At 71.1% G+C, this 113,192-nt stretch carries 99 protein-coding genes and 10 pseudogenes (1 of these 109 running past the window's edge); 56 read left to right on the forward strand and 53 right to left on the reverse strand.

What is annotated here, in order from left to right:
• Positions 1-82: 82 nt before the first annotated feature.
• Positions 83-625: pseudogene (locus tag AB0N14_RS18080) on the forward strand (oxygenase MpaB family protein); the annotation flags it as partial.
• Between the two features lie 76 nt (positions 626-701).
• Here the strand turns inward: AB0N14_RS18080 and AB0N14_RS18085 are convergent.
• The gene (locus tag AB0N14_RS18085) at positions 702-1,301 is read right to left on the reverse strand and encodes a methyltransferase domain-containing protein (RefSeq protein ID WP_366026655.1); all 600 of its coding nucleotides are present in this window, start codon (positions 1,299-1,301) and stop codon (positions 702-704) included.
• 152 nt (positions 1,302-1,453) lie between these two features.
• Between AB0N14_RS18085 and AB0N14_RS18090 the strand changes: the two genes are divergently transcribed.
• The 5 genes from AB0N14_RS18090 (at position 1,454) to AB0N14_RS18110 (ending at position 6,471) form a co-directional block, all read left to right on the forward strand.
• Entirely contained in the window at positions 1,454-2,227 is a 774-nt protein-coding gene (locus AB0N14_RS18090; RefSeq protein ID WP_366026656.1) for an MHYT domain-containing protein, read from the forward strand.
• Positions 2,228-2,274: 47 nt separating this feature from the next.
• Positions 2,275-4,803, forward strand: a complete 2,529-nt coding sequence (locus AB0N14_RS18095) for an ATP-binding protein (protein ID WP_366026657.1) — start codon at positions 2,275-2,277, stop codon at positions 4,801-4,803.
• Entirely contained in the window at positions 4,800-5,237 is a 438-nt protein-coding gene (locus AB0N14_RS18100; RefSeq protein ID WP_366026658.1) for a roadblock/LC7 domain-containing protein, read from the forward strand. The genes AB0N14_RS18095 and AB0N14_RS18100 overlap by 4 nt, the downstream gene beginning before the upstream one ends.
• Before the next feature lie 19 nt (positions 5,238-5,256).
• Entirely contained in the window at positions 5,257-5,670 is a 414-nt protein-coding gene (locus AB0N14_RS18105) for a DUF742 domain-containing protein (RefSeq protein ID WP_366026659.1), read from the forward strand.
• 195 nt (positions 5,671-5,865) lie between these two features.
• A complete protein-coding gene (locus AB0N14_RS18110; protein WP_366026660.1) occupies positions 5,866-6,471 on the forward strand; it encodes an ATP/GTP-binding protein in 606 nt (201 codons plus the stop codon).
• Between the two features lie 28 nt (positions 6,472-6,499).
• On the opposite strand, the gene AB0N14_RS18115 is transcribed toward AB0N14_RS18110, so the two are convergent.
• Complete coding sequence (locus tag AB0N14_RS18115) at positions 6,500-6,928, reverse strand: PPOX class F420-dependent oxidoreductase (RefSeq protein WP_366026661.1); 429 nt, start codon at positions 6,926-6,928, stop codon at positions 6,500-6,502.
• A gap of 94 nt (positions 6,929-7,022) precedes the next feature.
• Here AB0N14_RS18115 and AB0N14_RS18120 point away from each other — a divergent pair, with 94 nt between their 5' ends.
• Together AB0N14_RS18120 and AB0N14_RS18125 are read left to right on the forward strand one after the other, a co-directional pair.
• Positions 7,023-7,436, forward strand: coding sequence for a roadblock/LC7 domain-containing protein (locus AB0N14_RS18120; RefSeq protein WP_366026662.1), 414 nt, complete (start codon positions 7,023-7,025; stop codon positions 7,434-7,436).
• Between the two features lie 128 nt (positions 7,437-7,564).
• Positions 7,565-8,650, forward strand: a complete 1,086-nt coding sequence (locus AB0N14_RS18125) for a DUF6397 family protein (protein WP_366026663.1) — start codon at positions 7,565-7,567, stop codon at positions 8,648-8,650.
• Positions 8,651-8,697: 47 nt separating this feature from the next.
• On the opposite strand, the gene AB0N14_RS18130 is transcribed toward AB0N14_RS18125, so the two are convergent.
• Together AB0N14_RS18130 and AB0N14_RS18135 are read right to left on the reverse strand one after the other, a co-directional pair.
• Positions 8,698-9,570 carry an acyl-CoA thioesterase II gene (locus tag AB0N14_RS18130; protein ID WP_366026664.1) on the reverse strand — a complete coding sequence of 291 codons (873 nt, stop codon included), beginning with the start codon at positions 9,568-9,570 and terminating at the stop codon, positions 8,698-8,700.
• A gap of 19 nt (positions 9,571-9,589) precedes the next feature.
• Positions 9,590-12,103, reverse strand: a complete 2,514-nt coding sequence (locus AB0N14_RS18135) for a DUF3516 domain-containing protein (protein ID WP_366026665.1) — start codon at positions 12,101-12,103, stop codon at positions 9,590-9,592.
• Positions 12,104-12,248: 145 nt separating this feature from the next.
• Here AB0N14_RS18135 and AB0N14_RS18140 point away from each other — a divergent pair, with 145 nt between their 5' ends.
• Entirely contained in the window at positions 12,249-13,043 is a 795-nt protein-coding gene (locus AB0N14_RS18140; RefSeq protein WP_366026666.1) for a metal-dependent hydrolase, read from the forward strand.
• 41 nt (positions 13,044-13,084) lie between these two features.
• Here AB0N14_RS18140 and AB0N14_RS18145 read toward each other — a convergent pair whose 3' ends face one another.
• The 4 genes from AB0N14_RS18145 to AB0N14_RS18160 all read right to left on the reverse strand — a co-directional run bounded on the left by AB0N14_RS18145 (position 13,085) and on the right by AB0N14_RS18160 (position 17,781).
• Positions 13,085-13,357, reverse strand: coding sequence for a type B 50S ribosomal protein L31 (locus AB0N14_RS18145; RefSeq protein WP_200420199.1), 273 nt, complete (start codon positions 13,355-13,357; stop codon positions 13,085-13,087).
• Positions 13,358-13,394: 37 nt separating this feature from the next.
• Positions 13,395-13,865 (reverse strand): DUF5709 domain-containing protein, encoded by a 471-nt coding sequence (locus AB0N14_RS18150; RefSeq protein WP_366026667.1) that lies wholly within the window; start codon positions 13,863-13,865, stop codon positions 13,395-13,397.
• A gap of 329 nt (positions 13,866-14,194) precedes the next feature.
• Complete coding sequence (locus tag AB0N14_RS18155) at positions 14,195-15,976, reverse strand: ABC transporter ATP-binding protein (RefSeq protein ID WP_366026668.1); 1,782 nt, start codon at positions 15,974-15,976, stop codon at positions 14,195-14,197.
• Positions 15,973-17,781: an ABC transporter ATP-binding protein gene (locus AB0N14_RS18160; protein WP_366026669.1), complete on the reverse strand. Its 1,809-nt coding sequence runs from the start codon at positions 17,779-17,781 to the stop codon at positions 15,973-15,975. Before AB0N14_RS18160 ends, AB0N14_RS18155 begins: the two co-directional genes overlap by 4 nt.
• A gap of 267 nt (positions 17,782-18,048) precedes the next feature.
• On the opposite strand from AB0N14_RS18160, the gene AB0N14_RS18165 reads away from it, so the two are divergent.
• Positions 18,049-18,828: a hypothetical protein gene (locus AB0N14_RS18165; protein WP_366026811.1), complete on the forward strand. Its 780-nt coding sequence runs from the start codon at positions 18,049-18,051 to the stop codon at positions 18,826-18,828.
• Positions 18,829-19,011: 183 nt separating this feature from the next.
• Here AB0N14_RS18165 and AB0N14_RS18170 read toward each other — a convergent pair whose 3' ends face one another.
• Positions 19,012-19,518 (reverse strand): MarR family transcriptional regulator, encoded by a 507-nt coding sequence (locus tag AB0N14_RS18170; protein WP_366026670.1) that lies wholly within the window; start codon positions 19,516-19,518, stop codon positions 19,012-19,014.
• 117 nt (positions 19,519-19,635) lie between these two features.
• Here AB0N14_RS18170 and AB0N14_RS18175 point away from each other — a divergent pair, with 117 nt between their 5' ends.
• The gene (locus tag AB0N14_RS18175) at positions 19,636-21,438 is read left to right on the forward strand and encodes an ABC transporter ATP-binding protein (RefSeq protein ID WP_366026671.1); all 1,803 of its coding nucleotides are present in this window, start codon (positions 19,636-19,638) and stop codon (positions 21,436-21,438) included.
• 18 nt (positions 21,439-21,456) lie between these two features.
• Here AB0N14_RS18175 and AB0N14_RS18180 read toward each other — a convergent pair whose 3' ends face one another.
• The 6 genes from AB0N14_RS18180 to AB0N14_RS18205 form a co-directional block, all read right to left on the reverse strand.
• Entirely contained in the window at positions 21,457-22,536 is a 1,080-nt protein-coding gene (locus AB0N14_RS18180; protein WP_366026672.1) for an NAD(P)-binding domain-containing protein, read from the reverse strand.
• A 42-nt stretch (positions 22,537-22,578) separates the two neighbouring features.
• Entirely contained in the window at positions 22,579-23,733 is a 1,155-nt protein-coding gene (locus AB0N14_RS18185; RefSeq protein ID WP_366026673.1) for an LLM class flavin-dependent oxidoreductase, read from the reverse strand.
• A 1-nt stretch (position 23,734) separates the two neighbouring features.
• Positions 23,735-24,766, reverse strand: a complete 1,032-nt coding sequence (locus AB0N14_RS18190) for an ABC transporter substrate-binding protein (RefSeq protein WP_366026675.1) — start codon at positions 24,764-24,766, stop codon at positions 23,735-23,737.
• A 46-nt stretch (positions 24,767-24,812) separates the two neighbouring features.
• Positions 24,813-25,577 carry an ABC transporter ATP-binding protein gene (locus AB0N14_RS18195; protein WP_366026676.1) on the reverse strand — a complete coding sequence of 255 codons (765 nt, stop codon included), beginning with the start codon at positions 25,575-25,577 and terminating at the stop codon, positions 24,813-24,815.
• A complete protein-coding gene (locus AB0N14_RS18200; RefSeq protein ID WP_366026677.1) occupies positions 25,550-26,428 on the reverse strand; it encodes an ABC transporter permease in 879 nt (292 codons plus the stop codon). The genes AB0N14_RS18195 and AB0N14_RS18200 overlap by 28 nt, the downstream gene beginning before the upstream one ends.
• A gap of 132 nt (positions 26,429-26,560) precedes the next feature.
• The gene (locus tag AB0N14_RS18205; RefSeq protein ID WP_349817350.1) at positions 26,561-26,644 is read right to left on the reverse strand and encodes a putative leader peptide; all 84 of its coding nucleotides are present in this window, start codon (positions 26,642-26,644) and stop codon (positions 26,561-26,563) included.
• Positions 26,645-26,766: 122 nt separating this feature from the next.
• Between AB0N14_RS18205 and AB0N14_RS18210 the strand changes: the two genes are divergently transcribed.
• Positions 26,767-27,189 (forward strand): secondary thiamine-phosphate synthase enzyme YjbQ, encoded by a 423-nt coding sequence (locus AB0N14_RS18210; protein ID WP_366026678.1) that lies wholly within the window; start codon positions 26,767-26,769, stop codon positions 27,187-27,189.
• Positions 27,190-27,482: 293 nt separating this feature from the next.
• On the opposite strand, the gene AB0N14_RS18215 is transcribed toward AB0N14_RS18210, so the two are convergent.
• Genes AB0N14_RS18215 through AB0N14_RS18235 form a run of 5 tightly spaced genes read right to left on the reverse strand, consistent with a single transcriptional unit; the run spans position 27,483 to position 36,448 of the window.
• A complete protein-coding gene (locus tag AB0N14_RS18215; RefSeq protein ID WP_366026679.1) occupies positions 27,483-30,458 on the reverse strand; it encodes a glycoside hydrolase family 2 TIM barrel-domain containing protein in 2,976 nt (991 codons plus the stop codon).
• Between the two features lie 55 nt (positions 30,459-30,513).
• On the reverse strand, positions 30,514-33,243 hold the full coding sequence (locus AB0N14_RS18220; RefSeq protein ID WP_366026680.1) for an alpha-mannosidase: 2,730 nt from the start codon (positions 33,241-33,243) through the stop codon (positions 30,514-30,516).
• Positions 33,244-33,301: 58 nt separating this feature from the next.
• Positions 33,302-34,108 (reverse strand): carbohydrate ABC transporter permease, encoded by an 807-nt coding sequence (locus AB0N14_RS18225; protein ID WP_366026812.1) that lies wholly within the window; start codon positions 34,106-34,108, stop codon positions 33,302-33,304.
• 47 nt (positions 34,109-34,155) lie between these two features.
• On the reverse strand, positions 34,156-35,106 hold the full coding sequence (locus tag AB0N14_RS18230; RefSeq protein ID WP_366026681.1) for a sugar ABC transporter permease: 951 nt from the start codon (positions 35,104-35,106) through the stop codon (positions 34,156-34,158).
• A 7-nt stretch (positions 35,107-35,113) separates the two neighbouring features.
• Positions 35,114-36,448, reverse strand: a complete 1,335-nt coding sequence (locus AB0N14_RS18235) for an ABC transporter substrate-binding protein (RefSeq protein WP_366026682.1) — start codon at positions 36,446-36,448, stop codon at positions 35,114-35,116.
• A 427-nt stretch (positions 36,449-36,875) separates the two neighbouring features.
• Here AB0N14_RS18235 and AB0N14_RS18240 point away from each other — a divergent pair, with 427 nt between their 5' ends.
• Positions 36,876-37,874, forward strand: coding sequence for a LacI family DNA-binding transcriptional regulator (locus AB0N14_RS18240; RefSeq protein WP_366026683.1), 999 nt, complete (start codon positions 36,876-36,878; stop codon positions 37,872-37,874).
• Between the two features lie 199 nt (positions 37,875-38,073).
• Here AB0N14_RS18240 and AB0N14_RS18245 read toward each other — a convergent pair whose 3' ends face one another.
• Complete coding sequence (locus AB0N14_RS18245; protein WP_366026684.1) at positions 38,074-39,315, reverse strand: ThuA domain-containing protein; 1,242 nt, start codon at positions 39,313-39,315, stop codon at positions 38,074-38,076.
• Positions 39,316-39,449: 134 nt separating this feature from the next.
• On the opposite strand from AB0N14_RS18245, the pseudogene AB0N14_RS18250 reads away from it, so the two are divergent.
• The 6 genes and pseudogenes from AB0N14_RS18250 to AB0N14_RS18275 form a co-directional block, all read left to right on the forward strand.
• A pseudogene (locus AB0N14_RS18250) lies at positions 39,450-39,938 on the forward strand (transcriptional regulator); the annotation flags it as partial.
• Between the two features lie 475 nt (positions 39,939-40,413).
• On the forward strand, positions 40,414-41,091 hold the full coding sequence (locus tag AB0N14_RS18255) for a HemK2/MTQ2 family protein methyltransferase (protein WP_366026686.1): 678 nt from the start codon (positions 40,414-40,416) through the stop codon (positions 41,089-41,091).
• A 13-nt stretch (positions 41,092-41,104) separates the two neighbouring features.
• Positions 41,105-41,413 carry a CDGSH iron-sulfur domain-containing protein gene (locus AB0N14_RS18260; protein ID WP_366026813.1) on the forward strand — a complete coding sequence of 103 codons (309 nt, stop codon included), beginning with the start codon at positions 41,105-41,107 and terminating at the stop codon, positions 41,411-41,413.
• The gene (locus AB0N14_RS18265) at positions 41,410-42,429 is read left to right on the forward strand and encodes an iron-containing redox enzyme family protein (protein WP_366026687.1); all 1,020 of its coding nucleotides are present in this window, start codon (positions 41,410-41,412) and stop codon (positions 42,427-42,429) included. Before AB0N14_RS18260 ends, AB0N14_RS18265 begins: the two co-directional genes overlap by 4 nt.
• A 92-nt stretch (positions 42,430-42,521) precedes the next feature.
• The gene (locus AB0N14_RS18270; protein WP_366026688.1) at positions 42,522-42,716 is read left to right on the forward strand and encodes a hypothetical protein; all 195 of its coding nucleotides are present in this window, start codon (positions 42,522-42,524) and stop codon (positions 42,714-42,716) included.
• 241 nt (positions 42,717-42,957) lie between these two features.
• Positions 42,958-44,400, forward strand: a complete 1,443-nt coding sequence (locus AB0N14_RS18275; protein WP_366026814.1) for a ubiquinol-cytochrome c reductase cytochrome b subunit — start codon at positions 42,958-42,960, stop codon at positions 44,398-44,400.
• Here AB0N14_RS18275 and AB0N14_RS18280 read toward each other — a convergent pair.
• Both AB0N14_RS18280 and ctaD read right to left on the reverse strand, forming a co-directional pair.
• Positions 44,330-44,719, reverse strand: coding sequence for a cytochrome c oxidase subunit 4 (locus AB0N14_RS18280; protein WP_200420184.1), 390 nt, complete (start codon positions 44,717-44,719; stop codon positions 44,330-44,332). The two genes, AB0N14_RS18275 and AB0N14_RS18280, sit on opposite strands and share 71 nt — an antisense overlap.
• Positions 44,716-46,389 carry a cytochrome c oxidase subunit I gene (gene ctaD, locus AB0N14_RS18285; protein WP_366026689.1) on the reverse strand — a complete coding sequence of 558 codons (1,674 nt, stop codon included), beginning with the start codon at positions 46,387-46,389 and terminating at the stop codon, positions 44,716-44,718. The genes AB0N14_RS18280 and ctaD overlap by 4 nt, the downstream gene beginning before the upstream one ends.
• Positions 46,390-46,617: 228 nt before the next feature.
• Here ctaD and AB0N14_RS18290 point away from each other — a divergent pair, with 228 nt between their 5' ends.
• Entirely contained in the window at positions 46,618-46,986 is a 369-nt protein-coding gene (locus tag AB0N14_RS18290; protein ID WP_366026690.1) for a DUF6479 family protein, read from the forward strand.
• 165 nt (positions 46,987-47,151) lie between these two features.
• Positions 47,152-47,571, forward strand: coding sequence for a CBS domain-containing protein (locus tag AB0N14_RS18295; RefSeq protein ID WP_263233576.1), 420 nt, complete (start codon positions 47,152-47,154; stop codon positions 47,569-47,571).
• A gap of 84 nt (positions 47,572-47,655) precedes the next feature.
• On the opposite strand, the gene AB0N14_RS18300 is transcribed toward AB0N14_RS18295, so the two are convergent.
• Entirely contained in the window at positions 47,656-48,060 is a 405-nt protein-coding gene (locus AB0N14_RS18300; RefSeq protein WP_366026691.1) for a DUF5997 family protein, read from the reverse strand.
• A gap of 58 nt (positions 48,061-48,118) precedes the next feature.
• Here AB0N14_RS18300 and AB0N14_RS18305 point away from each other — a divergent pair, with 58 nt between their 5' ends.
• The gene (locus AB0N14_RS18305; protein WP_366026693.1) at positions 48,119-48,886 is read left to right on the forward strand and encodes a LysR substrate-binding domain-containing protein; all 768 of its coding nucleotides are present in this window, start codon (positions 48,119-48,121) and stop codon (positions 48,884-48,886) included.
• A 120-nt stretch (positions 48,887-49,006) separates the two neighbouring features.
• Here the strand turns inward: AB0N14_RS18305 and AB0N14_RS18310 are convergent, their stop codons facing one another.
• Positions 49,007-51,667 carry a carboxyl transferase domain-containing protein gene (locus AB0N14_RS18310; protein WP_366026694.1) on the reverse strand — a complete coding sequence of 887 codons (2,661 nt, stop codon included), beginning with the start codon at positions 51,665-51,667 and terminating at the stop codon, positions 49,007-49,009.
• Between AB0N14_RS18310 and AB0N14_RS18315 the strand changes: the two genes are divergently transcribed.
• Entirely contained in the window at positions 51,632-53,179 is a 1,548-nt protein-coding gene (locus tag AB0N14_RS18315; RefSeq protein ID WP_366026695.1) for an FUSC family protein, read from the forward strand. The genes AB0N14_RS18310 and AB0N14_RS18315 overlap by 36 nt on opposite strands.
• A 107-nt stretch (positions 53,180-53,286) precedes the next feature.
• On the opposite strand, the gene AB0N14_RS18320 is transcribed toward AB0N14_RS18315, so the two are convergent.
• The 4 genes from AB0N14_RS18320 to AB0N14_RS18335 form a co-directional block, all read right to left on the reverse strand.
• The gene (locus AB0N14_RS18320) at positions 53,287-54,210 is read right to left on the reverse strand and encodes a hypothetical protein (protein ID WP_366026696.1); all 924 of its coding nucleotides are present in this window, start codon (positions 54,208-54,210) and stop codon (positions 53,287-53,289) included.
• Positions 54,211-54,379: 169 nt separating this feature from the next.
• Positions 54,380-55,411, reverse strand: a complete 1,032-nt coding sequence (locus AB0N14_RS18325; RefSeq protein ID WP_366026697.1) for a BadF/BadG/BcrA/BcrD ATPase family protein — start codon at positions 55,409-55,411, stop codon at positions 54,380-54,382.
• Complete coding sequence (locus AB0N14_RS18330; protein ID WP_366026698.1) at positions 55,408-56,085, reverse strand: uracil-DNA glycosylase; 678 nt, start codon at positions 56,083-56,085, stop codon at positions 55,408-55,410. The genes AB0N14_RS18325 and AB0N14_RS18330 overlap by 4 nt, the downstream gene beginning before the upstream one ends.
• Positions 56,086-56,198: 113 nt before the next feature.
• Entirely contained in the window at positions 56,199-57,284 is a 1,086-nt protein-coding gene (locus AB0N14_RS18335) for an exo-alpha-sialidase (protein ID WP_366026699.1), read from the reverse strand.
• Between the two features lie 291 nt (positions 57,285-57,575).
• On the opposite strand from AB0N14_RS18335, the gene AB0N14_RS18340 reads away from it, so the two are divergent.
• Complete coding sequence (locus AB0N14_RS18340; RefSeq protein ID WP_366026815.1) at positions 57,576-58,145, forward strand: hypothetical protein; 570 nt, start codon at positions 57,576-57,578, stop codon at positions 58,143-58,145.
• A gap of 114 nt (positions 58,146-58,259) precedes the next feature.
• Here the strand turns inward: AB0N14_RS18340 and AB0N14_RS18345 are convergent, their stop codons facing one another.
• Positions 58,260-59,339, reverse strand: coding sequence for an NADH:flavin oxidoreductase/NADH oxidase (locus AB0N14_RS18345; protein WP_366026701.1), 1,080 nt, complete (start codon positions 59,337-59,339; stop codon positions 58,260-58,262).
• A 158-nt stretch (positions 59,340-59,497) separates the two neighbouring features.
• On the opposite strand from AB0N14_RS18345, the gene AB0N14_RS18350 reads away from it, so the two are divergent.
• The gene (locus tag AB0N14_RS18350) at positions 59,498-59,857 is read left to right on the forward strand and encodes a helix-turn-helix domain-containing protein (RefSeq protein ID WP_366026702.1); all 360 of its coding nucleotides are present in this window, start codon (positions 59,498-59,500) and stop codon (positions 59,855-59,857) included.
• Here the strand turns inward: AB0N14_RS18350 and AB0N14_RS18355 are convergent.
• Positions 59,777-61,156, reverse strand: coding sequence for a nucleobase:cation symporter-2 family protein (locus AB0N14_RS18355; RefSeq protein WP_366026703.1), 1,380 nt, complete (start codon positions 61,154-61,156; stop codon positions 59,777-59,779). The two genes, AB0N14_RS18350 and AB0N14_RS18355, sit on opposite strands and share 81 nt — an antisense overlap.
• A gap of 36 nt (positions 61,157-61,192) precedes the next feature.
• Positions 61,193-62,545 carry an FAD-dependent oxidoreductase gene (locus tag AB0N14_RS18360; RefSeq protein ID WP_366026704.1) on the reverse strand — a complete coding sequence of 451 codons (1,353 nt, stop codon included), beginning with the start codon at positions 62,543-62,545 and terminating at the stop codon, positions 61,193-61,195.
• A gap of 215 nt (positions 62,546-62,760) precedes the next feature.
• Between AB0N14_RS18360 and AB0N14_RS18365 the strand changes: the two genes are divergently transcribed.
• The gene (locus AB0N14_RS18365; protein WP_366026705.1) at positions 62,761-63,225 is read left to right on the forward strand and encodes a DUF6214 family protein; all 465 of its coding nucleotides are present in this window, start codon (positions 62,761-62,763) and stop codon (positions 63,223-63,225) included.
• Positions 63,226-63,255: 30 nt separating this feature from the next.
• Here AB0N14_RS18365 and AB0N14_RS18370 read toward each other — a convergent pair whose 3' ends face one another.
• The gene (locus AB0N14_RS18370) at positions 63,256-63,876 is read right to left on the reverse strand and encodes a DUF305 domain-containing protein (RefSeq protein ID WP_366026706.1); all 621 of its coding nucleotides are present in this window, start codon (positions 63,874-63,876) and stop codon (positions 63,256-63,258) included.
• Between the two features lie 230 nt (positions 63,877-64,106).
• On the opposite strand from AB0N14_RS18370, the gene AB0N14_RS18375 reads away from it, so the two are divergent.
• Positions 64,107-65,522 (forward strand): hypothetical protein, encoded by a 1,416-nt coding sequence (locus tag AB0N14_RS18375; RefSeq protein WP_366026707.1) that lies wholly within the window; start codon positions 64,107-64,109, stop codon positions 65,520-65,522.
• Here AB0N14_RS18375 and AB0N14_RS18380 read toward each other — a convergent pair.
• Complete coding sequence (locus AB0N14_RS18380; protein ID WP_366026708.1) at positions 65,510-66,193, reverse strand: helix-turn-helix domain-containing protein; 684 nt, start codon at positions 66,191-66,193, stop codon at positions 65,510-65,512. The two genes, AB0N14_RS18375 and AB0N14_RS18380, sit on opposite strands and share 13 nt — an antisense overlap.
• Before the next feature lie 210 nt (positions 66,194-66,403).
• Here AB0N14_RS18380 and AB0N14_RS18385 point away from each other — a divergent pair, with 210 nt between their 5' ends.
• The gene (locus AB0N14_RS18385) at positions 66,404-66,649 is read left to right on the forward strand and encodes a DUF2630 family protein (protein ID WP_366026709.1); all 246 of its coding nucleotides are present in this window, start codon (positions 66,404-66,406) and stop codon (positions 66,647-66,649) included.
• Between the two features lie 213 nt (positions 66,650-66,862).
• Here AB0N14_RS18385 and AB0N14_RS18390 read toward each other — a convergent pair.
• The 4 genes and pseudogenes from AB0N14_RS18390 to AB0N14_RS18405 form a co-directional block, all read right to left on the reverse strand.
• Positions 66,863-67,561, reverse strand: a pseudogene (locus AB0N14_RS18390) (HAD-IA family hydrolase).
• 32 nt (positions 67,562-67,593) lie between these two features.
• Positions 67,594-68,301, reverse strand: a complete 708-nt coding sequence (locus tag AB0N14_RS18395; RefSeq protein ID WP_366026710.1) for a phosphatase PAP2 family protein — start codon at positions 68,299-68,301, stop codon at positions 67,594-67,596.
• Between the two features lie 64 nt (positions 68,302-68,365).
• Positions 68,366-69,301, reverse strand: a complete 936-nt coding sequence (locus tag AB0N14_RS18400; protein ID WP_366026712.1) for a M56 family metallopeptidase — start codon at positions 69,299-69,301, stop codon at positions 68,366-68,368.
• Positions 69,302-69,427: 126 nt separating this feature from the next.
• Positions 69,428-69,973 carry a DUF5134 domain-containing protein gene (locus AB0N14_RS18405; protein ID WP_366026713.1) on the reverse strand — a complete coding sequence of 182 codons (546 nt, stop codon included), beginning with the start codon at positions 69,971-69,973 and terminating at the stop codon, positions 69,428-69,430.
• Between the two features lie 166 nt (positions 69,974-70,139).
• Here AB0N14_RS18405 and AB0N14_RS18410 point away from each other — a divergent pair.
• Both AB0N14_RS18410 and AB0N14_RS18415 read left to right on the forward strand, forming a co-directional pair.
• Positions 70,140-71,760: pseudogene (locus AB0N14_RS18410) on the forward strand (FUSC family protein).
• Positions 71,757-72,323, forward strand: a complete 567-nt coding sequence (locus AB0N14_RS18415) for a MarR family transcriptional regulator (RefSeq protein WP_366026714.1) — start codon at positions 71,757-71,759, stop codon at positions 72,321-72,323. The pseudogene AB0N14_RS18410 and the gene AB0N14_RS18415 overlap by 4 nt, the downstream one beginning before the upstream one ends.
• 139 nt (positions 72,324-72,462) lie before the next feature.
• On the opposite strand, the gene AB0N14_RS18420 is transcribed toward AB0N14_RS18415, so the two are convergent.
• Positions 72,463-73,227, reverse strand: coding sequence for a VOC family protein (locus AB0N14_RS18420; protein ID WP_366026715.1), 765 nt, complete (start codon positions 73,225-73,227; stop codon positions 72,463-72,465).
• Between the two features lie 61 nt (positions 73,228-73,288).
• Positions 73,289-73,681, reverse strand: a complete 393-nt coding sequence (locus AB0N14_RS18425; RefSeq protein ID WP_366026716.1) for a VOC family protein — start codon at positions 73,679-73,681, stop codon at positions 73,289-73,291.
• 74 nt (positions 73,682-73,755) lie between these two features.
• On the opposite strand from AB0N14_RS18425, the gene AB0N14_RS18430 reads away from it, so the two are divergent.
• Entirely contained in the window at positions 73,756-74,313 is a 558-nt protein-coding gene (locus tag AB0N14_RS18430; protein ID WP_366026717.1) for a GNAT family N-acetyltransferase, read from the forward strand.
• 15 nt (positions 74,314-74,328) lie between these two features.
• On the opposite strand, the gene AB0N14_RS18435 is transcribed toward AB0N14_RS18430, so the two are convergent.
• Positions 74,329-75,012, reverse strand: a complete 684-nt coding sequence (locus AB0N14_RS18435) for a glycerophosphodiester phosphodiesterase family protein (RefSeq protein WP_366026718.1) — start codon at positions 75,010-75,012, stop codon at positions 74,329-74,331.
• 421 nt (positions 75,013-75,433) lie between these two features.
• Here AB0N14_RS18435 and AB0N14_RS18440 point away from each other — a divergent pair, with 421 nt between their 5' ends.
• The 5 genes from AB0N14_RS18440 (at position 75,434) to AB0N14_RS18460 (ending at position 80,084) form a co-directional block, all read left to right on the forward strand.
• Positions 75,434-76,831, forward strand: coding sequence for a DUF6421 family protein (locus tag AB0N14_RS18440; protein ID WP_366026719.1), 1,398 nt, complete (start codon positions 75,434-75,436; stop codon positions 76,829-76,831).
• 41 nt (positions 76,832-76,872) lie between these two features.
• Positions 76,873-77,625 (forward strand): SDR family NAD(P)-dependent oxidoreductase, encoded by a 753-nt coding sequence (locus tag AB0N14_RS18445; RefSeq protein ID WP_366026720.1) that lies wholly within the window; start codon positions 76,873-76,875, stop codon positions 77,623-77,625.
• Positions 77,622-78,692 (forward strand): low specificity L-threonine aldolase, encoded by a 1,071-nt coding sequence (locus AB0N14_RS18450; protein ID WP_366026721.1) that lies wholly within the window; start codon positions 77,622-77,624, stop codon positions 78,690-78,692. The genes AB0N14_RS18445 and AB0N14_RS18450 overlap by 4 nt, the downstream gene beginning before the upstream one ends.
• Positions 78,693-78,789: 97 nt before the next feature.
• A complete protein-coding gene (locus AB0N14_RS18455) occupies positions 78,790-79,383 on the forward strand; it encodes a transglutaminase domain-containing protein (RefSeq protein ID WP_366026722.1) in 594 nt (197 codons plus the stop codon).
• Positions 79,384-79,391: 8 nt separating this feature from the next.
• A complete protein-coding gene (locus AB0N14_RS18460) occupies positions 79,392-80,084 on the forward strand; it encodes a phenylalanine--tRNA ligase beta subunit-related protein (protein ID WP_366026723.1) in 693 nt (230 codons plus the stop codon).
• Between the two features lie 6 nt (positions 80,085-80,090).
• Here the strand turns inward: AB0N14_RS18460 and AB0N14_RS18465 are convergent, their stop codons facing one another.
• Positions 80,091-80,819 carry a lysophospholipid acyltransferase family protein gene (locus AB0N14_RS18465; protein WP_366026724.1) on the reverse strand — a complete coding sequence of 243 codons (729 nt, stop codon included), beginning with the start codon at positions 80,817-80,819 and terminating at the stop codon, positions 80,091-80,093.
• A 182-nt stretch (positions 80,820-81,001) separates the two neighbouring features.
• Positions 81,002-81,418 (reverse strand): DUF4395 domain-containing protein, encoded by a 417-nt coding sequence (locus AB0N14_RS18470; RefSeq protein ID WP_366026725.1) that lies wholly within the window; start codon positions 81,416-81,418, stop codon positions 81,002-81,004.
• 75 nt (positions 81,419-81,493) lie between these two features.
• Between AB0N14_RS18470 and AB0N14_RS18475 the strand changes: the two genes are divergently transcribed.
• The 5 genes from AB0N14_RS18475 (at position 81,494) to AB0N14_RS18495 (ending at position 86,145) form a co-directional block, all read left to right on the forward strand.
• Positions 81,494-81,907, forward strand: a complete 414-nt coding sequence (locus AB0N14_RS18475; protein ID WP_366026726.1) for a thioredoxin family protein — start codon at positions 81,494-81,496, stop codon at positions 81,905-81,907.
• A 207-nt stretch (positions 81,908-82,114) separates the two neighbouring features.
• Positions 82,115-82,624 carry a flavin reductase family protein gene (locus AB0N14_RS18480; RefSeq protein WP_366026727.1) on the forward strand — a complete coding sequence of 170 codons (510 nt, stop codon included), beginning with the start codon at positions 82,115-82,117 and terminating at the stop codon, positions 82,622-82,624.
• Positions 82,625-82,848: 224 nt separating this feature from the next.
• Positions 82,849-83,634, forward strand: coding sequence for an electron transfer flavoprotein subunit beta/FixA family protein (locus AB0N14_RS18485; RefSeq protein ID WP_366026728.1), 786 nt, complete (start codon positions 82,849-82,851; stop codon positions 83,632-83,634).
• A 60-nt stretch (positions 83,635-83,694) separates the two neighbouring features.
• Positions 83,695-84,657, forward strand: coding sequence for an electron transfer flavoprotein subunit alpha/FixB family protein (locus AB0N14_RS18490; RefSeq protein WP_366026729.1), 963 nt, complete (start codon positions 83,695-83,697; stop codon positions 84,655-84,657).
• Positions 84,658-84,840: 183 nt separating this feature from the next.
• Positions 84,841-86,145: an aldolase/citrate lyase family protein gene (locus AB0N14_RS18495; RefSeq protein ID WP_366026730.1), complete on the forward strand. Its 1,305-nt coding sequence runs from the start codon at positions 84,841-84,843 to the stop codon at positions 86,143-86,145.
• A 51-nt stretch (positions 86,146-86,196) separates the two neighbouring features.
• On the opposite strand, the gene AB0N14_RS18500 is transcribed toward AB0N14_RS18495, so the two are convergent.
• Entirely contained in the window at positions 86,197-87,258 is a 1,062-nt protein-coding gene (locus tag AB0N14_RS18500) for a LacI family DNA-binding transcriptional regulator (protein WP_366026731.1), read from the reverse strand.
• A gap of 268 nt (positions 87,259-87,526) precedes the next feature.
• Between AB0N14_RS18500 and AB0N14_RS18505 the strand changes: the two genes are divergently transcribed.
• From AB0N14_RS18505 to AB0N14_RS18530, 6 genes and pseudogenes are all read left to right on the forward strand, one after another.
• Entirely contained in the window at positions 87,527-88,480 is a 954-nt protein-coding gene (locus tag AB0N14_RS18505; RefSeq protein WP_366026816.1) for an ROK family protein, read from the forward strand.
• 206 nt (positions 88,481-88,686) lie between these two features.
• Positions 88,687-90,313: pseudogene (locus AB0N14_RS18510) on the forward strand (IS200/IS605 family accessory protein TnpB-related protein).
• A 48-nt stretch (positions 90,314-90,361) separates the two neighbouring features.
• Positions 90,362-90,556, forward strand: coding sequence for a hypothetical protein (locus AB0N14_RS18515; protein ID WP_366026732.1), 195 nt, complete (start codon positions 90,362-90,364; stop codon positions 90,554-90,556).
• A 181-nt stretch (positions 90,557-90,737) separates the two neighbouring features.
• Complete coding sequence (locus tag AB0N14_RS18520; RefSeq protein ID WP_366026734.1) at positions 90,738-91,781, forward strand: NUDIX domain-containing protein; 1,044 nt, start codon at positions 90,738-90,740, stop codon at positions 91,779-91,781.
• Positions 91,782-92,082: 301 nt separating this feature from the next.
• Positions 92,083-92,681 (forward strand): annotated as a pseudogene (locus AB0N14_RS18525) (ABC transporter ATP-binding protein); the annotation flags it as partial.
• A 5-nt stretch (positions 92,682-92,686) separates the two neighbouring features.
• A pseudogene (locus tag AB0N14_RS18530) lies at positions 92,687-93,031 on the forward strand (transposase); the annotation flags it as partial.
• Here the strand turns inward: AB0N14_RS18530 and AB0N14_RS18535 are convergent.
• On the reverse strand, positions 93,014-94,384 hold the full coding sequence (locus tag AB0N14_RS18535) for a dipeptidase (protein ID WP_366026735.1): 1,371 nt from the start codon (positions 94,382-94,384) through the stop codon (positions 93,014-93,016). The pseudogene AB0N14_RS18530 and the gene AB0N14_RS18535 sit on opposite strands and share 18 nt — an antisense overlap.
• Positions 94,385-94,595: 211 nt before the next feature.
• Between AB0N14_RS18535 and AB0N14_RS18540 the strand changes: the two genes are divergently transcribed.
• Positions 94,596-95,828, forward strand: coding sequence for a geranylgeranyl reductase family protein (locus AB0N14_RS18540; RefSeq protein ID WP_366026736.1), 1,233 nt, complete (start codon positions 94,596-94,598; stop codon positions 95,826-95,828).
• Here AB0N14_RS18540 and AB0N14_RS18545 read toward each other — a convergent pair.
• Positions 95,818-96,279 carry a nitroreductase family deazaflavin-dependent oxidoreductase gene (locus AB0N14_RS18545; protein WP_366026737.1) on the reverse strand — a complete coding sequence of 154 codons (462 nt, stop codon included), beginning with the start codon at positions 96,277-96,279 and terminating at the stop codon, positions 95,818-95,820. The genes AB0N14_RS18540 and AB0N14_RS18545 overlap by 11 nt on opposite strands.
• A gap of 245 nt (positions 96,280-96,524) precedes the next feature.
• Between AB0N14_RS18545 and AB0N14_RS18550 the strand changes: the two genes are divergently transcribed.
• A complete protein-coding gene (locus AB0N14_RS18550; RefSeq protein ID WP_366026738.1) occupies positions 96,525-97,217 on the forward strand; it encodes a TetR/AcrR family transcriptional regulator in 693 nt (230 codons plus the stop codon).
• 346 nt (positions 97,218-97,563) lie between these two features.
• On the opposite strand, the pseudogene AB0N14_RS18555 reads toward AB0N14_RS18550, so the two are convergent.
• A pseudogene (locus tag AB0N14_RS18555) lies at positions 97,564-97,865 on the reverse strand (DUF6332 family protein).
• 71 nt (positions 97,866-97,936) lie between these two features.
• Positions 97,937-99,418, reverse strand: a complete 1,482-nt coding sequence (locus AB0N14_RS18560; RefSeq protein WP_366026740.1) for an MFS transporter — start codon at positions 99,416-99,418, stop codon at positions 97,937-97,939.
• A gap of 86 nt (positions 99,419-99,504) precedes the next feature.
• On the opposite strand from AB0N14_RS18560, the gene AB0N14_RS18565 reads away from it, so the two are divergent.
• Positions 99,505-99,912 (forward strand): MarR family transcriptional regulator, encoded by a 408-nt coding sequence (locus tag AB0N14_RS18565; RefSeq protein WP_366026741.1) that lies wholly within the window; start codon positions 99,505-99,507, stop codon positions 99,910-99,912.
• On the opposite strand, the gene AB0N14_RS18570 is transcribed toward AB0N14_RS18565, so the two are convergent.
• Entirely contained in the window at positions 99,905-100,639 is a 735-nt protein-coding gene (locus AB0N14_RS18570) for a maleylpyruvate isomerase family mycothiol-dependent enzyme (protein ID WP_366026742.1), read from the reverse strand. The two genes, AB0N14_RS18565 and AB0N14_RS18570, sit on opposite strands and share 8 nt — an antisense overlap.
• Before the next feature lie 107 nt (positions 100,640-100,746).
• Positions 100,747-101,916, reverse strand: a complete 1,170-nt coding sequence (locus AB0N14_RS18575) for an MFS transporter (protein ID WP_366026817.1) — start codon at positions 101,914-101,916, stop codon at positions 100,747-100,749.
• A 460-nt stretch (positions 101,917-102,376) separates the two neighbouring features.
• Here AB0N14_RS18575 and AB0N14_RS18580 point away from each other — a divergent pair, with 460 nt between their 5' ends.
• The gene (locus tag AB0N14_RS18580) at positions 102,377-103,492 is read left to right on the forward strand and encodes a GNAT family N-acetyltransferase (protein ID WP_366026744.1); all 1,116 of its coding nucleotides are present in this window, start codon (positions 102,377-102,379) and stop codon (positions 103,490-103,492) included.
• 232 nt (positions 103,493-103,724) lie between these two features.
• Positions 103,725-105,632: a molecular chaperone HtpG gene (gene htpG, locus AB0N14_RS18585; protein ID WP_366026745.1), complete on the forward strand. Its 1,908-nt coding sequence runs from the start codon at positions 103,725-103,727 to the stop codon at positions 105,630-105,632.
• Between the two features lie 134 nt (positions 105,633-105,766).
• Here the strand turns inward: htpG and AB0N14_RS18590 are convergent.
• Together AB0N14_RS18590 and AB0N14_RS18595 are read right to left on the reverse strand one after the other, a co-directional pair.
• Positions 105,767-105,922 (reverse strand): annotated as a pseudogene (locus tag AB0N14_RS18590) (D-galactonate dehydratase); the annotation flags it as partial.
• A gap of 107 nt (positions 105,923-106,029) precedes the next feature.
• Positions 106,030-107,064 (reverse strand): LacI family DNA-binding transcriptional regulator, encoded by a 1,035-nt coding sequence (locus AB0N14_RS18595; RefSeq protein WP_366026746.1) that lies wholly within the window; start codon positions 107,062-107,064, stop codon positions 106,030-106,032.
• Positions 107,065-107,312: 248 nt separating this feature from the next.
• On the opposite strand from AB0N14_RS18595, the gene AB0N14_RS18600 reads away from it, so the two are divergent.
• The 4 genes and pseudogenes from AB0N14_RS18600 (at position 107,313) to AB0N14_RS18615 (ending at position 111,628) form a co-directional block, all read left to right on the forward strand.
• Positions 107,313-107,981, forward strand: a complete 669-nt coding sequence (locus tag AB0N14_RS18600; RefSeq protein WP_366026747.1) for a bifunctional 4-hydroxy-2-oxoglutarate aldolase/2-dehydro-3-deoxy-phosphogluconate aldolase — start codon at positions 107,313-107,315, stop codon at positions 107,979-107,981.
• Positions 107,978-108,937, forward strand: coding sequence for a sugar kinase (locus tag AB0N14_RS18605; RefSeq protein WP_366026748.1), 960 nt, complete (start codon positions 107,978-107,980; stop codon positions 108,935-108,937). The genes AB0N14_RS18600 and AB0N14_RS18605 overlap by 4 nt, the downstream gene beginning before the upstream one ends.
• Before the next feature lie 46 nt (positions 108,938-108,983).
• Positions 108,984-110,057, forward strand: coding sequence for a lactonase family protein (locus AB0N14_RS18610; protein WP_366026749.1), 1,074 nt, complete (start codon positions 108,984-108,986; stop codon positions 110,055-110,057).
• A 45-nt stretch (positions 110,058-110,102) separates the two neighbouring features.
• Positions 110,103-111,628: pseudogene (locus tag AB0N14_RS18615) on the forward strand (alpha-N-arabinofuranosidase).
• A gap of 22 nt (positions 111,629-111,650) precedes the next feature.
• Here AB0N14_RS18615 and AB0N14_RS18620 read toward each other — a convergent pair.
• A protein-coding gene (locus tag AB0N14_RS18620) for a glycoside hydrolase family 15 protein (RefSeq protein ID WP_366026750.1) crosses the window boundary here: on the reverse strand, positions 111,651-113,192 show its 3' portion. Its footprint extends 294 nt past the window's final position; 1,542 of the gene's 1,836 nt are visible here — the last part of the coding sequence; its start codon lies beyond the right edge, outside the window; its stop codon occupies positions 111,651-111,653.

Consider the following 113,192-nt stretch of genomic DNA (forward strand, 5'->3'; position numbering starts at 1 on the left):
AACGTCCTGTGGGCTCTCATCCGTGACGGACAGTGCTACCAAAGCAACCTCCCCGTCACTGCTGCGGCTTGACAACCTCATTAGGAGGTGGATCGACGCCTACGGATGGCGCCGGCTGTCCCGGCACGAGACCGTCGCCTCCGCCGTCCACTACCGCACCCTGGGGCGGCACATGGGCATCAAGGACATCCCCGGGACCTATGAGGAGTTCGAGACCTGCCTCGACGCCTATGAGGCCGCCCACTTCGCCTGGGACCCGCAAGCCCGGCGCGTGTCCGACGCGACCCTGGACCTGATGGCTTCCTGGTATCCGCGCCCCCTCGCACCGGTCCTGCGCCGGGCGACTCTCTCCCTGCTCGACGACTCGCTCCTGCGGGCCTTCCGGTACGAGCCGCCGAGCGCCGCCACGCGCGCGTGGGTACGCCGTGCGGTCCGGGCCCGCAGCCGCCTCGTCCGCCTCATGCCCCCGCGCCGGACTCCCCACTACGCGCGGCAGAACTGGGAGATCAAGGGCTACCCGAACGGCTACCGCATCGCCGACCTGGGCACCCGTCCGGTCCCCGGGGTCAAGGGCTGCCCGGTCCGGCAGGCAGGGCCCTCCTCAACGATCTCCCCGACGGAGTGAGTCGAGGGGGGCGAGCGCACCGTCGCATACAGCGCGCTCTCCGCGACGGACCGCCGTTGCGCGGCGAGGCTGAGACTCAGCCCTCGCGGACGGCCAGGGCGAGGAAGCGGGTGTCCTCGTCGACGTACGACGTCATGCGCCAGCCGGAACCGACCAACAGCGGACGGAGGTTGGGCTCGGCCCGCAGATCGCCGGGGGTGATCTGCCGGCCCTGGCGGGCCGCGAGGGCCGCCCGTCCGACCGGATGGAAGAGCGCGAGCAGTCCGCCGGGCCGCACCACGCGCGCCAGCTCACGCAGATTCTCGGCCGGGTGGGGGAGGTGCGCGATCAGCCCTGCCGCGAAGACCGCGTCCAGGGACTCCGCGCGCAGCGGAAGCGCGGCCACGTCGGCAAGCAGCAACAGGCCGTCGCGGTCCCGTCCGGCCCGTACCGCTGCCTGAAGCATGGCCGGGGTGAGATCGGCCCCCAGGACCTGGCCCGAGGGCCCCACCGCCGCACGCAGCGGCGTCACAGCCCGCCCCGTACCGCAGCCCGCGTCGAGCACCCGGTCGCCCTCGCGCAGGCCGAGAGCGGCGACCGCGGCGGTGTACGCCGGGCCGTCGTCGGGGAACTTCGCGTCCCAGTCGGCCGCTCGAGCGGTGAAGAACTCCTGGACGTGTGTATGGACGTCGCTCATGCTCCGCATGATCCCTCACCGTCACGAGGGATGTCTCTGTGCACATGTTCGAGCATGACGCGATCGTTCCGTGTCTCGTCTGCGTCAGATTTCAACAGCTTTCGAAATGCGCCCCCTTTGCGCCCCTCCGCCCGGGCTAGCGTCCCGTGGCCATGGGACACCTGGACCACGCCGCATTCGGCTGGCTGACCCCCGTGCTGTCGTACGTGATGGCGTGCATAGGCGCCGCCCTCGGGCTGCGCTGCACGGTCCGTGCGCTCGGCGCCACCGGCAGGTCGCGTCGCAACTGGCTCGTCACCGCGGCCTCGGCCATCGGCACCGGCATCTGGACCATGCACTTCGTGGCCATGCTCGGTTTCGCCGTCACCGGGACCGAGATCCGCTACGACGTGCCGCTGACCATCCTCAGCCTGCTCGTCGCCATGATCGTCGTGGGCGTCGGCGTGTTCGCCGTCGGCTACGGCGGTGGCCGCCCCCGGGCGCTCTTCCTCGGCGGGCTCACCACCGGTCTCGGGGTCGCGAGCATGCACTACCTCGGTATGGCGGCGCTGCGGCTGCACGGGGCGGTGCACTACGACCCGGTGCTCGTCACGCTCTCCGTGCTGATCGCCGTGGTCGCGGCGACGGCGGCCCTGTGGGCGGGCCTCAACATCAAGTCGCCCATCGCGGTCACCGTCGCCTCGCTCGTCATGGGCGCGGCGGTCAGCAGCATGCACTTCACCGGGATGTTCGCGGTGAGCGTCGATGTGACCCCGTCCGGCGAGGTCCTGCCCGGGGCCACGGCGATGCAGTTCATCTTCCCCCTCGCCGTCGGCCTCGGGTCCTACCTCTTCCTGACCTCGGCGTTCGTCGCACTGTCGCCGACCGCCGGTGAGCGCGAGGCCTCCGCGTCGGCCCAGCGGCCGCTCGAGAGCGCCGTCCGCTGACCCGGGCCACGGACCACATGTCGCAACACACTCCGAGTGAGAAGGCCATGCGAACACCCCGTAGGACACCCACGGCCGGCGCCGAGCCGCCGCCCAGGCCACCGGCGCGCGGCCGCCGTGCACACGCCGGCCCGCCGGCCGACGAGCGTGCCGGGACCGACGAGGCGGGCGGCACGGAACCGCCCGGCACCGCCGTGCGGGCGGGTCGGTGGCGCATACGGCCGCGCACCGTCCGGGCGAAGATCGTCTGCCTGCTCATGGTGCCCGTGATCTCCCTGATCGCCCTGTGGGCATATGCCACCGTCAGCACCGCTCAGGACGTCGCCCGGCTGCGCCAGCTGCAACGAGTGGACTCCACCGTGCGCGTGCCGGTCGCCGACGCCGTGGCCGCGCTCCAGGACGAGCGCGTCGCCGCCGTGCGCTATGCCACCGATCCCGCCGTCCAGCAGCAGAGCGATCTGCAAGCTCTCACCGGACGCACCGACCGGGCCGTGGCCGCACTGAGGCTCGGCGGCCACCACACCGTCGCCGACGGCACCGACCTGCCCTCCGGCGTCTCGGGCCGTCTCCAATCCTTCGTGACCGGGGCCGAACACCTGCGGTCCCTGCGCGGCGACGTGCTCGCCCACCGGGTCGGCTGGGAGGAGGCGTACGAGCAGTACACGAGGACCATCGCCGCCGCCTTCCAGGTGGGCGGTGCGCTCACCGGTGTGCAGGACGCCGATCTCGGCTCCGACGCGCGCGTGCTGCTCGAGTTCTGCCGCGCGGGCGAGTCGCTCGCCCAGGAGGACGCCGTTCTGGCCGGCGCACGCCTGGCGCGGAGCCTTGACGGTGACCGGCTGAGGCTGTTCACCGGCGCCGTCGACACGCGCCGCACCCTGACCGCGTCCGCCGTCGCCGACCTGCGCGGCGCCGAGCGCACCTCCTGGAACCGGCTGGCGAAGAGCAGCGCCTACGCCGACATCGGCGCCATGGAGGACAGGGTGCTCGCCAGAAGGTCCGGCGCCTCGGCCGTCGCGGCCGCCCCCGAAGCCGCCTGGAACCCGGCACACGCGCGCGTGCAGGACGGCATGCGGACCATCGAGGCGGAGGCGGGCCGGAGCGTCGCACGCCAGGCCGACCCGTTCACCCGCGGCGTGCTCACACCGGCCGGCGCAGCCGTCCTGCTCGGCCTCGTCGCCGTCGCAGCGTCGCTCGTCATCTCCGTACGCATCGGACGAGGACTCGTCGTCGAACTGGTGAGCCTGCGCAACAGCGCTCTGGAGATCGCACGCCACAAACTCCCTCAGGCCATGCGCAAGCTGCGCGCAGGGGAGGAGATCGACGTCGACGCCGAGGCGCCCGGCGGCCCGCCCGCCGAGGACGAGACCGGGCAGGTCGCCGAGGCCCTGGGCATCGTGCACCGCGCCGCCCTGCGCGCCGCCGTCGAACGCGCGGAACTCGCCAGCGGAATCTCCGGGGTGTTCGTCAACCTCGCACGGCGCAGCCAGGTCCTGGTGCACCGCCAGCTCAACCTGCTCGACAGCATGGAGCGCCGCTCGGAGGACCCGAGCGAACTGAGCGACCTCTTCCGGCTCGACCACCTGACCACGCGGATGCGCCGCCACGCCGAGAGCCTCATCATCCTCTCCGGCGCGGCACCCGGCCGCGCCTGGCGCATGCCCGTCTCGCTGACCAACGTGGTACGGGCCGCGGTCTCCGAGATCGAGGACTACGCGCGCGTGGAGGTACGGCAACTCCCCGAGGCCTTCGTGATCGGCACCGCGGTCGCCGACCTCACGCACCTCCTCGCCGAACTCATCGAGAACGCCGCACAGTTCTCGCCGCCCCACACGCGCGTGCGCGTCAACGGCGAGCCCGTCGGCAACGGCTACGCCGTCGAGATCGAGGATCGGGGACTCGGCATGGGCAAGGAGACCCTCAACGAGGCCAACCGGCGCATCGAGCAGTCCGAGGCGCTCGACCTGTTCGACAGCGACCGGCTCGGCCTCTTCGTGGTCAGCAGGCTCTCCTCCCGGCACGGCATCAAGGTGCACCTGCGCACCTCGCCCTACGGCGGCACCACCGCCGTCGTCCTCCTGCCGACCGCCCTGCTGCACAACGGCGCAACGGAACCCCCTCCTCGTACGGCGGACGCCGAGCGGGACGAGGACCGTGAGTACGCGCGTGTGGCCGCGGTCCCGCCGCAAAGGGAGCCCGTGGCGCAGGTAGTGGAACGGCCCGCGCTGGCACGTTCCGCCTGGGTCGGAGCGGAACGCTCCGCCGACCTGCCGCCCGAGAACCGTCCCCCAGGAGTCGCGCCTCTGAGGCTGCACCGCACCGCGGAGGACCCCGAGGCCTCCGACGACCTGCCGCGACGGGTACGGCAGGCGAGCCTCGCCCCCCAACTGCGCGACCGACGCCGGGAGGAAGGCGCGACAAGCGCTCCCGGCTCCCGGCGCGACGACGAGCGCACCCCCGAAGTGGTACGGGACCGCATGGCGGCGTACCGAGACGGCTGGGCACGCGGCGGTGGCCGCGCACCCGGACAGGCGGCCCGACCCGCCGGCGACAGCAGCGAAGGAGACCCCGCATGATCCAGGACCCGAGCACGAGGGCCGCCCAGCGGTCGGGTGAACTCGACTGGCTGCTGGACGACCTGGTGGTACGCGTGAACGAAGTCCGGCACGCCGTGGTGCTGTCGAACGACGGCCTGGCGGTCGGCGCCTCCACCGGCCTCAGCCGGGAGGACGCGGAACACCTGGCGGCCGTCGCCTCCGGCTTCCACAGCCTCGCCAAGGGCGCGGGCCGCCACTTCGGTGCGGGTGGTGTACGGCAGACCATGGTGGAGATGGACGACGGCTTCCTCTTCGTGGCGGCCGCGGGCGACGGCTCCTGCCTCGCCGTCCTCACCGCCGTCACCGCCGACATCGGCATGGTGGCGTACGAGATGGCACGGCTGGTCAAACGCGTCGGCGAGCACCTCTGCACCGCGCCCAGGGTGGGCGCGCGACCGCCCGCCGCCGGATGAGGACCAAGGGCGGTCGCCGATGACCGAGGACAGGACAGGCGTCCCGTACCAGCCGGGCAGCCAGTGGTACGACCATGAGGCGGGCCCCCTGGTGCGGCCCTACGCGATGACGGGCGGCCGCACCAAACCGGGCCCCACCGGGGTGTGCTTCGACCTCATCGCCCTCGTCTCGCTCGATCCCGGGGCACCGCACCTCGACGACGACGCCGCGCTGGGCCCGGAACACCGGGCCCTCATCGACCTCTGCCGCGTCGAGATGCAGTCCGTCGCCGAACTCGCCGCGGGGGCCGACCTGCCCGTGGGTGTCGTTCGAGTGCTCCTCGGGGACCTCCTGGAGTTGGGGTGCGTGACGGTCAGCCGCCCCGTACCACCGGCCCAACTTCCTGACGAACGGATTCTGCGCGAGGTCATCGAGGGACTGAGGGCGCTGTAGGCGATGGGCCGTAACCACAGCGGGCCGGACCCGTACCGAGTTGTACGTCCATTCGGGCGCCGAATGGACGACAGGTGGTCGCATCGGTCAAAAAGCGGTCGAACTCCCCGGGGATGCGCCGCCGTTGCCATGATGCTGACTCCGCACGGATGTACTGACGTCGACCGTGGTCGGCACTCCCGAGAGAAGTGATCGATGGTCTCCGAGCACTCCGACGCCACCGAGGACGAGATGGCCGCCCTGGCGTTGAAGATACTGGTCGCCGGCGGATTCGGCGTGGGCAAGACCACCCTGGTGGGCGCGGTCAGCGAGATCAGGCCGCTGCGCCCCGAGGAACTGCTGAGCGAGGCGGGCCAGTCCGTGGACGACACCGACGGTGTGGACCAGAAGGTCACGACGACCGTCGCCATGGACTTCGGACGCATCACCATCCGGTCCGGACTCTCGCTCTACCTCTTCGGTACACCGGGTCAGGACCGGTTCTGGTTCCTGTGGGACGAGCTCTCCCAGGGCGCCCTCGGTGCCGTGGTGCTCGCGGACACCCGACGGCTCGAGGACTGCTTCCCGGCGGTGGACTACTTCGAGCACCGGAGCATCCCGTTCGTGGTCGCCGTCAACTGCTTCGCCGGAGCCCGCGCCCACGCGGCCCAGGACGTGTCGCGCGCCCTCGACCTCGATCAGGGCACGCCGGTGGTGCTGTGCGACGCACGGGACCGCGACTCGGGGAAGGAGGTGCTGATACGCCTCGTCGAGTACGCCGGGCGGATGCACACCGCCCGGCTGCTCGACTCCGTGGGCTGACGCGTCAGCCGGCCAGGGCCGGCCGGTTCTATTCGGCGACGGACGAATAGGCCAGGACCTTCTCTACCCGTACCCGGACGAGGAGTTCTCCCGGAACGCCGTTGCGGGCTCCGAACTCCTCGGCCCGGTCCTCACCCATGTACCGGGCACCGAGCCGTGTCGCCCAGTGCCGCACCTCGTCCAGGTCCTCCGACAACTCGGCCCGCCCGTGCAGCACGACGAAGTCGTACGGAGGGTGGTCGTCGTCCACACACAGGGCGACCCGGCCGTCCCTGGCCAGATTCCGCCCCTTCACGGTCTCCTTCCCCGTGTTGAAGACCACGTCGTCGCCGTCCAGCAGGAACCAGATCGGCGCCACATGCGGGCTGCCGTCGGCGCGGACCGTGGAGAGCTTTCCGGTGCGGGTCCCGTGCGAGACGAAGGCCCGCCATTCCCCGTCGGTCATCTTCTGTGCCATACCTCCATCCTGCTTGCCGGGACGGCGGCTGTGGTGAAGGCTGGCTGACCGGATCCTCCGGCCAGGGAGAGCTACAACACGGGGAGAGCGGACCATGGCGCAGAACACGGAGCTCGGCTGGCTCCTGGACGACCTGACCGAGCGCGTGGAGCCCATACGGCACGCGCTGGTCCTGTCCAACGACGGACTGGTGACCGGCACCAGCACCGGGCTGCGGCGCGAGGACGCCGAGCACCTCGCCGCCGTCTCGTCCGGTCTGCACAGCCTGGCCAAGGGCTCAGGCCGCCACTTCGGCGCCGGCCAGGTACGGCAGACCATGATCGAATTCGAGGACGCGGTCCTGTTCGTCACGGCGGCCGGGCCCGGAAGCTGCCTGTGCGTGCTCAGCGCCGCCGAGGCAGACATCGGCCAGATCGCCTACGAGATGACACTGATGGTGAACCGGGTCGGGGAGCACCTCGCCGTGACCGAGCGAGAGCGGGAGCACAAGCCCGCAGCGGACCTCTGACCTGCGTCGACGGTGGAGCGAGCGGAGTTTTCCACAGGCCCGTTCCGGGATCCGGCGATGAGGCTACGGTCTTTTCCGACGCGGACGCACACGGCGCCCGCAGCGGACTGCACGGGGGGAGAACGGCCATGTCCGGACACACGATCACGCCCGTCATCGCGGAAACCACCGGCGCCGCGGACGTCACGTCGCGGCTGCCGTCACTGGCGTTGAGCCGCGCCGCACGTGAACTGGACCTGAGGCGCGGTGAGTTGGACCTCGCCGTCCAGCTCGGCTGTGTGCGGACGGTACCCGACGACAGGGGAGGGGGCCGCCGCATCACACGCGCCGAAGTCGACCGGGTCCGATGCGAGGACGGGTTCCCCGAGACGCTCCGGGAACGGGTCGCGACGGTGGGCACCAGGGACGGCGCGGCCCTGATGGACGTGACGCCTGCCCGGTTCACACGGTTCGCACGCCTGGGTCTGGTCGTGCCGGTGAAGTGGTATCTGAACCGCTACCGTGCCGTGGTATGGCTGTATCTGGCCGAGGAGGTCAAGCAGTTCGCCTCCGGGGAGGCGAACGCGCCGCTGCTCACCGGCCGGACGCCCGAGGGGCTGCGTGACCAGTTGGACGCGGGGCTGGACCTGCGGCCCCGCAACTGGCGTGGGCGGCACCTCGGATTCCGGCTGCGGCTGACGGATGACCCGTGGGCGAAGGCCGCCGTGGTGGCGTCCCTGCTGGACCCGGCGCACGTGGCGGATGTCGTCCGCGATCGGTGCGAGCGCGCCGAGCTGTACCGCCTGCGGCCCGCCCAGTCCGTGCAGTGGCCGCCCGACTCACCCGCGGCCCGGATCGCCGCACGGATCATGATCGCGGACGACCCCGACGAGGTCGGCTGGCTCCGGGCCGATCTGGGCCGGGCGCTGATCGAGGCGCGGCGAGAGCGGCCCGCCTCGTGGCTGTCACCGGGAGTCCCCGACGACGAACGCCGGCCCGGGACCGTCCACCGCCCTGCGCCGGTCCATGGGGCCGGGGCCGCGTCGGTCTGCGGGAACACGACCGTGCACAGGGCCACGGACGTGGGCCGGACCGTGGCCTTCACCGAAACGGCCATCCCGGGTGAGCCTGTGACCCGCGCCGGGACCGTGCCCGACCGGCAGGCGATGGCCGAGCGCCATGAACAGACGCCGTCGCGAGGCGTGCTCGGGTGGCTGCGCCGCAGAAACCCCTGACCGGTGTCGCGGCGACCGGCCGGCGCGGGCGGGAGACAGGCGTGCCGTCACCGCTCGAACCGACGGAAGAGTCCCTCCTGGACGACCGAGACGAGCAGGCGACCCTCGACGTCGTAGATGCGGCCCCGGGCAAGACCACGGCCACCCACCGCGATCGGGGACTCCTGGTCGTACAGGAACCACTCGTCCGCGCGGAACGGCCGGTGGAACCACATGGCATGGTCCAGCGACGCCATGTCGAAGCCCCGCGGCCCCCAGAGCGGTTCGACGGGGATGCGGACGGCGTCCAGGAGCGTCATGTCGCTCGCGTACGTCAGCGCGCAGGTGTGCACGAGCGGATCGTCCCCGAGCGGGCCCACGGCACGCATCCACACCGCGCTGCGTGGCTCGGCGTCCTTGATCTCGTCGGTGCTCCAGCGCAACCGGTCCACATAGCGGATGTCGAACGGCTGACGCCGGGCCATCCGCTCCAGCGTCTCGGGCAGCGCGCCCAGATGCTCCTCGACCTCATGCGCCACCGTCGGCAGCGACTCCGGGTCCGGTACCTCGCGGGCCGGCGGCAACTGGTGCTCGAAGCTCCCTTCTTCAGGCTTGTGAAAGGAGGCGGTCAGATTGAAGATCGTGCGGCCCTGCTGCACGGCCGTGACCCGCCGGGTCGTGAAGGACCTTCCGTCACGGACCCGTTCGACCTGGTACACGATGGGCATGCCCGGTATGCCGGAGCGCAGGAAGTACGCGTGCAGCGAGTGCACCGGCCGTTCGCCGTCCGTGGTGCGGCCGGCGGCGACCAGGGCCTGGCCGGCCACCTGGCCGCCGAAGACCCGCTGCAAGGACTCCTGGGGGCTGCGGCCACGGAAGATGTTGACCTCGATCCGCTCCAGGTCGAGCAGGTCGACGAGCCTCTCGGCCGGGTTCGTCATGGGTGGTGTGCTCCTGTGCTCACAGCTGGCCGACGTCGGTGACCCGGACGACGGCGCGGCCCTCCGCGTCGGAGGCCGCGAGGTCGATCTCGGCGCTGATGCCCCAGTCGTGGTCGCCGTTCGGATCGGCGAAGATCTGACGCACCCGCCACAGCCCGTTCTCCGGCTCCTCCTCGATGATCAGCAGCCTGGGGCCGCGGGCGTCGGGGCCGGTGCCGAGTTCGTCGTACTCGTCCCAGTACTTGTCCATGGCCGCGCCCCACGCCTCGGCGTCCCAGCCGGACTCGGCGTCCATCTCGCCGAGTTCCTCGATCTGGTCGAGGGCGGCGAGCTCCACGCGGCGGAACATGGCGTTGCGGACCAGCACCCGGAAGGCGCGCGCGTTCGCGGTGACCGGCTTGACCTCGTCTGCCTTCTCCTGGGCCTCCTCCGCCGTCATCTCCTCCGGGTTGGCCAGCTGCTCCCACTCGTCCAGCAGGCTGGAGTCGACCTGGCGCACCATCTCGCCCAGCCAGGCGATCAGGTCCTCCAGATCGTCCGACTTCAGGTCGTCCGGGATGGTGTGATCGAGGGCCTTGTAGGCACTGGCCAGGTAGCGCAGCACGATGCCCTCGGTGCGTGCCAGCTCGTAGAACGAGACGAACTCAGTGAAGGAGAGCGCCCGTTCGTACATGTCGCGGATGACCGACTTCGGCGAGAGCGGGTGGTCGCCGACCCAGGGATGGCTCTTGCGGTAGGTGTTGTACGCGTGGAAGAGCAGCTCCTCCAGCGGCTTGGGGTAGGTGACGTCCTGGAGCCGCTCCATGCGCTCCTCGTACTCGACGCCGTCCGTCTTCATCGCGGCCACGGCTTCGCCGCGCGCCTTGTTCTGCTGGGCGATGAGGATCTGACGCGGGTCGTCCAGCGTGGACTCGACGACGGAGACCATGTCGAGGGCGTAGGACGGGGACTCCGGATCGAGGAGTTCGAACGCGGCCAGCGCGAAGGTGGACAACGGCTGGTTGAGTGCGAAGTCCTGCTGGAGATCGACCGTGAGGCGCACGATACGGCCGGTGGCGTCCGGCTCGTCGAGCTTCTCGACGATGCCGCCGTCCAGGAGCGAGCGGTAGATCGCGATCGCCCGCCGGATGTGCCGCAGTTGCTGCTTGCGGGGCTCGTGGTTGTCCTCCAGCAGATGGCGCATCGCCTCGAAGGCGTTGCCCGGGCGGGCGATCACCGACAGCAGCATCGTGTGGGTGACCCGGAAGCGGGAGGTGAGCGGCTCCGGCTCGGAGGCGATCAGCTTCTCGAAGGTGTTCTCCGTCCAGCCGACGAAGCCTTCCGGCGCCTTCTTGCGCACCACCTTGCGACGCTTCTTGGGATCGTCGCCGGCTTTGGCGAGCGCCTTCTCATTCTCGATGACGTGCTCCGGCGCCTGCGCCACGACGAGGCCGGCCGTGTCGAAGCCGGCGCGCCCGGCGCGGCCCGCGATCTGGTGGAACTCCCGGGCGCGGAGGGTGCGCACCCGGTTGCCGTCGTACTTGGTCAGGGCTGTGAAGAGCACGGTGCGGATGGGGACGTTGACGCCGACGCCCAGGGTGTCGGTGCCGCAGATCACCTTCAGCAGGCCGGCCTGGGCCAGCTTCTCCACCAGGCGGCGGTACTTCGGCAGCATGCCGGCGTGATGGACGCCGATGCCGTGCCGCACGTAACGGGAGAGGTTGCGGCCGAACTTGGTGGTGAAGCGGAAGTTGCCGATCAGTTCGGCGATCTGGTCCTTCTCCTCCCGCGAGCACATGTTGATGCTCATCAGCGCCTGGGCCCGTTCCACGGCCTGCGCCTGGGTGAAGTGCACGATGTAGACAGGGGCCTGCCGGGTCTCCAGCAGTTCGGTCAGCGTCTCGGTGAGCGGGGTGCGCCGGTACTCGTAGGAGAGCGGCACCGGACGGGTCGCCGAGCGCACCACCGCCGTGGGGCGACCGGTGCGGCGGGTCAGGTCCTTCTCGAACATCGAGACGTCGCCGAGCGTCGCCGACATCAGGATGAACTGTGCCTGCGGCAGCTCCAGGATCGGGATCTGCCACGCCCAGCCGCGGTCACCCTCGGCGTAGAAGTGGAACTCGTCCATCACGACTTGGCCGACGTCGGCCTGCCTGCCGTCGCGCAGCGCGATCGACGCCAGGACCTCGGCTGTGCAGCAGATCACAGGCGCGTCGGCGTTGACGGAGGCGTCACCGGTCAGCATGCCGACGTTCTCGGTGCCGAAGAGCTTGCACAGCTCGAAGAACTTCTCCGAGACGAGCGCCTTGATCGGCGCGGTGTAGAAGGTGACCTCGTCCCGGGCGAGCGCCGCGAAGTGCGCGCCCGCCGCGATCATGCTCTTGCCGGATCCGGTGGGAGTCGACACGATCACGTTCGCCCCCGAGACCACCTCGATCAGCGCCTCCTCCTGGTGCGGATAGAGGGTGAGCCCGCGCTCCCCGGCCCACGACTCGAAGGCTTCGTAGAGGGCGTCGGGGTCTGCGGTCTGCGGGAGCTGATCGATGAGGGTCACGCCCCCATCTTGCCTGCCCTCGCACTCGATGAGGGAATCGGCTGCCGACCCGAAGATCATGAACGCTACGCTGTGGCGCCGACAGTAGGTCGACGCACACGGACAACTGGACAGCGCTACAAGAGGAATGGGGCGGGATGCGGCCATGATGGGACCAGCACACTCACTGTCGGGGGCCGCAGCCTGGCTCGGGGTGGGAGCGGCCGCCGCAGCTTCGGGTCATCCGATGCCCTGGCCGGTCCTTCTCGTCGGTGCGCTGATCTGCGCCGGTGCCGCGCTTGCCCCGGATCTGGACCACAAGGCGGCCACCATCTCGCGGGCCTTCGGACCCCTCTCCCGTTGGATCTGCGAGATCGTCGACAAGTTGTCGTACGCCGTCTACAAGGCGACCAGGAAGCCGGGCGATGCTCGCCGGTCGGGCGGTCACCGTACGCTCACGCACACCTGGCTGTGGGCGGTGCTGATCGGGGCGGGAACGGCCGTGGCGGCCGTCACGGGCGGCCGCTGGACGGTGCTGGCCATCCTCTTCGCGCACATGGTCCTGGCCATCGAGGGACTGCTGTGGCGGGCGGCGCGCGGTTCGAGCAGCGATGTGCTGGTGTGGCTGCTGGCCGCGACGAGCGCGTGGATTCTGGCCGGCATACTCGACGAACCGGGCAACGGTGCCGACTGGCTGTTCACGGCGCCGGGCCAGCACTACCTGTGGCTCGGCCTGCCGATCGTCCTCGGCGCCCTGGTGCACGACATCGGGGACGCGCTGACGGTCTCCGGCTGCCCGATCCTGTGGCCGATACCTCTGGGCCGCAAGCGCTGGTATCCGGTGGGCCCGCCGAAGGCGCTGCGGTTCCGGGCGGGCAGCTGGGTCGAGCTGAGGGTGCTGATGCCGGCGTTCATGCTGCTGGGCGGGGTGGGCTGCGCGGCGGCGCTCAACGTCATCTGAGGGCGGTTGGGGGACGGCGGCCGTTCGACGGATGCGGCGGCCTACTGGCCGGAGTCGCCGTCCGCTCCCTGTCCCCTGGCGTAGCGCCGCTCGAAGCGGGCGATGCGCCCCTCCGTGTCCACCGTGCGGGCCTTGCCCGTGTAGAAGGGGTGGCTTTCGGAGGAGATCTCGACGTCCACCACCGGATACGTCGCCCCGTCGTCCCACTCGATGGTCTGGTCACTGGTCGCGGTGGACCGAGTGAGGAAGGCGTAGCCCGCGGCGCGGTCGCGGAAGACGACGGGGTGGTAGTCGGGGTGCTTGTCCTGCTGCATGGGGCCTCCTTGCGTGGGCGCGTGCGGCGGCTGGCGTTCAGCCGGGCAGCGTGTCCTCGTCGACGATGTGCACGGCCGCCTCCTCGGCCGAGGCCGCCGCGCCGTCGATGCCGACGTCGGTGGCGACCAGTGCGTTCTCCTCGTCCTCGTGCGCCCCTTCGTCCGGGGCGACGAGACGGCCGGAGCGGGCGTTGCCGACCTCGTCGTCCAGGGGTTCCCCGTCACCGTCGGACCAGTCCCCGATGCCGTCGTCGTCCGGGACGGTGACGTCCGGGATTTCCTCGGCGAGTCGCTGGTCCAGGGTTTCGCCCTGGTGCCCCTCGGCTGCGGTCACGCCCACGTGCTCCACCGCCCAGGGCCGCTCGGGCGGCGACCAGCCCCGGTCGAGCGGGTTGGTGACGCCGTCGCTCTCCAGGGTGTCCTCGGCGTCGAGCAGCCCCGCGTCGTCCTGCACCTCGGATCCGTCGGGCTGGTAGACGTCGTCGCCCCATCCCTCGGTGCTGTCCACAGATACCTCCAGGTGGTGGGACGGAACCGATTGCCGCCATGCACGCGTCGCGGACGCGGGTGACCACTCGGACGGGCTGCGCCCCCCGAGCCGGACGGTTCCGGCACGTCCCCCGGGCCGGTGCCACCTCCAGCCTTCCACCCCCCGTCGGCACCGCGCAACGGCAGCCGCACAGCGTCCGGGAAAGGCCGGGGCAGGCGTCTGTGAGCGGGCGGACGGGCGCACCCGCGACGGCGGCGGTCCCGGCGACCGACTGCGCCGGGCCGCCGATCCCCGGCCGCCGATCCCTGGCCGCCGGCCCCGGACCGCCGCCGGGCGGGTGCCCGAGGTCACCCGTGCCAGGAGCGCCACAGCGCCGCGTACGCCCCGTCGGCGGCGACCAGCTCCTCGTGGCTGCCCAGCTCGCTGATCCGCCCGTTCTCGACGACGGCGATGACGTCGGCGTCGTGGGCGGTGTGCAGCCGATGCGCGATGGCGACGACCGTGCGGCCGTCCAGCACACGGGCCAGGGAGCGCTCCAGATGGCGGGCCGCGCGCGGATCGAGCAGGGATGTCGCCTCGTCCAGGACCAGCGTGTGCGGGTCGGCGAGCACCAGCCGGGCCAGCGCGATCTGCTGCGCCTGCGCCGGGGTGAGCGCCAGACCACCGGAGCCCACCTCGGTGTCCAGGCCGTCGTCCAGGGCACGCGCCCAGCCGTCAGCGTCCACAGCCCCGAGGGCGGCCCACAGCTCGGCGTCGACGGCGTCCGTCCGGGCCAGCAGCAGGTTGTCGCGCAGGGAGCCCACGAAGACGTGGTGCTCCTGGTTGACCAGAGCCACGTGCGAGCGCACCCGCTCGGCCGACATCCGCGACAGTTCCGCGCCGCCGAGGGTGACGCGGCCGTCCCGGGGCGCGTAGATGCCGGCGAGCAGCCGGCCCAGCGTCGACTTGCCCGCGCCGGACGGGCCGACCAGGGCGAGGCGGGTGCCGGGCGCCACCTGTAGGGAGACGTTGTGCAGCACGTCGACGCCCGCGCGGTAGCCGAAACGCACTTCCTCGGCGGCCACGTCACGGCCGTCGGGTGCCAGGGAGGTGTCGCCCGCGTCCGGCTCGATCTCCCGGACCCCGACGAGCCGGGCCAGCGACACCTGGGCCACCTGCAGCTCGTCGTACCAGCGCAGGATCAGCCCCACCGGGTCGACGAGCATCTGAGCGATGAGCGCGCCGGTCGTCAGCTGCCCGATGCCGATCCAGCCCTGCAGGACGAACACCCCGCCGATCAACAGGACCGAGGACAGGACGGTGACATGTGTGACGGCGATGACCGGAAAGAGGACCGACCGCAGCCACAGGGTGTAGCGCTCCCAGGCGGTCCACTCCTTGACCCGCCGGTCCGACAGCTCGATGCGCCGGTCGCCGAGGCGGTGGGCCTCGACGGTGCGCCCCGCATCCACGGTCTCGGCGAGGACCGCGGCCACGGCGGCGTACCCGGCGGCTTCGGATCGGTAGGCGGACGGGGCGCGTTTGAAGTACCAGCGGCAGCCGATCACCAGCAGCGGTACCGCGACGAGCACGGCCGGTGCCAGCGGTGGGGCCGTGACGGTGAGACCGCCGAGCAGCAGTACGGCCCACACCACGCCGATCGCGAGCTGGGGCACGGCCTCGCGCATGGCGTTGGCGAGCCGGTCGATGTCGGTGGTGATCCGGGACAGCAGGTCGCCGGTCCCGGCCCGCTCCAGGACGCCCGGCGGCAGTTTCACCGACCGTACGAGGAAGTCCTCGCGCAGGTCGGCCAGCATCCGCTCGCCGAGGACGGCGCCGTGCAGCCGCACGAGGCGTACGAAAACCGCCTGGACGACGAGCGCGACGACGAACAGCGCGACGGTGCGTTCCAGATGGAGTTCCCGGGCGCCGTCCGAGACGCGTTCGACGAGCCCGCCCAGCAGGTACGGGCCGGCCATCGAGGCGACCACGGAGACCGTGTTCACGGCGATGAGCAGCAGGAAGGGGCGGCGGTGCCGGCGGAACAGTTCGGCCACATAGGCGCGTACGGTCTCCGGGGCGCCGACGGGCAGCGTGGTCGCCGTCGTCGGGGCCGCCGGGTCGTACGCCGGTGGCGCCACGCCGATCATGCGGTCTCCTCGATCTCTTCCAGGTCTTCCAGCTCGTGCAGTTCGGCCAGGACGTCGGCGCGCGCGGCGGCCTCGTCGTCGGTCTCGCGGGTGACGACCGAGCGGTACCGGGGTTCGGCGTGCACCAGGTCGCGGTGCAGGCCGACCGCCGTGACCTCTCCCTCGTGCACCAGCACCACCCGGTCCGCTCGGTCCAGGAGCAGGGGCGAGGAGGTGAACACGACCGTCGTGCGACCCGCCCGCAGGCGGCGGATCCCGTCGGCGATCCGTGCCTCGGTGTGCGAGTCGACGGCGGACGTCGGCTCGTCCAGGACCAGCACCTGCGGGTCCGTGATGAGCGACCGGGCCAGGGCGAGCCGCTGGCGCTGGCCGCCGGACAGGGACCGGCCGCGCTCGGTGATCCGCGCGTCCATCGGGTCGTCGATGTCCGTCGACCCCTCCACGAGGGCGTCCAGGACATCACCGCACTGCGCTGCGGCGAGCGCCTCCTCGGCGCCGACCTCACTGGAGGCGGGTACGTCGAGCAGTTCGCGCAGGGAGCCGGACAACAGCACCGGATCCTTGTCCTGGACGAGAACGGCGGTGCGGGCCGTCTGGAGCGGTAGCTCGTCCAGCGGGACACCGCCCAGCAGCACCGAGGTGCCCTCCTCCGCGGGGTGTCCGCCCAGCCGTTCGGCCAGCACCCCCGCCGCGTCCGGGTCGCCGCACACGACGGCGGTGAACTGTCCCGCGGGCGCGAGCAGGCCGGTCCGCGGGTCGTACAGGTCCCCGGCCGGCAGGCTCGCCTCGCGGGAGCCCGCGGCGTCCATGGCGCGCTCCAGGGACAGCACCCGGGCCGCGCGCCGGGCGGACGGCCGAGAGAAGGAGTACGCCATGGCGATCTCCTGGAAGTGCTGCAGCGGGTAGGTGAGCAGCATGACGGCGCTGTACACGGTCACCAGCTCACCGACCGCGATACGCCCCTCATGGGCCAGCTGGACACCGCGCCAGACGAGCGCGATCATCAGCAGACCCGGCATCAGCACCTGGATCGCCGCGATCAGCGACCACATGCGGGCGCTGCCCACGGCCGCGGTGCGGACCTCCTGGGAGGCCCGGCGGTAGCGCTCCAGGAACAGTTCCTCGCCGCCGATGCCGCGCAGCACCCTCAGGCCCGCGACGGTGTCCGAGGCCAGCTCGGTGGCGCGGCCCGCCTTCTCCCGCTGGACGTCGGCGCGCCGGGTCGCCCGAGGCAGCAGCGGCAGCACGGTGAGCGCCAGCGCCGGCACGCCCACCGCCACGATGACGCCGAGCGCGGGCTGGTAGACGACGAGCGCGACGCAGACCGCGACGACGGTGAGCGCGGCCGCGCTGAACCGCGAGACGGCCTCCACGAACCAGCCGATCTTCTCGACGTCACCGGTGGACACCGCGACGATCTCACCGGCCGCCACCCGCCGGGTCAGGGCGGAGCCGAGCAGGGCCGTCCTGCGCGCCAGGAGCTGCTGGACCCGCGCGGCGGCGGTGATCCAGTTGGTGACCGCGGTGCGGTGCAGCATGGTGTCGCCGAGCGCGATGCCAGCCCCGCACAGCAGGAGCAGTCCGCCCGTCAGCGCGAGCCGGGCGCCCGACCGGTCGACGACGGCCTGCACGGCGAGACCGACGCAGAACGGCAGCCCGCAGACGGACAGGAAGTGGAGCAGCCCCCAGGCCAGGGACTTCAGTTGCCCGCCCAGTTGGTTCCGGCCGAGCCACCACAGGAATCGGGGACCTGAGCGTGCGTCCGGCACACCCGGGTCGGGATACGGAAGGTCGTGAATCTGCATGACGTCCCAGTGGCTCGTGTCAGCGGAAACGGGTGGTGGGGCAGGCCGGAGCGGCGTCTGCGGGTCCGCGCCTGCCCGTGACAAGCCGTGACAGCCTCGCGTCGGAACGCGCTCGAAAGCAAACGGTTTTCCGGCCCCGCAGGCGAGAACCGGCCCCGCCGTTGTGCGGCCGGATGGCGGACATCCGGACGGAAGGGTCCGGAAAGCGATGTGACGATACGACATATGCGAACAGGTGGTGTGTGCGGTGCGGCGGTGGACAGGTGGATGGTGGCGGCAGCCTGCGGTGTACTGCTGATGTCCGTGCCCGGGTGCGGCGGTTCGACGGGCGAGAGCCACCGGGCGAAAGGCCCCGATCCGACACGAGACGGCCGGACCCTTCGCGGTGCTCCGGGGAACGGGGCCGGGAGAACACCCGCACCCACGCCCGGGCCGAGCCGCATTCCGGGTGTCGGTGACGGGATGCACCGGCGGATCCCCGACGGGTCGCGTCAGGTCGTGGTGGTCTATGGCGACGACGAGGACTCTGCGGAGTCCACGGTCGTGCTCTACCTGAAGGAGGGCTCGGCCTGGAAGGAGTCGGGGCGCTGGCGCGGGCACAACGGGAAGGCGGGTTGGACGACGGACCACTACCTGGGCGATCTGCGCAGTCCGGTCGGCGTGTTCACGCTCAGCGACGCCGGCGGTCTCCTCGACGATCCGGGGACGAAGCTCCCGTACAGCCAGGGGGAGTCGTACAAGGCGCCGGAGGACTGGGACGAGTTGCGCCGGAACGTCTTCGACTACGTCATCGCCATCGACTACAACCGACTCAGAGGCACCCCACCCCACGATCCGGCCCGCCCCGAGGGCGAGGAGAAGGGCGGCGGCATCTGGCTGCACGTGGATCACGAAGACGGCACGCTGGCCTGTGTCACGCTGCCCGAATCCGGTATGAGGCACCTGCTGCGCGTGCTCGATCCCGACCAGGAGCCCGTGGTGGTGATGGGCGACAGGGCGCACCTGAAGGCCTGGGAGCCACCGGAGGAACTCCTTGACGCCCAATGAGGCTTCGTCGTGGGCCGGGCGGAGTCCCCGTGGAGACCGCGACGGGGGAAGCGGGTGTCGCTCCGCAGGCCGGCCCCGACGCGGTCAGGGAGCCCGCAGCGCGAGGTCTGACGCAACGACAGGGCGCGGCTGCCAGGGGAAAGCGGGGGCGGCGCCCGCCACCTGCGGCTCAGGCGCGCGATGTCAGCACCGGCGCTCCTGTTCGGCTGCGAGCCCCCCTTCGCCTGCGAGGTCGCGCTCGGCTGCCAGGGCGACGTCCCCGCCGTCGATCAGTGTGGTGAGCAGATCGCCCAGCACCTCACGCTGCTCGTCCGTCAAGGGAGCGAGAATCTCCTCGGCCGCGGACCGACGCGCACCGCGCAACGCGCGCAACGCCCTGCGCCCCTCGTCCGTGACCTCTATCCGGATCACCCGCCGGTTGGTCGGATCCGGTACGCGGCGCACCCTGCCGCTCGCCTCCAGACCGTCGACCAGCGTCGTGACCGCTCGCGGCACCACCTCGAGGCGCTCCGCGAGATCCGCCATGCGGGGCGGTGAGCCGAAGTGGGCGAGGGTGCGCAGCAGTCGGGACTGGGCCGGGGTGATGCCCAGGTCGCACCGCTCCAGATGGCGCTTCTGGATGCGGTGGACCCGACGGGTGAGCCGCAGCAGCTGCTCGGCGAGCAGGCTGTCCGGATCGGGGGTCGTCATGCGGGAACAATATCAGGACCTTGTGCATTGTGAGTATAGGTAACAATGAGCTAGGATCTCGATGCTCGGCCCGACGCGTCCACCACGCGTTCCGACGCCTCACCTCCGTAGGAGCCCATGCACCCCGACCAACCCACCTGGACACCGTCGCCCGACGGCTCACCGGAGCAGCCGCGGCAGGTCCGCCGCATCCTGAAGCTCTTCAGGCCGTACGGCGGCCGGCTCGCGGTCGTCGGCCTGCTGGTCGGCGCCTCGTCGCTGGTCTCCGTCGCCACGCCCTTCCTGCTGAAGGAGACCCTGGACGTCGCGATCCCGCAGGGCCGCACCGGTCTGCTGACCCTGCTCGCCCTCGGCATGATCCTCAGCGCCGTCGTCACCAGCGTCTTCGGCGTGCTGCAGACCCTGATCTCCACCACCGTCGGCCAGCGCGTCATGCACGATCTGCGCACCGCGGTCTACGGCCGGCTGCAGCGCATGTCGCTCGCCTTCTTCACCCGCACCCGCACGGGCGAGGTGCAGTCCAGGATCGCCAACGACATCGGCGGCATGCAGGCGACGGTCACCTCCACCGCGACCTCCCTGGTGTCCAACCTCACCAGCGTGGTCGCCACCATCGTCGCCATGGTCGCCCTCGACTGGCGCCTCACCGTCGTCTCGCTGCTCCTGCTGCCGCTGTTCGTGTGGATCAGCCGGCGCGTCGGCAACGAACGCAAGAAGATAGCCACCCAGCGCCAGAAGCAGATGGCCGCGATGGCCGCCACCGTCACCGAATCGCTCTCCGTCAGCGGCATCCTGCTCGGCCGCACGATGGGCCGCGCCGACTCGCTCACCCAGTCCTTCGGGCGTGAGTCCGAGAGCCTGGTCGACCTCGAGGTGAAGTCCAACATGGCGGGCCGCTGGCGCATGGCCGTCATCACCATCGTCATGGCCGCCATGCCCGCCGTCATCTACTGGACCGCCGGGCTGGCGCTCCAACTCGGCGGCCCGTCCATCTCGACAGGCACCCTGGTCGCGTTCGTCTCGCTCCAGCAGGGCCTGTTCCGGCCGACGGTCAGCCTGCTCTCCACCGGCGTCCAGATCCAGACCTCCCTGGCGCTCTTCCAGCGCATCTTCGAGTACCTCGACCTGCCCATCGACATCACCGAACGCGATGAGCCGGTCCACCTCGACCAGGTCAAGGGTGAGATCCGTTTCGAGGACGTCGAGTTCCACTACGACGACAAGAGCGGCCCGGTCCTCAAGGACATCGACATCGCCGTCCCGGCAGGCGGCAGCCTCGCCGTGGTGGGACCCACCGGCTCCGGGAAGTCCACGCTCGGCTACCTGGTGCCCCGGCTCTACGACGTGACCGCAGGTCGGGTCACGCTCGACGGCGTGGACGTGCGCGATCTGGACTTCGACACGCTCGCCCGCGCGGTCGGCGTCGTCTCCCAGGAGACCTACCTCTTCCACGCCTCGGTCGCCGACAACCTGCGCTTCGCCAAGCCGGACGCCACCGAGGAGGAGTTGTACGCGGCGGCCAGGGCGGCCCAGATCCACGACCACATCATGTCCCTGCCCGACGGGTACGACACGGTCGTCGGCGAGCGCGGCCACCGCTTCTCGGGCGGTGAGAAACAGCGGCTCGCCATCGCCCGCACCGTCCTGCGCGACCCGCCGGTCCTCATCCTCGACGAGGCGACCAGCGCGCTCGACACGCGGACCGAGCACGCCGTCCAGGAGGCCATCGACGCCCTGTCGGCCAACCGTACGACGCTCACCATCGCGCACCGGCTGTCCACCATCCGCAGCGCCGACCAGATCGTCGTCCTCGACTCCGGACGCGCGGTCGAACGCGGCACGCACGAGGAGCTTCTGGAGCTGGACGGCCGGTACGCGGCCCTGGTCCGGCGGGACGCGCAACTGGAGACCACGAGTTGAGGGCCGGCGCATCGAGCCTCACGCGGCGGCGACCGGTTCCCTCGCCAGCAGACGCCTGATGTCCCGCACAGCCGCGCGTCCCGCCCGGTTCGCGCCGATCGTGCTCGCCGACGGGCCGTAGCCGACCAGGTGGATCCGCGGGTCGGAGACCACCCGCGTGCCCTCCACCCGGATTCCGCCGCCCGGCTCGCGCAACCGCAGCGGAGCCAGGTGGTCGATCGCAGCCCGGAAGCCGGTCGCCCACAGGATGACGTCGGCCTCCACACGCCGTCCGTCGTCCCACTCCACGCCATCCGGCACGATCCGGTCGAACATCGGCTGCCGGTCCAGCACACCGTCGGCGATCGCCTGCCGGACAGCGTCATTGAGCGGCAGCCCGGTCACGGACACGACGCTCCTCGGCGGCAGCCCCTGCCGCACCCGCTCTTCCACGAGTGCCACGGCAGCCCGTCCGACGTCCTCGGTGAACGGGCCCTCGCGGAACACCGGGGGACGCCGGGTCACCCATGTGGTCGCGGCGGCGTAGGGGGCGATCTCCATCAGATGCTGGGTGCCGGACGCGCCGCCACCGACGACGACCACCCGCTGTCCGGCGAACTCCTCGGGCCCGGGGTACTGCGCGGTGTGCACCTGCCGCCCCCGGAAGGTCCCCTGGCCGGGATAGCGCGGCCAGAAGGGCCGGTCCCAGGTGCCCGTGGCGTTGATCAGCGCCCGTGTCGACCATGTCCCGGTCGTCGTCTCGACGAGCAGCCGCCCCTCCGTCCCCTCCCGCACGGCCCGTACATGCACCGGCCGCCGGACGCGCAGGTCGAAGGTGCGCTCGTAGGTGTCGAAGTACGCGCCGATGACCTCCGACGACGGCCGCGCCGGATCCGCGTCCGTCAGCTCCATGCCCGGCAGCGCGTGCATCCCGTGCGCCTTGCCGTAGGTCAGCGAGGGCCAGCGGAACTGCCAGGCGCCGCCCGGAGAGGGGGAGTGGTCGAGGACCACGAAGTCGCGCTCCGGCTCGAACCCGGTACGCCGCAGGTGATAGGCGCTGGACAGGCCGGCCTGCCCAGCTCCTGTGACGACCACCTCGACCTCGCGTGTGTTGTTCACGCTTCCACCAACCCTGTCGCGGGCGTGGATCTTCCCAGCGGTTCAGCGTCCGCTTGCGACGAGGAGCGGCGCGCCCGCCGCTGTGGGCCCGCGGTCCAGCAGCCCGCGGGCCGCCAGCTCCGGGATCACGCCCTCCCCGAACCAGTACGCCTCCTCCAGATGCGGATAGCCGGACAGCACGAAGTGCTCGATGCCGAGCGCGTGGTACTCCTCGATCCGGTCGGCGACCTCGGCGTGGCTGCCGACGAGCGCGGTGCCCGCCCCGCCACGGACCAGGCCGACGCCCGCCCACAGGTTGGGATGGATCTCCAGCGCCTCCCGGGAGCCGCCGTGCAGGGCCAGCATCCGCTGCTGTCCCACCGACTCGCTGCGGCCGAGCGCCGCCTGCGCTGCTGCGACCGTGTCCGCGTCGAGATCGTCGAGCAGCCGGTTCGCGGTCGTCCAGGCCTCGGCGGCGGAGTCACGGGAGATGGTGTGCAACCGGATCCCGAAGCGGACCGTGCGCCCCTCGCGCTCGGCGAGCGAGCGAATCCAGTCGATCTTCTCCTTGACCTGGGCGGGAGGCTCACCCCAGGTCAGATACACGTCCGCATGCCGCGCGGCGACCGGTCCGGCCGCCGGCGACGAGCCGCCGAAGAACAGCTGCGGCAGCGGGTCCGGCGGCACCGCGGTGAGCCCGCCCTCGACCTGGTAGTGGGTGCCGTCGAAGTCGTACGGCTGCCCACGCCACACCCCGCGGACGACCGTCAGGAACTCGTCGGTCCGGTCATATCGCCGGTCGTGGTCGAGACGGTCGCCGAAGCGCCGCTGTTCGGCCGAGTCGCCACCCGTGACGACGTTGAGCAGCAGCCGACCACGCGTGACACGTTGGTACGTCGCCGCCATCTGCGCCGCGAGCGTCGGCGAGATCAGCCCCGGCCGGAAGGCGACCAGGAACTTCAGCCGCTCGGTGTGCTGGGCGAGCGCGACCGTGGTCAGCCAGGCGTCCTCGCACCAGGTGCCGGTCGGGGTCAGGACCGCCTCGAAGCCCAACTGCTTGGCGGCTTTGGCGATCTGCGCCAGGTACTCGATGTCCGGTGGGCGCACCCCGCGCACCTGCCGGGTGGCACCCGCCTCGTTGGGCGCGTAGGCGTGCCGGTCGACGAGGGTGCGGCCGTCCCCACCCGTCGGCAGGAACCAGTGAAGTCGGACGGTCATGTCACGACTCCTTCGGAACACGGGGCGTCGCGCTGGACGGGGGCAGGTTGCCGTTGAACTCGGTGTCCACGAAGTCGCCGAAGTCCACCTTGCGCGGGATGAGCTTCAGGTCGGTGAAGGTGTCCGCGATCTGCTGCTCGGAGGTGATCAGCGACTTGTCCACGGCGACCGGGACCCGGGAGGCGTTGGTGCGCTTCACCGCGGCGAGCGCCACCTCGTACGACAGACCGGTGTCCTTCGCCCACACCTTGGCCCAGGCCTCGGGGTGCGCGTAGACCCAGTCCTGGGCGCGCCGCAGCCGCTCCAGGTAGTCCTTGACGGCCGCGGCCTTCCTCTTGTCCTTCAGGGCGCGCGGAGCCGCCACCTGGAAGGTGAAGCCGTTGGTCACGCCGTCACCGGTGGTGAGGACGCGTCCCTGACCCCCTTGCAGCACCTGCGAGGTGTACGGGTCCCACACCGCCCAGGCGTCGACCTTGCCGCTGGTGAACGCGGCCAGGGCGTCGGCCGGCTGCAGGTACTTGACCTTCACGTCGCTCAGCTTCAGCCCGGCCTTGTTGAGGGAGGCGACCAGTTGGTAGTGCGCGGACGAACCCTGCGCCACCGCAATCGACTTGCCCTTGAGCTGCTGCACCGCGCTCAGCCGGGAGTTCTTCGGTACGAGGACGGCATCGCCCTTGGACGTGCCGTGCCAGGCGGCCACCACCGTGATCTTGGAGTCGGCGCCCGCGGCAAAGACCGGAGGGGTGTTGCCGACGCCCCCGATGTCGACGGCGCCCGCGTTGATCGCCTCCAGCAGCGGCGGCCCGGAGGTGAAAGTGGACCACTTGATCTTGTAGTCGAGGTTCTTGAGCTCACCGGCGGCCTCCAGGACCGCCTCGGAACCCCCCTTCTGATCACCGACGTCGAGGGTGAGGGAGCCCTTGCCGTCGGTTCGGCCGCCGGCGGAGGTCTCGGCAGCGGAGTTCCCACCGCAGGCGGTGAGCAGCAGGGCGAAGGGCAGGAGCAGCGCGGCGGGCAGGAGGCGTCGTCGCATGACGGATCCGTTCGTGTGCAGTCAGTTACAGGAATGAGCGGGGGAGTCAGCCGGCTTCGGCGGCTGTGGCGACGCCGAGGCGTTCCAGCAGCCCGGCGCGTACCTCCGCGAAGCGGGGGTCGGTGATGTCGCGCGGGCGGTCCAGGTCGACCGTCGTCTCGTGGGCGATGACGCCGCCGTCCATCACCAGGACGCGGTCGGCGAGCAGCACCGCCTCCTCGACGTCATGCGTGACCAGCAGAACGGCGCAACCACGCCGCTGCCACAGCTCGCCCACCAGGCGCTGGGCCTTGATACGGGTCAGCGCGTCGAGCGCGCCGAACGGCTCGTCGAGCAGCAGCAGATCCGGTTCGCGCACCAGGGCCCGAGCCAGGGATGCACGCTGGGCCTCGCCGCCGGAGAGGGTCTTCGGCCAGGCGTCCGAGCGGTGCGCCAGGCCGACCTCCTCCAACGCCTTTTCGGCGACGGTGCGTTCGGGCTTGCCGGGCAGCCCGAGCAGCACATTGCGCCACACCTTCTTCCACGGCATCAGCCGGGGCGCCTGGAAGGCGACCGCCTTGCGGCGCGGGACGAGGACGGTGCCCTCGATGTCGCGGTCGAGGCCGGCGAGGATGCGCAGCAGGGTCGACTTGCCGCAGCCGCTGCGGCCCAGCAGAGCCACGAACTCGCCCGGTCGTACATCGAGTTGCAGGCGCTCGATGACGGCGCGCTCATCGAAGGAGCGGGTGAGCCCCTCGACGCGGACGGCCGAGGCGGGGGCCGGGGCCCTTTCGGCGCCGGTCGTCACCGGCCCGTGAACGTCGGTCGCCATTGCAGCAGCAGCCTTTCGAGGGAGCGGACGATGAAGTCGGCGAGCAGACCGAAGAAGGCGTAGACGATCAGGCAGACCACGATCACGTCGGTCCGCAGGAAGTCCCGCGCCTGCACCATGAGGAAGCCGATCCCGGCGTCCGCGTTGACCTGCTCGGCGAACACGAGGGCGAGCCAGGCGATGCCGAGGGAGTAGCGCAGACCGGTCATCGCGCCGGGCAACGCGCCCGGCAGGACGACATGCCGGACGAGCCCCCACCGGGAGAGCCCCAGGGACTCCCCGGCCTCGATCAGCTGGGCGTCCACGCCACGGATACCGGCGTAGACGTTGAGGTAGAGCGGAAAGGTCACGCCGAGGGTGATGATGGCGACCTTCGGGGCCTCGCCGATGCCGAACCAGATGATGAACAGCGGAATCAGGCCGACGAACGGGACCGTTCTCAGCATTTGGACGGGCGCGTCCACGAGGTCTTCGCCGATGCGGAACAGCCCGGAGACGAGGGCCAGTCCGGTGCCGATGACGGTGCCGAGCAGCAGACCGGCCGCGACGCGGCGCAGCGAGGTGCCCATCGCGGAGGGCAGGGATCCGTCGGCGACGAGATCGCCCGCGACCTGCGCGATCCTGCCGGGAGAGGCGAGGACGTCGGAGGGCAACGCGCCTGTGCTGCTGAGGAGTTGCCACAGGGCGAGCAGCAGGAGCGGGCTGGAGGTGCGCCGCAGCCAGCGGGGGACGCGGGTGCGGCGAGCGGAGGAGGGGGCGAGGAGTTCCAGCTCGGGCAGGGCCGGCCTATCTGTTGATATAACCGGAATGTCGGACTCGGAGGCGCCGGGTCGGGCATGGCTGATGCTCATGAGTGCTCCACGAGGAGGAGAGCGGCCGGACGGGGACGCACCTCGGCGGCACCGCGTCAGAGAGGGCTCAGACGTGTGGGCAGGGCGGTGCCAAGGCGAGGAAACGAGGGTGAAAGAGAGAGAAGGAGGGCGTCAGCAGCCGCGGCGACACGCGGCAGAGGCCACCCGCAGCAGGTCGATATGACCGCGTGTGGTGAGCAGAGCTGAACGCAACATGCGGTTGAAAGTAGCCAGATGACGCCTTCCAGGTCAACGGCGTCTCGGCAAGTGGACCTCTCGTTTCGCGGGACGAGCCATCAGCTGTGTGTGAGGTCGGTCGTGTGGGTGACGATGGAGGCATGTCCGATGCCTTCAGCACCCGCGTCCTGAATATCGCCACCGGATCCTCGGAGACGGTCTTCGACCTCACCCAAGAATGTCTGACCTTCCTGCGTGAGGTGAGCAGGGGCCAGGACGGCCTCCTGAACGTTTTCGTGCCGCACGCCACGGCCGGCGTGGCGATCATCGAGACGGGCGCCGGCAGTGACGACGACCTCCTGGCCGTCCTGCACACCCTCCTCCCGGCCGACGATCGATGGCAGCACCGCCACGGCAGCCCCGGCCACGGCCGCGACCACGTCCTCCCGGCCCTCGTCCCGCCCCACGCGACCCTGCCGGTCATCGGCGGAGAGCTGAAACTGGGGACCTGGCAGTCGGTGTGCCTGGTGGACACAAATAGGGATAATCCCAACCGTCAGGTGCGGCTGAGCTTCCTGGGCTGATGCACGTGAGGGTGCGGTCGTGACGATTGCGCCGGGTCGCGCTCGCGCCGGGCCGGCGGAGCTGCCGCGCACTGCACTGGTCCTCCCCGCCGAAGCGGGGAGGACCCCAAGCAGGATGGTCGGGCGAGCACCGTGGCTGTCGGAGGAGTCCGTCAGCGGTACCGGATCGCCGGCCGCTTCCACACCACGCGAGGCCCATCGGGACCACACTCCGCAGGCAAGATCACCACCCGAACCTCTTTCGGTACGCAATCCACGCGTCCCCATCGGCTGGAGATCGTACGGGTCAGTCCTCAGTCTGATGCCATGCGAAGCCTGATCGTGCGACATTCAGGGCGAAGCGCAAAGTCAGGCCACACATCCGGTCCACAGGCCCGTGAACCAAGCCCGTGCTGGGCGGCATCGATGATCAGGTAACTCGTCGTCGAATCCGGCAGCTCGAATGGGTGTCCGGCTTGTGCGATCTGCTGTGGGGTGTGGCGGCTGAGCGTGAAGCCAGGGCGACGTCCGTGCGTGTCCGGCAATGCCACGATGCGCAGCGCCCCGGTGCCGGCACTCGTCAGCGTCAGTTGTCGCATCTGGGAGCGGTGCCCCGTCTCCTGGGGGCGCGCGTAGTCAACGGAAAGGTCGCGGATGGTGGAGGAGAAACGGCCGGTGCGTGCCGCGCGGAGACTGTCCGGGTAGGACTCGAGCGGGCCGAGGCCGAACCACTCGGCGCCGTCGACGGGAGCTGCGCCATCGGGCAGATCGAAGCGAATCCCGATCCGCGGCCACACCGTAGGCCAACCGCCAGAAGGCTCGATCTCCACACGCAGCTCGAGTTCGTCGCCCTCGAGCGACCAGACGGACTCCACCATCACCGACAACGCGGAGTTCGCCGCGGAGATCCTGTCGATCGTTCGCAAGGCGTCCCCCGTGCGCTCCATGGACACTCGCCTGCTGGTCAGCCGGTCGAGACCGTCGCGACGCCACAATTCGGCGTGGGAGACCCCGGGGATGCTGGCGTCGCTCTCCTCGACGTTGTCGGACGCGCTTTCGTCGTTGTCGGTGGGGGCACGGAACAGTTCCAGCCGCGGGCCCGCCGCAGCGCGGCCGGCGAGGCGCACGAGGCATCCCTCGGCGAACTCGGCGATTCCGAGCGTCAGCGTTCCGTCGCTCTGCCGCCAGTAGGTTCGCGGTCGGATGCCAGGGGCCGGACGACGCGTCGACCGGTCCAGCTGGGCGGTGGCGACCACATGTCCTGCGCTCGCCCACGGAGTTGCGGCCGCCAGTACCGCGTCAAGGGTGAGCCACGTCTCCGCGTCCGGCGCCACCGGGAGCGGTGGCAGTGGCGCACGCCCCGACTCGCCCGCCGCGACCACGGGCACCTCCAGGTCCCCGGAGGCCACGAGCGTCCCGTCGTGCTCGACGCGCCAGCAAAAGCGCAGGTCGGACGTGTCGGCCGAGTGCCTCAGGTTCGTGATGGCGACCTTGTCACCATCGAAGGTGAAGCGGATCGGCTGCACGACTGCCTTGTACTCGTGGAGGCCGGGAGTCGGGACATCGTTGCTCAGCACCATGCCGTCCATCACGAAGTTGCCGTCGTGGACGATCTCTCCGAAGTCGCCGCCGTACCCGTAGTAGGGCGTACCGTCCGGGGTCGTCGTCAGGATGCCGTGATCGCGCCATTCCCAGACGAATCCGCCGTGCAGCCGCGGATGCCGGTGCACCAGCGCCTCGTACTGGTCGAGCGCTCCGGGCCCGTTGCCCATCGCGTGGGCGTACTCGCACAGCAGGAACGGTTTGGTGCGTTGTCGGGCGCTCTGCGCGGGAGTGCAGTTCAGCAGCGTCGAGCGGGAGCCGTCGGTTCCGATCTGCTCGGTCTCGGACACCGACGCGTACATACGCGAGTAGACGTCCGTGTACTCGCCGGTGTGGTCACCTTCGTAGTGCACAGGTCGTCCGGTGTCGCGGGCGTGGACCCATGCGGACATCGCGGCGAGGTTGCTGCCGGTCCCGGCCTCGTTGCCGAGCGACCAGATCACGACGCTGGGATGGTTCTTGTCCCGTTCGACGGTGCGCTGGATGCGGTCGAGGTACGCTCCACGCCACGCCGGGTCGTCGCTCGGGTTGCCGGCCCAGCCGACTTTGTCGAAGCCGTGCGTCTCCAGATCGCATTCGAGGACGACCCAGAATCCGAGTTCGTCGGCAAGGTCGAGCAGCCGTGGATGCGGTGGGTAGTGGCTGGTGCGGATCGCGTTCACGTTGAACCGCTTCATACGGGTCAGGTCTTCGCGGGCGTGCTCCTCGTCGAAGACGCGGCCGCGCTCGGGGTGGGCCTCGTGGCGGTTCATCCCGTGGAAGACGACGCGGCGGCCGTTGACCAGGAACTGGTCGCCGCGGATCTCGACCGTACGGAAGCCCGTACGCAGGGCGATGCGCTCTGCCGCTGTCGACACGGTGACGTCGTACAGTCGAGGCCGCTCGGCGGACCAGGGCTCCACGTCGGCGACGTCGAGCGGGGCGATGTCGGCCGCGGTGGCCCAGACCTTCTCGATGCCGAGTTCGGGGATGCGCAGGGTGACCGGGAACGCCGCCGCGTCGGCGGTGATCTCCGGGGCGACGTGTCCGTGCCCGTCCTCGAAACCGGTCCGCAGCCAGACGTCCTCGATGCCTCCGGCCGGTCGGGCGATCAGGGTGACATCGCGGAAGATGCCCGGCAGCCACCACTGGTCCTGGTCCTCCAGGTAGCTGGCCGCCGACCACTGGTGCACCCGTACGGCGACGATGTTGTCGCCCGGTCGTACCGGCGACGTCACGTCGAATTCGTGGGCGAGCCGGCTACCGCTGGCGCTGCCGATCTCGACGCCGTTCACCCACACCTTGAAGAGCGACTCGACGCCGTCGAACCGGAGCACGACGCGCTCGGCGTCCGACCAGTCGGCGGGTATGTCGAAATGGCGGCGGTAGTCGCCGGTGGGGTTCTCGTCGGGGGCGTGGGGTGGGTCGATCGGGAACGGAAACTGCACGTTCGTGTAGATCGGCCGGCCGTAGGCTCCGTCGCCCTGGAGCACCCAGTGGGAGGGCACCGGGATGCTGTCCCAGCCGCTGTCGTCGAAGCCTTCGGTCGCGAAATCCTCCGCCACCGGTGCCGTCGGCGACAGGCGAAAGCGCCATGACCCGTTCAGCGAACGACGGGGGGCGTCGGAGTGCAGCCACGAGCGCGCCGGGCGAAGCGCGCCACGCCCTGGTGCGGTGTCCGAAACATATGTGGAAAATTCGGAGGGCAAGAGGTCACACACTTTCTGGGTGGCAAAGGGGGATTGGGGCGCCGGTCGTAGGTGTCTACCGGACCACGACCGTGCGGATCTCCCAGGGGCCGAGGGCCAGTTCGAGCCCGTCCGCGGCCGGCGTCTCGCCCAGCGGTCGGCCGAGCAGGTCGACCGTGGTGGCTTCGGTGAACGCGCCGGTCACGCGGACTGTTGATCCGGTGTCGCTCATCGCGGCCAGCCGCACCTCGGTGCCGGCACCGCGTTCGTGGTCGGTGGTGCGGCGGATGCTCGAGACGAGGACGTCCTTGCCGTCGACCCGTATGCCGGTCACGTCGGGGGGCAGCCGGACGCCCACGGGCGCGGTCCCGCGGGCGACGAGTACGTCGTTGCGGAACTCTTCGGCGAGAGCGACCGCGTTCGCGCCCTGCCAGCCGGTGGCCGAGGGCACGACGGCGAAACGGTTCTCGATCCGCATACCGAGGTCCTGTGCACCGGGTGCGGGGATCTCGCTCGCCGCGGGCTCGTCACGCAGGGGATGGATGTTGACGCTGATCGAGCCGATCGCGCGCAGCAAGGTGATGGCGAGCTCGGAGCCGTCGTCGACGAGTTCATACTCGCCGGAGTGGTCGAGCAGGACGTTGGCGGCGCCGGCCGACACGAAGGAACTCGCAGGGAAGGTCGGGATCGGGTATTCGCCCCAGCCGCCCTCGGCGGTGAGCCCACGCTCGGTGACGGCGAACTGCCCGGCGGACGCGGACACGGTCGTCGGTTCGGGCAGCGGCACGTGGAAGCGCAGCCGGTGGTCGGCGGACTGGTTCAGGAACGACGTGGAGAGGCGTACGAACGGCTCACCCGCGCGCACTTCCACGAGCATCTCCACCGGGGTCGGCACGGTCCGGTCGCTGCGCAGGTCACGGTCGGAGGACAGCGCGATGGGCCACTCGTAGAGGCGGGTGACACGCACCCTCGAACGCAGCGGGCCGCTCTCGAGGAGCTCGACGGCGATCTGTGTCGGCTCCGACACGAGCACGTCCTGGGCTGGGGGAGCGTAGTTGTAGCTGTCGCCGCGGTCACCGCCGTCGACGAGGCGGCCGACTCCGTGCAGCACCGTACCGTCGGCCCCGGTCACGTCCAGAGTGCCGTCGGCGGCGATCGCGACCTCGACCATTCCGTTGGACAGCGCGCGGGCCGTCCCCGTCGCGGGCGGGAGCGTCGTCGAGCGCGCGGCAGGCCGGTCGCTCGGGTCGACCCGGAAACTCGCGAGCCCTGAGGCGGGGACTTCCACCGGCACCAGCGCGGTGGCCCGGGCCTCCTCCAGCGTCAGCACCCGCCACTCACCCGGATGCGCCACAGCCGCGGCGGCCACCTCGCGGCGCAGGATCAGCAGGTCGAACGATCCGCGGATCGGCACCTCGGCGAGGTGGAAGACGAGCGAGCCCGGAGTGAGTTCGTAGTGGTCGATCAGCCGGCCGAACAGCTCGCGGCGGTGGATGCGGCGCAGCACCCGCTCAAGCTGTGAGGCGTCCATGCGCTCATCGCTGAGCACGGTTGGGGCCTCGGAGATGAGCTGTACGGGATGCGCCGAGCCGTTGGCGGCGATCGCGACCAGCGCGGATCCCTCGGGCGGGGCGACGACATCCACCTCGACCAGCGCCGTACGCGGGAAGGGCAGGGGGTTGACGGCCAGATAGCCGTCGCTGGGCACCAGCGCGGCGGGCTCGGCCAGGGCCGCGTCCCGGACCGCGCGCGCGGTCTGCGCGGCCTCGGCCAGACGCGCTTCGACCTGATCGCAGGTCTCGTCGGTGCCGGAACCCACGACCGAATCGTGCGCGGACGACTCGATGACCTTGTGCCACGCGAGCGAGAGAAACGGTGAGTCGTCGCGCCGGGACCACAGAGCGTTCACCCGCTCGGCGTGGTCGATGGTGCGCTCGGCGGCGGCCATCCGCTGCTTCAGCCCGAGCCGCACGGAGAGCACACCCGGGAGGATGTTGCCGCGCACATGGCTGCGCAGCTCACCGGTGACGACGGCGGAGACCTCGTCGCGCACGTGCTCCCGGATGTACTCGGCGAGCGTGGCGATGGTGATGGCGCGGTCCTCGCTGGAGGCGCGCCGCAGCCAGGAGGCGAGGTGCGGGTCGGGCGCGTGGTGGTCGGTGCCGGCCATCGCCAGCACCGGGTCGTCACCCCACCGTTCGGCGGTCATCTCCGCGTACTCGCCGAGCGCGCGGCCGATCTGGTCGGGCACCAGCAGGACGTCGAGGCCGTTGTCGTAGCCGTCGAACAGGAACTCGGTGCGCACTTCGGAGCCGTCCGGAGCGCGCCAGCGGAAGGCGTGACCGTCGACGGAGCCGGGCACACCGCGCCACAACGCCGCATGCTCGATGCCGGCACGCACCAGGATCTGCGGCATCTGCGCGACATGGCCGAACATGTCCGGCAGGTAGCCGATGGGCATCGAGCCGCCGAGTTCCGCCGCGGCCGCCCATCCCATCTGCAGGTTGCGCACGATGGTTTCGCCAGAGCAGAGGAACTCGTCGAGCAGAATGAGCCACGGCCCGATCGCGAGCCGGCCGCTGGTGACCAGGGCCACGATGCGATCGCGGTTCTCCGGCCGCATCTGAAGATAGTCCTCGATCGCGGCCATCTGCCCGTCGACGGTGAACCGGAAGTCCGGGTCGGCCTCGGCCGTCTCCAGCACGGTGTCGAGAGCGGTGACAAGCCGGTGCCGGAACACCTGGAAAGGCTCATACCATTCCCGGTCCCAGTGGAAATGGGGCACGAAGACGGCGGAGTTCTGCATGGCGAAAGGGACCTTCTGTGCTGGCGGGGGGTGGCCGAACGAAGTACGAGGCGCGCGGTCACTTGAGGGAACCGGCGGCGAGCCCGGTGCGCCAGAACCGCTGGAGGAGGACGAACACGATGATCACGGGCACGATCGAGACCAGCGAGCCGGTGATCACCGATTCCTGCAGGAGTGGGGCACGGGCGGTCTGACCGTTCCACTCGTAAAGGCCGAGCGTGATCGGGAAGAGCGACTCCTTCTGGAGCATCACCATCGGCAGGAAGAAATTGTTCCAGATCGCGACGAACTGGAACAGAAAGATGGTCACCAGCGCCGGTGTCATCAGCTTGAACGCCACCGAGAAGAACGTGCGGAACTCACCGGCGCCGTCCAGGCGCGCGGACTCGATGAGCTCCTGGGGGACGGCGGCGTTGGTGAAGATGCGCGCGAGGTAGACGCCGAACGGGCTGACGATGCTGGGCAGGAACACCGCGAGGTAGGTGTTGACGATCCCGGTCGCCGAGAACAGCAGGAACAGCGGGAGCGCGAGCGCTGTGGTGGGCACGAGGACGCCGCCGAGGATGACGGAGAACAGGAACTCGCGCCCCCGGAACGGGAACTTGGCGAGCGCGTAGCCGCACAGCGCGGAGATGAGGGTTCCTACGGCCGCGCCCAGCACCGCGTAGACGACGGTGTTCAGGGCCCATCGCCCGAAGATGCCGTCGCTGCGGGTGAACAGGGTGTGGAGGTTGTCGAACAGGTTGAAGTGAGAGAACGCGAGACCGTTGGTGGAGGCGAGTTCGCCCTGCGGTTTGGTCGCCGCCACGATCAGGAAGTAGATCGGCAGCAGGAAGTAGATCGCCAGGAGGAACATCACGGCCATGGCGGCCGTGCGGCTGGCGCGGCTTTCGCGGATGGCGGGTCGGTTGCTCACAGGCCGGCCTTCTTCGCGGTCAGTCGCATGAACCCGAAGCTCAGGACGAAGGTGATGACGGCGATGACCACGGAGATCGCCGCGGCCTGCTGGTAGTTGTTCCCGGAGGCGACCGCGTACGCCAGCATGTTCGGCGTGAACGTGCTCGAGATGTTCGAGGAAATCTGGCGCAGCACGGCCGGCTCGGCGTAGAGCTGCAAGGTGCCGATGATCGAGAACACCGTGGTGAGAATGATCGACGGCGCGATGATCGGGACCTTGATCTGCCATGCGATCGTCCAGTTGCTCGCACCGTCGATCTTGGCGGCTTCGTAGAGCTCCTGCGGGATCGACTGCAGGGCCGAGAACATGATCAGCATGTTGTAGCCGGTCCAGAGCCAGGTGGAGACGTTCGCCGCCGACCACAACACGGCGCCCGGGCCCAGGAAGTCGGGCTGCAGACCCATGCCCTTCAGCAGGTCGACGACGGGGCTGAGCTGTGGCGAGTAGAGGTACGACCACATGATCGCGGCGATGACACCGGGCACGGCGTACGGCATGAACGCCGTGATGCGGAAGAGCGACTTGAGCTTGAGCAGGGGAGTGTCGAGCAGCAGGGCCATGATCAGCGCGACGAACAGCATGACCGGCACCTGCACGATGCCGAACAGTCCGATGCGCCCGATGCTGGCCCAGAACTCGGCGTTCTGGAACACCTGGACGTACTGTTCCAGACCTCCGAAGGTCGTGTACGACGTGCCGTACTGACCGCCGGTCCGGCGCACGACGAGGAAGCTTTGCCAGAGCGCGTAGCCGACCGGCACCAGGTAGAACAGTACGAACGGGAGGAAGAACGGGATCAGGAACGCGACGACGGTGCCCGCCCGGGGACCGCCGCCGCCCGGACGACGGCCGCGGTCCCTGCTCGGCGCCACCACGCGGGTCGCGCGGGTTGCGATGTCGGTCATGCTGCGGTCACTTGCCCGCCGTGGCCGGGATCGCCTGGTCCTTCATCGACTTCAGCGCGGCGGCCTGGGCGGCTGAAATTGCGCCGGTGAGGGGGCCGTTGCCGGCCGCCGCCTTGGCCATCGCGTCCTGAAGCGCCAGGTTCACCGTCTTCTGCGTGGGCCCCCAGGCGAAGTTGGTGTCGATGTGCTGGGAGGAGTCGGCGAAGACGTCGAAGATCTTCTCGTTGTTGTAGTACGGAACACCCTTCGACAGCGCGGGAAGGGTCAACCCGGCGTTGGCCGCCGGGTAGAGGCCGCCCAGCTTGTTCTCCAGCGCGAGGGCTTCCGGGTCGGTGTTCAGCCAGGTGTTGAACTTGACCGACTCGTACAGGTGCTTGTCGCCCTTCATGAACGCGACGGTCGATCCGCCCCAGTCGCCGGACGCGTCGTTCGAGCCCCACGTCGGCATCGGGACGATGGTCCACTTGCCGGCCTGCTTGGGCAGGTTGTCGCGGAACATGCTGTAGCCCCAGGCGGCGCCGACGTAGGTGGCGATCTGGTCTTTCAGGTAGGCGGCGTACATCTGGGTCGAACCGTGGGCGAGGTCGGTGCGCACGAGCTTGGCGTTGATCAGCTTCTGCCAGTACTCCGCGACCTGCTTGCTCTGCTCCGATTCGACGGTGACGTGCCACTTGCCGCCGGAGTAGCTGTACATCTCGGCTTTGTTCTGCCAGAGGAGCCCATTGAACCACTCGGCGTTGTTCGGGTCGAAGAACGTGATGCTGAGGTCGGGGTCCGCCTTGTGCAGCTTCTGGGCGTCCGCCGCGTACTCGTCCCAGGTCTTCGGGATCGCCAGGCCGTACTTCTTGAAGATGTCGCTGCGCACGTAGAGGGCCATCGGGCCGGTGTCCTGCGGGAGAGCGAACACTCCGGTGCCGCCGAAGCTGGTCTGGGACCACGTCCACGGCACGAACTTCGATTTGGCCGCGGTGGCCTCCGAGCAGGCCGAGGCGTCCACGAAGGCGTCCTGTGTGCGCAGGCTGGGGAGCTCGTCGTAGCCGACCTGGGCGAGTTCCGGTGCCTTGCCCGCCTTGAGGGCGTTGCCCAGGGTGCCGTACTGGTCGTTGGAGATGTTCTTCGTCTCGACCTGGATGTTCGGGTTCTTCTTGTTCCACAGGGCGACGACCTGGTCCATGCCCGGAACGGTGTTCCAGTACTGGAGGGTGACCTTGCCCTTCGCGGGCGTGCAGGAGGCTGCCGTTGCCTTACCCGACGGGGCGGGAGACGAGCATCCGGCGAGTACGGCGACACTGGCTGTTGCGGCGACGGTGGCGAGGCGGATGCGCGTGACTGTGCGGCTCATATTTTCCGTTCCAGAGAACGACTAGCGACGGCGCTATGCGATGGCTTCGGGTTGGAAGGGGTGGGACGCCTCGGTGTCGGTTCGAGCGCCGAGCGCCGTGGCGAAAGTGGGCAGAACCATGTAATTTGTCTCCGTGAGCGTTCCCGTGAACGTTCACGGCGGATTGAATGTTCGGAAGTGTGCGCTCTGGTCGGGCGGAGTGTCAAGGCATTCGAAGTCACACGGGAATCTGGCAGGTCAAGCGGACGTGCACAGCCGCGGCCCGGCTCGGACGACGGGACGTCGGCCGCGAGCGCGCTGACCAGCCGCCGTGCGACCTGCCCGCTGAGGTGTCCCCTCGAGGGCGACACCTCACCGCGCGGGCCCGGGCATACTCGGACCCTTGCGAAAGGCATCTGTGTCGTCTGATGTGTGGAGGTGAGTGATAGTGCCGTCGGGGACCGAGTCCCGCAGGGTGACGATCCACGATGTCGCCCGCGCTGCCGGGGTGTCCCGGCAGACAGTGTCACGCGCGCTGAACGACAAAGGGGAGATCGACGACTCCACCAAGCAGCGTGTGCTCGACGCGGCCCTGGCGCTGGGATACCGTCCGAGCCGGTTCGCCAGAGGGCTGGTGCGCCAGGACACGATCAGCGTCGGTCTCGTGATCCCTGATCTGCTCAACCCGTTCTTCACCGAGGTTGCCGTTGCGGCACTGGAAGCGGCGCGGGCCCGTGGCTGGCACGTTGTCGTCTACGACACCGCGGACAGTGCGGAAGAGGAGCTCGGCACGCTCCAGATGGTCACCTCCCAGGTGGACGCCGTGGTCGGCTACTTCAGCCGGCCCGAGGGCGAGATCGAGCAGGTGACCCGCGGCCTCCCGGTGGTGCTCATCGACCGTGAAGACGGTACCGAACGGTTCAGCTCCATCCGGATCGATGGGAGGGACGGCGTCGAGGCGGCCATTTCACACTTCGTTGAGTCGGGTCACCGGCGTATCGGCATGCTCGATCACGATGCTCGGACCGAGCCGAGCCTCCGCCACGCGTGGTTCGCCGACGCGATGGCCGCCTGCGGTCTCGAGGAAGGACCAGTGTGCCGTGCGGATCAGAGTGTGGAGGGCGGCGAAGGCGCACTGGAGAACCTGCTCACCGAACACCCCGATGTGACCGCTGTCTTCACCTTCAACGACACCATCGCCATCGGCGCGCTGCGTGGGGCGCGCCGGCTCGGACGCCAGGTTCCCCGGGACCTCTCCGTGATCGGCTTCGACGGAGTGCGGCTCGGCACGCTTGTCGAGCCTCGGCTGTCCAGCGTGGCTCTCGACACCCGCAAGCTCGGGGCACTCGCCGTCGAACAGGCCGCCCGTCTGCTGACCGGCAGTAGTCCGCTCGGTCCGGATGACCTGGTGGTACGGGCGGAACTGCGGCTCCGTGAGTCCGCGTAAGGCCACGTTTGCGTACGCGGGGAACGGAGCCCCCGCGTCGGCGGGGAGGAGGCGCTCGTCGCCTCCGACAACCCTCACTACGACGGAACACTCTCGCGCCGGCGACGAGGAAAGGACCCCCGGCCGCCCCACCGCCGCACAGCTGACGGCCGCCGCCTCGGGGCCCGGCAAGCTCGTTTTCTGGCCGGGCCCGCTGTGTTCAGGAGGGCAGGGTCCAGCTCTGGTTGGCCGCTCCGGTGCACGACCAGATCTGCAGCCGGGTGCCGTTGGCCGAACTGGGCCCGGTCGCATCCAGGCACTTGCCCGACTGCGGATTGACCAGGGAGCCGCCCCCTCCGGGTTGCCAGAGCTGTGAGCCGGTGCCGTTGCAGTCGTACAGCTGCACCTTGGTGCCGTCGGCGGTGCCGGCCGAGGTCACGTCCATGCACTTGCCGAGTGCGGTGAGCGTGCCGGCGCTGCCCACGGTCCAGTTCTGCGCGGCGGTGCCGTTGCAGTCGTAGAGCTGGACGGCCGTGCCGTTGGCGGTGTTCGCGCCCGCGACGTCGACGCACTTGCCGCCGTACCCGTGGATGGGACCGGTGGCGCCGGTGGGCGGTGTGACCGGGCCGGACTGCCCGGCCGCCCACTTGATCTCCTGCAGGAGCAGCTGGTTCTGCTGGGCGCTCGCGAACGTCGAGGACAGCGTGGTGTTGGTCGAGTAGTCCATCGCGTTGTGGCCGAAGTTGTTGTAGACCATCCGGTAGTGGCGGTTGGACCACACGATCGGGTAATAGCCGCTGTACCACGTCTGGTTGGGGTCGGTGCCGACCGGGAAGGTGGACGGGTCCAGCGAGGCCAGGATGTCGATGTCCGGGTTCTGCCGCAGGTCGTTCTGCCAGCTGTACCACTCGCTGACCGAAGACGTGATCGTGGCGGGCAGACCTGCGGTCGCCGGGTGGCCGGCATCCTCGATCCGGAGCGTCTCGGAGGTCGGCCCCCAGGAGTTGCTCCGGAACGTCCCTGTGCCGAGGAACGTGTTGTGGTACCAGGGCCAGTCACTCGTGTCGTCGTTGTACGCCGAGACGTGGAAGCCGATGAAGCCGCCGCCGTTGGTGACGTACGTCTGGAAGGCGGACTTCTGTGCGGCGGTGCGCGGGTAGTCGTCGAGGAACATGACGACCTGGTAGTTGGCCAGGTTCGCGGTGTTCAGCTGGCTCCAGTCGGTCGTCGCGGTGTAGGTGAACCCGTTCTGCGCGCCGGCTTGCGGGAACCACGCGTTGGCCTCGTGGTCGAAGCTGATGTGCGCCGCGTCGTAGGTGCCGTCGTAGAAGGCGATCACCTTGAAGGGCGTGGCGGCGTGGGCGCTGTACGCGGGTGCGGCCTGGACGCCGAGGAGTACCGCGAACAGGGCGAGCAGTCTCAAGAGGACGCAATGCAAGGGAGCTTGGGTGCGGGAGGGCATTATGCGGGGACCTTCCTCGGGCGCGACCGTGGGGAGCCGTGCTGTGGTGTGCCGCAGTGCGAAATGTTGAGAGCGTACATGCCAACTCTGGTCTAGGCCAAGCGTCTCCGGACGTGTCAGTACCTCAGCCGCCGTACGTCGTCACCATGGCCGACTTCGGCGTGCCGGAGGCGTCGGCCCGGAAAGTTCCTGACGGCGATGGACGGCTACAAGCAGCCTGATCCGGAGATGGCAGTCGTCCTGTCGGCGATCAAGGCGACCGTCAAGGGCGGCAGCATCGGCAAACTGAGGGAGCGCCCGCGCGGCGGCGGATGACGCCCGGCTGGCGGCGGCCGACCCTCGCCCGGTCTGCATGGCGACCCGACATCCGCGCCGCTGTCATCTCCCGGGCCCGCGTCAACATGCACCGCAAGATGCTCGCCCTCGCCGCGGCCAACGGGCGGTATCCTGTGGCGGTTCTGTCCGGCTGCGCAGTCTACGCCGCCGACGGCCCAGCCCGCTCGACGTCCTGCCCCACCAGGACGGCAAGACCGTGCCCGGCAGCTTCCGGCTCGGCGTCTTGCCGAGGATGGTCAAGCGCGAAGGCACCCCTGAGCACCCTGTGGGCCGAGGAGGTGCACGAGGGGCGTTGCCAGGACCTCAATCATGAGTCCGGTGCCGGTGTGAGCTTGCCGGTGGTGGACCGTGGGTCACGTCCGCGTGCGTGGCGTCTCGGGCCGTCTGCGGCCCTCGCCCGCGTGTACTGCTGGACCGAACACGCACAAGCGCGTGGCCGCAGGCTCGCCTGAACGACCAGGCCGAGTCCATGGCTGGGGCCCGGAAGCCGGTCGTGATGCCGGGACTGGTTCTGTACAGACAGATAGGGTGGTGTCGTCTTAACGGAGTTTGGCGGACACGAACAAGGACAACGCCCAGCGCCAGGTGCGGTTGAGCTTCCTCGGGTGAGCTTCGCGCGGGCTTTGGGGTGCCCGGGGTGAGAAGGGCACGTGTCGACCACGTGCAGTGGGGGACTCGGGGTGCGCAGGCAAAGATCCGCACCAGCCGTGGTGCGCCGCGGCTGGGCCGATAGCGCCTGCGTGTAGTCGACCGGAGGAGCCGATGACCGTCGAAACCCCCTGCCCGTCCCTTCCCGCCCCCGCGTGGACCCCACCGGGTGTCTACGAGCCGCAGGAGGACACCTGGCTGCTGACCCGTGCGCTGCGCCGGGAAGAGCTCACCCCCGGGGCGGACGTCCTCGACCTGGGCACCGGCAGCGGCGCCCTGGCCCTGGAGGCCGCACGGCTCGGCGCGCGTGTCACCGCCATCGACATCTCCTGGCGGGCGGTGCTGGCGGCCCGGGTGAACGCGCTGCTCAGCGGGCAGCGCATCAGCGTGCGCCGCGGCGACCTCACGGCGGGCGTGCCCGGACGCCGCTTCGACCTGGTGGTCAGCAATCCGCCGTACGTGCCCTCCCCGGTTGCCGGAAGTCCCCGGGGCGCCGCCCGCGCCTGGGACGCCGGCTGGGACGGGCGGCTGCTTCTGGACCGCATCTGTGACGCCGCGCCCGGGCACCTGCGCCCCAACGGAGTGCTCCTCATGGTGCATTCCGCGCTGTCCGGGGTGGACGAGACCCTGGACCGGCTCGCCTCGGCGGAGCTCAGCGCCCGGGTCACGGATCGCGTGCCCATTCCGTTCGGCCGGGTGCTGCGGTCCCGGCTGGCCTGGCTGCGGCAGCGCGGTCTGCCCGCCGACGACATGGTGGAAGAGCTGGTGGTCGTCCGTGCCGTACGAGAGTGAACGCGTGGTCCGCATCCGGGCCGATCGTGACGGCCCACTACTGGTCGAAGGCCCCGTGGAGGTCACCGGCCCCGACGGCGACACCGTCGTCAGCCGCCGGTTCGTGGTGGCGATCTGCACCTGCCGGCGCAGCCGCACCTACCCATGGTGCGACACCAGCCATCGCCGCCGCGGGAAACCGGCGGACGACCGGGAAACCGGGCCGCAGGAGATGCCGGGTGACCGGGAAACCGGGCGGAGGGAGATGCCGGAGGAGCCGCAAGCGCGGTGCGGAAGGACTCCCGGCGATCAGGACCGGGAACGAAAGGAGACGCGCGCGTGACGACCGGTCGACGTGAACCACGCCAGTTCAGCCCGCCGCTGCCCCTGCCCAGGGGACCGCTCTCGCACGGTGCGGTCAGCGCGCTGCGTGAGCGGGGCAGCCCGCTGTCGCTGGCGTCCCTCGCGGACAGCGACCCGTACGGCGAAGACCTGCAGCTGGCCTTGTACGTCCTGTACGAACTGCACTACCAAGGGTTCGACGGGGTCGACGACGACCATGAGTGGGACCCCGCCCTGCTCACCTTTCGCCGCGCCCTCGAGGACCGTTTCCTGGACGCTCTGCGTGCCGACGTCCCCATCGAGGCCGGCGCGCAGGAGGCCCTGGACGAACTCCAGGTCGAACCCGTCGGCGACGACGGCGGCAGCGTCACCCACTTCCTGCGGAGCGAGGGCGAACTGCGCCACCTCAGGGAGTACGCGGCGCTGCGGTCGCTGTACCACCTCAAGGAGGCCGACCCGCATGCCTGGGTGATCCCCCGGCTGCACGGCAGGGCGAAGGCGGCCATGGTGGCCGTCGAGTTCGACGAGTTCGGGGCGGGACGGGCCGACGAGATCCACGCGGGCCTCTTCGCCGACCTGATGGAGGACCTGGGGCTCAACACGGCCTACGGCTACTACGTGGAGGCCGCGCCCGCGGAGATGCTCGCCACGGTCAACCTCATGTCCCTCCTCGGCCTGCACCGCAGCCTGCGCGGCGCCCTGACCGGCCACTTCGCGGCGGTCGAGGTCACCTCTTCCCCTGGCTCCCGCCGCCTGGCGGAGGCCATGCGCCGGGCGGGCGCGGGCGAGGCCGCCGCCCGCTTCTACGACGAGCACGTGGTGGCGGACGCCGTGCACGAACAGATCGTACGCCATGACGTGATCGGCGGGCTGCTGGAGAGCGAACCCGATCTGGAGGCGGACGTCGTGTTCGGGATCCGGGCCACCGGCTTCCTCGAGGACCTGCTCGGCGCCCTCCTCCTCAAGACATGGCGCGGTGGGGACAGTGCCCTGCGCACGGGGGCACTGGCCGCCTGACGCGTGTGGAATCCCGCCGCGCGGACGGGGAACCCGGTCCGCGACAAGGACAGGGTCACACAAGGACAGGGGCACATCGGGAAGGAGTCGTCATGACCGATCACCGACATGACGAAGAGTTCTACAAGCGTGACCGCCCGGCCCACCCGACGCTGGAGGAGGACCGGCCCCGCGGAGGGAAGCCGAAGGAGAAGGCACCTGCGAAGTACCGCGGGTCCTGGAGCATGGTGGCGATCATCGTCGTGATCGTCCTTCTGGTCGTTCTCGGCATCGCGCTCTTCCCCTGAGGGCGGGCCGCGTGAAAGCAGGGGCGGTCGTCGGCGGTCCGAGGGCCGCGCAGGGCATGGAACGGTCGGTGAGAGGCGGGAGAAGGAGGCATTCCGTGGACCGGGACCGGTATGAGGGGTCCGCCGACCACCTGGGGGAGGTGCGGTGAAGGCGGAGCACCGGCCACCGACCCCGTCCGCGGAGTCCGAAGTCCGCCGTCCCGGGGAGAGGTTCGCCGACGCGGCGGACGGGCGGCTGCCCGTGCTGGACGGTGGGGGACGACTGCTGCGCAAGGCATTCCCCGAGCACTGGTCGTTCCTCCTCGGCGAGATCGCGCTCTACAGCCTGATCGTGCTGATCGTGACCGGCGTGTGGCTGACGCTCTTCTTCAAGCCGGCGATGCACGAGGTCGTCTACCACGGGCCGTACGTGCCGCTGCGCGGGACGCTGGTGTCGGAGGCGTTCGACTCGACCCTGCACATCAGCTTCGAGGTGCGCGGTGGTCTGCTCATGCGACAGATGCACCACTGGGCCGCGTTGGTGTTCGTCTCCGCGATCGGGCTGCATCTGCTGAGGATCTTCTTCACCGGTGCCTTCCGCAGGCCGCGGGAGATCAACTGGATCATCGGTGTCACGCTGTTCCTGATCGCCCTGGCCGAGGGCTTCGCGGGCTACTCGCTCCCCGACGACCTGCTCTCCGGCACGGGACTGCGCATCGCCCAGGGCATCATGCTGTCCCTGCCGGTCGTGGGGACCTACGTCAGCATGTTCGTCTTCGGGTCCCAGTACCCCGGCGAGGACATCGTGTCCCGGCTGTACCCCGTGCACGTCCTGCTGCTGCCCGGAGCGCTGCTCGCCCTGGTCGCCGTGCACCTGATCCTGGTCTTCCACCTGAAGCACACCCAGTGGCGCGGCCCGCGCGCGACCAACCGGAACGTCATCGGCAAGCCGCTCTTCCCGCAGTTCGCCGCGTCCTCCATCGGCCTGTCCCTCATGGTCTTCGGCGTCACCGCGATGCTCGGCTCAGTCGCCCAGATCAACCCGGTGTGGACGTACGGCCCCTATCGGCCGGACCAGGCGTCGACCGGCTCGCAGCCCGACTGGTACGTCGGCTTCCTGGAGGGATCGCTGCGGCTCATGCCGCGCTGGGAGACGACCGTCGCCGGCCACACGATCATGTGGAACGTGCTGCTGCCGGGGGTCGTCCTGCCGCTGCTGCTGTTCGCCGTCCTGTACGCCTACCCGTTCGTCGAACAGCGGCTGACGGGGGAGCGGCACCGGGAACAGCACCTGTGCGACCGGCCGCGGGAACGCCCGGTGCGCACCGGGCTCGGCATCGCCGGGATCACCTTCTACGGCGTCCTGCTGCTGGCCGGCGGCAACGACATCGTGGCCGCCACCTTCCAGATCTCGCTGAACTCGCTGACCTGGACCCTGCGCATCGCCCTCGTGGCGGCGCCCGTGGTCGCCTTCCTGCTCACCCGCCGACTGTGCCACGCCCTGCTAGAGGCGGAGCAGGAGCGCCTGGCCGAGGGCGAGGAGACCGGGGAGGTGCGGCAGACCGTGGAGGGCGGGTACGACAGCGGCCACGAGCCGGTGACCGACTTCCGGCCGGGAGCGCCGAGGAAGCCGCTCAGCTCCCTCGAGCCGCGTACTGGAACACCATCCCGAGAACACCCCGAGCCAGCACCCCGAGGCCGATGAGGAACAGCCACAGCCCGAAGACCACACCGGTCGCGGCGAGGGCGAAGCCGAGCGCCGTGACCACGGGCCACGGGCTGTGGGCCGGGAAGAACTCCAGCGGGCCGGCCGCGTCCATCACCTCGGCGTCCTTGCGGTCCTGCGGACGACGCCCCTTGCGCCGGTACTGCACGGCGCAGAAGAAGGCGACCAGGGCCGCCATCCCGAAGGCGATGACCAGGCAGGCCGTACCCGCCGGATCCCTCGACCAGGCGCCGTAGAGGACGGCGGAGCCCGCGAAGAACACGGCGACGCCGCCGAAGAGCATGGCCTCGGTTTTCATCGCGCTCCCTCCTCGAGGGACTGCCGCAGGGCCTGGGGATGGTGCAGCTCGAAGGCGGGCGAGTCGGACCGCACCCGGGGCAGGGCCACGAAGTTGTGGCGCGGCGGCGGGCAGGATGTCGCCCACTCCAGCGAGCGGCCGTAACCCCAGGGGTCGTCTTCGGTGACCCGTTCGCCGTACCGCGCGGTGTGCCAGACGTTGTACAGGAATGGCAGGGTGGAAACGCCCAGCAGGAACGCGCCCGCGGACGAGAGTGTGTTCAGCAGGGTGAAGCCGTCGGCCGGCAGGTAGTCGGCGTAGCGGCGGGGCATGCCCTCCGTGCCCAGCCAGTGCTGGACCAGGAAGGTGAGCTGGAAGGCGGGGAACAGCAGCCAGAAGTGCAGTTTGCCGAGCCGCTCGTCCAGCATCTTCCCGGTGAACTTCGGCCACCAGAAGTAGAAGCCCGCGAACATCGCGAACACCACGGTGCCGAAGAGGACGTAGTGCAGATGCGCCACGACGAAGTACGAGTCGGTGACGTGGAAGTCGATCGGCGGGGAAGCGAGGAGCACGCCGCTCAGGCCGCCCAGCAGGAACGTCACCAGGAAGCCGAGCGACCACAGCATCGGCGTCTCGAACGACAGCGACCCGCGGTGCATCGTGCCGATCCACGCGAAGAACTTGATCCCCGTCGGGACCGCGATCAGGAACGACATCAGGGAGAAGAACGGCAGCAGCACGGCACCCGTGGTGAACATGTGGTGCGCCCACACCACCGCGGAGAGCATCGTGATCGCGGTCGTCGCGCCGATCATCGGCAGATAGCCGAACAGCGGCTTGCGCGAGAACACCGGGAGGATCTCCGAGATCACCCCGAAGAACGGCAACGCGACGATATACACCTCCGGGTGCCCGAAGAACCAGAACAGGTGCTGCCACAGGATGGCGCCGCCGTTCGTCGCGTCGAAGACGTGTGCACCGAACTTCCGGTCGGCCTCCAGTGCCAGCAGCGCGGCCGTGAGCACGGGGAACGCGGGCAGCACCAGGATCGAGGTGAACAGGACGTTCCAGGTGAAGATCGGCATCCGGAACATCGTCATGCCCGGGGCCCGCAGACACATGATCGTGGCGATGAAGTTGACCGCGCCCAGTGTCGTCGACACACCGGTCACCACCAGGCCCATCGTCCACAGATCGCCGCCGGCGCCGGGCGTGCGGTAAGCGCTGTTCAGCGGGGCGTACGCGAACCAGCCGAACGAGGCGGCCCCGGAGGGCGTCAGGAACCCGGACACCACCATGAGGCCGCCGAACAGGTACATCCAGTACGACAGGGCGTTCAGGCGCGGGAACGCCACGTCCGGGGCACCGATCTGCAGCGGCATCACCGCGTTGGCGAATCCGGCGAACATCGGGGTCGCGAAGAGCAGCATCATCACTGTGCCGTGCATCGTGAAGAGCTGGTTGTAGAAGTCCTCGGACATGAACTGCAGGCCCGGACGGGCCAGCTCGGCCCGCATCGCCATCGCCAGCAGACCGGCGAAGAGGAAGAAACAGAACGCCGTGACCATGTACAGACGACCGATCACCTTGTGGTCGGTCGTCGTCATCCAGTTCAGCACCGCGCGACCGAGAGGGGAGGGGACGGTGGCCTTTCGCCGGAGGTCCGCGGTGTATTCCGACAGTTCTGTCATCGTCCTCCTCCATGCGCCGTCGCCCGCGGTGTCACACCCGGCGCAAGGGCCGGACGGCACGCGGGCGCATCGCGGGTGCCCCGGCTCGGCCGGTGGAAACCGGTCGGGAGGAGGAAGAGGCCACCGTGCGCCCCCGCGCTTGAAGCCCGTTCGGCGACCCGGTTCCGCCGCCGTCGCAGGCGCCCGCGAGCGGAGGGTTCATTTCCGGCAGCGGGGTACCCGGAAAAAATGCTGACGATCTCTCTTCAACTAGCCGCTTCCGATGCCGCCTGGGGCATGCTCGGCGCCTTCGTCGGCGGTCTCCTCATCGCGGGAGCCCTGGTATGGGCCGTCCGGCTCGGCATCAGGGTGCGACGCCGGGAGTCGGCGCCGCCGCGTCCCTCCGAGCAGCCGATCCGGCCGACCTCCGGACCCGTCATGGAGTCCCGGGAGGTCAGGGAGCCGAACGAGGTTCCGCGTGCGCAGGACGAAAGCGAGCGTCTCACGCCGCACGAGGTCCACGCCTCCGGCACCCGGCGCAGCGGGCAGCAGAAGCGCCCGCGCTGGAACTCCGGCTCCAGCGGCTCCTTCGGCAGCGGGGGCTCCGGCGCCACCTGACCGGAGGTGGCCCGTTCCGGCGGACCGTCGCGGCGCGGGAGACCGCGCCGCAGCCGTGCAGGACCGCGCCCATCGGGTACTCGGCGCCTGAGCGGCGGTGACCGGAACCGCCGCCCCGGGGAAGCCCTGGGGAGACCTGGGAGACCTGTGGAGAAGGGACAAGTCATGGCCCAGCACGTACGCGACATCATGACCGCCGAGCCCGTCAAGGTCGAACCGCAGACCTCGCTGGCGACGGTGGCGCAGATCATGCGCGATCGGGACATCGGAGCCGTCCTCGTCACCGAGGAGGACCATCTGCGTGGACTGGTCACCGACCGCGACCTCGTGGTGCGCGCGCTCGCGGAGGGAGCCGACCCGCAGGAGACGACGGTGGCTCGCGCGTGCAGTGAAGAGCTGGTCACCCTGACCCCCGACGAGGACCTGGACCGCGCGGTTCAGGTGATGCGCGAGCACCACATCCGTCGTGTCCCCGTCGTCGAGGGCGGAGAGCCGGTGGGGATCATCTCCCTCGGCGATCTGGCCGTGGAGCGCCAGCCGGAGTCGGCGCTCGGCGACATCAGCGCGGCGGAGCCCAACGTCTAGGACACCACGTGCGGGAGGATCCGGGGCCGGGCATCAGCCCGGCCCCGCTGTCGCGCGTACGGCCCGGCGCGGTGCTCGGCGGCGTCAGGGGCGCGGACGACCGGCCTCTTCGGCGCGCTCGGCGTCCCGCTTCTTGATGCGCGCGGCCTCCTTGCGGACCTCGGCCTGGGTTGCGCGCTCCTTCTCCAGCCACTCGGGCCGGTCCTTCTTCAGCGCCTCGATCTGCTCCGTGGTGAGCGCCTCGGTGACTCCGCCGCGTGCGAGGCCGGCGATGGAGACGCCCAGCTTCGCCGCGACCACCGGGCGCGGGTGCGGGCCGTTGCGTCGCAGCTCCCGCAGCCACTCGGGCGGGTTGGCCTGGAGCTCGCTCAGCTCGGCCCGGGAGACGGCACCCTCCTGGAACTCGGCGGGGGTGGCGGGGAGGTACACACCCAGCTTCTTCGCCGCGGTGGCGGGCTTCATCGTCTGGGTGGTCTGCTGCGACTTCATGCTGTCCAGACTATCGGCCGGATTCGGGCGCTTCGACCACGCCCGGTAGCCTGGCGGGGTGACAGGCACGGATGCATCCCCCTCGTTCCGGCTCGTGTACGTCCCCGGGGCGACGCCCGCCAAATGGGTGCGGATCTGGAACGAGCGCCTGCCCGATGTACCCCTCACCCTGCTTCAGGTGCCGGCGGCGGAAGCGCCCGAGGTGCTGCGCGGCGGCGAGGCGGACGCGGGGCTCGTACGGCTGCCGGTGGACCGCACTGTCTTCAGCGCGATCCCCCTTTACACCGAGACCACGGTGGTCGTCGTTCCCAAGGACCACGTGGTGGCGGCCGTCGACGAGGTGTCCTGCGCCGACCTCGCCGACGAGGTCGTCCTCCACCCCCTCGACGATGTCCTGGGCTGGGAGCGACCGCCGGGCGAGCCTGCTTTCGAGCGCCCTGCCACCACGGAGGACGCCATCGAACTCGTGGCGGCGGGCGTGGGTCTGCTCGTCGTCCCCCAGTCGCTGGCGCGGCTGTACCACCGCCGCGACCTCACCTACCGCCCGGTCGTGGACGCGCCCCAGTCGAGCGTCGCCCTGTCCTGGCCCGAGAACGCGACCAGCGACCTGGTGGAGGACTTCATCGGGATCGTGCGCGGACGGACGGTCAACAGCACCCGGGGCCGCACCCCCGCCCAGCCCTCCGCCGAACCGAAGCGTCAGCGCACCGACGCGGCAGGGACCCGGCGCAAGCCCGCCCCGGGGAAGTCGACCGGCCGCAGTCCCCGCAGCGGTTCCGGCGGCCCCAAGGCCGCGCGGCATGGCAAGCCCCGTCGGCGGTCGTGACCGCGGCCGGCACTGTGCGAGAAACGACAGGACCCGGCGCGGAAGGATCGTGACCAGGGTCTCCGGCCGACGGCTCGGAGCCTCGCCGCAGGAGCCCTCCGAACCCGCCGCCACCCCCGCTCACCACGTGTCGACGAACCCCCGCCCGGGTGCGTCGCGGGGCCCCTCCCAACCGTCCAGGGCCGCCAGCACCCAGCGCCGCGAGTCCGCCGGATCGATCACCGCGTCGATGTCCAGGGCCGCCGCCGCATTGACCGCCTTCCCCTGCTCGTACAGCTCGGCGACCCGTTCCTCGAACGCGCGGGCCCGCTCCTCGGGGTCCCGGATCGCCGCCAGCTCCCTGCGGTAGCCGAGACGGACCGCGCCCTCCAGTCCCATGCCGCCGAACTCGCCCGTGGGCCAGGCGGCGCAGGCGAGCGGCGCGCGGGTGGAGCCGCCCATCATCGCCATCGCGCCCAGCCCGTACGCCTTCCTGAGCACCAGGCTCACCAGCGGCACCCGCAGGTTCGCGCCCGTCACGAACATGCGGGCGAAGTGCCGTACCGTCGCGGTCCGTTCTGCGTCCGGTCCCACCATGAAACCGGGCGTGTCGCACAGCGAGACGACCGGCAGGCCGAAGGCGTCGCACAGCTGGAGAAAGCGCGCCGTCTTGTCCGCGGCGTCCCGGTCGAGGGCTCCGCCCAGGTGCCCCGGATTGTTCGCGATCAGGCCCATCGGGCGGCCCTCGATCCGCGCCAGAGAGGTCACCACGCCCACGCCGAAGGCCCGCCGCAGCTCCAGCACCGACCCCGTGTCGGCCAGCGCCTCGATCACCGTGCGCACCTCGTACGCCCGCCTGCGGTTCTCCGGAACGGCGTGCCGCAGCAGTCGCTGGTCCGGTGTCTCCCAGGCCGTCCGCGTTCCTTGGAAGTACGACAGGTAGCGGCGCGCCACCTCCACCGCCTCCGCCTCGTCGGCTGCCGCCACGTCCACCACCCCGTTCGGTACCTGGACCGACAGCGGCCCCACCTCCTCGGGCCGGAACACGCCGAGCCCGCCGCCCTCGATCATCGCCGGACCGCCCATGCCGATCGTGGCCTCCGGCGTGGCGATCACCACGTCGCAGCAGCCGAGGAGGGCCGCGTTGCCCGCGAAACAGCGCCCCGAGGCGATGCCGATCAGTGGGACGAGACCGCTGAGACGGCCCATCTGGTGGAACGTGGTCAGCTCCAGGCCCGAGACGGAGATGCCGTCCGTGTCACCCGGGCGGCCCCCGCCGCCTTCCGCGAACAGCACCACCGGCAGCCGCCGCTCCTCGGCGATCTGCAGCATCCGGTCGGTCTTGCGATGGTTCTGCAGGCCCTGCGTGCCCGCGAGGACCGTGTAGTCGTACGACATGACGACGCACGGCTCGCCGTTCACGCGCCCGGTGCCGGTGACCATGCCGTCCGCCGGAGTCGCCCGGATCAGGTCCTCCAGCGAGCGCCGGCGCCGCTGCGCCGCGATCGCCAGCGCACCGAACTCGGTGAACGACCCCTCGTCGCACAGGTCCTCGATGTTCTCGCGCGCCGTCCGTCGGCCGGAGGCGTGCCGCTTGGCGACGGCCCCCCGGCGATGCTCGTCGAGGCCGAAGGTGTGCCGCCGCATCACCTCCGCGAGATCGGGCCGCACGGCGTCCAGGTCCACCGCCGGGATGCCGCCGTCCTGGCGCGGATCGTCGTCGGTGACGTCGAGCTCCACCAGGGCCCGTCCCTCGGACACCGTGTCCCCCACGCGCGCGTGCACCGCGCGGACGACCCCGGAGCCCGGTGCGCGGACGACGTGCTCCATCTTCATCGCCTCCAGCACCAGCAGCTGCTGCCCGGAGCGCACGACGTCACCCGGCGCGACCGCGAACGAGAGCACCGTGCCACTCAGCGGTGCCCCTACCGTGCCGTCCGCCCACCCGGCCGCCACGCTCGATTCCTCGGGCAGCAGTTCCGGCAGGTGCCGCTCGACGAATCCCGTGTGCGACCAGAACCCGGGCTGAGCGAGGACCGCCCGCAGCAGCGGGACAGACGTCCGAACCCCCTCGATCGCGAACTCACCGAGCGCGCGGCGGGCCCGGGCGCAGGCGGCCTGCCAGCCGCCGTGCGGGATGTGTGCCACCACCTTGGCGAGCAGTGCGTCGTGGCGCACGCCGACCTCGGCGCCCGCGCGGACCGCCGTGTCGACCCTGATCCCCGGGCCCGTCGGCACGTCGAAGCGCGTCAGCCGCCCGGACGACGGCCGCACCGTGCCGTCCGCCTCCGTCACCTCGGCGTTGACCCGCGCCTGCACGGCGAAACCGCGCGGCGGATCGGGCGGTCCCGCCAGTCCCAGCGACGCCAGCGACTCGCCCGCCGCCAGGCGCAGTTGTACGGCCACCAGATCGACGCCGGTCACCTCCTCGGTGACCGTGTGCTCCACCTGGAGCCGTGGATTGGCCTCGATGAAGTGGAACTCCTCGCCCCGCACCAGGAATTCGAACGTGCCGAGCCCGGTGTAGTGCGCGGCCCGCGCCAGCCGCACGGCGGCCGACACGAGTGCGGTCCGTACGTGGGCCGGGAGTTCGGGCGCGGGCGCGATTTCGACGAGCTTCTGGTGCCGGCGCTGAGCGCTGCAGTCCCGCTCCCACAGATGCGTGAGGGCGCCGTGCGCGTCGCCGAGGATCTGCACCTCGATGTGCCGTGCGCCCTCCAGCAGCCGCTCGGCGTAGCCATTCCCATGTCCTGGCGTTGCGATGACATGAGAAGTGGGGGCGGACGGACGACGGTGACTCACCCGGCGCTGAAGAAGTTGAAGAAGATCTTCACGGCTCCGGATCCGGGGCTGTTCCGGCTGCGCGTGTCGCTGCGTGCGGTGCTGGGCATCGGCCTCGCCGTGACCGCTTGCGAAGCGGCCGGGCTGCCGCTGTCGGCCTCGGTCACCGGCGGGCTCGCCGCGCTGCTGGCGCTGTTCACGGTCGCCGACCCGACCGTGCGCGGCCAGGCGGTCACCACCGCGCTGCTGGCCGCCGTCGGCCTTCCGGTGCTCACGGTCGCGACCGCCCTGCACGATGTGCCGGCGGTGCAGGACGCGGTCTGGCTCGTGGTCGTCTTCGGCGGTGTGTACGCCCGTCGCTGGGGGCCGCGCGGGCATGCGCTCGGCATCTTCGCCTTCATGACCTTCTTCGTCGCGCAGTTCCTGCACGCCGTTCCGGGGCAGCTGCCGGAGCTGTACGCGGCCGTGGCGCTCTCGCTCGCCACCGCCTCGGCGGTGCGCTTCGGGGTGTGGTGTGTCGAACGCCGTACGCCGCTGCCCGCCGCGTCCGCACCGCTCGGCGGCCGCGGCCTCGCCCGGCCCGCCACCCGCCAGGCCTTCCAGGCGACCGCCGCTTGCGCCTTCGCCGTCGCAGCGGGCCAGGTGCTGTCCCACGAGCGCTGGTACTGGGCCGTCGGCACCGCCTGGTGGATCTTCGTGAACACCGCCTCGCGCGGCGAGACGCTGGTGCGCGGCTTCCGGCGGGTCGTCGGCACGGTCACCGGCATCGTCGCCGGGCTGCTGGTTGCGGTGCCGCTGCACGGCGCCCCGACGCCCACCGCCGTGCTCGTCGCCGTCTGCGTCTTCGGCATCTTCTACACGGCGGCCCCGTCCTACAGCTGGATGATGTTCTTCGTCACCGTGATGGCGGGCCTGCTCTACGGCCTCCTCGGCGTGCTGCACCCGGGGCTGCTCGCTCTGCGCCTCGCGGAGACGGGCGTGGGGGCCCTGAGGGCGGCCCTCGCTGTCGCGCTCGTCCTGCCGATCACCACGCACACGGTCACCGACCAGTGGGTGCGCCGGGCCGTGCACGCGGTGCACGCCTGCACCGCCGCGGCGGCACGGCGGCTCGCGGGCGACCCGGAGGCGGACCCCGCGTCGCGCGCGGCGGAGCTCGAGGCACTGCTGGGGCGCGTCCGGCAGGCGCTCGCGCCGTTGGTGCATCCGCTGAACCCGCTGCGGGCGCGCAAGGCCCGGGCCCGCCAGGTTCTGGCGCTGCTCGACGAGTGCGCCCGTCGAACGCGCGGCCTCGTCGCCGTCGCCGCGGACCCGGACGCCTCGCACGACGCCCGTCTCACGGAGGCATGCCGCCGCGTCGAGACCGCGGTGGAGGCGCTGCTCGGAGCGGTCCCCGAACGCGCCCTGACGTCTCCCGCGGGCGTCCCGGGCCACCACCCCGGCGCCGAGCAGGCCCTCGGCCACCTCCACGGACTGGAACGGGCCCTGACCGCCCTGGCCGTTCCGCTGCAGGGTTCGTCCCCGATCCGGGTCTGACGCCGGCCACCCCCGCAGCGGGGTCGGCGGCAGGCTTTGCCCGTGACACGACCAAGGGCCCGCTCCTCCGGGGAGCGGGCCCTTGGTCGTACGGGTGTCCGGTGGGGTCAGCGGACCGGCGTCCCCTGCGGCTGCTGCGGGGCGATGCCCAGCGCCGTCGTGTACTTGCCGAGCGCCAGCTTGCCGATGGCCGGGTACGGGCCGAGCGCCTCGGCGGCGGGGCAGCCCGCTTCCTCGGCGGCCGCCTCCAGCAGCCCCGGCTCGAGCTCCGGACCGATCAGGTACGGCGCGAGCGCCAGCTGCTGCGAGCCCGAGGAGCGCAGCTGCTCGGCCACGGACGTGATGGAGCCCTCCTGGTCCAGCGCCGCCGCCATCACCGGGACGGCGAGCCGCGCGGCCAGCAGCATGCCCGTGATCCCGGCCGCCTGCACGGCCTCGTCGCCGCCGACGGAGGCGAGGATGATGCCGTCCGCGGCCGTCGCGACCGTGAACAGGCGGGCGCGGTCGGCGCGGGCCAGACCGGCCTCGGACAGGCGCACGTGCAGCGCCTCGGCGAGCAGCGGGTGCGGGCCGAGGGCATCGGTCAGGTCGGCCGCGACCCGGCTGTCCATGACGGCCTGGCGGACCCGGCGCAGCAGCGCGCTGTCCGGCCCGGCCAGCAGCGGCACCACCACGGCGACGGGGCCGTCGGGCTCCTTGACCTCTAGGCCCGCGGCGACCGCCTGCTCGTAGCGCGCGGTGCGCTCCTCGGCTGTGTGCGTGAGCACGGACTTCAGCGCCGGGAACTCCGAGTCGTCCCCGTCCAGGTAGCCGATGCGCGCGTCCAGACCGGGCAACTCGGAACGCGCGATGCTCACGACCTCCTCGGCGAGGCTGCGCGTGGCGGCGCTGGGCGTGCCCGGCACCGCGAGGACGAGCGCAGGCGCGCCCTCGGGAGCCACCAGGGGTTCCGGGCGGCGGTGCCGCCCGGGCTGGCGGGGTCGCGGCATTCGTACAGGCAGGCCGGATGCGGGCCCAGTGGGGGAACTCATGGCGCCGCATGCTACTGGCTTTGTGGGCTCCCCTGTTCGGGGAGGGTGCAGGTGAGCGGTATCCGTCCGGTTTTGTCTGATGAGTTACGTGCGGATGAGAAGTGATCGATACGGTGTGACTTTTCCCCCGCGTACGAGGACGTAACTTCCCTCTCCCGGCAAGGGGGAATCACTCGCTCATTTCGGTCACGACATGCAACAGGTGTTCGTCGTCGGGAAGTGTGAGTGAATCGTTCGCGAGTGCGAGCGTGATGCGTACGGCGCCGTACAGGGGGTCGCCCTCGGCGGGGACCAGGCGTGCCTGTGGCACCTGGCGCGCCAACTCGCGCCGCAGCGGTGCCAGAAGGGGCTCGCCCACCCGGAACAGGCCCCCGGTGAGGGCGACGCGCGGCTCGCCCGAGGCGGGGCACACGACGGCTGCGGACTCGGCCATGTGCCGGGCGGCCGCGCGCAGGATTCCGTCGGCGACCGGGTCGTCCGCGGCGCATGCGGCCACTTCGGGAGCGAACGAGGCCAGTACGGCCGCCCGGTCGGGGCGCGGATACACCTTGCCGGGCAGGCCGGTGACCGGGCCGAACATCGCCTCGGCCCGCGCCAGCAGACGCTCCGAACCGCCGGGCCGCCCGTCATGCGCGCGCAGCGCCGCCTCCAGCCCGGCCCGCCCGATCCACGCGCCGCCACCGCAGTCGCCCAGCAGATGACCCCAGCCGTCCGCCCGGTGCCAGCTCGTCAGATCCGTGCCGAGCGCGATCAGGCCGGTGCCGGCCGCCACCACTGCGCCGGGGCGTGCGCCGAGTGCGCCCGCGTAGGCGGTGACGGCGTCCGCGACCAGCGCCACCCTGCGTACACCGAGCTCACGGGCCAGCGCGCCGGGAAGCCGGTCGCGCAGGTCGTCGCCCAGCGTGGCCAGTCCTGCCGTCCCGACCGCGACCGCCCGCACTTCCGCACCACCGGCGTCCGCCAGCAACCGCCGTGCGATCGGCAGGAGTTGTTCCAGCAGGTGCCCGGCATCGATCCCCCGGGCCCCGGTACGCACCGGCTCCCGGGACGTGCGCGGGACCGTCGCCGCCGAGGCCGGGCCGCCTCGCGGGGCGAGGGCGACCCGCAGGCCGGAGCCCCCGGAGTCCACGGCGAGCACGGCTTCCGGCACCGCGCCGGGTACGTCCGCCGACGGAAGGGGCCCCGGCCCGGAATATGTCATGGCAGACGCCAGTCCACCGGCTGCCCACCCTGCCTGATCAGCAGGTCGTTGGCCCGGCTGAACGGCCGTGAGCCGAAGAAGCCCCGGTCCGCCGACATCGGGGACGGGTGCGCGGACTCGATCGCCGGGAGATCGCCCAGCAGCGGGCGCAGATTGCGCGCGTCGCGGCCCCACAGGATGGACACCAGCGGCTTGCCGCGCCCGGCCAGCGCCCGGATCGCCTGCTCGGTGACCTCCTCCCAGCCCTTGCCACGGTGGGCCGCAGGACGGCGCGGAGCCGTGGTGAGCGCCCTGTTGAGCAACAGCACGCCCTGCCCGGTCCACGGGGTGAGGTCGCCGTTGGACGGCTGGGGCAGGCCCAGGTCGGCGTTCAGCTCCCGGAAGATGTTGATCAGGCTGCCCGGCAGCGGCCGTACGTCCGGAGCGACTGAGAACGACAACCCGACCGCGTGGCCCGGTGTGGGATAGGGGTCCTGGCCGACGATCAGGACGCGGACCTCGTCGAAGGGCTGCTGGAAGGCCCGCAGGACGTTCGGTCCCGCCGGGAGGTAGGTGCGCCCCGCGGCGATCTCCGCGCGCAGTAAGTCCCCCATCGCGGCGATCCGTTCGGCCACCGGCTCCAGGGCCTTCGCCCAGCCTGCTTCGACGATTTCATGCAACGGTCGTGGTGCCACGGGCGTCACCCTACTGCCGCGCGCGCACCGGCGATCAACCGGTGACCCATGGGTGACCGGGAATGATCGCCTGGCGGGTGAACAGGGGCCTCAACCGGCGGATTGATGTCGGATCAGGCGATCACCGCCGCCCGTACGCACAGCACGTCCGGCAGATGGGAGGCGAGCTGCTGCCAGCTGTCACCGTCGTCCGCCGACGCGTAGACCTCGCCGTTGCGGTTGCCGAAGTAGACGCCCGCCGGATCCGCGTCGTCCGTGCACAGGGCGTCGCGCAGGACAGTGCCGTAGTGGTCCTCGGCCGGCAGCCCGGCCGTGAGCGGCTCCCAGCTCTTGCCCGCGTCCGCCGTCCGGAACACGCGGCATCGGTGGCCGGCCGGGACGCGGTCCGCGTCCGCGTTGATCGGGAAGACGTACGCCGTGTCCCCGCGGTGCGGATGGGCGGCCACGGCGAACCCGAACGTCGACGGCAGGCCCTCGCCGATGTCCGTCCAGTGGGCGCCCGCGTCGTCGCTTCTGTACACCCCCCAGTGGTTCTGCAGATAGAGCCGGTCGAAGGCCGCCGCGTCCTGCGCGATCTTGTGCACGCACTGGCCGAACTCCGGGTTCGGATCGGGCAGGAACACCGCGGAGACACCGGAGTTGGAGGGCTCCCAGCTCACGCCGCCGTCCCGGGTGCGGAAGACGCCGGCCGTCGACACGGCGACCGTCACGGCCCTCGGGTCCCGTCTGTCGGTGACCACGGTGTGCAGGCCCTCGCCACCTCCGCCCGGCACCCACTTGTCGCGCGTCGGGTGCTCCCACAGGGGGCGCACCAGCTCGAAGCTCTCGCCGCGGTCCTCGGAGCGGTACAGCGCGGCCGGTTCCGTGCCCGCGTACACCACGTCCGGCTCCGCCGCGGCCGGGTGCAGCTGCCAGACGCGCTCCAGTGAAGCGCCGGTGTCCTTGGGGAACTTGACGGCGGCCCGCGCGGGCTCCGTCCAGGTGCGGCCCAGGTCGTCGGAGTGGAAGACCGAGGGCCCCCAGTGCGAGCTGTCGCCTCCCGCCAGCAGGCGCGGGGTGGCGCCGCGGGTGTCGATGGCCACCGAGTAGACGGCCTGTGCGTTGAAGTACGGGCTTTCGTCGAACTGCCAGGCGCCGCCTCGTCGCCGCGCGATGAACAGTCCTTTGCGTGTGCCCACGGTGAGCAGTACCTCGGCCATGCCGGCCACCTCCGAAACGCCGTTGTCCCAGACATGGGCCAGTCTGCACCCCGGCACTGACAGTCACCCCTGTGGACGGAGTCACCGCTGGTCAGAGCCGTGTTTCCGGAGAGCGGAGAGGAAGCGCGCCGGGCGACAGGCGAGTCTTGGGGGCTTTCGCGCGGGGGCCGTGGACCCGCGGGCCGGCGGACGTCGGGTGAGCAGCGGGAGGCCCGCTCGCGTATGGGAGGGCGGTCGGGGGGTGTCCGTGCATGCGTGAGGAGGATGCCATCGATGAGGTGGCTGTCGTCGATGACGTTCCGCGGTCGCGGGGTGTGGCTGTGGCGGTGGCGGCGCAATCCGCTGCGGCGCCGCAGCGATGCGCTGGAGGCCTGGGTGGTGCTGGCGGTCTGGGCCGTGACCGTGGTCGGGGGAGTGCTGACGGGATGGGCGGCGACGCACTCGGTGGAGCGAGGGCTGGCCGAGGAGCGGGCGCGGTGGCACCCGGTCGTGGCCCTGCTCACCCAGGACGCCCCGAAGGGCGGCGCCGCCGGGGGGCAGCGGGTGTGGGCGAAGGTGCGGTGGACGGGGCAGGACGGTTCGTCGCACGCCGGGCAGGCCCGGGTGGCCGCCGGCAGCCCCACGGGCACGGCCGTCACCGTGTGGACGGACCCCGAGGGCTCCCTGGTGACACAGCCCGCCACCGAGTCCCAGGCGCAGGTCCGCGCGGCCACGGTCGGGCTGCTGGTGGGGGCCGGCGCGGCGGCGGTCCCGTTCGTGGGCGGACGCATCCTGCGCGAACGCATGGAACGCCGGCGCATGGCGCAGTGGGACGAGGCCTGGGCGCGGTTCGGGCCGCTGTGGGGCCGGATGACGGGCTGACCGGCGACCGGCCCCAGGCGACCTGACCGTCGTCGATGTGCCGACGCCCTGGGGACACACCGCCGGGCGAGTCCCCAGTGCGCTCGACGTCCGCGCGGGTGGGCGAGGGCTGGATCAGACGGAACGGTGGTACTGGTCCGGGATCCGCACCTCGCCGCCCAGTTCGCGGGCCGCGAGGCGGGCGAAGGAGGGGTTGCGGAGCAGTTCGCGGCCCAGCAGTACCGCGTCCGCCTCCCCGTTGACCAGGATCTTCTCGGCCTGCTCGGGCTCGGTGATGAGTCCGACCGCGGCCACCGGCAGGGACGTGTCCGTCTTCACCCGGGCGGCGAAGGGCACCTGGTAGCCGGGGCCCGTCGGGATGCGGACGCCCGCCGCGTTGCCGCCGGTCGAGACGTCGAGGAGGTCCACGCCGTGCGTCTTGAGGTCGGCCGCGAGGCGGACCGTGTCGTCGGCCGTCCAGCCGCCCTCGTCCAGCCAGTCGGTGGCCGAGACGCGGAAGAACAGCGGCTTGTCCTGCGGCCACACCTGCCGCACCGCGTCGACGACCTCGAGCGCGAAGCGGGTGCGGTTCTCGTACGAGCCGCCGTAGGCGTCCGAGCGGTGGTTGGAGTGCGGGGAGAGGAACTCGTTGATGAGGTAGCCGTGCGCGCCGTGGATCTCCACGACCTCGAAGCCGGCGGCCAGGGCGCGGCGGGCCGCGTCCGCGAACCGCCCCACGATCTCCTGGATGCCGGTCACGGTCAGCTCGGTCGGCACGGGGTGGCGTGCGTCGAACGGCACTGCGCTCGGCGCGAGCGGCTGCCAGCCGTACGCCTCGGCGCCGACCGGCGCGCCGCCCTTCCAGGGCCGGTCCGTCGACGCCTTGCGGCCGGCGTGCGCGAGCTGGATCGCCGGAGTCGTGCCCTGCTCCTTGAGGAAGCCCGTGATCCGCTGGAACGCCTCGACCTGCGTGTCGTTCCACAGGCCGAGGTCGTACGGGGAGATGCGCCCTTCGGGCGAGACGGCGGTCGCCTCGACGACGATCAGTCCCGTGCCGCCGGTCGCGCGCGCCGCGTAGTGCGCGAAGTGCCAGTCGGTCGGCGCGCCCGTGGCGGGTCCCTCGGGCGCCGCCGAGTACTGGCACATCGGAGGCATCCAGAGGCGGTTCGGGACCGTCACATCGCGCAGGGTGAAGGGTTCGAAGAGCGCGCTCACAGCGGACTCCATTCGGTGCGGTGCCGACAACGACCCTCGTACGATAGTGTTCGTAGTACGGTGGATGTCAAACTACGATGGTCCTCGTACCATAAAGGCATGAGGGGGAGTCTCCCGGACGCCCCGCCGGACGGACCCCCGGACGAACTGGAGCTGTTGTGACCCCCGCCGCCCCCGCTCTCGGCAGTCGCGACCTTCCGCACCCGGTGCGTGAGGACATCCGTCTGGAGGCCGTGCTGCACGCGCTGTCCGACCCCATGCGGCTGCGGATCGTGCGGGAGCTCGCCGCCGTCGGCGACGAGCTCTCCTGCTCGCACTTCGATCTGCCCGTCACCAAGTCCACCAGCACGCACCACTTCCGGGTGCTCCGCGAGAGCGGGGTGATCCGGCAGGTCTACCGGGGCACGGCCAAGATGAACGGTCTGCGCAGGGACGACCTAGACGACCTCTTCCCTGGGCTCCTCGACACCCTCCTCGCCGCCGCCGCGCGCCAGGCCGTCCGCCTCCAGGACGGCTGAACCGGCCTTCGAGGGCAGGTGGTTGAAGAGCAGATTCAATACGATCGCGGTCAGACAGCCGGCGCTGATGCCGCTGTTCATCACCGTCTGGAACCAGTCCGGGAACTTCACGTAGACCGTCGGCACCCCGACCGGCAGCATGCCGACCGCCACCGAGACGGCCACCACCGTCAGGTTGTGGTTGCCCCGGAAGTCGACGCCGGCCAGCGTCCGCAGTCCGCTCGCGGCGACCGTCCCGAACATCACCAGACCCGCCCCGCCGAGCACCGGCGCCGGAACGGCCGCGACCACCGCCCCCAGCTTGGGCAGCAGACCCAGCAGTACGAGCATGCCGCCGGAGGCCGCCACGACCCAGCGGCTGCGCACCCGGGTCATGCCGACCAGGCCGACGTTCTGGGCGTACGCCGTGTACGGGAAGGTGTTGAACACGCCGCCGAGGATGGTCGAGAGCCCGTCGGCCCTCAGGCCGTCCGCGAGGGAACGCGGCTCGGCCCTGCGGCCGGTCATCTCGCCGACCGCGATCAGGTCGCCGGTGGTCTCGGTCATCGTCACCACCGCGACCACCAGCATGGACGCGATCGCCGAGGCGTGGAAGACGGGCGTACCGAAGTGGAACGGCGTGCTGATCCCGACCCAGTCGGCGCGTCCTACCCCGCCGAAGTCCGTGAAGCCGAACGGCACCGCGACCGCCAGCCCCACCACGATGCCGATCAGCACCGCGATCCGGCTCAGGAACGCCGGCGCGAAGCGCTGCACCGCGAGGACGACCAGCAGCACGAAGGCCGCGAGGGCCAGATTCCTCGGCTCCCCGAAGTCCTTCGAACCCTGGCCGCCGGCGGCCCAGTTGCCGGCCACCGGCAGCAGCGACAGGCCGATGATCAGGATGACCGTACCGGTGACGAGGGGTGGGAAGAAGCGCAGGAGTCTGCCGAAGACGGGCGCCAGCAGCACGATCGCGAGGCCCGCGACGATCACCGAGCCGTAGATGGCGGGGAGTCCGCCGCCCGTCGTCCCGATGAGCACCATGGGGGACACGGCGGCGAAGGTGCAGCCCTGCATGATCGGCAGCCGTACGCCGAAGCGCCAGAAGCCGACGCACTGGATGAGGGTCGCGATGCCGCACACCAGCAGGTCGGCGGTGATGAGATAGGCGAGGTCGGCGGCCGGCAGTTTCATGGCGCCGCCGACGATGAGCGGTACCGCCACGGCGCCGGCGTACATGGCGAGGACGTGTTGCAGGGCGTAGGCGGCGAGTTGGCGTATCGGGGGGACTTCGTCAACGGGGTGCACGGTGGGCATGGGGAGAACGTAAGCTCCTTGAACAGTTTGTTGATTTCAGGGGTGTTGCGGGACTGTGTCGTGCGCAGCGGCCATCAGCGACTGCCAGTCCGGGAGTTTCACCACTCCCCGGCCCAGCGACGCCCCGAGCGCCGCCTCCGCCCGTTCGATCGCCAGCCATCCCGGCCACTCGACCGGCCGCACACCCTCCGCCCGCAGGGCCGCGAGCGCGTCGTCCGGGACCTCGCGGGCGGCAAGGCCGGACGCGTCCTGGAGCAAGGAGGTCACCGTCTCCTTCGCGCAAGGGCGGTTCGTGCCGATGACGCCCGTCGGGCCCCTCTTGATCCACCCCGCCACGTACTCGCCGGGGGAGACCTCGCCGGCACGCAGCACCCGGCCCGCCCGATGCGGCACGGTGCCGGTCTTCGCGTCGAACGGGAGGCCCTCCAGCGGCACTCCGCGGTAGCCCACCGAACGCAGCACGAGCTGTGCCTCGAAGTCCTCGTAGCGCCCGCTGCCGGTGACCCCGCCCTGTCCGTCGGGCAGCGTCCGCTCGAAGCGCACGGCGCCCACCCGGCCCCCGTCGGCCATTAGTTCGACCGGACGCAGGAAGAACCGCAGCCGGATCCGCCGCGCCGCACCGCTCGGTGGTGTCGCGGCCCAGCCGCGCAGCACCTCCACGTTGCGGCGCTGGGTGGCCGGCAGCCCGGACGGATCGACGTACGCCGGGTCGAGCGCCAGTTCGGCCTCGTCCACAACCACGTCGGTGTCCGGCAGGGCGCCCAGCTCGCGCAGTTCCTTGGTGGTGAAGCGGGCCTGGGAGGGGCCGCGCCGCCCCACCATGTGGATCTCCGTGACCTTGTTGGCGGCCAGTGCGGTGAGCGCCGCCTGCGGCATGTCGGTGGGGCTCAGGTCCGCCACCTCGCGGGCCAGCATCCGGGTCACGTCGACCGCGACGTTCCCGACGCCGATCACCACGGCCGCCCGCGCGTCGTGCAGGAAGCCCTCCTCCACGGAGTCCGGGTGTGCGCTGTACCAGGACACGAACTCGGTGGCCGACCAGCTGCCGGGCAGGTCCTCGCCGGGGATGCCGAGATGCCGGTCGGTGGCGGCGCCCACGCAGTAGACCACCGCGTGGTACAGCTCGCGCAGGCGGGCGGGCGGCACCCCGCCCTCGCCCACCTGGACGCCGCCGAGGAAGCGGATCCGCTCGTGCTCCAGGACCGTGCGCAGATTGTTCTGCAGGGACTTGATCTTCTCGTGGTCGGGGGCCACGCCGTACCGCACCAGTCCGTACGGGCACGGCAGGCGGTCGAGAACGTCGACGCGCACCTGTGGATCCTGCTGTACCAGGCCCTGGGCGGTGTAGACCCCGCTCGGACCCGAGCCGACGACGGCGACATGCAGCACGGCGGAACTCCCTCGTGGAGGAGATCGCTGGTGGCTCCAGCATTGCACCGCGCACGGCGGGAGGGGAGGGGGGCGTGCCGCTGGGCCGACGGGGTGCGGTGCGCGTTCCTTCTGTGCGTGGCTCTCCGCATGGTATGTGATCATTCGCTTACGTTCCGTGTGTGCTGGAAGTGTCCTTTCAGGATTTTTCCGATCGATCCCGGTCGGATGTACCGGTGGCCGTGTGGCCTGCCTGGGAACTGCGGGAGCACGGGAGTGTCACGTCGTGGTACGCGGTCCGGCTCGATCTGCCCGACGGGGGCCGGATCGACGTCCTCGCCGTGGTCGCGGGCGGCGGCGTGTCGATCGAGGAGGTGCGGGCCCAGCCGCCCCTGTCGCTCGGCGATCTGACGGCCCTCGCGGACTGGATCGAGGAACCGTTGCTCGAGGCGACCGGTGTGGACTCCCGGTCGCCGTACGAGCACCTGGGGGCGCCGGCGGACCGGCACCCTCCCGCCTGGCCGCGCGGTGTCGAGGGGTGGCGTCTGGTCGCCGAGGAGTACCGCGCGGCACAGACCGAGGGCGTCGACCCGGTGTACGCGGTCATGTGTGCGACAGGGCGAAGCCGGCGCCGCTCGCTGAAACTGATCGCCGGAGCGCGCGATGCCGGATTCCTGACGCCACGTCATGCCCGGGGCTGACCGGGCGGGGTCCGCGCGCGAGCGAACCCCTCACAACATCTCGCGCATCCGGCTGATCTCGCTCGTCTGCTGTGCGATCACGTCGTCGGCCATCTCCTCGATCTGGATGTTGTTGCCCTCGGCCTTCACCTCCGTCGCCATCCTGACGGCGCCGCCGTGATGAGTGATCATCAGCTTGAGGAACAGCTCGTCGAACGCCTCGCCCTTCGCCGCGCGCAACTGCTTCAGCTGGGCCTCGGTCGCCATCCCCGGCATCGCGTCGTGCTGGTGGGGGCTGCCGTGGTCGTCCTTCGCGTGCGCCGCCAACCAGGCTTCCATCGCGGCGATTTCAGGCTTCTGTGCGGCCGTGATCCGTTCCGCGAGTCGTTTCACCCGGTCCGACTCCGCCCGCTGCGGTGCCAGTTGTGTCATCTCGAGCGCCTGCCGGTGATGTTCGATCATCATGCGCGCGTAGGAGAAGTCCGCCGCGTTCGGAGTGTCGTCCTCCGCGCGCCGCTTGCCGGCCTCCTCCGCGGAAAGCGTCTGTGCCGCCTCGCCGGGCTTCCCCGGGGCGATCACGGAAGGGCCGCCCCCGACGGCCGAGTTGCCGCCCGACCCGGAGTCGCACCCGGTGAGCAGGGCGATCGCCAGCGGCAACGCCGCCAGCGACATGACGGACGCACGGCGGCGGAGAGCGCGCGCGTGACCAAAGACGTTCGTTACGGGTGTATTGCCATCTATTGATCTTCCCATGAGAAAGACGATACTTCGGGGGTCCGTGAACCGTTCAAGCCCGAACGGCTACCAGGGAGGACACAGCGACCCTGTCCCACGACCACCGAACGCGGCGCAGACGCCTGGGAATCGGCGCCGTCACGGCCGGACTCCTGGCCGCACTGCTCATGGCCCAACCCGCGGCCGCCACCCCCGATCCCGGAGACGTCCCCGCCTCCCGAGAGGTGTCCAAGAGCACCGAGACCCAGGCGAGGAAGGCGATCGCGGACGGCGAGATACCCGGCCAGGACGAGATCGTCCACTCCGCCAACGTCCAGCACCTCGCCAACATCCCCAAGGACGCGCTCCCCGGCTTCAACTCGGACCTGGCGTTCCAGGGCAGATACGCCTTCGCCGGCAACTACGACGGCTTCCGCATCTTCGACATCGCCGACCCCAAGGCGCCGAAGACGGTCGCCCAGGTCCTGTGCCCCGGCTCGCAGAACGACGTCTCCGTCTCCGGCAATCTGCTCTTCCTGTCCACCGACTCCTCGCGCAGCGACAGCAGTTGCAACAGCACCACGCAGCCCGCGACCGAGAAGTCGTCCTGGGAGGGCATGAAGGTCTTCGACATCACCGACAAGAAGAACCCCAGGTATGTCGCCGCCGTCGAGACCGCCTGCGGCTCGCACACGCACTCGCTGGTGCCGAAGCGCGACAACGTCTACATCTACGTCTCGTCGTACTCGCCGAGCAGCACGTTCCCCGACTGCCAGCCGCCGCACGACGGCATCTCGGTCATCAAGGTGCCGCGCAAGGCGCCCGAGAAGGCCGCGGTGGTGAGCTTCCCGGTGCTCTTCCCCGGTGAAGGACCGGACGGCGGCGGCAACCCCGGCGCACCCACCAACCCGGGCGTCTCCAAGACCACCGGCTGCCACGACATCACCGTGCTGCCCTCCAAGGACCTCGCGGCGGGCGCCTGTATGGGCGACGGCATCCTGATGTCCATCAAGGACCCGGAGCATCCGAAGGTCATCGACCGGGTCCAGGACAACGTGAACTTCGCGTTCTGGCACTCGGCCACCTTCAACCAGAAGGCGGACAAGGTCGTCTTCACCGACGAGCTGGGCGGAGGCGGCGGGGCCACCTGCAACGCGCAGACCGGCCCGAACCGCGGCGCCGACGGCATCTATGACATCGTCGGCAAGGGCGAGAGCCGCAAGCTCGTCTTCCGCGGCTACTACAAGATCCCGCGCCACCAGGCGGACACCGAGAACTGCGTCGCCCACAACGGGTCGCTGATCCCGGTCAAGGGTCGCGACCTCATGGTCCAGGCCTGGTACCAGGGCGGCGTCTCCGTCTGGGACTTCACCGACTCCGCGCACCCCGAGGAGATCGCCTACTTCGAGCGCGGACCGCTCACCACGGACACCCTCACCGTGGGCGGCTCCTGGTCGGCGTACTACTACAACGGGTACATCTACTCGAACGACATCGCCAAGGGGTTCGACGTCCTGAAGCTGACCGACCGCCGCACGGACCCCGCGCAGCGGGTCCGGCTCGATGAGCTGAACGTCCAGACCCAGCCGGACTACTTCGGCTGACCGCTGCTCTCCGGCGGGCGGTCCTCCGTCGCGAAGAACCGCGACAGATCCGCGTCGTAGGCCTCGTCGGTCCCCTCGGGGGCCGGCGGGGCACCCATCTCCCAGGCGAGGCCGTACCGCTTGAACAACTCGGCCCGCAGGACGGCAAGCGGCATGGGAACGCCCGGCACCAGCGCCGCGTAGACCGCGCCCATCAGCAGGGCCCGCAGCATCGGGTAGTCGGTCTCGGGGGCCGCCGAGCCGTGCCGTGCGACCGTGTCCCGCAGCAGCTCCCCCAGCCGCTGCTGCTCGGGGCACTGCACGAACCCCTCGGCCTGCAGGATCCCCGCCATGTGCTGCCGCATCAGCACGCGGTGGTGCACGGTCAGGCCCAGGATCGCGTCGATGGCCCGCGCCATCCGCTCCCGGCCGTCCTCCGTGCGCGGCTCGCGCTCCAGCGCCTCCTGCAGGGTGCGGTGCATCAGCCGGTGCACGGCCGACTGGAGGAGCTGCCGCTTGCCGGGGAAGTAGTACGACACCAGGCCCCGCGCGGAGCCGGCGCGGTCCGCGATGTCGCCGAGGGTGGTCGCGTCGTAGCCGCGCTCGCTGACCAGTTCGACGGCCGCGTGCAGAAGCCGCTCGCGGGAACGCCGCCGCAATTCTTCATTGACCGAGGCGCTGCGCGGCGACATCCTGGACTCCTGCGTTGACTGGCTGCCAGCCAACTATACTCAGTGCGTCCCGGGACCGCGCCTCGCAGGCCGGCCCCGGACGGCGCCTGCCCCGGGCCACACGGGGGATGGTCCAGGGCAGGCGCGCACCCCTCCTCTCCCGCCACCGGTGTCGCACAGCCGGTGAACCCTCCCTAGAGTGGTCAGCAGTCACCGAGGAGGCGTACAGACATGGATCAGGACCAGATCCTGGGCAGGATTTCGGCCATGGTGGAGGAGGAGCGCGCTCTGCGGGAGGCGGTGTCGTCCGGCCGCATCGACAGTGCGACGGAACAGGAGCGCCTCGGCGACCTGGAACGCGCCCTGGACCAGTGCTGGGACCTGCTGCGCCAGCGCCGCGCGAAGGCCGAGTTCGGCGAGAACCCGGACGAGGCACAGGTCCGCCCGGCGTCGCAGGTCGAGGGCTACGAGAGCTGAGAGCCTGTGTCACATCCCAGCCGGGCGCCGCGCGCCGCCTGGCACGTACTCCCCCAAGCTCTTCGAGCAGGGGTGATCCCCAGCCGCATTGCCGAAACGTCCTGGTAGCTCCGCCACGAGGACGCTCCGGCGCCTTGCGATCGCACCAGACGACGTGCGCTGATCCGGCTGGGGATGTGACACAGGCTCTGACAGCCGAGGCGCGCGCCCGGCTCAGTCGATCAGGTCCAGCATCGGACGGAGCCCGTCCGGGCGCTCGGTCACGGTGCGGTGCTCCACGAAGTGCACCGCGCAACCCAGGTCCGCCGCGCCGCCGTCGGCGCGGCGGTCGTCGCCGACCATCAGCGTGTCCTGCGGGGCGACGCCGAGCGCGTCTCAGGCGAGCGCGAACAGCCGGGTGTCCGGCTTCTGGATGCCGTGTTCGTACGACAGCACGTACGCGTCCACATACCGGTCGACGCCGTGCTCGCGGAAGACCGGCCGCAGGTCCCAGCCGATGTTGCTGACCACGCCGACGGCCACCCCGCGCTCGCGCAGCGCGGCCAGCACCTCCACCGTGTCGGGGTAGGGCCGCCAGGCGGCGGACGTCATATGACGGTCGTACAGCGCGTCGTGCAGCCGCGCATCCGGCAGTCCCACCCGGCGGGAGAGCCCGGTGAACGCGGCCCGGTGCGCCTCGGCGCTGCGGTCACGCACCGCCCAGAGCGCGGCCAGGTCATCCGGCAGTGGCCCCGTGGGGGAGGCACCGCCCGCCAGCGCGCCCGCGGCCTCCAGCTGCCCCGCCAGCCGCAGCAACTCGCTTTCGGGCAGCGTCACGTCGGCCTCCGCGAGCACCGCGCGCAGCCACGACTCGGTCGACTCGATGCGGAAGAGGGTCCCGGAGAAGTCGAAGAGCACGCCTTTGATCGCCATGGGGCCGATCCTTCGTGACACACCCCCCACGGTCAAGGACGCCGTTCGCGCCGGACCGGCTCTTCCTCCCCTTGGCACCACCGTTCGTACGACGCCACCGTGAGCGCGACCAGCAGGGCCCCCAGCAGCCAGCCGCCCAGCACGTCCGACGGCCAGTGCACGCCCAGCCAGACGCGCGTCAGCCCGACGCCCACGACCGAGACCACGGCCACCGTGAGCGCCGTACGCCACAACAGGCGCCCGGCGCCGAGGCGGTGCAGGAGCCACAGCAGCAGTCCGCACACCGCGGTCGCCGTCATGGCGTGACCGGAGGGGAAGGCCGCGTAGTGGGCGGAGTCGACGGGATTCGGCCACACCGGGCGGGGGCGGCCGACAGCCGCCTTGAGCGCGTTCTGCGCCAGCGCCGCGAGCGCGCACGTGGCCGCCACCCACAGCGCCAGCCGCCACGCTCTGCGCCGCCACAGCAGCCAGACCACGGCGGCAGCGCACAGGGCGCGCATGGTCTGGGGGTCCCACACCCAGTCCGTGAGGACGCGGGCCACGTGCGTGATTCCGCGGTGTTCGACCGCCCAGCGGTGCATGGTGGTCGCGATGTCGCCGTCGAGCGTCATGAGCGGCCGCCAGGAGACGGCGACCAGTACCAGGAGCAGCACTGACGGGGCGGCGAGAGCGGCGGCGGTGAGCGCCGCGGTCCGCGGGGCCGGAGGGCGGGACGGTGAGTCGACAGGCGCGGGGTGCATACCGTGATCCTCGCCGACACGTGCGGCCATGGGTCAAGCCCGGGCCGCCGGGCGCCTGCCGTGACTACCCGAGTGCGCGCAGCCCCGGTACGAACGCCACCAGCACCGGAATCACCGGGACCAGCGCCGCGGTCGCCGTCAGCCGCAGCCGCCGCGCCGCCGGAAGCCGGTCCGGGGGAGTGAGGAGGCGGTGCACACGCTGCGGAACATGGGCCTGCGGGGTGGGGCAGGGCCCGAACACGCCACGGTCCTCATTGAGTTCCACCAGCGCGAGCGCGGTGGTGAGGCGGCCGTGGCGGCGCGAGGCCATGTCGTCGGCGGCGAGTTCGACCAGCCGGTGCATCTCGTCGCGGAACGCGGCGAAGACGGGCACCTGGGGAAACCCGTTGGCCAGTGCGGCCGAGGAGTGCAGCAGCCAGTGGTGCCGGGCCCGCGCGTGGCCCTGCTCATGGGCGAGCACCGCGTCCAGTTGCCTGCCCTTGAGCCGGCGCAACGCTGCCGTGGTGACGACCAGTCGGGGTGCCGGTCCGGGCAGCCACCAGGCGTCCGGGCGCTCCCCCTCCAGCACCACCAGTCGGTCGCCGCGCGGCTCCTCGCCGGGCAACAGCGGGGCCCGCACCAGCAGTTCGGTGCGGCTGTGCCGACGGCGCGCCCGTGCCCGGGAGACCTCCCGGACCAGCATCGCCGCGCTCCACACGCCGCCGCACGCCAGCGCCACCGCGGTCGTCGCGGCCCAGGGGCTCCCCGTGCTCAGCGCGTACGCGGCCACCACCGAGTGCGGGGCGGGGGCGAACACATGGCCCCGCACGGCCGCCCACGCGGCGGCCGCGCTCAGCGTCATCGACAGCACGCAGCACACCAGGACCGCCGCCACCACGCACTGCCACACCCACAGGGCGACCACCGGTTCGCGGTCCGGCCAGTCCGCCCGGGCGAGCAGCCGTGGAGCGAGGACGGCGGTCAGCGCGCCGAGCAGCAGCAGTGCCGCGGGGACCATCATGGGCCGAAGCCTATGAGCCGGGCGGGGGCACGGCCTACGTACTGTCGCGGCAAAGTGACGCACGCCACGGTTGCGCGGCGTGCTGTCCCACCGCCGACCTGCTGCCGGCTCCGCCCGGCGCCCGGGTCACAGCGTGAGGAGCATCGCCAGCATCGCGATCGCCATGGACAGGCGGCAGGCACGCGCGAGTTCGCGCCGGTCGCCCCAGCCCGTGCCCGGCGCACCCCCGGCCGCGGCCACCGCCACCGCGGGCACCAGCCGTACTCCGGACCACAGCACATAGACCGTGAAGTAGAGCAGCAGTGTCCCGGTCAGCGGCGATACGCCGCCGTGCGTGTGGTGTCCGTGCGAGGCGGCCATCGCCGCCGCCATGTAGACCATGGCGCACGCGCCGATCAGATGGTGCACATGGTGGGTGCCGCGCCGGGCTTCCCACAGGGCCCGTACGGCCGCCCCGCCGAAGACCACGGCGTAGGTGATCCACACGGCGCGCGGCGGCACGGCGACCGCCGCGGGCACGGCCATCACCGCCATGCCGAACCCCATCAGCGCCTCGCCGCCCGCGGCCCGGCGCTGTTCCTCGACGGTGCTGCGCATCCGCAGCAGACAGTAGGCCCCGGTCGCCGCACACAGCGCGACGAGCAGCCAGCCGGGCGAAGCCGGTCCGTGCACCGCGCACCTCCCCGCTGGACGGTCTCGGACGGTCACCGGGGGCATGCCCGTGACGCAGGGTGCGCACGCAAGCGCACAGGGGTACAGGGGGAGCGCAGGCACGGCGCGGCAGGCCGGGCGCGGTCGCCGTCATTCGTTTACAAGTAAAACATCTGTGCTTATGTCCATGAGCAGCGTCACCCCCCGAACCTCCCGAGTGCGCCCTTTGCCCCTCTCCGGCCATCTGCGCCTCGGCAGGCCCTCGGAGATCCGCACTGAGCGTGGTCGCCGCGGTCGCCCCGCCGAACCTGACACTGCTCGCCCTCGGCCGCCTCGACCCGGCCGTCTACACGATGGCGGGCTCGCTGTGCGCCCCGTACGCGCACAACCGCCCCTACGCGGCCCGCGCCCTGACTCTCGTCCGGGTCGTCCTCGGCATGCTCGGCGGCCTCGCCGTCGCCCTGGCCGCCGCGTCCCTCACCACGAACGCCGTGGTCCTGGTGACCGTGGGCGCCCTGCTCGCGGCGGTACAGAAGGCGCTCTGCGACGCGACCCGCATCGGGCCGCCCGGCAACGTGATCTTCACCTTCGTCAGCTCGGCGTCCCTCTTCGCCCCGAAGACCCTGGGTCAGGTCCCCGCCCACCTCGGTCTCGCCGCCGCGTCGGGCGCCTGGTCCTGGATCGTCGGCATGGCCCCCGGCCTGCTGCGGCCACACGGCCCCGAGCGCCGCGCCACCGCCCACGCCCTGAGCGCCGCCGCCGTGTTCGCCGAGACCGGGGCGGCCGTCGCCCGGGCCGGTGCCGCGGCCGCCGTGCACACCGCCTGGCAGTCGCTGCTGTCCACCGGCTCTGCATCCCGGCACGCCCTGGCACGGCTCGTCGTCCGTGCCGAGGTCGCGCTCGCGGCGCCCGACGACACCGACCCCGAGCGGCTGCGCGCCCGGGCGCGCGACCTGCGCGGCACCGGGCCCGTCCCGCTCCCGGACGACCTCGGCGGGACCGCCGACGAACTCCTCGGCGTGGAGGCCGAACTCGCGAGTCCGCAGCGCCCCCTGCGCCGCAGGCTCGGCCCGCTCGCCCCCATCGCCCTGCGCACCGCCCTCGGCTGCGCCCTCGCCGGATACGTCTCCCTCGCGCTCGGCGTCGGCCGCCCGTACTGGGCGCTGGTCACCGCAGCCTCGCTGTACCAGGCCAATGTCACCCTCACCTGGCGCCGAGGCATCCAGCGCGTCATCGGCAACCTCCTCGGCGTCCTGCTCTTCGCGGCCATCGCCCCGCTCGCGCACCTGAACCAGCTCGCCCTGGTGCTGTGCGGCCTGGTCTTCGACTTCGGCGCCGAGGCGCTCATCAGCCGCAACTACTGGCTCGGCAGCGTCTGTGTGACGCCGATGGCCCTGCTCATCACCGAGTTCGCCCGCCATCAGGAGCCCGCCGCGCTGATGGCCGACCGGATCCTGGACACCCTCATCGGAGCGCTGGTCGGCTTCGTCGCCGCGATCGTCGTCACCAACCGGCGCGCCGGCGACCGCCTCGACCACGCCCTCGCCGCCGTCGACCGCGCCCGCGAGCGCGCGGCCCGGCTCCTGGCCGCCGAGCACGTCGAGCCGGGAGCTCTGGAAAGCGCACGCCGCGTCCTCGCCGCAGCCCTCGTGGAGCCGCGCGCCACGGCCGACGCCGCGGCCGGCGAGTGGTGGCAGCGCGCCCTGCCCGAGGAGCGGGTGCTGCGCGCCGAACAGGCCGGACACCGTACGCTCGCCGCGACGGTACGACGGCAGGGACTGCACACCTCGGAAGGCGCACGGACATGACGGCAGTGAACGGACCGACGACGCGGGCGCAGGGCGGTGCTGCCGGACCGGCGCCCGTCGCGGGCGACATCGTCGCCGCCGTCGTGCGCCAGTGGCGGACCGTCCGCCCCGACATCGACACCGGGCCCATGGAGATCATCGGGCGGGTCAACCGTTGCGCCGCCCTGCTCCAGCAGGCCGAGGACGCCCCGCTGCGCCGCGCCGGGCTCACCCGGCCGGAGTTCGACGCCCTCGGCACGCTGCGCCGCACGGGGCACGAGCTGACGCCCGGAGAGCTGGCCCGGGAGACCTTCTCCTCCGGCGCCGCGGTCACCAAACGGATCAAGCAGCTCGCCGAGCGCGGCCTGGTCGAGCGGCGCGGGGACTACCGTGACCGCCGCGTGGCGCATGTGCATCTGACGGAGGCGGGCCGCGAGCTGATCGACGCCGTCCTGCCCGAGCAACTGTCGTACGAGACCGCCGTCCTGTCCGGGCTCGGCACCGACGACCGGCGTCAACTCGCGGAACAGCTGGGCGAGTTGCTCGTCCAGCTGGAAGGCCGACTCGGCGCACCGCGCGGCTGACGGCGCACTCGACGGCGACACCCGCAACCCCTACGACCAGCGCTCGGCGTACGACCCGGTCATCGACCGGGTGACGCTCACCCCGCTGACCGCGGCCCCTTGACCCGAGGTTGTCCGCCGAGAACCAGAGGCACCCGGACTAGCCCTCCTGACCTGCGACGTAGATGCCGAAGACCGCGCCCTGCGGGTCCTTCAGGACGGCGATGCGCGGGCCGTCCGGGACCGAGGTGGGTTCCATGAGGACGCCCGCACCCGCCTGTGTCGCGACCTGCACCGTGGCGTCCACGTCCTCGACGGCGAAGTACGGCAGCCAGTGCGACGGCACCTCGGGCGGGAACCGGTCGCCCATCGTCACCATGCCGCCGAAGTCGGCGCCGTCGATGCCCCACTGCGTGTACTGCTCGGAAGGGTGCACGCTCCAGCCGAAGACGGTCGTGTAGAAGTCGGTGACCCGCTCCGGGACCCGGGTCAGGAGCTCCACCCAGCCGAGCGAGCCCGGCGCGTTGAGCAGCCCCGCCCCGGGGAAGGCCCGCGGCTGCCACATCTGGAAGACGGCGCCGCCCGGATCGCCGGCGACCGTGAAACGGCCCGCGTCGAAGACGTCCATCGGCCCCAGGAGCACCGTGCCGCCGGCCGCGCGCACCGCCTCGGCCGCCGCGTCCGCGTCGGCCACCGAGAACGTCACGTTCCAGGCGACCGGCTGCGATTCCTGGAAGAGCGGGGCGAGGGCCGCGACCGCCGCGTCCCCCAGATGCGCGATCGTGTAGCCGCCCGCCTCAGGCCGCGGGTCGGTCTCCGGCCGCCAGCCGAGCAGCTCGGTGTAGAACCGCTTGGCGGCCTCCAGATCGCTGGTGCCCAGCTCCGTCCAGCAGGGGCCGCCGGTCACCGGCGCGTCGAGCTTCATGAGACACCTCCGGTCACCGGGCTCCCCCTGACCACGCTAAGGCCACCTCCGGCGGGCGGCATCAGGTCCCCGGCCGGTACCGCAGGGGATGGTCGGCCGGGACCTCGACGAGCACGATCTCGGTGCCGTCCGGGTCCTCGATCCACATCTCGATCAGACCCCACGGCTCCTTCACCGGCGGCCGCGCGATCGCGACCCCGGCGTCGGCCAGCTCCCTGTGCGCCAAGGCCACGTCCGGTACCTGCAGCCACAGCTTCAGGCCCGGTGAGGGCGGGGTCTCGCTGCGGCCCGCCACCTCGAGGAAGCCGCCGCCGAGGAAGTACACGACCCCGCGATCCGGCCCTGTACCGAACTCCCTGTAGACCGGAAGCCCGAGTTTCCCGCCGTAGAAGGCCCGGGACCGCTCCGGATCGGCCGGGCGCAGAAGGGTGCGGCTGCTCAGTACGTGGACCATGCATGTGGAGCCTAGTGGGCGGGTTACCCTCATCGATGCCCGCGCCGCGCCACGGAACATGGAGAAGCATCCCAATGGACAGCCCCGCCACCGCTGACACCGCCACGACCGGTCTGGCCTTCCGCGACGCCACGGAGGCCGACGTCGACGCGCTGGTCGCGCTGGTGGAGTCGGCGTACCGCGGCGACTCCAGCCGGGTGGGCTGGACCACCGAGGCGGACATCCTCGAGGGCCGGCGGACCGACCCGGAGGGCGTGCTCGAGGTGATCAAGTCGCCCGACAGCCGGCTGCTGACCGTGGAACGCGACGGGTCGATCATCGCCTGCTGCCAGCTCGAGCACCGCGGCGACCACGCCTACTTCGGCATGTTCGCGGTCAGCCCCACGCTGCAGGGCGGCGGCCTCGGCAAGGTGGTCATCGCCGAGGCGGAGCGCACGGCCCGCGAGACCTGGGGCGTCAAGGAGATGCAGATGACCGTCATCTCCGTCCGGGACGACCTCATCGCCTGGTACGAGCGGCGCGGCTACCGCCGTACGGGACAGATGAGCCCCTTCCCGTACGGCGACGAGCGCTTCGGCATCCCCCAGCGCGACGACCTCCAGTTCGAGCTGCTGGTCAAGCCGCTGGTGTGACCGTGTGCGTGAAGGTCACGCCGTGAAGCGGCCGGTGCGCCTGATCTCCGGGTAGTCGGTGGTCGCGCCGTCCAGCTCGAGCGCGCGGACGAGCCGCAGATGCTCCGGGGTGTTGACGACCCAGCCGATGATCCTCAGGCCCGCCTCGTGGGCGTGCTCGACGACCTCCAGGGTCAGCCGGCGAATGTTGAGGCACACGGTCGCCGCGCCGGCCTGCACGGCCCGCTCCACGACGTCGGTGCCGTGGCGGTCGGCGATCAGCGCTGTGCGGACGCCCGGCACGAGCCGGGCGATCTCCCTGACCGCCTCGTCGTGGAACGAGGACACCTCCACCCGGCCGACCAGGTCCCGGCGGTGCATCACCTCGGCCAGTGCCTGTGCCGCCGCCACGTCCTTGATCTCCGCCTGGATCGGTGTCCTCACCGCGTCCAGGACGTCCTCGAAGACGGGGACCCGCTCACCACGGCCCGCGTCGAGCGCGCGCAACTCGGCGAGGGTCTTCTCCACGATCGGCCCCGTACCGTCGGTCGTACGGTCCACCTGGTCATCGTGCATGACCACCAGAGCACCGTCCTTGCTCAGATGCAGATCCAGCTCGATCTGATCGAGGCCCGCGCGTTCGGCGGCGACAAAGGACCGGAGGGTGTTCTCGGGTTCGACACCCATCACTCCACGGTGACCGATGGTGAGGAAGTTCAAGGTTCGGCTCGCTTCCGTCGACGGCGGCTCGGGCAGCCGCGCGACGCTCCCGGACCGGCGCGGCTCGGCCCGCAGCCTAGTGGCCCGGCCGCGCCCCGAACCCGACCGTGCCGGGGTCGGGGGCGCACGGAGCGGCGCGAAACCGGACTGAGCGGCCGGTCGGGTGTCACCCCGGGGTGGGCGCGTCTCGCCCGTGTTGACCGTCCCGTACCCCACGCCCGATGGCCGGAAGTCGCCTCTCTGTCCCGCGGGCGGGGCCGAACAAGCGTTCAGCGGAAGTCGTCGCCTGTCTCGTGCAGTACAGGAAAATGAACGGTGAAGGCGTGGTTCGACAGGATAATTTGTCGACTGCCCTCTTGCTGGGAGAAACCCCGTATGCATACGGTGTGCTCACGCGAGGTTCTCCGGTGAAGGATGGGTCATGAGGGAAATTCTTGTGCAGGCGGGTTCGGAGGAGCGGGTTCCTCCGCAGGACAGGGTGGTGGACCACCCCGCTTGGCCCGTGCTCAAGGATGCCGTGGAGCAGATCCGGCCATGGCAGGCCAAGGACGGTTCGATCGACTTCGACGCCGAGGGCGCACCGGAGCGTGCCGAGGCGGAGGCCGCCGTGGGCCGTGCGACGCAGGCCGTGGAGGAGCTCTCCCCGCTGCTGCCGCACGACGCCGCCTACCACGAGGCGCTCGTGAAGGACCTGCGCCGGTGGGCCGAGGAGGGCTTCCAGGTGCCCGACTTCCTGGACTCGCTGCTGGCCTTCCAGCCTGCCGCCAGGCGCGAGGACGGCCTCCAGCACCTGGTCGTCTTCCCGATGTACACGCAGAACGGCAACCCGAACCGCAACCTCGAAGCGGTCGTGCTGCGCATGGTCTGGCCCGACTGGCTGGCCGAGCTGGAGCGCACCCGCTATGACAACCCGCTGTTCTGCGGCATCAAGTTCGAGGACTTCACGGCGGGCTACGACACCAACTCCGCCGTCCTGTTCCCGGAGACCATCGCCGTGCGCGAGGCGCCGGAGCGGTTCTCCTGGGGCGGTATCTTCTGCGACCGCGAGGCCGCCCGCTTCCGCCGCGTGACCGCGGCCGCCGTCGACATCCTGGGCCTTGAGCTGCCCGAGGAAATCGCCGCGATGGTCCACGACCAGAAGCGCTGCGAAGAGGCCTTCGTGCTCTGGGACATGGTCCACGACCGCACCCACAGCCACGGCGACCTGCCGTTCGACCCGTTCATGATCAAGCAGCGCCAGCCGTTCTGGATGTACGGCCTCGAGGAGCTGCGCTGTGACCTCACCGCCTTCAAGGAGGCCGTGAAGCTCCAGGCCGACGGCGTGCCGCAGGCCCGGGACGTGCAGTACGCGGTGCTGTTCGACCGGATGTTCCGCTTCCCGGTCACCGGCGAGCGCGTGCGCAACTACGACGGCCTCGGCGGGCAGCTGCTCTTCGCCTACCTGCACAAGCACGACGTCGTCCGCTGGACCGACAACAAGCTGTCGATCGACTGGGAGCGCGCCCCGCAGGTCACCAACCAGCTGTGCGCAGAGATCGAGAAGCTGTACAAGGACGGCATCGACCGCCCCAAGCTCGTGCACTGGTTCGCCGGATACGAGCTGGTCTCCACCTACCTCGCCCCGCACCCGGGCTCCAAGTGGGCCAAGGGCCCCGATGCCCTCGATCTGACGCAGCCGCCGCGTAAGCTCGTGGACGACGTGCTTCCGGACGAGTTTCCGCTGAGCATGTTCTATGAGGCGTTGCGGAAGAAGCTCAACAACGTGATCGCCTCGACCAAGGGCATCACGGCTCAGGCGGCCGAGCGGGTCGCCGCGTGAGCGCCCTTGGAACCGGTAAGGCCGCTCGGCAGGAGGCGAAGATGCGGAACGGGAACGGGCCACTGGCCGGTGCGGTGATCGCGGTGGCCGGCGCGGGCGGACCGGCCGGCCGGGCGGCGCTGCTCCGGCTCGCCGAGGCGGGGGCCACCGTCGTCGGCTCGGACAACGACCCGGAGCGGCTCGCGGAAGCCGTGGACACGGCCCGCTACGCGTACGGCGGCGCCACCGTCACCGGGGACACGGTGGACCTGCTCGACCTGCAGTCCACCCGCGACTGGGCCGCCCACGTCGAGAAGGACTTCGGCCGGGTCGACGGTGTGGTGCACCTCGTCGGCGGCTGGCGCGGCAGCGAGACCTTCACCAGGACCAAGCTCGACGACTGGGACCTGCTCGAACTGCTGCTCATCCGCACGGTGCAGCACACCTCGCTCGCCTTCTTCGACGCCCTGCAGCGCAGCGACCGCGGCCGGTACGTCCTGATCAGCGCCGCGGGCGCGAGCAAGCCCACCGCGGGCAACGCCTCCTACGCCGCCGCGAAGGCCGCCGCAGAGGCCTGGACGCTCGCCATGGCCGACGCCTTCAACAAGGCGAAGGGTGAGGGCGAGCTGACGTCGGCGGCTGCCATCCTGGTGGTGAAGGCACTGGTGCACGACGCGATGCGCGCCGCACGCCCCAACGCGAAGTTCGCGGGCTTCACCGACGTCAAGGACCTGGCCGAGGCCATCGCCGGCGTCTGGGAGAAGCCCGCCACCGAAGTGAACGGAACCCGTCTGTGGCTGACCGAGAAGCCGTGAACCCTCCCAGGACCGACGCGCGCCGTCATCACGACCCGGAGGTCCGCGGTTTCGCCAGCGACAACTACGCCGGGGCCCACCCGGAGGTGATCGCCGCCCTGGCCGTGGCCAACGGCGGGCACCAGGTCGCGTACGGCGAGGACGCGTACACCGAGAACCTCCAGCGGATCATCCGCAGCCACTTCGGGGCCACGGCCGAGGCCTTCCCGGTCTTCAACGGCACCGGCGCCAACGTCGTCGCGCTGCAGGCGGTCACCGACCGCTGGGGCGCGGTGATCTGCGCGGAGTCCGCCCATATCAACGTCGACGAATGCGGGGCGCCGGAGCGCGTGGGCGGCCTGAAGCTGCTCACCGTGCCGACCCCGGACGGCAAGCTCACACCCGAGCTGATCGACCGGCAGGCGTACGGCTGGGAGGACGAGCACCGCGCCATGCCGCAGGTCGTCTCGATCACCCAGAGCACCGAACTGGGCACCCTCTACACGCCCGACGAGATCCGCGCGATCTGCGAGCACGCCCATGCACACGGTATGAAGGTGCACCTGGACGGCTCCCGCATAGCCAACGCGGCCGCCTCCCTGGACGTGCCGATGCGCACGTTCACCAACGCGGCCGGAGTGGACATCCTGTCGCTGGGCGGGACGAAGAACGGCGCGCTGTTCGGCGAGGCCGTCGTCGTCGTCAACCAGGAGGCGGTCAGCCACATGAAGCACCTGCGCAAGCTGTCCATGCAGCTCGCCTCCAAGATGCGCTTCGTCTCGGTCCAGTTGGAGGCCCTGCTCGCCAAGGACCTCTGGCTGCGCAACGCCCGCCACGCCAACGAGATGGCCCAGCGCCTCGCCGAGGGCGTGCGCGCGGTCCACGGAGTGGAGATCCTCCACCCGGTTCAGGCCAACGCCGTGTTCGCACGCCTGCCGCACGACGTGAGCGAGCGCCTGCAGAAGCGCTTCCGCTTCTACTTCTGGAACGAGGCCGCGGGCGACGTGCGCTGGATGTGCTCGTTCGACACGACCGAGGACGACGTGGACCGGTTCGTGGCGGCACTCAAGGAGGAGATGGCGCGCTAGCCGCCGCAGAGACACGTCAGCTCGCCAATTGCATAGTTATGCGGTCGCTCGAAAAGTCATTGACTCTCGGGTGGCCGCATTCCTATGCTCTGCGGACATGGAGCTGATCCAGGAAACGCCCGACCTGTCCGCCTACTTGGCTGCCGATGAGGTCATCGACCATGACCATCCCCTGGTGCGGGAAACCGCCGCGCGCCTTGCGGGGGACGTCCAGGATTCGTATGCCTATGCGCGAGCGGCCTATGAATACGTCCGCGACGCCATTCCGCATTCCGCCGACAGCGGTGACCTGCGGGTCACCTGGCGGGCCTCCGACGTGCTGGAGCAGCGCACCGGAATCTGCTACGCCAAGGCGCACGCCCTGGCGGCGCTGCTGCGGGCGGAGGACATTCCGACGGCCCTGTGCTACCAGCGGCTGGCGCACGACGACGGCGGCGGTCACGCCGTGCACGGTCTGGTCGCCGTGCGGTTCAACGGCGCCTGGCATCGTCAGGACCCCCGCGGCAACAAACCGGGCGTCGACGCCCAGTTCTCCCTCGACGGCGAGCGCCTCGCCTGGATCCCCGACGCGAAGTCCAGCGAGGTGGACTATCCAGTCCTGTATGCTGTACCTCACCCGGCGGTGGTGAGGGCCCTCAAGGCCGCACCCGACCGGCCGACCCTCTGGAAGACGCTCCCCACCGCACTCTGAGGCAGGCGATGACTCCCACCCTGACCGTGTCCGACGAGGTGCGTGCCCTCGCGCCCGGCTTCACACATGTCGCGATCGAAGCCCACGGTCTCGTGAGCGGGCCCAGCACCGAGGCCACGTCCGCCCTGCTCGACGACGCCGCCCGCCGACTCGCCGCCCGCCTGGACGGACGCGCCCCGCACGAGGATCCGCACATGGCGGCCTGGCGCTCGGTGTACACGGCCTTCGGAGCCAAGCCGTCCCGCACCCGCAACTCCGCCGAGGCGCTCGCCAAGCGGGCCCTGTCGGACGCCGGGTTGCCCAGGATCAACGTGCTCGTCGACATCTACAATGCCATCAGCGTCGCCCATCTCATCCCGGTCGGCGGCGAGGACCTCGACCGCATCCAGGGCGCCATGCACCTCGTACGGGCCGCGGGGGACGAGGAGTTCGTGACCGTCGCTGCGGGCGAGGAGACCGTGCAACACCCGGACACCGGCGAGGTGGTCTGGCGCGACGCGGCCGGCGTGACCTGCCGCCGCTGGAACTGGCGCCAGGGTCCCCGCACCCGGCTCACCGAGGAGTCCACCTCCGCGCTCTTCCTGCTGGAGAGCCTGGACCCGATGCCGGTGGCGGACGTCGAGCAGGCCGGTGCCGAACTCGCGGAATTGCTGGAGAAGTTCAGCCCCGGGGCGAGGATCACCGTCCACGCCCCTGCCTGACGGACCTCAGTGCGCCTCGGCGGCGCGCAGCGCCTCGGGGGTCGGCGCGGTGCCACCGAGATGGGCCGGCATCCACCAGGCGTCCTCCTGGCCCTTGGGCCGACCCGGGTAGGCGCGCTGCGCGGCCTCCAGCAACTCCTGGACCCGCTCGCGCAGCTGACGGGTCAGGACGCCCGCGTATGTCTCGCGGGAGGCCTCGATCGCCTCACCGACCCGGATCGTGATCGGGGTGTGGCTGCGCTTGAAGTTGCGCGGGTGGCCCTTGGTCCACAGCCGCTGGGTGCCCCACAGGGCCATCGGGACCAGCGGGACGCCCGCCTCCTGGGCCAGGCGCACCGCACCGGACTTGAAGCTCTTCAGGGTGAACGACTCGGAGATGGTCGCCTCCGGAAAGACTCCCACCACCTCGCCCGACCTCAGTGAGTCCAGCGCGTGCGCGTACGCCGCCTCGCCCTGCTTGCGGTCCACCGGGATGTGCTTCATGGCGCGCATCAGCGGGCCGGAGATGCGGTGCCGGAAGACGGATTCCTTGGCCATGAAGCGCACCAGGCGCTTCTGCGGCAGCGCCGCCAGGCCGTTGAAGATGAAGTCCAGATAGCTGATGTGGTTGCTCACCAGCACCGCACCGCCGGAGCGGGGGATGTTCTCCGAGCCCTCGCAGTCGATCTTCAGGTCCCACGCCTTGAACATCGTGCGGGCCAGACCGATGACGGGACGGTAGACGAGCTCAGCCATGGATGGGGACGGACCCTTCTCTCAGCCTGGGAAGGGACTCCCAGCGGGAAGTTACGCAGCCGTAGGTTTACGGCTTGCCGCAGATCGTGCCTGAAGAACGGACGCGGGGCCAGTCCTGGTGCCCGTGTACGGCGAGATCCTCGTCACGTCAGCCGTTCGCACCACCCGGGCCTGATGCCCCGTCAGTCCGCGCGGACCGCCACACGCCGCATGAGCAGGTACGCCTCGCACCCGAGGCAGTACCCGAACGCGGCGTTGAGGAAGGCGGCGGCGAGCGCCGCCCCGGTGGCCGCCAGCCCCAGCCACCGCGGCCCCGCGGTGTAGCCGACCAGCCCGACGACGGTGAAGACGAGCCCGACAGCCTGGGCGAACTGCGGCGGCTGCGGCGCCTCGAACTCCGTCGGCGGCCCGAGCCGCGGGCGTACGACCCTCCGGAACAGCCATCCGTACGGTGAACGGGTCACGCCCCCGGCCGCGCCCAGCGCGAAGGCCAGCAACTGCCAGGCCAGCAGCCAGGCGCTGCCGGTGACCAGGACCACGGCCAGCACAACGGTCGTCACGGCCGCCCCGAAGCGCGGCCCCCTTACATCGATGTCCATGATTCAAGCATTCCGCATGAGAATCGGATCGGGGAGCCAGGAATCTTTGCGGTCTGGTGAACGCTGGAGCAGAAGATGACGGGACTTGTGGTGTGCGTGGCCGTGCTCGCGCTGGCGAGCGCGTACGGAGTGCTGCACCGGCGACGGAGCGGGAGAGTGAGAGTGCGCGGGCGGGACGAGGGAAAGCGGCTCGGCGCGGCCGAGTTGGGGCAGGGACTCGGCGAGCGGGCGACGCTCGTTCAGTTCTCCAGCGCCTTCTGCGCTCCGTGCCGGGCCACGCGACGGGTCCTCGGCGAGGTGGCCGACATGGTTCCGGGCGTGACCCACATCGAGATCGACGCCGAGGCGCACCTCGACCTCGTGCGCGAACTCGACATCCTGAAGACGCCCACCGTGCTGATCCTCGACGCCGGCGGACGGGTCGTGCGGCGAGCCACCGGCCGGCCTCGCAAGGCCGACGTCATCGCGGCGCTGGGGGAGGCGGTTTGACGGTTGTGTCCACGACGGTGACGTGCCTCCCGGATGCCGGGACGCACTTGACTGTGCGTACCACCTATCGTCAGCCTGACCGTATGCCCCCGGAACTCCTTCTCTTCGAGCGTGTCCACGTGGATCTGGCCCGCACCGCGAGTGCCTGCTGTCCGGCGTGCTGAGCACCCACGGACCCCAGGTCACCTCTCCCAGAAGGACGATCGCATGAGGGCCACGCCCGACCTCGTCACCCATCGGCTCGCCTCCCCGGACCTGCTCCGCTCCGTCTTCCGGCGGCACGCGGCCGGAGTCGCCGTGATCACCGCCCAGGGCGGCGGCAGGCCGGTCGGCTTCACCGCCACCTCCCTGACCTCCGTCTCCGCCGAGCCCCCGCTCGTCTCCTTCGGCATCGGCGTGGGCTCCTCCAGCTGGCCCGTCGTCTCGGAGGCCGAGCACGTCGGCGTGCACATACTCGGCGAGCACCAGGAGGACCTGGCCGGCACCTTCGCCACGAGCGGCGCCGACCGGTTCGGGGCACCGACCAGCTGGCGTGAGGGCCCGGAGGGGGTGCCCCTTCTGGACGACGTCCTCGCCTGGCTGGTGTGCCGCGTGGTGGCCCGGGTGCCCGCCGGGGACCATCGCGTCGTCCTCGCCGAGGTCGTCCTCGGTGATCCCTCGGGTGCCGGACGCCCCCTCCTGTACCACCAGGGCCGGTTCAACGGCCTCCGTGACTGAGTCGTCCTTGGCGGCCTCCGTGCCCGAGTCGTCGCCCGGCTGGTTACAGAGCGTTGTCAAGGTCACAGTTCAAAGCGCTTGCTTAGCGGGCATTCAGTCGATGTACTGGCGAGTAATATTTCGTTCGGAGCGCGGGGTCGCCCCGACCGGGATCGGCCGCTTCAGGCGCCTATGCTGCCTGCAAGAAGGCAGCCCAGAAATGACGATGCAGTAGGAGAGCCGGCGTGAGCTTGAGGATCGTTGTCACTGTGAAGTACGTGCCCGACGCCACTGGCGACCGGCACTTCGCCGATGACCTGACCGTCGACCGGGACGACGTGGACGGTCTGCTCTCCGAGCTCGACGAGTACGCGGTCGAGCAGGCGCTGCAGATCGCGGAGAACGCGGACGACGCCGAGGTCACCGTCCTGACCGTGGGCCCGGAGGACGCCAAGGACGCGCTGCGCAAGGCACTGTCGATGGGCGCCGACAAGGCGATCCACGTGGAGGACGACGACCTGCACGGCACGGACGCCATCGGCACCTCTCTGGTGCTGGCCAAGGCGATCGAGAAGGCCGGCTACGACCTGGTGATCTCCGGCATGGCCTCCACCGACGGCACCATGGGTGTCGTACCCGCGCTGCTGGCCGAGCGTCTGGGCGTCCCGCAGGTGACCCTGCTGTCCGAGGTCTCCGTCGAGGACGGCACCGTCAAGGGCCGCCGGGACGGCGACGCCGCCTCCGAGCAGCTTCAGGCGTCTCTTCCGGCCGTCGTGTCGGTGACCGACCAGTCGGGCGAGGCCCGCTACCCGTCCTTCAAGGGCATCATGGCGGCCAAGAAGAAGCCCGTGGAGTCCTGGGACCTGTCCGACCTGGAGATCGAGGCCGAGGAGGTCGGTCTCGAGGGTGCCTACACCACGGTCCAGGCCGCGGCCGAGCGCCCGGCGCGCACCGCGGGCACGATCGTCAAGGACGAGGGCGAGGGCGGCAAGCAGCTCGCTGAGTTCCTCGCGAGCCAGAAGTTCATCTAAGGGATCGACTCCCTTACCGACCCTCAGACTTCGCAAGAATCCGCAAGGAGATCCGTTCCCATGGCTGAAGTTCTCGTCTACGTCGACCACGTGGACGGTGCCGTCCGCAAGCCCACGCTGGAGCTGCTGACCCTGGCCCGCCGCATCGGCGAGCCGGTCGCCGTCGCCCTCGGCTCCGGTGCCGAGAACACCGCCGCCACGCTCGCCGAGCACGGCGCGGTCAAGGTCCTCACCCACGACGCCTCCGAGTACGCCGAGTACCTGGTCGTGCCGAAGGTGGACGCCATGCAGGCCGCCTGCGAGCAGGTGTCCCCGGCCGCCGTGCTGGTCCCGTCCTCCGCGGAGGGCAAGGAGATCGCCGCGCGTCTGGCGCTGCGCATCGGCTCGGGCATCATCACCGACGCCGTCGACCTCGAGGCCGGCGACGAGGGCCCGGTGGCCACCCAGTCGGTGTTCGCCGCGTCCTTCACCACCAAGTCCCGTGTCAGCAAGGGCACCCCGGTCATCACGGTGAAGCCGAACTCGGCCGCCGTGGAGGCCGCCCCGGCCGCGGGCACGGTCGAGGCCCTGTCGGTGACCTTCTCCGAGAAGGCGACCGGCACGAAGATCACCGGCCGTACGCCGCGTGAGTCCACGGGCCGCCCGGAGCTGACCGAGGCCGCGATCGTGGTCTCCGGAGGCCGTGGTGTGGGCGGTGCGGAGAACTTCGCGCTCATCGAGACCCTCGCCGACTCCCTGGGCGCGGCCGTCGGCGCCTCGCGTGCCGCGGTGGACGCGGGCTGGTACCCGCACACCAACCAGGTCGGCCAGACCGGCAAGAGCGTGTCCCCGCAGCTGTACGTCGCCACCGGCATCTCCGGCGCGATCCAGCACCGCGCCGGTATGCAGACCTCGAAGACCATCGTGGCGATCAACAAGGACGCCGAGGCGCCGATCTTCGACCTGGTCGACTACGGCATCGTCGGCGACCTGTTCGAGGTCGTCCCGCAGCTCACCGAGCAGATCAAGGCCCGCAAGGGCTGAGCGACTCCAGGGCTGGGAGGCCCCCGCGACCGCCCTGCGGTCGCGGGGGCCTTCGTTCGTCCCAGGGCTGCCGGTGGAGGGGCGGTTCGCGCACGAGACGGTGTTGACCGGCGGCAAGAGCCATGGATAGCTTCGCTCTACGGATTGTTGATTCCGTGCAGTGGAAAGCGGGAGGGGTGTGGAATGGGCCAGGGCCGGCAGGAGCGGGTGTCGACGAGCCTCGCGGGTGCCGTCGGTGAGGAGATCAGTGCCTCCCTCGCCCCGGTGGACGCCGAGTTGGCCCGCCGCTACCCGGGCGACCCCGGCAACCGCCAGCCCGTCCACACGGTCTACGTCCCCGGTGACGTCTTCGCCGCCGACACCGTGCGCTCCTGGGGCGACAGGGCCCTCGCCGCCCTCGACGAACATGCCCCGGACGCCGCCTTGTTCGCCTCGGTCCTCGGTCTCGGCGACGAACTCGCCGAGCCGGTCCACGACCGCGTCCGCGCCAAACTCGAGCGCGAGCCGATCGAAGACCTGCGCGTCGACTTCGAGGACGGCTACGGGCCGCGCCCAGACGCCGAGGAGGACCAGTCGGCCGCCCGCGCGGCACGGCTGATCGCTCAGGCGTACCGGGAGGGCACGGCCGCCCCGTACATGGGCATTCGTATGAAGTGCATGGAGGCGCCCGTACGCGATCGGGGCATCCGCACGCTCGACATCTTCCTCACCGGCCTGATGGAGGTCGGCGGGCTGCCGGACGGGCTCGTGCTGACGCTGCCCAAGGTGACGTACCCGGAGCAGGTCACCGCCATGGTGCGGCTGCTGGAGGCGTTCGAGAAGGCGCACGGGCTCGATGCGGGGCGCCTCGGCTTCGAGATCCAGATCGAGACCAGCCAGGCCGTCCTCGCCGCCGACGGCACCGCCACGGTCGCCCGCATGATCCACGCCGCCGAGGGCCGCGCCACCGGACTGCACTACGGCACCTTCGACTACAGCGCCTGCCTCGGTGTGTCCGCCGCCCACCAGGCGAGCGACCACCCGGCCGCCGACCATGCCAAGGCGGTCATGCAGGTCGCGGCGGCGGGCACCGGCGTCCGCCTGTCGGACGGCTCCACGAACGTCCTGCCCGTCGGCCCTACCGAGCAGGTCCGCGACGCCTGGCGGCTGCACTACGGGCTCACCCGACGGGCGCTGGCCCGCGCCTACTACCAGGGCTGGGACATGCATCCGGGCCACCTTCCCACCCGGTACGCGGCCGTCTTCGCCTTCTACCGGGAGGGCTTCCAGCAGGCCGCGGCACGTCTCGCCCGCTACGCCGACCGCACCGCCGGCGACGTCCTGGACGAACCGGCCACGGCGAAGGCGCTGAGCGGTTATCTGCTGCGGGGGCTGGACTGCGGCGCCCTGGACACGGGAGAGGTCACGCGGGCCACCGGCCTGACCCGAACTGACCTGGAGGGCTTCGCGGCACCGAGGCGAGGGGACCTCACGGCCTCGGCGCAGTGACGGGCGCTGTGGCTTCGGCAGTGGCGTGCAGCCGCGGCCTCGGGCGGGACCTCAGTCGGCGGGCGGCAGTTCGCCCGAGCCCCTGGTGATCAGCCGGGTGGGAAGCTCGATGCGTTCCGGGGTGATGAGCGTGCCGTCGAGCTGGCGGAACAGGCGCTCGGCGGCCGTGCTGCCGAGGGCGGCGGCGTCCTGCGCGACGACCGTGACGCCGGGCTGGAGCAGGTCGGCCAGCTCGATGTCGTCGAAGCCGACGAGGGCGACCGGACGGCTGTGCGCGGCCAGGACACGGATGACGGTGACGGTCACGCGGTTGTTGCCCGCGAAGACCGCGGTGACGGGGGCGGGCCCTTCGAGCATCGCCTCGGCGGCCCGGCGCACCCGCTCGGGATCGGTGACGCCCAGGGACATCCAGGAGTCCTCGACGGGTATGCCCGCGTCCTCCATGGCGGCCCGGTAGCCGCGCAGCCGCTCCGCCGCGGTGTGGATGCGCGGCATGTCGCCGATGAAGCCGATCCGGCGATGGCCGTGCGCGATGAGGTGGGCGACTCCGTCCCGGGCGCCGCCGAAGCTGTCGGACAGCACCACGTCGGCGTCGATCCTCCCGGCGGGTCGGTCCACGAACACCGTGGCGACGCCCGCCTTGATCTCCGGCTCCAGATAGCGGTGGTCGTCACCCGCCGGGATGATGACCAGCCCGTCCACGCGGCGCGCGCACAGCGCCAGGACCAGTTCCTGCTCCCGGTCCGGGTCCTCCGCGCTGGAGCCGTTGATCAGCAGGGCCCCGTGCGCCCGGGCGACCTCCTCGACGGCGCGGCTCAGCGGCCCGTAGAAGGGGTCCGCGAGGTCCTCCAGGACCAGGCCTATGCTCGCGGTGCGGCCCTTGCGCAGCACCCGCGCGCTGTCGTTGCGCCGGAACCCCAGCGCCTCTATCGCCTCCTGGACCCGGCGCTCGGTGTCCGGGGTGACCCCCGGCTCGCCGTTGACCACGCGCGACACCGTCTTCAGACCCACCCCTGCGCGTGCCGCGACGTCCTTCATGGTCGGACGGTTGCCGTAGCGGGTCCCGGCGTGGCGGTCTGCGGGGCGGCCGGTGCGGCGGGCGGTCTCGGGCACGATGCGCTGTCCTGTCTGTCGTCCACGGAAGATGCGTCGGTCCCGGGCTCTACCGGGATTCCATGGGGTTGTATGAGGATGTGGCGTCGAGCATAGGGCCTGGACAACGTTGTCAGATGCGGGGGAGACTGTCCACCGCACTCTCCGGCCCGCGCCTTCCCCCAGGGGGCTCCCTGTCCGCTCGTGCCCGGCGCCCGGACCCGGCGGCGGCGACCGCACGCCGTACGCCGGGGCCGATACCACTCACGCATTGGGAGATCTGACACTGATGCACACCGACCTCGTGGCTGCGCTCGACATCGGCGGCACCAAGATCGCCGGAGCGCTGGTGGACGGCCACGGCCGGATCCTGCTGCGCGCACAGCGCGCGACGCCCGCGCAGGAGGACGGCGACACCGTGATGAGGGCCGTCGAGGACGTCATACGGGAGCTGACGGGTTCCCCGTTCTGGGAGCGGGCGCGTGCCGTCGGCATCGGCAGCGCGGGGCCGGTGGACGCCTCCGCGGGGACGGTGAGCCCGGTCAACGTACCGGGGTGGCGCGGCTATCCGCTGGTGGAGCGGGTCCGGTCGGCGACGGGCGGCCTGCCCGTCGAGCTGATCGGCGACGGCGTGGCCATCACCGCCGCCGAGCACTGGCAGGGCGCGGCCCGCGGCCATGACAACGCGCTGTGCATGGTGGTGTCGACGGGGGTCGGCGGCGGTCTGGTCCTGGGCGGGCGGCTGCACCCGGGCCCGACGGGGAACGCCGGCCACATCGGGCACATCAGCGTGGACCTGGACGGCGATCCCTGCCCGTGCGGCTCGCGCGGCTGCGTGGAGCGCATCGCCAGCGGGCCGAACATCGCGCGCCGCGCCCTGGAGGACGGCTGGCGGCCGGGGCCCGACGGGGACACCTCGGCCGCCGCGGTGGCGGCCGCCGCCCGTGCGGGCGACCCGGTGGCCGTGGCGTCCTTCGAGCGGGCCGCTCAGGCGCTGGCCGCGGGGATCGCCGCGACCGCGACGCTGGTCGAGATCGACATCGCGGTTATCGGCGGGGGAGTGGCCGGGGCCGGCGACCTCCTGTTCGCCCCCCTGCGCAAAGCCCTGACCGACTACGCCACGCTGAGCTTCGTCCAGCGCCTGACGGTGGCGCCTGCGCTGATGGGCACGGACGCGGGCCTGGTGGGCGCGGCTGCCGCAGCGCTGACGAAGGGCACGGACGCGACGGCTGCCGGGGTGTGAAGCTGAAGAGCTCGGCCGGGGTTGGGAACTGCTGCTGGTTGAGGGCGCTTGGACGCGTTCTGGCGTGCATGAGTGAGCATCTCGGCCACGTTGTGCGCGGGCCTGGGTGGGGAACGGGAGTTCTTGCATCGAATGCGTGACCTTCGCCGGGTGGTGTTCGTTGGGTGTGGTGAGGGGTTCTTGGGCACCGGGCAGGGGGTGGGGGGATGGGTGGGCTGCGCCAGGTGGCGGCTTCGTTCGTGGTGCCCGGCCCGTCCGGGGTGGCCATCCGGTCAGCCTGAAGGGGCTGACCGCACAGGACGGGAAGGTCCTGCGCCTGGTCGGTGTCCTGCTCTCTTCCGTGGCCTCCCGGGGTCTGAAGGCCCGCTGCGCGGCCGGGCTCGACCATGACAGCGAGCGGTGGGCGCAGCGCAAGCGTGCCCTGACCGTGGAGTCCTCGTCCCGGTGGGCGGGCAGCATCACGAAAGTCACGCACGACCAGTGGGCGCTGGCCAGGCGTGGACAGCTCGCCGGCATCCAGAACCTCCAAGCAGGCGTCGACGTGATCACGCACCGGTTGTCGCTGCCCATCGGGGCCCAGGGCTCCAAGGGGGCGCCGGGTGGTTACCGCTCGAAGCAGGAGTGGTTCGCCAAGTCCCGGCGTCTGCCCCTGCTGGAAGACCGGCTGGAGCGGGAGCGGGCCGACCGGGACGCCGGACGTGTGCGGGTGGTGCGAGGCGGCAAGAAACTGCTGGGCACCCGGCACCACCTCGAAGCCGCCCAGTTGCCGGAGAGGGAGTGGCGGCTGCGGTGGCAGGCCGAGCGCTGGTTCCTCCAGGCCGATGGAGAGTCGGGGAAGCGCTACGGGAACGAGACGATCCGCGTCACCCCTAACGGGGAGGTGAGCATCAAACTCCCGGCGCCGCTGGCCGATTTGGCGAACGCCCCGCACGGCCGGTACGTGCTCGCCTGCCGGGCCGGCTTCCGGCATCGGGGCGAGCAGTGGGCCGACCGGATCGCGGCGAACCGTGCCGTGGCCTACCGCATCCACTACGACGTCGGCCGCGACCGCTGGTATCTGACCGCCTCCTGGCAGATGCCGCCCGTGAAGACGGTGCCGCTGGAAGCGGTAGGGGCCGGTGGGCTGATCGGTGTGGACATGAACGCCGACCACCTGGCCGCATGGCGCCTGGACGCCCACGGCAACCCGGTCGGTGAGCCCCGCAGGTTCAACTACGACCTGACCGGCACCGCAGCGCACCGCGACGCACAGGTGCGGCACGCGCTGACCCGGCTCCTGCACTGGGCCAAGCGGTACGGCCTGGCCCTCGCGATCGAGGACCTGGACTTCCAAGCGGACAAGACGCGCGAGAAGCACGGGCGGCGCAAGCGGTTCCGAAAGCTGATCTCCGGCCTGCCCACCGCCAAGCTGCGCGCCAGGCTGGTGTCCATGGCCGCCGAGCTCGGCGTCACCCTCGTGGCCGTCGACCCCGCCTACACCAGCCGCTTCGGCGCCCAGCACTGGCAAAAGCCCCTAACCACGACAACGCCAAGACCACCCGCCACCAGGCTGCAGCCGTGGCGATCGGAAGGCGCGCTCTGGGACACCCGATCCGGCGACGGACGGCACCGCCCCCACACGACCGGAGCGATCGTGCGGGGCATCGGACCGTCCAGGCCGCACCGGCCGTCCTGGGGCGTGAGGGAACCCGCCCCCGCATTCCCGGACCACGGACACGATCCGCCGGCGCCGGAAGCGGAGCGAAAGCGGGCGACCAGGGTGCCCACAACCGTTCGGGGCACACGGCTGAGCACGAATCCTGGCAACAGGACTCACTCCCGCTCAGTCTCTAGGAACAGTCCGTTGCGTGACCCCGGCGTCCTTCGGCAGTTGAACAGGGCATGAAGAAGCGCAGCATGCTCGCCATCGCCTCCCTCGCCACCGGATTCGTCGTGGCCGCCGTCAGCCCCTCCCCTGCCGCCGACCACGACAGGCTCGGAGATCTGAGCGTCAAGGACACTCTCGGCGCCGTCGACCACACCATCGGCCAGGACAGCCTGGCCGTGGACGACGATGCCCTGGGGCAGGACGGCTGAGGGGAGCCGACGTCGCGGCGCCGGTGCCCCCGGACGGTGGGGGCCCGGCGCCGCAGTGTGCGGAGCCCGGCGGCCACGGTGGTGGTGACCTCGGCCACGCCTAGGCGCCCTCATCAGCGCCGGGTTTCCGTGGCAGGGTGGAGCGGGCAAGCCCCAGGGGGCCAACAGAAGAGGGGGAACCGTGACCGTCGTCTGGATCAACGGTGCGTTCGGTGCGGGGAAGACGACCACCGCACGGGAACTGATCGAACTGATCCCGAACAGCACGCTCTTCGACCCCGAGGTCATCGGCGCAGTGCTCACCCAACTGCTGCCGCCGAAACGCCTCGCCGAGGTCGGTGACTTCCAGGACCTGCCGATCTGGCGACGGCTCGTGATCGACACCGCGGCCGCGATGCTCGCCGAACTCGACGGTGTCCTCGTGGTACCGATGACCTTGCTGCGCCAGGAGTACCGCGACGAGATCTTCGGCGGCCTCGCCGCCCGGCGCATCCCCGTACGCCATATCCTCCTCGCTCCGGCCGAAACGATCCTGCGCCAGCGCATAGCCGGCCGGGAGGTCCCGCCCGACCTCCCCGACGGGGAGATGCGCATCCGCCAGTGGTCGTACGACCACATCGAGCCCTATCGCACCGCGCTCGCCGCATGGCTCGCCGCCGACGCGCACCCCGTCGACACCAGTGCCCTCACCCCGTACGAGGCCGCCCTGCGGATCGCCGGGGCCGTGCGGACCGGCCAGGCACCCGCCTGCGAGATAGTGCAGACACCCGAGCCGACCTCCGAGACCGTCGCCTCCGGTGTGCTCCTGTTCGACGAACGGGACCGCGTGTTGCTCGTCGACCCCACCTACAAGGCCGGGTGGGAGTTCCCCGGCGGAGTCGTCGAACCCGGCGAGGCGCCCGCGCGCGCCGGGATGCGCGAGGTCGAGGAGGAGACCGGGATCAGGCTGGAAGAGGTCCCCCGGCTGCTCGTCCTCGACTGGGAGCCCCCCGCGCCGCCCGGCTACGGCGGCCTGCGCCTCCTCTTCGACGGCGGCCGCCTCGACAGCGAGGAAGCCGGCCGACTCCTGCTGCCCGGCCCGGAGTTGCGCGACTGCCGGTTCGTCACGGAAGAGGAAGCGGCCGATCTGCTTCCGCCCGTGCGTTACGAACGGCTCCGCTGGGCACTGCGGGCGCGCGAACGCGGTGCCGCGCTGTACCTCGAAGCAGGAATTCCGCTCGGCTGAGAGCCGATGACCCGCCTGCCCTCGGACGGCGGCGGCAATTCTGAGAATTCTTAATAAGGCCCGGCGATTTCGCTGGGATCGTAGAGTTCCCGCAGAAGTGTGAGGACGCCTGCCCCGTCCGGGTGTGAATTCAACTCCAAGGCGGGGCAGAAGGGTTCGAGGGACATCGCCACCTGCGGCGACGATCGAGCCGTCAGCCAGTGGCCCGCCCCGTGAGCCGGGCGTGTCCGACCTCTCCACGCAGCGTTGCGCCAATCGACGGCCAAGAAACGCTCCCGGCCGGCGAACCGTCGCAGGACCCCCTGACGAATTCTCCGGCGGCCAGCGCCAGCGCCAGCGCCAGCGCATCGGCATCGCCCGCGCACTCGCCCTGCGGCCGAAGCCGGTCGTGGCCGACGAACCGGTGTCGGCACTGGACGTGTCCATCCAGGCCCAGGTCGTCAATCTGCTGCAGGACCTGCAGCGGGAGTTCGGTATCGCCTTCGTCTTCATCACCCACGACCTCGCCGTCGTCCGCCACTTCTCCGAACGGGTCGCGGTGATGTACCTGGGGAAGATCGTCGAGGTCGCCGACCGGGAGACGCACTACACACGGCCTCGGCACCCCTATATACGCACGCACTGCTGTCCGCCGTTCCCGGGGCCGATCCGGACAGCACCGAGCGGCGCGAGCGCATCCGCCTGGCCGACGACGTGCCGTCCCCGATCGACCCGCCCTCGGGATGACGATTCCGCACCCATTGCTGGAAGGCGCAGGACAAGTGCGCGACCGACGGGCCGCCGCTCGTACGCCTCACGGCCAACCCGGAGGGGCATCTGACGGCCTGTCACTTTCCCGAGGTGCCGACGGTCGAGGCACGCGGCGAGGACATCGTCCTCGACCGGGCGCTCGCCGCGCTGCCCTCGCCCAGCTGGAGTCGTTCATCGCGTACAAGGCCCGCCGGGCGGGGGTGCCGGTGGTGTACGTCGATCAGGCGTACACCTCCCGCACCTGCGCCGAGTGCGGCCACATCGACAGGGCGAACCGGGTCTCGCAGGCCTGGTTCGCGTGCCGGTCCTGCGGATTCGTTGAACCCGCGGACCCGAACGGCTCCCGCAGCATCCGCGCACGCGCGTGGGAGTTGTGGCGACGCGGGGCCCAGTCAACGGCCCCCCCCCTCGAACCCACGGGTGAGGCTGGACGCAAACGGCACGTCACCGCCAGTGACGCCCGCTGTGCAAGCCCTGTCGCTTCAGCGACGGGTAGTTGACCTCGCCGCGTAGTTCCGCAGGAACAGCGCCTCCGTGACCGACAGCCGCTCCAACTCCTGCGGGGACACACTCTCGTTGACCGCGTGAATCTGGGCCTCCGGCTCGCTCAGACCTATCAGCAGGATCTCCGCCCCCGGGTAGAGCGACGCGAGGGTGTTGCAGAGCGGGATGGAGCCGCCCTGGCCCGAGTAATTCATCTCCTGACCGGGGTACGCGACCGCCATCGCCTCGGCCATCGCCGCGTACGCCGGGCTGGAGGTGTCCGCGCGGAACGGCTGGCCCTGCCCGATCTGCTCCGTCCGCACCCGGGCGCCCCACGGCGTGTGCGTCTCCAGGTGGGCCTGGAGCAGCTTCGTCGCCTCGGCCGCGTCCACGCTCGGCGGCACCCGGAGGCTGATCAGCGCCCGCGCGCTCGCCTGCACCGACGGGGTCGCACCGACGACCGGTGGGCAGTCGATGCCGAGGACGGTCACGGCCGGGCGCGCCCAGATGCGGTCCGCGACCGACCCGGAACCGATCAGCTCCACCCCGTCGAGGACCTTGGCATCCTTGCGGAACTGCTCCTCGTCGTAACTCAGGCCCTCCCACGGAGACTCTCCGTCGAGGCCCTCCACGGTCGTCGAACCGTCCTGCGCGCGCAGCGAGTCCAGCACACGGATCAGCGCGGCCAGCGCGTCGGGCGCCGCGCCGCCGAACTGACCGGAGTGCAGGTTGCCTTCGAGGGTGTCGATCTGGACGCGGACCAGGGTCATACCGCGCAGGGTGGTGGTAACGGTCGGCAGACCGGCGCGGAAGTTGCCCGCGTCGCCGATGACGATCGTGTCGGCCGCGAGGAGATCGGGATGCTCCTCGGCATACCGCTCCAGGCCGCCCGTGCCCTGCTCCTCCGAACCCTCGGCGATGACCTTGACGTGCACGGGCACGCCGCCGTTCGCCTTGAGCGCGCGCAGCGCCAGCAGATGCATGATGACGCCGCCCTTGCAGTCGGCGGTGCCGCGCCCGTACCAGCGGCCGTCACGCTCGGTCAGCTCGAACGGCGGCGTGGTCCAGCCGGTCTCGTCCAGCGGCGGCTGCACGTCGTAGTGGGCGTAGAGCAGCACGGTCTTCGCGCCCTCGGGGCCCGGCAGGTAGCCGTAGACCGACTGCGTGCCGTCCGGGGTGTCGAGCAGCGCCACGTCCTGGAAGCCCTCGGAGGTGAGCGCGTCGGCGATCCACCGCGCGGCGCCCTCGCTCTCGCTCCTGGGGAACTGGTCGAAGTCCGCCACCGACTTGAAGGCCACCAGCTCGGTGAGCTCCTCCTTCGCCCTGGGCATCAGCGAGGCGATGGTCTCGGCGACCGGATTCGACGACATGGAACTGCTCCTCGTAGGTTGCGACTCAGGTACCGATGAGTACCTCTGCTGTGTATGTGCGCGGGTGTGTACGGGCGGTCCTTCGGGCGTACGCGCATGCCGGCGCAGGGCGCATACGCTGCAGATCCTCCCACAGCGGGCTGTGAGGACGCGGCCGTAGGATGCGGGGGACAGATGCGGCAGGCGGCTTGATCGGGAGCAGTAGACCATCGTGAGCGGCGAGAACTCTTCGGCGGACGGCGTGCAGCGGGTGTGGGACGTCGTCGTGGTGGGCGCGGGACCCGCGGGGGCCTCGGCCGCCTACGCGGCGGCGGTCGCGGGACGCAGCGTGCTGCTGCTGGAGAAGGCCGAGCTGCCCCGCTACAAGACGTGCGGCGGCGGCATCATCGGCCCCTCGCGCGACGCCCTGCCGCCCGGCTTCGAGCTGCCGCTGCGCGACCGGGTGCACGCGGTCACCTTCTCGAACAACGGCCGATTCACCCGCACCCGCCGCTCCAAGCAGATGCTGTTCGGGCTGATCAACCGGCCGGAGTTCGACCAGCAGCTCGTCGAGTGCGCGCAGAAGGCGGGCGCCGAGCTGCGCACCGGGGCGACGGTGTCGCGGGTCGAGCAGCACGGCTCTGCGGTGCCGGACCGGCGCACGGTCGCCGTCGTCCTGCAGGGCGGCGAGACGCTGCTCGCCCGGGCCGTGGTGGGTGCGGACGGCAGCGCCAGCCGGATAGGAGCCCATGTCGGGGTGAAGCTCGACCAGGTGGATCTCGGCCTGGAGGCGGAGATCCCGGTTCCGGAGACCGTCGCCGAGGACTGGAAGGGGCGGGTCCTCATCGACTGGGGGCCGATGCCGGGGAGCTACGGCTGGGTCTTCCCGAAGGGTGACACGCTGACCGTGGGCGTGATCTCGGCGCGTGGTGAAGGCGCCGCGACCAAGCGGTACTTGGAGGACTTCATCGCCCGGCTCGGACTCGCCGGGTTCCGGCCGAGCATTTCTTCCGGGCATCTGACCCGCTGCCGCGCCGACGACTCGCCGCTGTCGCGTGGGCGGGTGCTGGTGTGCGGGGACGCGGCGGGGCTGCTGGAGCCGTGGACCCGGGAGGGGATCTCGTTCGCGCTGCGGTCGGGGCGGCTCGCGGGGGAGTGGGCGGTACGGATCGCGGAGGCGCACGACGCGGTCGACACGCGCCGTCAGGCCCTGAACTACGCCTTCGCGATCAAGGCCGGCCTGGGCGTCGAGATGAGCGTCGGCAAGCGGCTGCTGACCGCGTTCGAACGCCGCCCCGGTCTCTTCCACGCGGCGCTGACCGGTTTCCGGCCCGCCTGGAACGCGTTCAAGGACATCACGCGGGGGGCCACGTCCCTGGGCGAGATCGTCCGCACCCGCCCGATCGCCCAGCGCGCCCTGACCGCGCTGGACCGGCGGCCGGCGGGCGGCGAAGTCAGCTCGTGACCGTGATCCGGAAGACGGGGTGGTCGGGGGCGATACGGCGCAGGTCGGCGTCGGGGGAGTCGGGACCGACCCCGTTGAAGAAGACGCCGACCTCGGCCTTCCAGCGCTTGAGGTAGGCGCGCAGCAGCTGGACCTTGTCGTCGTCGGCGATCTCGGTGGCTGTGAACGCGTCGACGTGCTTGCCGAGCCGGAGCTCGCCGCCGCCGGCGGCGCGCATGTTGTGAGTCCACTGGACATGGCCGCGGGGGGCGAGAAGATACTGCTGCCCGTCCACGGTCAGCAGGTTGACGGGGGTGGTCCGCCACTCGCCGGTCTTGCGGCCGCGGACCGCGAGGACCCGGGAGCCCCAGACACTGATGCCGCGGCGGGTCAGCCAGGCCACGGCGCGGTTGAAGACGTTGACGGTGAACCAGCCGGGCTTCTGGACGTGCGCGGACCGGGCGTCGGACATGGCGGGCCTCCTGGGGCCTGGAAGTGTGAGCGGTGCTCTCGCTCGAGAGCAGTGTGCGCGAGATCGGTGATCCAGCGCAAGAGCAGTGCTCTCTTTTCGGGGCGGCGCTCTCAGGCTGGGGCGCGGCTCCTTTGGCGAGTGGCGCCCCAGTCTGCGTGCGCCTCTCTCCCGTGCGCCCACCGCTCACGTCAGAGCACCGCTCTCGTTTGTGCGCACTGCTCCGGAACCGTGGCAGACTGCCCAGCATGAACATCCCCCAAGGAGCCCGCGCCCGCGCCCGCATGGAGGTAACCGCCGCCATCAAGGACGAGGCGCGCAGACAGCTCGCCGCAGGAGGCGCCGCCGCGCTCTCCCTGCGCGCCGTCGCCCGAGAGCTGGGCATGGTCTCCTCCGCGCTCTACCGCTACTTCCCCAGCCGCGACGACCTGCTCACCGCGCTCATCATCGACGCCTACGACTCCCTCGGTGAGGCCGCCGAGGCCGCCGACGCGCAGGCCGGTGACGCCGCCCCCGCCCAGCGCTGGGTCGCCGTGTGCGAGGCCGTGCGCGCCTGGGCGCTGGCGCATCCGCACGAGTACGCGCTCATCTACGGCTCGCCCGTGCCCGGATACTCCGCACCTCAGGACACCGTCCCGGCCGCCTCCCGCGTCGGGTTCCTGATGATCGGCATCGTGCGCGACGCGTACCGGCAGCGCGGCGTGGCCCGCACCCCGGTGCCCGCCGAGCTCGAGCCCGAAGCCCGGCGCATGGCCGGCGAGCTGGCGCCCGACCTGCCGCCCGAGGCGGTCGCGGCCCTGGTCGCAGCCTGGGCGCAGGTGTACGGGCTGGTGGGGTTCGAGCTGTTCGGGCAGTTCAACAACGTCGTGGAGGACCGCGCGACGTTCTTCCGGCACGCGGCGGCCCAGCTCGCGCACGGCGTGGGCCTGGTGTTCCCGTAGTGGGCCCGGTGGTCCCGTAGGCGTACTCCCCGGGGAGTACCCGTGATCACCTCGCCCGGTCGACGCCGTCCCCCGTCAGGGGCGTCTAGCGTGAACGGCATGGAGCAGCAGCACGCAGACGCCCCGTGGCGGTGGCACGGACCGCCGTGGTGGAGGCACGAGCCCCGCGGCTCCCGCCTGCCCTGGCGCTCCACCCTGCTGTTCACCGTCTTCGTGGTCGTCGGCACGCACTTCTCCGCCCGCAACCAGCACGGCCACCGCGCGTCCCTCGACGTCCTCGCCTACGTGCTGGTCGTCGTCGCCTCGGGAGCGCTGCTGTGGCGGCAGCGGCACTGGTCGTGCTGGCCTACGAGTCGGGGCTGGTACGACCGGGCTGGCTGGGCTGAGCGCCCACGCCGCGACCGAAGCGGCCAGCACGCTGACGACGCGCACGACGAACAGCACGGACGCCACCGCGATGCCCGAGACGACGAGCGTGTGCCGCGTGCCGCCCGACAGCCCGAAGGCGGGCCCCGCCACCGCCCCGAACACCAGGGCCGCCGCGAACACCGCGCCGCACAGGGCGTATCCGATCTCGACGGTGATGGCGTCCCGCTGCGCCTGTGTACGACGCCCGCTCCCGGACGAACGCCCACCGTGGTTGTCCATGTCCCGAGTCAAACAGGCGTACGCCCGGCGGGGCGAGGAACCCCGCCGGGCGTACGTGGGGAGGCGTCCCCCTAGTCGCGGACCCCGACCGGTTCCACGCTCGCCTCCTCCTGGAGGGACTTCGCGACCACCAGGGACCGTTGTGTCCGGCGCGTGCGCAGGCCCGTGAGGGTGATCAGCAGGCCTGCCAGGGCGATACCCGTGACCACGATCAGGCCGGGCCGGTAGCTGTCGAGGACCGCCTGCGCCGAGGGATGCGCGGGGGCATTGGCGGTCACCACCGCGGTGACGACGGCGAGGAAGATTGCGCCGCCCACCTGGACGGAGGTGTTGAGCAGGCCGGACACCATGCCCTGCTCGTGGTCGTCGACGCCGTTCGTGGCCTGGATGTTGAGCGAGGGGAAGACCAGGGCGCAGGCCGCGCCGATGAGCAGCATGCTCGGCAGGATGGCCGCCGCGTACACCGGGTGCAGGTTCACGCCCAGGAACAGGGCGTATCCGACGACCATGAGGGCGAAGCCCACCGCGATCAGCCGCTGGGTGCCGAAGCGGTCCACGATCGCGCCGACCTTCGTCGAGGACACGGCCACCAGCGCGCCCGCCGGCAGGAAGGCGAGCGCCGTGTGGAGCGCGGACCAGCCGAGCAGCGACTGCATGTACAGCGTGACCAGGAACTGGAAGCCGACGTACGAGCCGAAGAAGGCCATCGCCCCGAGCTGGGCGCGGACCTGGTTGCCGGAGCGCAGCACGCCGAGCCGGACCAACGGTCCCGCCGAGTGTCGCTCGACCAGGACGAAGACGGTGAGGAGCGCGGCGACGGCGAGGAAGGACAGCAGCGTGCGGGTGGAGGCGCAGCCGACGTGCGGCGCCTCGACGACGGTGAAGACGAGCAGCAGCATCGACGCGGTGCCGACGACGGCGCCGGGGATGTCGTAGCCGTTGTGGTCCTTCTCGCGTGCGCTGCGGGGCAGCAGCTTCAGGCCGGCGATCAGGGCGAGCAGTGCGATCGGCGCGGGCAGCAGCATGGTGAAGCGCCAACTGGCCTCGGTGAGCAGGCCGGACAGCACCAGGCCCATGGAGAAGCCGGTGGCGGCGCAGGTGGTGTAGATCGACAGGGCGCGGTTGCGCAGCGGGCCCTCGGGGAAGGTCGTGGTGATGATCGACAGGCCCGCCGGTGCGGTGAACGCGGCGCTGAGGCCCTTGATGAACCGGCTGGCGATCAGCAGTGGGCCGGAGTCGACGAGCCCGCCGAGCAGCGAGGCGAGCGCGAAGACGCCCAGAGCCACCAGGAAGACCTGGCGCCGGCCGAGCAGGTCGGCGGTGCGTCCGCCGAGGAGGAGCAGTCCGCCGTAGCCGAGGATGTAGCCGCTGACGATCCACTGGAGCGTCGACGTCGTCAGATGGAGGTCGGTCCCGATGGACGGCAGGGCGACGCCGATCATGGACACGTCCAGTGCGTCGAGGAACATCGCGGCGCAGAGCACCAGCAGGGTGCCCCACAGCCGGGGGGTCCAGCGTCCTTCGAACGCGGGTGTGGTGAGCGGAGAGGTCATATCCAGGAGACTTTCATGCATCTGCATTCAATGCAAGTGCATTTAATTCGGATGCAACAAAGCCGGTTCTCTGCTACGGTGCGGCCATGGCTGCCAAGGACGAGGCGGACACTCCCGACCGCGCGCTCGTGGACCGGTGGCGCGACATCCTGGCGCTGCACGCCCGCACCCAGTGCGAGCTCGACCGCGCCCTGCACCAGCACGGCCTGTGCGCCAGCGACTTCGAAGTGCTGGACGTGCTGTCCGAGGGTCCGGGGGCGGACGGCTCCTGTGCTTACCGCGTCCAGGAGATCTCCGAGCGGGTCCACCTCAGCCAGAGCGCACTGTCACGGTTGGTCGCCCGCCTGGAGAAGGACGGTCTGGTCGAGCGCGCCCTGTGCACCGAGGACCGGCGGGGTGTGCGGGTGACGCTCACCGACAAGGGCCGCGCCCTGCACGGCGAAGTGCGGCCGGTGCAGCGCGCGGTGCTGACCAGGATGCTCAGCCCTACGTGACGGCGGACCTCTCGCGCCACAGCGCGGCGAGGGAGGCGTCCCCGGTCACCTCCGGGAACGGCAGCCGGTTCCACAGCGACAGATACAACCGCGCGGCCGGCCCGGACACTTCGCAGTCGGCGTCGCCGCTCCCGCCCCGCTCGGTCACGGGAGGCTCGCCCGACAACCGTACGGTCCACACCGCGCCGTCGGCGTCCGTGGCCCGTACCCGCAGCACCCGCGGCTCCTCGCTGCGGACCCTGCTCTTGGAGCGGGCGTGGAAGCCGCACAGCAGCTCGTCGATGCCGTCCACCGCGAACTCCCGGTCGATCTCGGCGGACGTACCGCCGCGCGCCGACTCGGCGTCGGTCCGGTGCACGGTCGTCTCGTGCGCCTGCCGCCGGGCCCAGAAGGCCAGCGGCGAGGGCGCGGGCAGGAAGTGCCAGCACCGGACGTCGGGCGCGGCGGAGGAGAGGGTGTCGACGAGGTGGCGGTGCCCCTCCCGGAACCAGGCCGTCAGCTCCGTGCCGTCGAGGTCCGGCAGCCCGCCGTCGGGGTGGTACGAGGTGCGCCCCTCGGCGACGAAGGCCGCTGCCCAGCGGTGCACCATGCCGGTGTGCCGCAGCAGATCCCGCACCTGCCAGCCCGGGCAGGTCGGCACCTTCGCCTCGGTACCCGCCTCCTCGGCCGCCGCGGCCAGCAGCCGGCCCTCCCGGTCCAGGGCTCGCACGAACTCGGCAGTCTCCATGCGGCGAGTGTGCCGGATGAAGCGTGCTCCAGGGCAAGAGCGACCCCGGCATCAAGGGCGACCTGGGCCGCCCCGGCCGGTGTGAAGTCCTCGACGGCCTCTTCCGGTCACAGGCGGCCTGCGGTCGCGTGGCGCGCCCCGTATGCGATCGCGGAGGCGACGGCCGCGAGGACCGCCACGCTGGTGAGCGCGGTGGGCAGCGAGAACCAGTCGGCCATGAACCCGATGGCGGGCGGGCCGAGGAGCATGCCGCCGTAACCGAGTGTCGAGGCCACCGCGACTCCGCCGGAGCCCGCGAGCGCACCGGCACGCTCCACGGCGACCGGAAAGAGGTTGGCGAGGCCCAAGCCGGTGACGGCGAAGCCGATCAGGGCCGCCCACACCGACGGCGCGAGCGAGCCGAGCAGCATGCCGGCCGATGCCGTCGCGCCGCCGGCCACCACCGTACGGACCCGGCCGAGCCGTTCCAGGAGCGTGGTGCCGCTGATCCGGCCCACCGTCATGGCGAGCGCGAAGCAGGAGTAACCGGCCGCCGCCACCCAGGGCTGGGCGTCGAGGTCCTGTTCCAGGTGCAGCGCGCCCCAGTCCGCCAGAGCGCCCTCACCGTAGGCGGTGCACAGCGCGATCAGGCCGAACACGGTGACCAGCCCCCGTGTGCGGGTGCCGGGGCGGTGCGGCGCGGTGTCCTCGGGCCGCGTCCTGTCCGGCGGTTCCGGAGGCCGCTGACGCAGCAGCGTGGGCCCGGCGACCGCGGTCACGAGCAGGCCCGTCACGGTCAGCCCGAGCAGGTGCCGGCTGGGCGACAGCGATCCCGCGACCAGCCCGCCGAGCCCGGCGCCCACCATGCCGCCCAGGCTGAACGCGGCATGGAAGCTGGGCATGACCGGCCGTCGCAGTGCGGCCACCAGGTCGACGGCGGCGCTGTTGAACGCGACGTTGATACCTCCGTACGCCATCCCGAAGACCAGCAGGACGGCGCCGAGCGCCCGTGCGGAGTGGGTGAGCGGGGGCAGGGCCACGCTCAGCGACAGCAGGACCGCGCAGACGACCGTCACCGGATGGCTGCCGAACCGGCGGCAGAGCCGGCCGGCGAGCGTCATCGTGATCACCGCGCCCGCGGACACTCCGAGCAGCGCGAGCCCCAGGGCGCTCGCCGACGCGCCCGTCTGCTCCTTGACGTCGGGGATACGTACGACCCAACCGGCGAAGACGAAGCCGTCGAGGGCGAAGAAGGCGGTGAGGGCGACACGGAGCCGGGTGAGGTCGCTGCCCGGCACGCCTTTGTGCAGGATCGATTTGTTTATGAGCGGCACAAAATGAGGCTAGGAGAGGACTCCCGGGCTGTGCAAGGCGACGGTGGACACCGGCCGAGCCGGGCGTCGCACGCGCCGGAACGGGGAGTCCGGGAGGCGGGCGGCCCTGAGCCGGCCGAACGGAACGTCTCGCGCGCGAACTTTCGTTGCGGTAGGCACTCTTGACAGCGTGCGCACTGTTTCGCGACGTTTGATCCTTGCCGAACGTGTCCCGTCCCGGTCCTCGATCGTGGAACGAGCGCGTACATGGCGTGGGCCGGCAGGGGCCCGAAGCAGTGACAGGACGCGGACAGCGTCACAGGGGGGAGCGGTCGTCCAATGCGATCCACGAGCAGATCCATGAGTAGTCGCCACCGTGCCTTGCCGGGCTGTGCCGTCACCGGCACGTTCCTCGCGGAGCCTGCGGAAGGGCGGTTGATGTGAGGTGGACATCACCATTCACCGGCCGCACGAGCTGAGCGACGCGCTGCGCGGGGCCTGGCACCAGGCCATGGACGCGTCGCCGGAATACGCCAATCCCTTCCTGGCGCCCGAGTTCGCCACCGGGATCGGCCGGTACCGCGGTGGGGCACGGGTGGCGGTGCTGAGCGAGGACGGGGAGCCCGTCGGATTCCTCCCGTACGAGCGCAACGCCCTGGGCGTGGGCCGGGCCATCGGTCTCGGCCTGTCCGACTGCCAGGCCCTCGTGCACCGACCCGGGATCTCCTGGGACGTGCGGGACCTGTTGCAGGCATGCGGGTTGTCCATCTTCGAGTTCGACCATCTCGTCGAGGAGCAGGAACCCTTCGGCCGACACGTCACGGGGACGTTCGCCTCACCGGTGATCGATGTGAAGCCCGGCGACGGCGACTACCCGCACTGGCTGCGCGGCACATATCCGGGGCTGGCCAAGACGGTCCTGAAGAAGGAGCGCCGCGTGGGGCGCGGCGTCGGCGAGGTGCGGTTCGTCTTCGACGAGCGCGATCCGCGGGCGCTGCGCACGCTGATGCAGTGGAAGTCCGCCCAGTACCGCCGCACCGGACGGATGGACCGGTTCTCGCGGCCGTGGATCGTCGACCTGGTGGACCACCTCTCCCGCGTCCGCGAGGAGCACTTCACCGGCGTGCTGTCCGTGCTGTACGCGGGCGACCGGCCGATGGCAGCCCACTTCGGGCCGAGGTCCAGCACGGTGCTCGCGGCCTGGTTCACCGCCTACGACCCCGAACTCCGCTACTACTCACCCGGGTTGATGATGCACATCCGGCTCGCCGAGGCGGCGGCCCGGCACGGTGTGACGCTCGTGGATCTGGGGCGGGGCGACAAGGAGTACAAGGACTGGCTCAAGACCCGGGAGTTGCGGGTGGGCGAGGGGTTCGCCACCCGCCCCCACCCGGTGGCGGCGGCGTACCGGCTGTGGCGCAGGCCGGTGCGAGGCCTGCGCAACACGGTCCTGGCCCACCCCGAGCTGCGGAGACCGGCCGACCGGCTGCTGAAGACGGTCGGCACCCTGCGCACATCGCGCGGGGCCGACTCCTGCAGGGCGGAGACCCGCGTGCGGTGAGCGAGCCCTCCCACCTCTCGGGCTCCCGGCACCGCGTTCCCGCCGTGCCGGGAGCCCGGCGGCCCCCCGGCACCGCGTTCCCGCCGTGCCGGGAGCCCGGCGGCCCCCGATCGAGCCGGCGGCGCGCCGCCGCACGGTCGGCGCAAAGACTGTGATTCGGTCCCGACGTGGTGTTTTACAGTGACTCCCACCAGTTCTGGCGACTCAGGGACCAGTGAGGTAACCGCGAACCATGTCGACCGAAACGTTTGAGTTCCAGGTCGAGGCCCGTCAGCTGCTGCAGCTGATGATCCACTCTGTCTACTCGAACAAGGATGTCTTCCTGCGCGAGCTCGTCTCCAACGCCTCCGACGCGCTGGACAAGCTGCGCCTCGCCGCGCTGCGGGACGACACGCTCCATGCCGATGTGTCCGACCTGCACATCGAGATCGAGATCGACAAGGACGCCCGCACCCTCACCGTGCGGGACAACGGCATCGGCATGTCGTACGAAGAGGTCGGGCAGCTCATCGGCACCATCGCCAACTCCGGCACGGCGACGTTCCTGAAGGAACTCAGGGAGGCCCAGGACGGGGCCGGAGCCGAGGGGCTCATCGGACAGTTCGGAGTCGGCTTCTACTCCGGCTTCATGGTGGCGGACGAGGTGACTCTGGTGACCCGCCGCGCCGGCGAGAGCCAGGGCACCCGCTGGACGTCCCGCGGCGAGGGCACGTACACGCTGGAGAAGGTCGACGATGCGCCGCAGGGCACCGCGGTCACCCTGCACCTCAAGCCGGCGGACCCGGACAACCAGCTCCACGACTACGCCTCCGAGTGGAAGATCAGGGAGATCGTCAAGCGGTACTCCGACTTCATCACCTGGCCGATCCGGCTGGTCTCCCAGGCGGCCACGGCAGAGGGCGACGAGAGCGCGCGCGAACCCGAGACGCTGAACTCGATGAAGGCCCTGTGGGCGCGCTCGCGCGACGAGGTGTCCGACGACGAGTACCACGAGCTGTACAAGCACATCGGCCACGACTGGCGCGATCCGCTGGAGACGATCCGGCTGCAGGCGGAGGGCACCTTCGAGTACCAGGCCCTGCTGTTCCTCCCGTCGCACGCCCCGCACGACCTGTTCACGCAGGGCTTCCAGCGAGGGGTGCAGCTGTATGTGAAGCGCGTCTTCATCATGGACGACTGCGAGGCGCTGCTGCCGCCGTACCTCCGCTTCGTCAAGGGCGTCGTCGACGCGGCGGACCTCTCGCTCAACGTGTCCCGCGAGATCCTGCAGCAGGACCGCCACATCCGGATGATGCAGCGTCGTCTGACGAAGAAGGTCCTGTCCACGGTCAAGGACATGATGACCGGCGCCCCGGACCGGTACGCCACCTTCTGGCGGGAGTTCGGTGCCGTCCTGAAGGAGGGGCTGGTCACCGACCCCGAGAACCGCGACGCCATCCTCGCCGTCTCCTCGTTCGCCACCACGCGCGGCGACGACGAGCCGACCACGCTGAAGAGCTATGTGGAGCGGATGAAGGACGGGCAGGAGGACATCTACTACATCACCGGCGAGTCCCGGCAGAGCATCGAGAACTCCCCGCACATGGAGGCGTTCCGGGAGCGCGGCATCGAGGTGCTGCTGTTCACGGACCCCGTCGACGAGGTGTGGGTCGACGCCGTGGGCGAGTACGAGGGCAAGGCGCTGCGGTCCGTGACCAAGGGTGAGATCGACCTCGGCGCGCGGGGGGACGAGAAGGGCGACGACGAGCGGGAGAAGCAGACCGAGGAATACGCGGGTCTGCTCGGCTGGATGAAGGAGCAGCTGGACGAGGACATCAAGGAGGTGCGTCTGTCGTCGCGCCTCACCGTGTCGGCGGCCTGCATCGTCTCGGACGCGCAGGACCTGACCCCGGCCCTGGAGAACATGTACCGGGCGATGGGCCAGGAGGTGCCGCGCACCAAGCGGATCCTGGAACTCAACCCCGACCACCGGCTCGTGAAGGGCCTGAACCAGGCGTACAAGGAACGCGAGGACCGCACCGTGCTCGCCGAGACCACCGAACTGCTGCACGGCCTGGCGGTGCTCGCGCAGGGCGGCCAGCCCAAGGAACCCGCGCGTTTCGTGAAGCTGGTGGCGGACCGCCTGGAGCGCACGCTGTAGCTCCGTCGGCCGGAGCGGCGGGAGTTCGGGGCGCCGGGTCGTGTGGGTCGCGCGGGTCGCCCCGAATGCTCCGCGTAAGGGCCGCGCGACTGCGTCCTGCGGTCCTCACGCCTCCGGTCCGGCGCTGACCGGGGCTACCAGGAGGCCAGCGACCCGTCCGCATTGCGCCACACCGGGTTGCGCCGGCGGTGCCCGCTCTCGGCGGCGGCACGGACCGCGTCCTCGTCGATGGTGATGCCCAGGCCGGGCGCGGTCAGGCGCTCGATGTAGCCGTCGCGGAACGTGAAGGGAGATGTCACTCGTGGGCGGTGATGCTGCGGCCGCCGTCCACGAGCAGGTTCTGACCGGTGACGAAGGAGCAGGGCGGTGCGGCCCGCGAAGCGGGCGAGAGCGGCGGTCACGGTGTGTCGGGGCGTGCGGTGGAACCGCGCAGCACCAGGTGCGGATCGGTGGGTACGACCACGTCTCCCGGCGGCGTGCCCTGGATGGTGGCCACGAGGGCGTCGACGGCGGCGGTTCCCAGCTCGTACAGGGGCATGGCCACGGTGGTCAGCGGCGGGTGGAGGTGCCCGGCGACGGGCAGGTCGTCGTTGCCGACCACCGAGATGTCCTCGGGTATCCGAAGCCCCAGGCTCCGGATCGCGCCCATCGCGCCGATGGCCTGGGCCAGCGAGCTGGTGTAGAGCGCGGTGACCGGGGGGTGCGTGCGGCCGTCGGCGGGCCGGAGCAGTTCCAGTGCCGCGGACACGCCGCCGTCCTCGGTGAAGTCGCCGGCAGCGACCGCGGTGGCGACTGAGAGCTCCTCGGCGTGTCGCAGGAACGCCTGCTTGCGGGTGTCGCTGGGGGTGATGCCGGGCGGACCGGCGATGTGGCCGACCGCGCGGTGGCCGAGGCCGTAGAGGTGGTCCAGGGCGGTGACGCTGGAGCGGGCCACGTCCATGGTGACGTTCCGGCCGGACCCGTCGACCGACCGGTTGAGGAAGACGTGCGGGACCGGACTGCGGCGGAGAGCGTCGAGCAGGGGGTGACCGGGGCGGGCCGAGGCGATCAGCAGTCCGTCCACGCGGCCCTCCTGGACCAGGTCGTTGAAGGACTCGTCCGCCTCCTGCCCGTCGAAGTCCTCGGCCAGCAGGGAGAGATAGCCGAGGTCACGGGCCCGCTGGTAGGCGCCGCGGGCGATGGTGACGTACGTCGGGTTGGTGAGGGCGGGGACCAGCAGCGCGAGGGCGTGGGTACTCGCACCCGCCAGCGCCCGCGCCCCGGAGTGGGGACGGTAGCCGAGCGCTTCCGCGGCCTCGTGGACGCGCCTCCGGGTCTCCGGCCGAACGGACAGGTCCTGGCGGCCGTTGAGCACCTTGGACACGGTGGCCTTGGAGACCCCGGCCGCCTGTGCGACGTCCACCAGCCTGGCCCGGACGGGCTGTTGCGCCAACGGGGCACCCCTCTCGCTGGATTGGGAGGTCTTGACACGTTCCGGCGACGGAACTTAACGTCCGCGGGAGTCAGGGTCAACCGGTTTCCTCAGACGGAAATAGACGATATATCTGGCGAAGCCCAACAAGAGTTCTGCCGTGTGGCCCGGCACGTCGGCCGACCGGGCGTGACACCGAACCTTCTGCCAAAGGAACTTCGCATGACCGACATGCAAGGAACCGGCAAGTCGCCCCGGGCGGTGGGCTGATGGAGCGTCCTTCCATCACCCCGCAGCTCGTCCGGACCCGGGTCATGGCCATCCTCCGGTCGGCCGACGCCTCCGCACTGCCCGCCGTGGCCCGGGCGCTCGCGGACGGCGGCATCACCTGCCTCGAGGTCACCCTCACCACCGTCGGTGCCCTCGACGCCCTGGCCCATATCCGGGACGACCTCGGACCCGCGGTGGCGGTCGGCGCCGGTACCGTGATGACCACCGGCCAGGCCCGTGACGCGCTGGCGGCCGGAGCCGAGTTCCTCGTCTCCCCGGTCGTGGACGCCGCTCTGATCCGCAGCACCGCGAAGAGAGGCATCCCGTGCTACCCGGGTGCCTGGACGCCGACCGAGGTGGCCGCCGCGTGGCAGGCGGGCGCCGCCGCGATCAAGCTCTTCCCGGCCTGCACCGGCGGCCCCGCCCATCTGCGACAGCTGCGCGCGCCGCTGCCGCAGATCCCGCTGATGGCCGTCGGCGGCGTGGACATCGCCCAGGCGCGCGACTACATCGACGCGGGAGCCTGCGCCGTGGGCATCGGCTCGCCGCTGCTGCGCGGAGCGGACCGGGACCCGAGTGCGACGGCCCTGGGAGCGCTTACCGAGAGGGCGCGCACCCTGCTCGCCACGGTCGGGGCGACCGCTGCGGCCGAGGAGGTCGGCCGATGAACAGCCCCCCGCGCACGCCGTACCTGGTGACGGTCGGGGAGACCCTCGCGGCCCTGTCCGCGTCGCAGCCCGGCCCGCTCTCCCTGGGCGCCGATCTGCGCCTCGGGCTCGCCGGAGCGGAGTCGAACGTCGCCGTGGGGGTCAGCCGGCTCGGCGGCCGCGCCGTCTGGATCGGCCGCGTCAGCCAGGACGCGCTCGGCGACCTCATCCTGCGCGAGCTGCGCGCGGAGGGGGTCACCGCCCTCGCCGTACGCGACCCCGCCCCCACGTCGCTCATGCTGAAGGAACGGCGCACCGCCGGTCACCACCGTACGCGCTACTACCGCACCCGCACGGCCGGTGCCGGACTGTCCCCGCAGGACATCCCCGAAGACGTCGTCGCCGGCGCGGCCGTCCTGCACCTCACCGGGATCACACCCGCGCTGGGCGACGGCCCCGCGAAGGCCGTCACCCGGGCCGTGGACATCGCCGTCGACGCGGGAGTGACCATCTCACTCGACATCAACTTCCGTTCCCTGCTGTGGAGCGAGGAGGAGGCCAGGAGCGCCCTGCTGCCGCTGCTGCGCCGCTGCGACCTGGTCTTCGCGGGGCCGCACGAGGCCCGGCTCGCGGTCCCCGGCACCGACGACCCGGAGGAACTCGCCCGGGGCATCCGCGACCTCGGCCCGTCCGGCGCCGTGATCAAAATGGGTGCCGAGGGAGCGTTCGCCCTCCTCGACGGACAGCCGCACCGGCAGCCCGCGATACCCGTGCGCGTGCACGACTCCGTGGGCGCGGGGGACGCCTTCGCCGCCGGATACCTCGCCGAACTGATCGAGGGCGAACCACCCGAGCGGCGGCTGAGGACGGCTGCCCTCCTCGGCGCCTTCGCGGTCAGCACCGCGGGCGACTGGGAGGGCCTGCCCCACCGCTCCGAACTGGCCCTGCTCGACCACCACGACGACAACGTCCGCTGAACAGCCCCGTCACCGCCCCCCTTCAAGGAAAGCCCCGGGAAGCCCCATGCCCACACCTGCCTCGTCCGGCCCCCTCCTCGTCCTCACCGGCTCCTACACACCCGACACCGGGGGCGACGGCGCCGGACTCGCCGCCGTGCGCTTCGATCCGGCGAGCGGCCGTCTGGCCCCCGAGAGCGGACTGCCACCGCTGCCCGTCAGCGGCGCCTCCTTCCTGGCGGCGCACCCGACCCTGGACGTCGTCTACAGCACGAACGAGACCGACCCCGGAACCGTCACCGCGGTCACCCGGCACCCCGACGGCGCTCCCACGCCCCTCGGCACCCCGGTCCCCAGCGGCGGGACGAACCCGTGCCACCTGACCGTCCACCCCGACGGCCGCTGGCTGCTGACCGCCAACTACGGCAGCGACACCGCACCCGGCACCGTGGCCGTGCACCGGCTCGACGAGGACGGGCGGGTCAGCGAGTCGACCGACGTCGTCGAGCACGAGGGTTCGGGCCCGGTCACCGGACGGCAGGAGGGCAGCCACGCCCACCAGGTCGTCGTCGACCCGGCGGGCCGCTTCGTCCTGGCCACCGACCTGGGCGCGGACGCGGTGTTCGCCTACGAGCTGGACACCCGCGCCGGAACGCTCACACAGACCGCGGTGAGCCGGCTGCGCGCCGGCTCCGGCCCCCGCCACCTCGCGTTCGCCCCCGGCGGCGAGCTGGTGTTCAGCGCCGACGAGCTCTCCTCCACCGTCACCTGCCACCGCTACGACGCCGGGACGGGCATCCTGACGGCGGCCTCCCCCGTGCCCGCCACCACGGCCCAGGACGTCGACAACTATCCCGGCGGGATCGTCGCCTCTCCGTGCGGGCGCTTTGTGTGGGTGACCAACCGCGGAGCGGACACGGTGGCCGCGTTCCGGATCACCGGTCCCGGCCTGACGCCGATCGGCGAGGTCCCCAGCGGTGGCACCTGGCCCCGCGGCCTGACCCTGGCGGCCGGTCACCTCCTCGTCGCCAACCAGCACAGCGGCACCCTCGCCGCGCTGCGGGTCCGGGACGACGGCACCCTCGAACAGCCCGCCCCGGCGGCGTCCCTGCCGTCGGTGGTCTGCACGCTTCCCCTCTGAAAAACCCGCAAGGTTCCGTGCCTACACTCCACTTGAAGGGCAGCCATGTCCGCCCCCGCCACCCCCGCACGCTTCACCCTCGACTCGGCCTTCGGGATCGGAACCGCGTCCATCCCCGCCTGTACGGATCGTTCGTGGAACACCTGGGCCGCTGCGTCCACAGCGGTCTGTACGAACCGGGCCACCCCGCCGCCGACGCCGCCGGCCTGCGTCAGGACGTGCTCGCGCTGATCCGGGAGCCGGGCGTCACCACCGTGCGCTACCCGGGCGGCAACTTCGTCTCCGGCTACCGCTGGGAGGACACCGTCGGACCGCGCGAGGAGCGGCCGGTGCGTCTCGACCTCGCCTGGAAGACCACCGAGACCAACGAGTTCGGCCTCGGCGAGTTCATGGACTTCTGCCACAAGACCGGCACGGAGCACATGATGGCCGTCAACCTCGGCACCCGCGGCGTGGAGGACGCGGTACGGCTGCTGGAGTACTGCAACCACCCGGGCGGCACCGAACTGTCCGACCTGCGCATCGCCCACGGCGGCGAGGAGCCGTACGGCATCAAGATGTGGTGCCTGGGCGACGAGATGGACGGCCCCGGGCAGATCGGCCACAAGACGGCCGAGGAGTACGGGCGGCTCGCCGCCGAGACCGCCCGCGCCATGAGGATGATCGAGCCGGACCTGGAACTGGTCGCGTGCGGCAGCTCGGGCTCCGGGATGTCCACCTTCGCCGCCTGGGAGGCGACCGTCCTTGAGGCCGCGTACGACCTGGTCGACCACGTCTCGCTGCACGCCTACTACGAGGAGACCGACGGCGACCGGGACTCCTTCCTCGCCTCCGCGGTCGACATGGAGCACTTCATCGAGTCGGTCGTGGCCACCTGCGACCACGTCCGCGCCAGGCTGAAGGCGACCAAGCGCATCAAGCTTGCCTTCGACGAGTGGAACGTCTGGTACCGGAGTCGGCCCAATCCGCACACCGTGGAGGACTGGCAGCAGGCGCCCCGCCTGCTGGAGGACGTCTACACCGTCACCGACGCCGTGGTCCTCGGCTCGCTGCTGATCGCCCTGCTGCGGCACGCCGACCGGGTCACCGCCGCCTCACTCGCCCAGCTCGTCAACGTCATCGCGCCGATCATGACCGAGCCGGGCGGGCCCGCCTGGCGGCAGAACACCTTCTTCCCCTTCGCCCACGCATCGCGGTACGGCCGCGGCCGGGTACTGCGCGTCGAGGTGGACAGCCCCACGTACCCCACGGCCCGGTTCGGCGATGTGCCCCTGCTGCACGCCACCGCCGTGACCGACGACGAGACCGGCACCGTCACCGTGTTCGCCGTCAACCGGAGCCAGACCGAGGCGCTGCCGCTGGAGGTCGGCCTGCGCGGCGGCGACGCGCACACCGTCGACGAGCACCTGGTGCTGTCCGACGCCGACCCCGACGCCCGCAACACCGTGGACCACCCCGACCGGGTGACACCGCACCCGGCCACCGGCACCCTCGTCAAGGACGGGGTCCTGCGTTCCGAACTGGAGCCCCTGTCCTGGAACATGATCCGTCTGACGCGCACGCAGAGCTGAAGGAACGGCACACTGCTCCGCCTCACCCCAGCGCCCGGTCGAGATTGAACGCCGCGCTGATCAGGGCGAAGTGCGTGAACGCCTGCGGGAAGTTGCCCTGTTGCTCGCCGGTGTGGCTGATCTCCTCCGCGTACAGGCCCAGATGGTTGGCGTAGGTGAGCATCTTCTCGAACGCCAGCCGTGCCTCGTCCAGCCGTCCGGCGCGGACCAGCGCCTCGACGTACCAGAAGGAGCAGATGGAGAACGTGCCCTCGTCGCCCCGCAGGCCGTCGGGGCTGGCCTGTGGGTCGTAGCGGTAGACCAGGGAGTCGGAGACCAGGTCCTGGGTGAGTGCGTCCAGTGTGGACAGCCACTTGGGGTCGGTGGGCGCGATGAACTTGGCCAGCGGCATCATCAGCACGGACGCGTCCAGCACGTCGCTGTCCTCGTGCTGGACGAAGGCCTGGCGCTTGACGGACCAGCCGCGCTGCATGATCCGCCGGTAGATGGTGTCGCGGCACTGCAGCCAGCGCACCATGTCGGCGGGCAGGCCGCGGCGGCGGGCCATCCGGACGGCCCGTTCGATCGCCACCCAGCACATCAGCCGCGAGTACAGGAACTTCTTGCGGCCGCCCCGGGTCTCCCAGATGCCCTCGTCCGGCTGGTCCCAGTGGTCACAGACCCAGTCCACCAGCGCGCAGACCTGGTCCCACTGGTCGCTGGAGATGGGCTGCGCCCACTTGTCGTAGAGATAGATGGAGTCGATCAGGGCGCCGTAGATGTCGAGCTGGAGCTGGTCGGCGGCCGCGTTGCCGACCCGGACCGGTGCGGAGCCCTGATGGCCCTCGAGGTGGTCGAATTCGTACTCCGGCAGGTCGGTGCGGCCGTCGATGCCGTACATGATCTGCAGGGGGCCGGACGGTCCGCCGTCCCCGGGTGTGATGTGCCGGTTCACGAACTTCATGAACGCCTCGGCCTCGCTGGTGAACCCAAGCCGCAACATGGCGTAGACGCAGAAGGCCGCGTCGCGCACCCACACGTAGCGGTAGTCCCAGTTGCGTTCGCCGCCGAGCTGCTCGGGCAGGCTGGTCGTCGGCGCGGCAAGGATCGCGCCGGTCGGGGCGTAGGTGAGCAGCTTCAGGGTGAGGGCGGAGCGGTGCACCATCTCCCGCCAGCGACCGCGGTAGCGGGACTGGTGCAGCCAGCGCCGCCAGTACTCCACCGTGGCGGCGAACTGTTTCTCGGCCTCGACGCGTGCGCACATGCGCGGCGCCACGTGTTCACCGACCTGGTCCAGCGCGAAGACCGCCGACTCGCCCTCGGCGAGTTTGAAGTCCGCCCACACGTCCCGGTCGTCGCCTTCCAGGGGGACGGTGGCGGTCAGGGCCAGCGACAGGTCGGCGGACTCGAAGACCGCCACGTCACCGAGCAGCCGCAGGGTGTGCGGCTGCCTGCCGTAGTCGAACCGTGGAGCCACCCGTACCCGGAAGGGCAGGGAGCCCCGCACGCACAGGACCCTCCGGATCAGCCGGTGGCGTTCGGTCTCGACGGACGCCGCTCCGACGGGCATGAAGTCCTGCACCTC

Origin of the sequence: Streptomyces sp. NPDC051104, assembly GCF_040682835.1 — a bacterium.
GTDB classification, from domain to species: Bacteria; Actinomycetota; Actinomycetes; order Streptomycetales; family Streptomycetaceae; genus Streptomyces; species Streptomyces cynarae.

Coding starts and splice junctions, on each gene's coding strand:
- AB0N14_RS18170 (WP_366026670.1), bottom strand. CDS start 19,518: ATGACGACCCCCGATCCGGACAGCCTGCTCGCCGAGCAGCTGCTGCGG.
- AB0N14_RS18610 (WP_366026749.1), top strand. CDS start 108,984: ATGCCCACACCTGCCTCGTCCGGCCCCCTCCTCGTCCTCACCGGCTCC.
- AB0N14_RS18375 (WP_366026707.1), top strand. CDS start 64,107: ATGGCCCAACCCGCGGCCGCCACCCCCGATCCCGGAGACGTCCCCGCC.
- AB0N14_RS18570 (WP_366026742.1), bottom strand. CDS start 100,639: ATGGAGACTGCCGAGTTCGTGCGAGCCCTGGACCGGGAGGGCCGGCTG.
- AB0N14_RS18415 (WP_366026714.1), top strand. CDS start 71,757: ATGACGGCAGTGAACGGACCGACGACGCGGGCGCAGGGCGGTGCTGCC.
- AB0N14_RS18565 (WP_366026741.1), top strand. CDS start 99,505: ATGGCTGCCAAGGACGAGGCGGACACTCCCGACCGCGCGCTCGTGGAC.
- AB0N14_RS18300 (WP_366026691.1), bottom strand. CDS start 48,060: ATGAAGTCGCAGCAGACCACCCAGACGATGAAGCCCGCCACCGCGGCG.
- AB0N14_RS18600 (WP_366026747.1), top strand. CDS start 107,313: ATGGAGCGTCCTTCCATCACCCCGCAGCTCGTCCGGACCCGGGTCATG.
- AB0N14_RS18325 (WP_366026697.1), bottom strand. CDS start 55,411: ATGACATATTCCGGGCCGGGGCCCCTTCCGTCGGCGGACGTACCCGGC.
- AB0N14_RS18400 (WP_366026712.1), bottom strand. CDS start 69,301: ATGATGGTCCCCGCGGCACTGCTGCTGCTCGGCGCGCTGACCGCCGTC.
- AB0N14_RS18430 (WP_366026717.1), top strand. CDS start 73,756: ATGGACAGCCCCGCCACCGCTGACACCGCCACGACCGGTCTGGCCTTC.
- AB0N14_RS18425 (WP_366026716.1), bottom strand. CDS start 73,681: ATGGTCCACGTACTGAGCAGCCGCACCCTTCTGCGCCCGGCCGATCCG.
- AB0N14_RS18465 (WP_366026724.1), bottom strand. CDS start 80,819: ATGGCTGAGCTCGTCTACCGTCCCGTCATCGGTCTGGCCCGCACGATG.
- AB0N14_RS18545 (WP_366026737.1), bottom strand. CDS start 96,279: ATGTCCGACGCCCGGTCCGCGCACGTCCAGAAGCCCGGCTGGTTCACC.
- ctaD (WP_366026689.1), bottom strand. CDS start 46,389: ATGACAGAACTGTCGGAATACACCGCGGACCTCCGGCGAAAGGCCACC.
- AB0N14_RS18445 (WP_366026720.1), top strand. CDS start 76,873: ATGCGGAACGGGAACGGGCCACTGGCCGGTGCGGTGATCGCGGTGGCC.
- AB0N14_RS18220 (WP_366026680.1), bottom strand. CDS start 33,243: ATGCAGAACTCCGCCGTCTTCGTGCCCCATTTCCACTGGGACCGGGAA.
- AB0N14_RS18255 (WP_366026686.1), top strand. CDS start 40,414: ATGACCGTCGAAACCCCCTGCCCGTCCCTTCCCGCCCCCGCGTGGACC.
- AB0N14_RS18380 (WP_366026708.1), bottom strand. CDS start 66,193: ATGTCGCCGCGCAGCGCCTCGGTCAATGAAGAATTGCGGCGGCGTTCC.
- AB0N14_RS18370 (WP_366026706.1), bottom strand. CDS start 63,876: ATGTCGCTGGCGGCGTTGCCGCTGGCGATCGCCCTGCTCACCGGGTGC.
- AB0N14_RS18145 (WP_200420199.1), bottom strand. CDS start 13,357: ATGCAGCAGGACAAGCACCCCGACTACCACCCCGTCGTCTTCCGCGAC.
- AB0N14_RS18550 (WP_366026738.1), top strand. CDS start 96,525: ATGAACATCCCCCAAGGAGCCCGCGCCCGCGCCCGCATGGAGGTAACC.
- AB0N14_RS18100 (WP_366026658.1), top strand. CDS start 4,800: ATGATCCAGGACCCGAGCACGAGGGCCGCCCAGCGGTCGGGTGAACTC.
- AB0N14_RS18440 (WP_366026719.1), top strand. CDS start 75,434: ATGAGGGAAATTCTTGTGCAGGCGGGTTCGGAGGAGCGGGTTCCTCCG.
- AB0N14_RS18160 (WP_366026669.1), bottom strand. CDS start 17,781: ATGCAGATTCACGACCTTCCGTATCCCGACCCGGGTGTGCCGGACGCA.
- AB0N14_RS18175 (WP_366026671.1), top strand. CDS start 19,636: ATGCACCCCGACCAACCCACCTGGACACCGTCGCCCGACGGCTCACCG.
- AB0N14_RS18165 (WP_366026811.1), top strand. CDS start 18,049: ATGGTGGCGGCAGCCTGCGGTGTACTGCTGATGTCCGTGCCCGGGTGC.
- AB0N14_RS18385 (WP_366026709.1), top strand. CDS start 66,404: ATGGATCAGGACCAGATCCTGGGCAGGATTTCGGCCATGGTGGAGGAG.
- AB0N14_RS18395 (WP_366026710.1), bottom strand. CDS start 68,301: ATGCACCCCGCGCCTGTCGACTCACCGTCCCGCCCTCCGGCCCCGCGG.
- AB0N14_RS18470 (WP_366026725.1), bottom strand. CDS start 81,418: ATGGACATCGATGTAAGGGGGCCGCGCTTCGGGGCGGCCGTGACGACC.
- AB0N14_RS18200 (WP_366026677.1), bottom strand. CDS start 26,428: ATGAGCATCAGCCATGCCCGACCCGGCGCCTCCGAGTCCGACATTCCG.
- htpG (WP_366026745.1), top strand. CDS start 103,725: ATGTCGACCGAAACGTTTGAGTTCCAGGTCGAGGCCCGTCAGCTGCTG.
- AB0N14_RS18115 (WP_366026661.1), bottom strand. CDS start 6,928: ATGGCACAGAAGATGACCGACGGGGAATGGCGGGCCTTCGTCTCGCAC.
- AB0N14_RS18490 (WP_366026729.1), top strand. CDS start 83,695: ATGGCTGAAGTTCTCGTCTACGTCGACCACGTGGACGGTGCCGTCCGC.
- AB0N14_RS18290 (WP_366026690.1), top strand. CDS start 46,618: ATGCTGACGATCTCTCTTCAACTAGCCGCTTCCGATGCCGCCTGGGGC.
- AB0N14_RS18315 (WP_366026695.1), top strand. CDS start 51,632: ATGAGAAGTGGGGGCGGACGGACGACGGTGACTCACCCGGCGCTGAAG.
- AB0N14_RS18140 (WP_366026666.1), top strand. CDS start 12,249: ATGATGGGACCAGCACACTCACTGTCGGGGGCCGCAGCCTGGCTCGGG.
- AB0N14_RS18295 (WP_263233576.1), top strand. CDS start 47,152: ATGGCCCAGCACGTACGCGACATCATGACCGCCGAGCCCGTCAAGGTC.
- AB0N14_RS18235 (WP_366026682.1), bottom strand. CDS start 36,448: ATGAGCCGCACAGTCACGCGCATCCGCCTCGCCACCGTCGCCGCAACA.
- AB0N14_RS18125 (WP_366026663.1), top strand. CDS start 7,565: ATGTCCGGACACACGATCACGCCCGTCATCGCGGAAACCACCGGCGCC.
- AB0N14_RS18225 (WP_366026812.1), bottom strand. CDS start 34,108: ATGGCCGTGATGTTCCTCCTGGCGATCTACTTCCTGCTGCCGATCTAC.
- AB0N14_RS18495 (WP_366026730.1), top strand. CDS start 84,841: ATGGGCCAGGGCCGGCAGGAGCGGGTGTCGACGAGCCTCGCGGGTGCC.
- AB0N14_RS18105 (WP_366026659.1), top strand. CDS start 5,257: ATGACCGAGGACAGGACAGGCGTCCCGTACCAGCCGGGCAGCCAGTGG.
- AB0N14_RS18505 (WP_366026816.1), top strand. CDS start 87,527: ATGCACACCGACCTCGTGGCTGCGCTCGACATCGGCGGCACCAAGATC.
- AB0N14_RS18335 (WP_366026699.1), bottom strand. CDS start 57,284: ATGGCCGAGGTACTGCTCACCGTGGGCACACGCAAAGGACTGTTCATC.
- AB0N14_RS18245 (WP_366026684.1), bottom strand. CDS start 39,315: ATGCCCTCCCGCACCCAAGCTCCCTTGCATTGCGTCCTCTTGAGACTG.
- AB0N14_RS18340 (WP_366026815.1), top strand. CDS start 57,576: ATGACGTTCCGCGGTCGCGGGGTGTGGCTGTGGCGGTGGCGGCGCAAT.
- AB0N14_RS18190 (WP_366026675.1), bottom strand. CDS start 24,766: ATGCGACGACGCCTCCTGCCCGCCGCGCTGCTCCTGCCCTTCGCCCTG.
- AB0N14_RS18205 (WP_349817350.1), bottom strand. CDS start 26,644: ATGTTGCGTTCAGCTCTGCTCACCACACGCGGTCATATCGACCTGCTG.
- AB0N14_RS18455 (WP_366026722.1), top strand. CDS start 78,790: ATGGAGCTGATCCAGGAAACGCCCGACCTGTCCGCCTACTTGGCTGCC.
- AB0N14_RS18185 (WP_366026673.1), bottom strand. CDS start 23,733: ATGACCGTCCGACTTCACTGGTTCCTGCCGACGGGTGGGGACGGCCGC.
- AB0N14_RS18475 (WP_366026726.1), top strand. CDS start 81,494: ATGACGGGACTTGTGGTGTGCGTGGCCGTGCTCGCGCTGGCGAGCGCG.
- AB0N14_RS18605 (WP_366026748.1), top strand. CDS start 107,978: ATGAACAGCCCCCCGCGCACGCCGTACCTGGTGACGGTCGGGGAGACC.
- AB0N14_RS18085 (WP_366026655.1), bottom strand. CDS start 1,301: ATGAGCGACGTCCATACACACGTCCAGGAGTTCTTCACCGCTCGAGCG.
- AB0N14_RS18130 (WP_366026664.1), bottom strand. CDS start 9,570: ATGACGAACCCGGCCGAGAGGCTCGTCGACCTGCTCGACCTGGAGCGG.
- AB0N14_RS18120 (WP_366026662.1), top strand. CDS start 7,023: ATGGCGCAGAACACGGAGCTCGGCTGGCTCCTGGACGACCTGACCGAG.
- AB0N14_RS18095 (WP_366026657.1), top strand. CDS start 2,275: ATGCGAACACCCCGTAGGACACCCACGGCCGGCGCCGAGCCGCCGCCC.
- AB0N14_RS18110 (WP_366026660.1), top strand. CDS start 5,866: ATGGTCTCCGAGCACTCCGACGCCACCGAGGACGAGATGGCCGCCCTG.
- AB0N14_RS18420 (WP_366026715.1), bottom strand. CDS start 73,227: ATGAAGCTCGACGCGCCGGTGACCGGCGGCCCCTGCTGGACGGAGCTG.
- AB0N14_RS18320 (WP_366026696.1), bottom strand. CDS start 54,210: ATGAGTTCCCCCACTGGGCCCGCATCCGGCCTGCCTGTACGAATGCCG.
- AB0N14_RS18230 (WP_366026681.1), bottom strand. CDS start 35,106: ATGACCGACATCGCAACCCGCGCGACCCGCGTGGTGGCGCCGAGCAGG.
- AB0N14_RS18280 (WP_200420184.1), bottom strand. CDS start 44,719: ATGAAAACCGAGGCCATGCTCTTCGGCGGCGTCGCCGTGTTCTTCGCG.
- AB0N14_RS18460 (WP_366026723.1), top strand. CDS start 79,392: ATGACTCCCACCCTGACCGTGTCCGACGAGGTGCGTGCCCTCGCGCCC.
- AB0N14_RS18355 (WP_366026703.1), bottom strand. CDS start 61,156: ATGCCCACCGTGCACCCCGTTGACGAAGTCCCCCCGATACGCCAACTC.
- AB0N14_RS18270 (WP_366026688.1), top strand. CDS start 42,522: ATGACCGATCACCGACATGACGAAGAGTTCTACAAGCGTGACCGCCCG.
- AB0N14_RS18535 (WP_366026735.1), bottom strand. CDS start 94,384: ATGTCGTCGAATCCGGTCGCCGAGACCATCGCCTCGCTGATGCCCAGG.
- AB0N14_RS18515 (WP_366026732.1), top strand. CDS start 90,362: ATGAAGAAGCGCAGCATGCTCGCCATCGCCTCCCTCGCCACCGGATTC.
- AB0N14_RS18155 (WP_366026668.1), bottom strand. CDS start 15,976: ATGATCGGCGTGGCGCCACCGGCGTACGACCCGGCGGCCCCGACGACG.
- AB0N14_RS18090 (WP_366026656.1), top strand. CDS start 1,454: ATGGGACACCTGGACCACGCCGCATTCGGCTGGCTGACCCCCGTGCTG.
- AB0N14_RS18210 (WP_366026678.1), top strand. CDS start 26,767: ATGTCCGATGCCTTCAGCACCCGCGTCCTGAATATCGCCACCGGATCC.
- AB0N14_RS18480 (WP_366026727.1), top strand. CDS start 82,115: ATGAGGGCCACGCCCGACCTCGTCACCCATCGGCTCGCCTCCCCGGAC.
- AB0N14_RS18560 (WP_366026740.1), bottom strand. CDS start 99,418: ATGACCTCTCCGCTCACCACACCCGCGTTCGAAGGACGCTGGACCCCC.
- AB0N14_RS18195 (WP_366026676.1), bottom strand. CDS start 25,577: ATGGCGACCGACGTTCACGGGCCGGTGACGACCGGCGCCGAAAGGGCC.